General features: G+C 37.4%; 102 protein-coding genes and 1 tRNA gene (1 of these 103 running past the window's edge). 51 read left to right on the top strand and 52 right to left on the bottom strand.

From position 1 onward, the window contains the following. Positions 1-1631, bottom strand: partial view of an FUSC family protein gene (locus RM539_RS10020; RefSeq protein ID WP_311503259.1) — the 5' portion only. 628 nt of this gene lie to the left of the window's left edge; only the first 1631 of its 2259 coding nucleotides appear in the window; its start codon is at positions 1629-1631; the stop codon falls past the left edge of the window. Positions 1632-1785: 154 nt separating this feature from the next. Here RM539_RS10020 and RM539_RS10015 point away from each other — a divergent pair, with 154 nt between their 5' ends. Continuing rightward, a complete protein-coding gene (locus RM539_RS10015) occupies positions 1786-2784 on the top strand; it encodes an NADP-dependent oxidoreductase (RefSeq protein ID WP_311503258.1) in 999 nt (332 codons plus the stop codon). A 77-nt stretch (positions 2785-2861) separates the two neighbouring features. Here the strand turns inward: RM539_RS10015 and RM539_RS10010 are convergent, their stop codons facing one another. Beyond that, complete coding sequence (locus RM539_RS10010) at positions 2862-3575, bottom strand: SDR family oxidoreductase (RefSeq protein ID WP_311503257.1); 714 nt, start codon at positions 3573-3575, stop codon at positions 2862-2864. A gap of 216 nt (positions 3576-3791) precedes the next feature. Between RM539_RS10010 and RM539_RS10005 the strand changes: the two genes are divergently transcribed. The 4 genes from RM539_RS10005 (at position 3792) to RM539_RS09990 (ending at position 5993) form a co-directional block, all read left to right on the top strand. Next, positions 3792-4178 carry a hypothetical protein gene (locus RM539_RS10005; protein ID WP_311503256.1) on the top strand — a complete coding sequence of 129 codons (387 nt, stop codon included), beginning with the start codon at positions 3792-3794 and terminating at the stop codon, positions 4176-4178. Positions 4179-4277: 99 nt separating this feature from the next. After that, positions 4278-4895 (top strand): YqaA family protein, encoded by a 618-nt coding sequence (locus RM539_RS10000; protein WP_311503255.1) that lies wholly within the window; start codon positions 4278-4280, stop codon positions 4893-4895. A 129-nt stretch (positions 4896-5024) separates the two neighbouring features. Continuing rightward, positions 5025-5786: a DUF1206 domain-containing protein gene (locus RM539_RS09995; RefSeq protein WP_311503254.1), complete on the top strand. Its 762-nt coding sequence runs from the start codon at positions 5025-5027 to the stop codon at positions 5784-5786. A gap of 48 nt (positions 5787-5834) precedes the next feature. Further along, positions 5835-5993, top strand: a complete 159-nt coding sequence (locus tag RM539_RS09990) for a YqaE/Pmp3 family membrane protein (RefSeq protein ID WP_311503253.1) — start codon at positions 5835-5837, stop codon at positions 5991-5993. 123 nt (positions 5994-6116) lie between these two features. Here RM539_RS09990 and galE read toward each other — a convergent pair whose 3' ends face one another. Further along, entirely contained in the window at positions 6117-7145 is a 1029-nt protein-coding gene (galE, locus tag RM539_RS09985; RefSeq protein ID WP_311503252.1) for a UDP-glucose 4-epimerase GalE, read from the bottom strand. 161 nt (positions 7146-7306) lie between these two features. On the opposite strand from galE, the gene RM539_RS09980 reads away from it, so the two are divergent. The 3 genes from RM539_RS09980 (at position 7307) to RM539_RS09970 (ending at position 10048) form a co-directional block, all read left to right on the top strand. Beyond that, the gene (locus RM539_RS09980) at positions 7307-7591 is read left to right on the top strand and encodes a DUF3817 domain-containing protein (RefSeq protein ID WP_311503251.1); all 285 of its coding nucleotides are present in this window, start codon (positions 7307-7309) and stop codon (positions 7589-7591) included. Positions 7592-7594: 3 nt separating this feature from the next. Next, positions 7595-8905 carry a mechanosensitive ion channel family protein gene (locus RM539_RS09975; RefSeq protein WP_311503250.1) on the top strand — a complete coding sequence of 437 codons (1311 nt, stop codon included), beginning with the start codon at positions 7595-7597 and terminating at the stop codon, positions 8903-8905. 222 nt (positions 8906-9127) lie between these two features. Continuing rightward, on the top strand, positions 9128-10048 hold the full coding sequence (locus RM539_RS09970) for a mechanosensitive ion channel family protein (RefSeq protein WP_311503249.1): 921 nt from the start codon (positions 9128-9130) through the stop codon (positions 10046-10048). Here the strand turns inward: RM539_RS09970 and RM539_RS09965 are convergent. The 4 genes from RM539_RS09965 to RM539_RS09950 all read right to left on the bottom strand — a co-directional run bounded on the left by RM539_RS09965 (position 10045) and on the right by RM539_RS09950 (position 13180). Then, a complete protein-coding gene (locus RM539_RS09965; protein WP_311503248.1) occupies positions 10045-10434 on the bottom strand; it encodes an acyl-CoA thioesterase in 390 nt (129 codons plus the stop codon). The genes RM539_RS09970 and RM539_RS09965 overlap by 4 nt on opposite strands. Positions 10435-10526: 92 nt before the next feature. Beyond that, complete coding sequence (locus tag RM539_RS09960) at positions 10527-10940, bottom strand: NUDIX domain-containing protein (RefSeq protein ID WP_311503247.1); 414 nt, start codon at positions 10938-10940, stop codon at positions 10527-10529. Between the two features lies 1 nt (position 10941). Continuing rightward, a complete protein-coding gene (locus RM539_RS09955; RefSeq protein WP_311503246.1) occupies positions 10942-11811 on the bottom strand; it encodes a DUF72 domain-containing protein in 870 nt (289 codons plus the stop codon). A 10-nt stretch (positions 11812-11821) separates the two neighbouring features. Continuing rightward, positions 11822-13180, bottom strand: a complete 1359-nt coding sequence (locus RM539_RS09950) for an NAD-dependent succinate-semialdehyde dehydrogenase (protein WP_311503245.1) — start codon at positions 13178-13180, stop codon at positions 11822-11824. Positions 13181-13354: 174 nt separating this feature from the next. Here RM539_RS09950 and RM539_RS09945 point away from each other — a divergent pair, with 174 nt between their 5' ends. After that, positions 13355-13762: a glyoxalase gene (locus RM539_RS09945; protein WP_311503244.1), complete on the top strand. Its 408-nt coding sequence runs from the start codon at positions 13355-13357 to the stop codon at positions 13760-13762. Here RM539_RS09945 and RM539_RS09940 read toward each other — a convergent pair. Both RM539_RS09940 and RM539_RS09935 read right to left on the bottom strand, forming a co-directional pair. Beyond that, positions 13739-14467, bottom strand: coding sequence for a DUF3307 domain-containing protein (locus tag RM539_RS09940; RefSeq protein ID WP_311503243.1), 729 nt, complete (start codon positions 14465-14467; stop codon positions 13739-13741). The two genes, RM539_RS09945 and RM539_RS09940, sit on opposite strands and share 24 nt — an antisense overlap. Continuing rightward, complete coding sequence (locus tag RM539_RS09935; RefSeq protein ID WP_311503242.1) at positions 14464-15132, bottom strand: hypothetical protein; 669 nt, start codon at positions 15130-15132, stop codon at positions 14464-14466. The genes RM539_RS09940 and RM539_RS09935 overlap by 4 nt, the downstream gene beginning before the upstream one ends. 195 nt (positions 15133-15327) lie before the next feature. On the opposite strand from RM539_RS09935, the gene RM539_RS09930 reads away from it, so the two are divergent. Beyond that, on the top strand, positions 15328-15777 hold the full coding sequence (locus RM539_RS09930; RefSeq protein WP_311503241.1) for a transcription elongation factor: 450 nt from the start codon (positions 15328-15330) through the stop codon (positions 15775-15777). Between the two features lie 2 nt (positions 15778-15779). On the opposite strand, the gene RM539_RS09925 is transcribed toward RM539_RS09930, so the two are convergent. Then, positions 15780-17828: an HD family phosphohydrolase gene (locus RM539_RS09925; protein ID WP_311503240.1), complete on the bottom strand. Its 2049-nt coding sequence runs from the start codon at positions 17826-17828 to the stop codon at positions 15780-15782. A gap of 112 nt (positions 17829-17940) precedes the next feature. Here RM539_RS09925 and RM539_RS09920 point away from each other — a divergent pair, with 112 nt between their 5' ends. Further along, on the top strand, positions 17941-19122 hold the full coding sequence (locus RM539_RS09920; RefSeq protein ID WP_311503239.1) for an acetyl-CoA C-acyltransferase: 1182 nt from the start codon (positions 17941-17943) through the stop codon (positions 19120-19122). Between the two features lie 22 nt (positions 19123-19144). Continuing rightward, complete coding sequence (locus RM539_RS09915; RefSeq protein WP_311503238.1) at positions 19145-19894, top strand: C40 family peptidase; 750 nt, start codon at positions 19145-19147, stop codon at positions 19892-19894. Here the strand turns inward: RM539_RS09915 and RM539_RS09910 are convergent. The 3 genes from RM539_RS09910 to gyrA form a co-directional block, all read right to left on the bottom strand. Next, positions 19891-20625, bottom strand: coding sequence for a hypothetical protein (locus RM539_RS09910; RefSeq protein ID WP_311503237.1), 735 nt, complete (start codon positions 20623-20625; stop codon positions 19891-19893). The genes RM539_RS09915 and RM539_RS09910 overlap by 4 nt on opposite strands. Before the next feature lie 230 nt (positions 20626-20855). Further along, on the bottom strand, positions 20856-22109 hold the full coding sequence (locus RM539_RS09905) for a tetratricopeptide repeat protein (protein ID WP_311503236.1): 1254 nt from the start codon (positions 22107-22109) through the stop codon (positions 20856-20858). 23 nt (positions 22110-22132) lie between these two features. Beyond that, positions 22133-24664, bottom strand: a complete 2532-nt coding sequence (gene gyrA, locus RM539_RS09900; RefSeq protein ID WP_311503235.1) for a DNA gyrase subunit A — start codon at positions 24662-24664, stop codon at positions 22133-22135. A gap of 251 nt (positions 24665-24915) precedes the next feature. Between gyrA and RM539_RS09895 the strand changes: the two genes are divergently transcribed. Next, positions 24916-27477 (top strand): ATP-dependent Clp protease ATP-binding subunit, encoded by a 2562-nt coding sequence (locus RM539_RS09895; protein ID WP_311503234.1) that lies wholly within the window; start codon positions 24916-24918, stop codon positions 27475-27477. Between the two features lie 281 nt (positions 27478-27758). Here the strand turns inward: RM539_RS09895 and hutH are convergent, their stop codons facing one another. Beyond that, complete coding sequence (gene hutH, locus RM539_RS09890; RefSeq protein WP_311503233.1) at positions 27759-29270, bottom strand: histidine ammonia-lyase; 1512 nt, start codon at positions 29268-29270, stop codon at positions 27759-27761. 114 nt (positions 29271-29384) lie between these two features. Continuing rightward, complete coding sequence (locus RM539_RS09885) at positions 29385-30917, bottom strand: NAD(P)H-hydrate dehydratase (protein ID WP_311503232.1); 1533 nt, start codon at positions 30915-30917, stop codon at positions 29385-29387. Between the two features lie 166 nt (positions 30918-31083). On the opposite strand from RM539_RS09885, the gene gcvT reads away from it, so the two are divergent. The 4 genes from gcvT to RM539_RS09865 all read left to right on the top strand — a co-directional run bounded on the left by gcvT (position 31084) and on the right by RM539_RS09865 (position 34192). Next, the gene (gene gcvT, locus RM539_RS09880; RefSeq protein ID WP_311503231.1) at positions 31084-32166 is read left to right on the top strand and encodes a glycine cleavage system aminomethyltransferase GcvT; all 1083 of its coding nucleotides are present in this window, start codon (positions 31084-31086) and stop codon (positions 32164-32166) included. Between the two features lie 5 nt (positions 32167-32171). Continuing rightward, on the top strand, positions 32172-32987 hold the full coding sequence (locus tag RM539_RS09875) for a sugar nucleotide-binding protein (protein WP_311503230.1): 816 nt from the start codon (positions 32172-32174) through the stop codon (positions 32985-32987). Between the two features lie 83 nt (positions 32988-33070). Next, complete coding sequence (locus RM539_RS09870) at positions 33071-33358, top strand: 4a-hydroxytetrahydrobiopterin dehydratase (protein ID WP_311503229.1); 288 nt, start codon at positions 33071-33073, stop codon at positions 33356-33358. A 108-nt stretch (positions 33359-33466) separates the two neighbouring features. Next, positions 33467-34192 (top strand): YebC/PmpR family DNA-binding transcriptional regulator, encoded by a 726-nt coding sequence (locus RM539_RS09865; RefSeq protein WP_311503228.1) that lies wholly within the window; start codon positions 33467-33469, stop codon positions 34190-34192. 72 nt (positions 34193-34264) lie between these two features. Here RM539_RS09865 and RM539_RS09860 read toward each other — a convergent pair whose 3' ends face one another. Further along, a complete protein-coding gene (locus RM539_RS09860; protein ID WP_311503227.1) occupies positions 34265-35461 on the bottom strand; it encodes a proline dehydrogenase family protein in 1197 nt (398 codons plus the stop codon). A gap of 96 nt (positions 35462-35557) precedes the next feature. Here RM539_RS09860 and aroB point away from each other — a divergent pair, with 96 nt between their 5' ends. Further along, positions 35558-36634: a 3-dehydroquinate synthase gene (gene aroB / locus RM539_RS09855; RefSeq protein ID WP_311503226.1), complete on the top strand. Its 1077-nt coding sequence runs from the start codon at positions 35558-35560 to the stop codon at positions 36632-36634. Between the two features lie 62 nt (positions 36635-36696). Then, a complete protein-coding gene (locus RM539_RS09850; protein ID WP_311503225.1) occupies positions 36697-37023 on the top strand; it encodes a hypothetical protein in 327 nt (108 codons plus the stop codon). A 74-nt stretch (positions 37024-37097) separates the two neighbouring features. Here RM539_RS09850 and RM539_RS09845 read toward each other — a convergent pair whose 3' ends face one another. The 6 genes from RM539_RS09845 to RM539_RS09820 form a co-directional block, all read right to left on the bottom strand. Then, complete coding sequence (locus RM539_RS09845) at positions 37098-37646, bottom strand: type 1 glutamine amidotransferase domain-containing protein (RefSeq protein WP_311503224.1); 549 nt, start codon at positions 37644-37646, stop codon at positions 37098-37100. A gap of 108 nt (positions 37647-37754) precedes the next feature. Further along, the gene (locus RM539_RS09840) at positions 37755-38774 is read right to left on the bottom strand and encodes a YihY/virulence factor BrkB family protein (RefSeq protein ID WP_311503223.1); all 1020 of its coding nucleotides are present in this window, start codon (positions 38772-38774) and stop codon (positions 37755-37757) included. Position 38775: 1 nt separating this feature from the next. Further along, on the bottom strand, positions 38776-39294 hold the full coding sequence (locus RM539_RS09835; RefSeq protein WP_311503222.1) for a DinB family protein: 519 nt from the start codon (positions 39292-39294) through the stop codon (positions 38776-38778). Beyond that, complete coding sequence (locus RM539_RS09830; protein WP_311503221.1) at positions 39294-41876, bottom strand: phosphoenolpyruvate carboxylase; 2583 nt, start codon at positions 41874-41876, stop codon at positions 39294-39296. Before RM539_RS09830 ends, RM539_RS09835 begins: the two co-directional genes overlap by 1 nt. Positions 41877-41964: 88 nt before the next feature. After that, positions 41965-42444: an Lrp/AsnC family transcriptional regulator gene (locus tag RM539_RS09825; RefSeq protein WP_311503220.1), complete on the bottom strand. Its 480-nt coding sequence runs from the start codon at positions 42442-42444 to the stop codon at positions 41965-41967. A 76-nt stretch (positions 42445-42520) separates the two neighbouring features. Then, entirely contained in the window at positions 42521-43729 is a 1209-nt protein-coding gene (locus tag RM539_RS09820) for a M14 family zinc carboxypeptidase (RefSeq protein WP_311503219.1), read from the bottom strand. A gap of 238 nt (positions 43730-43967) precedes the next feature. On the opposite strand from RM539_RS09820, the gene RM539_RS09815 reads away from it, so the two are divergent. Continuing rightward, positions 43968-44390: a helix-turn-helix transcriptional regulator gene (locus RM539_RS09815; RefSeq protein WP_311503218.1), complete on the top strand. Its 423-nt coding sequence runs from the start codon at positions 43968-43970 to the stop codon at positions 44388-44390. A gap of 31 nt (positions 44391-44421) precedes the next feature. Further along, entirely contained in the window at positions 44422-44796 is a 375-nt protein-coding gene (locus RM539_RS09810) for a DNA topoisomerase IV (RefSeq protein WP_311503217.1), read from the top strand. Here RM539_RS09810 and mscL read toward each other — a convergent pair whose 3' ends face one another. From mscL to RM539_RS09780, 6 genes are all read right to left on the bottom strand, one after another. Next, a complete protein-coding gene (gene mscL / locus RM539_RS09805) occupies positions 44797-45246 on the bottom strand; it encodes a large conductance mechanosensitive channel protein MscL (protein ID WP_311503216.1) in 450 nt (149 codons plus the stop codon). Continuing rightward, positions 45246-47894, bottom strand: a complete 2649-nt coding sequence (locus tag RM539_RS09800) for a DNA gyrase/topoisomerase IV subunit A (RefSeq protein ID WP_311503215.1) — start codon at positions 47892-47894, stop codon at positions 45246-45248. Before RM539_RS09800 ends, mscL begins: the two co-directional genes overlap by 1 nt. Further along, the gene (locus RM539_RS09795; RefSeq protein WP_311503214.1) at positions 47894-48382 is read right to left on the bottom strand and encodes a hypothetical protein; all 489 of its coding nucleotides are present in this window, start codon (positions 48380-48382) and stop codon (positions 47894-47896) included. Before RM539_RS09795 ends, RM539_RS09800 begins: the two co-directional genes overlap by 1 nt. Continuing rightward, positions 48379-50241 carry a DNA topoisomerase IV subunit B gene (locus RM539_RS09790; protein ID WP_311503213.1) on the bottom strand — a complete coding sequence of 621 codons (1863 nt, stop codon included), beginning with the start codon at positions 50239-50241 and terminating at the stop codon, positions 48379-48381. The genes RM539_RS09795 and RM539_RS09790 overlap by 4 nt, the downstream gene beginning before the upstream one ends. A gap of 265 nt (positions 50242-50506) precedes the next feature. Then, positions 50507-51601, bottom strand: a complete 1095-nt coding sequence (ychF, locus tag RM539_RS09785; protein ID WP_311503212.1) for a redox-regulated ATPase YchF — start codon at positions 51599-51601, stop codon at positions 50507-50509. A 182-nt stretch (positions 51602-51783) separates the two neighbouring features. Next, positions 51784-52518 (bottom strand): class I SAM-dependent methyltransferase, encoded by a 735-nt coding sequence (locus RM539_RS09780; RefSeq protein WP_311503211.1) that lies wholly within the window; start codon positions 52516-52518, stop codon positions 51784-51786. Between the two features lie 316 nt (positions 52519-52834). Here RM539_RS09780 and RM539_RS09775 point away from each other — a divergent pair, with 316 nt between their 5' ends. Together RM539_RS09775 and RM539_RS09770 are read left to right on the top strand one after the other, a co-directional pair. Next, entirely contained in the window at positions 52835-55081 is a 2247-nt protein-coding gene (locus RM539_RS09775; RefSeq protein WP_311503210.1) for a PQQ-dependent sugar dehydrogenase, read from the top strand. 379 nt (positions 55082-55460) lie between these two features. Beyond that, positions 55461-56738, top strand: coding sequence for a carboxypeptidase-like regulatory domain-containing protein (locus RM539_RS09770; protein ID WP_311503209.1), 1278 nt, complete (start codon positions 55461-55463; stop codon positions 56736-56738). A gap of 66 nt (positions 56739-56804) precedes the next feature. Here RM539_RS09770 and RM539_RS09765 read toward each other — a convergent pair whose 3' ends face one another. The 5 genes from RM539_RS09765 to treZ form a co-directional block, all read right to left on the bottom strand. After that, positions 56805-58112 (bottom strand): serine hydrolase domain-containing protein, encoded by a 1308-nt coding sequence (locus RM539_RS09765; RefSeq protein WP_311503208.1) that lies wholly within the window; start codon positions 58110-58112, stop codon positions 56805-56807. A 56-nt stretch (positions 58113-58168) separates the two neighbouring features. After that, entirely contained in the window at positions 58169-59704 is a 1536-nt protein-coding gene (gene malQ, locus RM539_RS09760; protein WP_311503207.1) for a 4-alpha-glucanotransferase, read from the bottom strand. Position 59705: 1 nt separating this feature from the next. Then, the gene (treY, locus tag RM539_RS09755) at positions 59706-62363 is read right to left on the bottom strand and encodes a malto-oligosyltrehalose synthase (protein WP_311503206.1); all 2658 of its coding nucleotides are present in this window, start codon (positions 62361-62363) and stop codon (positions 59706-59708) included. Then, positions 62360-64786, bottom strand: coding sequence for a DUF3536 domain-containing protein (locus tag RM539_RS09750; protein ID WP_311503205.1), 2427 nt, complete (start codon positions 64784-64786; stop codon positions 62360-62362). The genes treY and RM539_RS09750 overlap by 4 nt, the downstream gene beginning before the upstream one ends. 108 nt (positions 64787-64894) lie before the next feature. Continuing rightward, positions 64895-66697, bottom strand: a complete 1803-nt coding sequence (treZ, locus tag RM539_RS09745) for a malto-oligosyltrehalose trehalohydrolase (RefSeq protein WP_311503204.1) — start codon at positions 66695-66697, stop codon at positions 64895-64897. 188 nt (positions 66698-66885) lie between these two features. On the opposite strand from treZ, the gene RM539_RS09740 reads away from it, so the two are divergent. The 3 genes from RM539_RS09740 to glgB are packed head-to-tail and all read left to right on the top strand — an operon-like array spanning position 66886 to position 74718. Then, complete coding sequence (locus RM539_RS09740) at positions 66886-68850, top strand: alpha-1,4-glucan--maltose-1-phosphate maltosyltransferase (RefSeq protein WP_311503203.1); 1965 nt, start codon at positions 66886-66888, stop codon at positions 68848-68850. 20 nt (positions 68851-68870) lie between these two features. Next, the gene (gene treS / locus RM539_RS09735) at positions 68871-72197 is read left to right on the top strand and encodes a maltose alpha-D-glucosyltransferase (protein WP_311503202.1); all 3327 of its coding nucleotides are present in this window, start codon (positions 68871-68873) and stop codon (positions 72195-72197) included. Continuing rightward, positions 72178-74718, top strand: coding sequence for a 1,4-alpha-glucan branching protein GlgB (gene glgB / locus RM539_RS09730; RefSeq protein ID WP_311503201.1), 2541 nt, complete (start codon positions 72178-72180; stop codon positions 74716-74718). Before treS ends, glgB begins: the two co-directional genes overlap by 20 nt. Before the next feature lie 236 nt (positions 74719-74954). Here the strand turns inward: glgB and RM539_RS09725 are convergent, their stop codons facing one another. Genes RM539_RS09725 through RM539_RS09705 form a run of 5 tightly spaced genes read right to left on the bottom strand, consistent with a single transcriptional unit; the run spans position 74955 to position 81693 of the window. Next, positions 74955-76574 (bottom strand): sodium:solute symporter, encoded by a 1620-nt coding sequence (locus RM539_RS09725; protein ID WP_311503200.1) that lies wholly within the window; start codon positions 76572-76574, stop codon positions 74955-74957. Positions 76575-76576: 2 nt separating this feature from the next. Next, the gene (locus RM539_RS09720; protein ID WP_311503199.1) at positions 76577-77755 is read right to left on the bottom strand and encodes an aldose epimerase family protein; all 1179 of its coding nucleotides are present in this window, start codon (positions 77753-77755) and stop codon (positions 76577-76579) included. A 22-nt stretch (positions 77756-77777) separates the two neighbouring features. Further along, positions 77778-79283, bottom strand: coding sequence for an L-arabinose isomerase (gene araA / locus RM539_RS09715; RefSeq protein WP_311503198.1), 1506 nt, complete (start codon positions 79281-79283; stop codon positions 77778-77780). 21 nt (positions 79284-79304) lie between these two features. Beyond that, complete coding sequence (locus RM539_RS09710; protein ID WP_311503197.1) at positions 79305-80009, bottom strand: L-ribulose-5-phosphate 4-epimerase; 705 nt, start codon at positions 80007-80009, stop codon at positions 79305-79307. Then, positions 79993-81693, bottom strand: coding sequence for a ribulokinase (locus tag RM539_RS09705; RefSeq protein ID WP_311503196.1), 1701 nt, complete (start codon positions 81691-81693; stop codon positions 79993-79995). Before RM539_RS09705 ends, RM539_RS09710 begins: the two co-directional genes overlap by 17 nt. 118 nt (positions 81694-81811) lie before the next feature. Between RM539_RS09705 and RM539_RS09700 the strand changes: the two genes are divergently transcribed. Continuing rightward, entirely contained in the window at positions 81812-82501 is a 690-nt protein-coding gene (locus tag RM539_RS09700; RefSeq protein ID WP_311503195.1) for an NUDIX hydrolase, read from the top strand. 65 nt (positions 82502-82566) lie between these two features. Here the strand turns inward: RM539_RS09700 and RM539_RS09695 are convergent, their stop codons facing one another. Next, a complete protein-coding gene (locus tag RM539_RS09695) occupies positions 82567-83145 on the bottom strand; it encodes a T9SS type A sorting domain-containing protein (protein WP_311503194.1) in 579 nt (192 codons plus the stop codon). A gap of 227 nt (positions 83146-83372) precedes the next feature. On the opposite strand from RM539_RS09695, the gene RM539_RS09690 reads away from it, so the two are divergent. Beyond that, positions 83373-84254, top strand: coding sequence for an AraC family transcriptional regulator (locus RM539_RS09690; protein WP_311503193.1), 882 nt, complete (start codon positions 83373-83375; stop codon positions 84252-84254). Positions 84255-84306: 52 nt separating this feature from the next. Here RM539_RS09690 and RM539_RS09685 read toward each other — a convergent pair whose 3' ends face one another. Further along, entirely contained in the window at positions 84307-84657 is a 351-nt protein-coding gene (locus RM539_RS09685) for a 4Fe-4S dicluster domain-containing protein (RefSeq protein ID WP_311503192.1), read from the bottom strand. Between the two features lie 137 nt (positions 84658-84794). Here RM539_RS09685 and RM539_RS09680 point away from each other — a divergent pair, with 137 nt between their 5' ends. From RM539_RS09680 to RM539_RS09650, 7 genes are all read left to right on the top strand, one after another. After that, positions 84795-85859 carry an acyl-CoA reductase gene (locus RM539_RS09680; RefSeq protein WP_311503191.1) on the top strand — a complete coding sequence of 355 codons (1065 nt, stop codon included), beginning with the start codon at positions 84795-84797 and terminating at the stop codon, positions 85857-85859. A 73-nt stretch (positions 85860-85932) separates the two neighbouring features. Beyond that, positions 85933-86997, top strand: coding sequence for a 3-phosphoserine/phosphohydroxythreonine transaminase (serC, locus tag RM539_RS09675; protein ID WP_311503190.1), 1065 nt, complete (start codon positions 85933-85935; stop codon positions 86995-86997). A 27-nt stretch (positions 86998-87024) separates the two neighbouring features. Further along, a complete protein-coding gene (locus RM539_RS09670; protein WP_311503189.1) occupies positions 87025-87990 on the top strand; it encodes an NAD(P)-dependent oxidoreductase in 966 nt (321 codons plus the stop codon). A 118-nt stretch (positions 87991-88108) separates the two neighbouring features. Continuing rightward, positions 88109-88732: a DUF937 domain-containing protein gene (locus tag RM539_RS09665; protein ID WP_311503188.1), complete on the top strand. Its 624-nt coding sequence runs from the start codon at positions 88109-88111 to the stop codon at positions 88730-88732. Positions 88733-88771: 39 nt separating this feature from the next. After that, positions 88772-89194, top strand: a complete 423-nt coding sequence (locus tag RM539_RS09660) for a DUF6146 family protein (protein WP_311503187.1) — start codon at positions 88772-88774, stop codon at positions 89192-89194. Between the two features lie 740 nt (positions 89195-89934). Beyond that, the gene (locus RM539_RS09655) at positions 89935-90240 is read left to right on the top strand and encodes a DUF6787 family protein (protein ID WP_311503186.1); all 306 of its coding nucleotides are present in this window, start codon (positions 89935-89937) and stop codon (positions 90238-90240) included. Between the two features lie 372 nt (positions 90241-90612). Beyond that, positions 90613-92880, top strand: a complete 2268-nt coding sequence (locus RM539_RS09650) for a TonB-dependent receptor (RefSeq protein WP_311503185.1) — start codon at positions 90613-90615, stop codon at positions 92878-92880. A gap of 80 nt (positions 92881-92960) precedes the next feature. On the opposite strand, the gene RM539_RS09645 is transcribed toward RM539_RS09650, so the two are convergent. The 3 genes from RM539_RS09645 to msrA are packed head-to-tail and all read right to left on the bottom strand — an operon-like array spanning position 92961 to position 94457. Next, complete coding sequence (locus RM539_RS09645) at positions 92961-93266, bottom strand: hypothetical protein (protein WP_311503184.1); 306 nt, start codon at positions 93264-93266, stop codon at positions 92961-92963. 42 nt (positions 93267-93308) lie between these two features. After that, positions 93309-93905 carry a GTP cyclohydrolase I FolE gene (gene folE, locus RM539_RS09640; RefSeq protein WP_311503183.1) on the bottom strand — a complete coding sequence of 199 codons (597 nt, stop codon included), beginning with the start codon at positions 93903-93905 and terminating at the stop codon, positions 93309-93311. A gap of 6 nt (positions 93906-93911) precedes the next feature. Next, positions 93912-94457: a peptide-methionine (S)-S-oxide reductase MsrA gene (msrA, locus tag RM539_RS09635; RefSeq protein WP_311503182.1), complete on the bottom strand. Its 546-nt coding sequence runs from the start codon at positions 94455-94457 to the stop codon at positions 93912-93914. A 220-nt stretch (positions 94458-94677) separates the two neighbouring features. Here msrA and RM539_RS09630 point away from each other — a divergent pair, with 220 nt between their 5' ends. Together RM539_RS09630 and RM539_RS09625 are read left to right on the top strand one after the other, a co-directional pair. After that, complete coding sequence (locus tag RM539_RS09630) at positions 94678-95337, top strand: ABC transporter ATP-binding protein (protein ID WP_311503181.1); 660 nt, start codon at positions 94678-94680, stop codon at positions 95335-95337. Positions 95338-95564: 227 nt separating this feature from the next. Then, complete coding sequence (locus RM539_RS09625) at positions 95565-96191, top strand: hypothetical protein (RefSeq protein ID WP_311503180.1); 627 nt, start codon at positions 95565-95567, stop codon at positions 96189-96191. A gap of 97 nt (positions 96192-96288) precedes the next feature. Here the strand turns inward: RM539_RS09625 and RM539_RS09620 are convergent, their stop codons facing one another. Next, positions 96289-97059: a TIGR02757 family protein gene (locus RM539_RS09620; RefSeq protein ID WP_311503179.1), complete on the bottom strand. Its 771-nt coding sequence runs from the start codon at positions 97057-97059 to the stop codon at positions 96289-96291. Between the two features lie 335 nt (positions 97060-97394). On the opposite strand from RM539_RS09620, the gene RM539_RS09615 reads away from it, so the two are divergent. Genes RM539_RS09615 through RM539_RS09595 form a run of 5 tightly spaced genes read left to right on the top strand, consistent with a single transcriptional unit; the run spans position 97395 to position 102812 of the window. After that, a complete protein-coding gene (locus RM539_RS09615; protein WP_311503367.1) occupies positions 97395-98597 on the top strand; it encodes a sensor histidine kinase in 1203 nt (400 codons plus the stop codon). Positions 98598-98643: 46 nt separating this feature from the next. Further along, on the top strand, positions 98644-100572 hold the full coding sequence (locus RM539_RS09610; protein WP_311503178.1) for a BatA domain-containing protein: 1929 nt from the start codon (positions 98644-98646) through the stop codon (positions 100570-100572). Further along, complete coding sequence (locus tag RM539_RS09605) at positions 100569-101819, top strand: dihydroorotase (protein WP_311503177.1); 1251 nt, start codon at positions 100569-100571, stop codon at positions 101817-101819. The genes RM539_RS09610 and RM539_RS09605 overlap by 4 nt, the downstream gene beginning before the upstream one ends. 18 nt (positions 101820-101837) lie before the next feature. Further along, on the top strand, positions 101838-102152 hold the full coding sequence (locus RM539_RS09600; protein WP_311503176.1) for a magnetosome magnetite crystal formation protein family: 315 nt from the start codon (positions 101838-101840) through the stop codon (positions 102150-102152). Then, complete coding sequence (locus RM539_RS09595; RefSeq protein ID WP_311503175.1) at positions 102153-102812, top strand: alpha/beta hydrolase; 660 nt, start codon at positions 102153-102155, stop codon at positions 102810-102812. Here the strand turns inward: RM539_RS09595 and RM539_RS09590 are convergent. Both RM539_RS09590 and RM539_RS09585 read right to left on the bottom strand, forming a co-directional pair. Continuing rightward, the gene (locus RM539_RS09590; protein ID WP_311503174.1) at positions 102809-103306 is read right to left on the bottom strand and encodes a hypothetical protein; all 498 of its coding nucleotides are present in this window, start codon (positions 103304-103306) and stop codon (positions 102809-102811) included. The two genes, RM539_RS09595 and RM539_RS09590, sit on opposite strands and share 4 nt — an antisense overlap. A gap of 1 nt (position 103307) precedes the next feature. After that, positions 103308-104069 (bottom strand): MBL fold metallo-hydrolase, encoded by a 762-nt coding sequence (locus RM539_RS09585; protein WP_311503173.1) that lies wholly within the window; start codon positions 104067-104069, stop codon positions 103308-103310. A gap of 102 nt (positions 104070-104171) precedes the next feature. Here RM539_RS09585 and RM539_RS09580 point away from each other — a divergent pair, with 102 nt between their 5' ends. Continuing rightward, positions 104172-105647, top strand: a complete 1476-nt coding sequence (locus RM539_RS09580) for a TonB-dependent receptor (RefSeq protein ID WP_311503172.1) — start codon at positions 104172-104174, stop codon at positions 105645-105647. 81 nt (positions 105648-105728) lie between these two features. Here RM539_RS09580 and murA read toward each other — a convergent pair whose 3' ends face one another. The 3 genes from murA to RM539_RS09565 all read right to left on the bottom strand — a co-directional run bounded on the left by murA (position 105729) and on the right by RM539_RS09565 (position 108100). After that, a complete protein-coding gene (gene murA, locus RM539_RS09575; RefSeq protein ID WP_311503171.1) occupies positions 105729-107045 on the bottom strand; it encodes a UDP-N-acetylglucosamine 1-carboxyvinyltransferase in 1317 nt (438 codons plus the stop codon). Positions 107046-107062: 17 nt separating this feature from the next. Continuing rightward, positions 107063-107695 (bottom strand): DUF4290 domain-containing protein, encoded by a 633-nt coding sequence (locus tag RM539_RS09570; RefSeq protein ID WP_311503170.1) that lies wholly within the window; start codon positions 107693-107695, stop codon positions 107063-107065. A 111-nt stretch (positions 107696-107806) separates the two neighbouring features. Beyond that, the gene (locus tag RM539_RS09565) at positions 107807-108100 is read right to left on the bottom strand and encodes a DUF493 family protein (protein WP_311503169.1); all 294 of its coding nucleotides are present in this window, start codon (positions 108098-108100) and stop codon (positions 107807-107809) included. 79 nt (positions 108101-108179) lie between these two features. Here RM539_RS09565 and RM539_RS09560 point away from each other — a divergent pair, with 79 nt between their 5' ends. The 5 genes from RM539_RS09560 (at position 108180) to RM539_RS09540 (ending at position 112711) form a co-directional block, all read left to right on the top strand. Next, the gene (locus RM539_RS09560; RefSeq protein WP_311503168.1) at positions 108180-108719 is read left to right on the top strand and encodes an AAA family ATPase; all 540 of its coding nucleotides are present in this window, start codon (positions 108180-108182) and stop codon (positions 108717-108719) included. A gap of 2 nt (positions 108720-108721) precedes the next feature. After that, a complete protein-coding gene (locus tag RM539_RS09555; RefSeq protein ID WP_311503167.1) occupies positions 108722-110635 on the top strand; it encodes a RecQ family ATP-dependent DNA helicase in 1914 nt (637 codons plus the stop codon). Beyond that, positions 110622-111569 (top strand): methionyl-tRNA formyltransferase, encoded by a 948-nt coding sequence (gene fmt, locus RM539_RS09550; protein WP_311503166.1) that lies wholly within the window; start codon positions 110622-110624, stop codon positions 111567-111569. The genes RM539_RS09555 and fmt overlap by 14 nt, the downstream gene beginning before the upstream one ends. Before the next feature lie 186 nt (positions 111570-111755). After that, positions 111756-112028, top strand: a complete 273-nt coding sequence (locus tag RM539_RS09545; RefSeq protein WP_311503165.1) for an HU family DNA-binding protein — start codon at positions 111756-111758, stop codon at positions 112026-112028. Positions 112029-112150: 122 nt separating this feature from the next. Then, positions 112151-112711 (top strand): YqgE/AlgH family protein, encoded by a 561-nt coding sequence (locus tag RM539_RS09540; RefSeq protein ID WP_311503164.1) that lies wholly within the window; start codon positions 112151-112153, stop codon positions 112709-112711. Here the strand turns inward: RM539_RS09540 and RM539_RS09535 are convergent. Both RM539_RS09535 and RM539_RS09530 read right to left on the bottom strand, forming a co-directional pair. Further along, positions 112708-113553, bottom strand: coding sequence for an aminotransferase class IV (locus RM539_RS09535; protein ID WP_311503163.1), 846 nt, complete (start codon positions 113551-113553; stop codon positions 112708-112710). The two genes, RM539_RS09540 and RM539_RS09535, sit on opposite strands and share 4 nt — an antisense overlap. 51 nt (positions 113554-113604) lie before the next feature. Next, positions 113605-113991, bottom strand: coding sequence for an START-like domain-containing protein (locus RM539_RS09530; protein ID WP_311503162.1), 387 nt, complete (start codon positions 113989-113991; stop codon positions 113605-113607). 185 nt (positions 113992-114176) lie between these two features. Between RM539_RS09530 and RM539_RS09525 the strand changes: the two genes are divergently transcribed. After that, positions 114177-114253: transfer RNA gene (locus RM539_RS09525), tRNA-Met, on the top strand. Positions 114254-114344: 91 nt separating this feature from the next. Here the strand turns inward: RM539_RS09525 and RM539_RS09520 are convergent. Further along, positions 114345-114884 (bottom strand): ISAon1 family transposase, encoded by a 540-nt coding sequence (locus tag RM539_RS09520; protein ID WP_311503161.1) that lies wholly within the window; start codon positions 114882-114884, stop codon positions 114345-114347. Between RM539_RS09520 and RM539_RS20100 the strand changes: the two genes are divergently transcribed. Together RM539_RS20100 and RM539_RS20095 are read left to right on the top strand one after the other, a co-directional pair. Further along, positions 114883-115179, top strand: a complete 297-nt coding sequence (locus RM539_RS20100; protein WP_432264622.1) for an integrase core domain-containing protein — start codon at positions 114883-114885, stop codon at positions 115177-115179. The two genes, RM539_RS09520 and RM539_RS20100, sit on opposite strands and share 2 nt — an antisense overlap. After that, positions 115158-115319, top strand: a complete 162-nt coding sequence (locus RM539_RS20095) for an integrase core domain-containing protein (RefSeq protein WP_432264621.1) — start codon at positions 115158-115160, stop codon at positions 115317-115319. Before RM539_RS20100 ends, RM539_RS20095 begins: the two co-directional genes overlap by 22 nt. The last annotated feature ends 24 nt before the right edge of the window (positions 115320-115343 follow it).

The following is a 115343-nucleotide window of genomic DNA, read 5'->3' as shown; positions in this document are numbered from 1 at the left end:
CATGCCGGCCAGAGAAAATAATTGCCCAAAGCTGCCAAACCGGCGCCTAAAAGTGTATCTATAACCCGAAATTCAATTACCCCCAGCACATTGGGCTGCATTAAAGCATAAATAAAAATAATACTCAAAGTAATGTAGATAGCTGCGGTCCTGTAATTTCGCTGCAAAAGGGAAAACGCCATAGTTAACGATCCAATACCCAGAATAATATAGACGATCTGGTTTTGAGTAAAAAATACTATGCCTACTGCAATGGCGCCGCCTATTAGGGTACCAATAATTCGCTGCCGCGAACGGTCTTTCGTAAGGCCGTAATTAGGCCGCATAATAACCACAATGGTAAGCAGTATCCAGTAAGCATTTTCAATTGAAAAATAAATACCAAGGGAAAATCCAGCAATTACAATCACCGCCAGCCGCAAAGCATGCCTGAATATAGTAGAGTTGAAATTAAAATTTGAAATCAGTATTCCCGGATTATAATTTTGGGTACTAAGAAATTTTACAACTTCTTTATTCTTCAGGAGCGAATTATCCATATCCTCATTATTAGAAAGAATGCTGAATATGCTATTTATTTTATGAATCTGTTCCTGCTGATAGGCATATAAATTTCGTAGTAACAGCATCGTCTCCCTCCTTTCATTTACATTAAGACTTTTCCTGAAATTTTCAATGCTATTTTCTAACTCAGTAAGATGAAGATTTATGTTATTTTCCGGCAAATTTTGCCCGTATTTTAATGAAGAAGAAATTTTCTCCAAATAATCTGCCATGGCTTCGATCAACATTTTCAAATTAGCTAACTGATGTTGCTTTCCTTTTAGCAGAACATCCATTTTAGAATAATCAACAGGGTTTGCCATTGCTAATTCCAGGATATCTACCAGTTCGACAAATACCAGGAGCCTTTTCCTTTCAAAACTGGATTTTTCAGACTTTTTTCCGGAGCTAATTAATACTTCACGCAGTCGTTCATGTTTTTCATTAAGATCGGTTTGAAGTGAAAAAAGTTTCTCCTGAAGTTTGTCTCTTTTCGCAATCTCTGTTGTTAACCGTGCTCTTATCCGCAAATAATCGGAAGTTAAAAGCATGGTTTCTGCCAAAAGATGATCTGTATCTCTTCGTGGATTAATAAAATACCAACCAAGGCTAAGTAGCAAATACCATAAGCCGCCCCCCAGTATTAGCAGCCCCTGCTGCCAGATTTCAAGAGTAGTTGAAATTTTTGTAAAACTAAGCACAACAGCCAGTAGCCCGGAAAAAGTTATAAGGGATGCCCGGTAACCATAAACAGCCAGATAACTGATGCTAAACATAAGTAGTCCTAAAACCGGAATAAGAACAAAAATATTCACCTGGGCGTATCCTGCTATTATGGAAGCAGCTGAAGCAAGTGCAGATGCGCATACTAACCCGATTAGCTTATGCCTTAAACTTCCTGTTACATCACTTGGAGAACACAGTAAACATCCTTTTGCTATGGCCACTCCTATTATAAGGTTTGAAAATGAAGAAAATAAAACTACAGGAATTACGATAGCAATTGTAAGAATAATTGCTTTGGAAAAGTCGGTGCTCCTTATAAAATTAAGGAAATCATTCAGGTACCGGGATAGTTTTGACTTCAAATAGAGAGCAGCTTTTTAATTGATCCAATTTCTAATTTTTAAAGTTAAGCTTAAATTACAAAACCTTTAGAAAGAATTTATTTCTTGACATTAAATTAGGATATGATTCTTGCAGATTTCCTGCTCTGCTCTTAACTTAGGGGAAAAACAGGTTATGAATAATAGCATCATTTTAAAGAACCGTCCTGAAGGAAAACCTTCCATGGATAATTTTCATTTTAAAGAAACAGAAAAACCGGCGGCAGAAGAAGGAGAAATTCTTTTGAAAGCAATTTATGTGAGTGTTGATCCCTATTTAAGAGGGAGAATGCGTGATGAAAAGTCTTACATTCCGCCATTTAAATTAGATGAGCCTATAAGCTCTATGATTGTGGCAGAAGTTGTTGAATCAAATAATGATAATTTTAAACAAGGCGATTTTGTAAGCGGAATGCTTGAATGGAAAATATTTCAAACTTCAAATGGAGAAGGCCTGAATATAATCGATAAAGAATTGGCTCCATTATCTGCCTATATTGGAATTTTAGGGCTTACAGGTATAACTGCGTATTTAGGACTTGAGAAAATTGGCAAACTTAAGAAGGGAGAAACACTACTGGTCTCAGGGGCTGCCGGAGCTGTGGGTAGTGTAGTGGGGCAGATTGGAAAACTTAAATCCTGCAAAGTTGTAGGAATAGCCGGAAGTGATGAAAAAATTAGAACCCTTCAACAAAAATTCAATTTCGACGCAGGAATAAATTATAAGGATACAGAAGATATGGAAACTTCCATTGCAAAGGCATGTCCTGATGGAGTGAATGTTTATTTTGACAATGTTGGCGGAGAAATACTTGACGCTGCAATTGCTAATATGAATAAATATGGCCGGGTAATAAATTGTGGGGCTATTTCATTATATAATGCCAAAGAGCAACCAGCCGGGCCAAGACTGGAAACGACACTTATCAAAAAAAGTCTCTCCATGCAGGGGTTTACGGTGAGGGACTATTTTGAAGATTTTCCTGCGGCCATTAAACAACTTGGAGAGTGGCTTAAAAATGATAAAATTGAATATGAAGAAACCATTGTTGAAGGATTTAATCAAATTCCTCAAGCTTTTATAGATTTGTTTGAAGGCAAAAATAAAGGTAAAATGATAGTAAAGGTCGCTTAAAAAGGCAATTATCAATAAATAAAATTATAACATCAAAAAGCCGGGAAACCCGGCTTTTTTGTATCAATTTCTTCAAATTATTTTTTAGGAGGTTGCGACGGTCTCACTTCGATTTTGCTTGGCAGCGTACGCGGATTCATTTTTAGTAAATCTGTTACTAATTCTCCTATATCCTCCGGTTGTATTTTCCAGGCATCATCCTCTCCCGGAGTATGATCATTAAAATATGAAGCTACGGATCCCGGCATTATTGTACTTACGTTAATACCTTTTTGTCTTAAATCAAGCATAACTGCCTGAGTAAATCCAGTCACCCCAAATTTACTGGCGTTATAAGCAGCTCCTCCGGGAAAAAAGTTTGTTCCCGCAAGACTGGATATGGTAATAACATAACCTTTAGATTTGCTCAATGCATCAACAGCAGCTTTCACGCTGTAAAAAACTCCGGTAAGATTAGTATCTATTGTATCCTGCCATTGTTGTGGTGTGAGCTCTTCTATAGAACCAAATTTACCAACTCCTGCGTTAGCAATCATAGCATCTAGTTTTCCCCACTTTTCAGTCACTTCTGCAATGGCTTTTTGTTGACTTTCATAGTTTCGCACATCGGCTTCCACTCCAATTATATCTCCTTTACCTTTCAATTTTTGAGCAGCTTCGGTTGCGTGTTCTTTGGAACGGCTGCTTATAGCTACTTTCATGCCTTTCTCAAGAAGTGTTTGGGCAATTCCAAACCCAATTCCTTTACTTCCCCCTGTTATAAAAGCTACTTTTCCTTCTAGTGAGTTCATATTTATCTTTTTTCGTTTAATTTTAAAGCTAATGAAGTTAACGATTGCATTAAAGGATAATCAACTAATATATTGTTAATTTTACTTTCCATTAGCTACGTAAAATCTACGTTAAAATCTTTCTAAAAACAACAAAAAAAGTAACTTTGCACAACCATGCAGCTTCTCAATAAGAAGCAACATGGCATAACGTTTAATCTGATAATTTTTACTTCTTTGGAAAATATTAAAGCTCAAAATTTACTGAACAAGATTCACCGCGATTTGAACCGCAATGGTATAATTAGTAATACCATTGTAAAAGAACTTGAAGAATTAAGGTCTCTGGTGGTTGAAGAAGGAAATCCCTTGCTGGCAAAGGTCATCAGATTAACCTATGAACATATTAAAGCTAATGAAGGATTTGATATTCCTATTCCGGAAGACGAACCAATTGAAGATGAAGGTGAAGGTGAAGGTGAAGGTGAAATAGTTGAAGAAACCAGTAAAGCAACTGGTGAAGAAAGTCTGGATTATTTATTATCCTTAATGGCCGATCCTTCAAATAAAATAAATGAAATCGAGCTTAGGGAATATGTAAAATTTTTACAGGAATACGAGTAAGGCCACAAGACTAACTACTCCCATTAAGGAAATTCAGAACAGAATTTTCCAAAAATCTTATTCATTAACCGAATAAGTGAAATTGCTAAAAGATAATTGATGAAAAAGAAAGCGAAATCTAAAAAGAAATCGCGTCTGCGCCTATTACACCAGTATTATGGCTATACGGGGTTTTATAGATTTGTGTGGAAGAGTGTAAAAAAAGCAGTTTTACCTATAATTATTTTTATCGGTGCATTGCTCGCACTGGATTACTTTGTGCTGGACATTGAGAAAATGCTGATCACTGTAACTGAAACATATTCTCCCTTAGGAATTATTAGCGTTTTTTTTATTTCTGAATCTTTACTGGGACTCGTCCCTCCAGAATTATTTATAGCCTGGTCCGGTAAATCTTTAAGTCCTATTCTCAATCTATCTCTTCTTGCTGCTGCCTCATATTGTGGCGGAATCGTCTCTTATTATATAGGTAGGGGAATTACTAAAATTTCATATGTACATGAGCAGCTTGAAGTAAAAATGGCACAACATATAGCTAATACCCGTAAATGGGGTGGTTTTTTAATTATTGTTGGTGCACTTCTGCCTATTCCATTCTCTATCACCAGTATTGCAGCCGGAATTATCAATTTTCCTTTCCCCAGTTATCTTATGTTTGGATTATTGAGATTTGTACGGTTCTATCTTTATGCATTGGTAATATTTGAAATGGTATAAGTGTAGCCGGAGCTGCTAAAGTCTTCAAAATTATCATTAAACTTTTCCTAAATGAAATGTACATGTGTTTCATTTAAAGTAAATTGATTTTACAACCGGGAATCGATGATGGATGACAAATACAAAAAAATGGCACGTATGGGATACGTTGCCAAAGGTACTGTCTACGCAATTACAGGAGTATTAACCTTTTTGGCGGCTTTTAATCTCGGGGGGCAGAAAACAGGAAAATTTCAGGTTATTGAATTTCTGGAAAAACAACCATTTGGAAAGGCTCTTTTAATCCTGATAGGATTAGGCTTTTTATGCTACTCCACCTGGCGTTTCATTCAGGCAATACAGGATCCGGAAGGGGATGGTAAAAATGCTCAGGCCAAAATAGAACGAACTGGTTTTTTTGCCAGCGGAGTAATTTATTTGATTCTGGCAGCTTATACGGTGTTGCAGCTTTTTAATCTTGGCTCCCCTTCTGGAGGAAATGGTCAGAATTCTGCACTAATCTCAGGTAAAATTGGCGTCTGTATTTTTGGAATTATAGGACTTGGAGTAGCAATTGCAAGTTATTATCAATTTAAAAAAGTTTACAGTGGAGAATTTTTAAATAAATTTGAAAACAGATCAATTTCAGAAAAAACAAGAAGAACCACCATAAAAAATACCGGTAATTTAGGGCTCATTGCCAGAGGTACAATTTTAGCAATTATTTCGTATTTCTTTGTACATGCAGCAATAGCTTCCAATACTTCAGAAATAAAAAAGACATCTGATGCATTTTCATTTATCCAGGATTCTTCTTACGGCTCATGGCTTTTAGGAATGGTTGCTGCAGGTTTGGTTTGCTATGCTATTTACGTATTTATGATGGTGAGATACCGTCAATTTCAGGATTAAAAAGGATTAATAACTATAAAAATTAATTAACCACTAAAATTAAAAAACATGTCTGTATTAACAATTATTCTAAATATTCTATTACCACCTTTAGCTGTGTACATGAAACATGGTGTAGGTTCAACTTTATTAATAAGTATAATCTTAACAATAATTGGATGGATACCGGGAGTAATACATGCTTTCCTGGTTAACGGAACTAAATAATGTAATAATAGAGGCTGCCATGTTAATAGCAGCCTCTTTTTAATCCTTCATTTATAGATTAAATCTTCCCCCAGAATTTGTTGCCTCTAATTTTGAAATCGCAACTTTAGTTTAATTAATTGCTTATCCACGGTTCTGAACGGACTTTTCCCATTTCCATGCACTTTGCAGGGCATCAAATAATGATAATTCAGCTTTCCAGCCTAAAACCTTATTCGCTTTTTCTGTATCGGCATATGCAGCAATCACATCCCCTTCCCTCCTGCCTACAATTTTATAGGGCAGCTTTTTGCCTGTAGCTTCTTCAAAAGTTTTTATTACTTCCAAAACAGAATTTCCTGTGCCTGTTCCTAAATTAAATACTTCATAATTTGATTTTTCCTTAGCGCTTATTAAACGGTCCAATGCTACAACATGGGCTTTTGCTAAATCCATAACATGAATATAATCCCTGACGCATGTTCCATCCTGGGTAGGATAATCATCTCCAAAAACTGATAATTCTTTTCTCTTCCCTATAGCAGTTTGTGTGATAAACGGAACCAGGTTTTGCGGAGTTCCAATAGGTAATTCCCCAATTTGCGCAGAAGGGTGAGCACCTATAGGATTAAAATAACGTAAGGAAATTGCTTTGAAACCGGAATTGACTTTACAGGTATCAGAAATAATTTCCTCTCCTATTTGCTTTGTATTTCCGTATGGTGACTCTGCTTTTTTAACCGGAGCATTTTCAGTAATAGGCAATTCATCTGCCTGCCCATAAACTGTACAGGAGGAACTAAAAATAAAGTTAGCCCCGGGGTTTTCTGATAATTCCTGCAAAAGATAAATAAGCGTGGAGAGGTTATTTTCATAATAAAGCAAAGGCTTCTCAACACTTTCTCCCACTGCCTTTGAAGCAGCAAAATGTATTACTCCATCTATATCAGAATGTTTCTCAAAAAACTTACTTACTGCAGTTTTGTCCCTTAGATCCATTCTTTCAAATTCGGGCTTTTTATTGGTAATCTTTGTTATACCTTCCAGTACGTCTATAGAAGAATTGGAAAGATTGTCTATAATAACTACTTCAAAACCCTGCTCATGCAAGGCTACCACGGTATGAGATCCAATAAATCCCAATCCGCCGGTAACTAAAACTTTTTTGCTCATTGATTAGATTGTTGTTGCTGCAAATTAAGAAAAATTTTCAAAAAATATTTGATAAAGACAAATAAATGTAAAATATACGCTAATAAATGCTTCTGAAAATTAACTAAACTAACGGTGAGAATACTCCATATCCTTATCTTTGCATTTATAATTATTCAACTATGCAGATAGAGCAGAAAAAAGGATTGTTTAAGTGGATAAGCATTCTGGAAGGAATTTCTTTTCTTGTTTTATTATTCCTGGCTATGCCGCTAAAATATTTTTTTGATAATCCCGAGCCTGTCAGGTACGTAGGCATGGCTCACGGAATATTGTTTATTGCCTATGTAGTTGGAGCACTTTTGCTTTATAATGCGATGCAATGGAGAATAAAAGATCTGGCTTTTATCCTGCTCTTTTCACTTGTGCCTTTCGGGCCGTTTTACGTTGAAAAAAAATATCTTTAATTTATGGATCTGAGCCAGGAAGTTAGCTACCTCACAAATTTAGTGGAAAATGTATTGATTTCCCAGGGAGTATATACCACAGTAGCTATATATATAAATTTACTTATTAATATAAGTATTCTTCTAGTTCTGGTATTCCTCATAAAATATCTGATAAGGCGTTTTGTGGTAGAATCGTTTAAAGTTTTTACCGATAAAACAGTAACTACTTTTGACGATTTCCTTATCCAGAGTAATTTTCCAAAATATGTAGGGGAAATAATTCCACTGCTTCTGGTTTATTATATGTTGCCTTACGTATTTGCAGATTTTCCCGCACTTCTGGAAGGTTCGTTTTTTTCATTCAATTTCTATATTCTTCTTAATATTTATGCTGTTATTCTTTGCGTATGGATTGCAAGAAGCCTTATCAGGACGTCCCGAAATTACCTTAAAACCCAAGAGGAATATAGTGATAAGCCTATAGAAAGTTATAGCCAGGTTGTGCTCATTATACTTTGGGTAATTGGCTTTATGTTTATTTTTGCAGAGATAACAGGAGAATCTGTTATAAGTTTTGCGCTTTCCCTGGGTGCTGCTTCTGCTATTCTATTGCTGGTGTTCAAAGACACGATTCTGGGATTTGTAGCCTCCATACAGGTTTCTGTTAATGACATTGTAAGAATAGGTGACTGGATTACTTTTAGCCGTTATGGTGCCGATGGTAATGTGACTGAAATAAACCTTGCCACGGTAAGGGTACAAAACTGGGATAATACATTTACAACAATCCCCACTTACAGCCTTATTTCTGATTCTTTTCAAAACTGGAGGGGGATGCAGGAAAGCCCCGGCAGAAGAATTAGAAGAGCTATTTACATAAAGCAGAATTCTGTGAGGTTTTTAACTGCGGAAGAGATTAAAGAATATAAAAAAATAAAATTAATATCGGAGTATGTGGAAAATCGTCAGATTGAAATAGATAAGTATAACGAGAAGAACGGTTTTGATAAAAGTCTTTTATTAAACGGAAGAAATCAAACCAATCTGGGAATTTTCCGGAAATATGCAGATACATATTTACATGAGCACTCTGCTATTAATAAGGATCTTTACATTATTGTGAGGCAACTTGCCCCGACTCCTCAGGGGCTTCCTATTGAAATTTTATGCTTCAGCAAAGATAAAAGATGGGAAAATTTTGAATATATCACTTCCGATATTTTTGATCATTTAATTGCTGCAATCCCCTTTTTCAACCTCAAACTGTTTGAATCCCCCTCTGGCGACGACCTTCAGAATTTAAAAATTGTAATTCCGCCTAAAGTACTTTAGTAAATTGCAAGTGATTAAAACCAGAAGCCCCTTCAGCTGAACAACTAGATTAGGCTATGTATTAAATTATAATGGTCATAAACAACCGCAGAAGGCAGAAGGAAGAAAAGAAAGAAGAGGCAGGGGCTTCTCCAAGGAACCATAATTTAAACTAGCTATTTATGCTGATTTATTTTTCGCTTTTAATGAGCTTAATTGGTATTTTAGTAGAAATTCTTCCCAATGCAATCAACAGCTTATAGATCTACCTCGCTACAAGAAGCGTTCTTCAGGTTCTACAATAACTTTATTGAACAGTTGCCCGGCATAGGCCTGGGAATTTTAATTATTATTCTGGGCGTACTTTTAGGAGGATGGATTGGCAAATTTGCAACAAGACGAATTTCTGCCCGCACCCACGATCCGCTTATGAGCCGTTTTTTGGGAAAAGCCGTAAGATTTATTTTTGTAGTTATGGCTATTATGCTTGCTTTAAGAGCAGCGGGATTAGGAGGTATAGCCACTGGAATATTAACTGCTGCCGGAGCCGGCGCACTGGTTTTTGGTTTCGCTTTTAAAGATATAGGAGAAAACTTTATTTCAGGAATTATCCTCGCATTTAATCGTCCTTTTGATATTGAAGACACTGTGGAGATTGGGGAAAATTTCGGTAAGGTAAAAACGCTGGAATTCAGGTATACCAAATTAAAAACCTTTGATGGCAAAGATGTTTATATCCCAAATAGTGATGTGCTTACAAAACCTGTTACCAATTACACTGAAGATGGTTTTTTCCGATGGAGTTTTATGATTGGCATTGCTTATGAAGATAATATTGATAGCGCAAAACGAACTATTATGGAAGCCCTTAATAAAGAACCAATGGTAATTAAGAATGAGTTACACCAAAATTTCATAATAGAAGATGAACTGGCGACCAGTACTGTAAATCTAAAAGTTTTCTTTTGGGTAGATACAAAAGACTTTAGGATGACAGCACTTATCACAAAAGGTAATGTAGTGCGCGCTGTTAAGGAAGCCCTGGAGAAAAATGGATTTTATATGCCTGCAGATATACAGGAAATTAAACTTTATGGAGGTGAGAAAGAATTTCCTGTTAGACTGGCAGAACGAAAAGACGATCCTAAAACCAGAACATCCTAATCTGCCAGCCTGTCTTTTACAAACTCTACCTTTGTTTTACCATGTGGTTTAGGTCTTCCCTCTTCATCAAGAGCAACCATTACTATTTTATCTATAGTTATGATTGTTTCACGGGTCATCTTATTACGAACCTCACATTTTAAGGTCAATGATGCAGTTCCGAATTTCACCACTTCAATTCCTATTTCCACAATATCACCTTCCCGGGCAGAACTGCGAAAATCAATCTCACTCATAAATTTAGTAACAGTTTTTTGATTTTCCAGCTGAATGATACTATATAATGCACATTCCTCATCAATCCATTCCAGTAGCTGCCCCCCAAAAAGGGTACGATTGGGGTTTAAATCTCCGGGCTTAACCCATTTTCTGGTGTGAAATCTCATTTTTAGTCTTTAAATTAATCGGAAAAATTAGATAATAATCATTTAAGGAGCTGATTGAAAGCTCAATACAACCCCATTATATGCAAATAATACTATAGAAGTTTTCTGGCCGTAGAAATAATTTCATTATGATCAAAAGCAAGTTCAGGCAGTTTATCCAGCTCGAACCATTTAGCTTCACTGGCATCATCGCCCGGTTTAAGATCTTCTTCACAATAGATTCGGCAAAGAAAAGCTATGGAGATCATTCTGCCGCGTGGATCTCTTCCCGGTTTGCCGAAGGCATTTATTTGTTCCAAAGAATTTACTTCTACCCCCGTTTCTTCCTTTAACTCTCTTTTTGCAGCCTCTTCAAGCTCTTCGCCTTCTTCTATAAAGCCTCCCGGTAGAGCCCATTCTCCTTTAAAAGGATCTTTTTTTCTTTGAATCAGTAAAACTTTAAATAAATCATTTACGTTGCATAAAACAACACTATCTACTGTTATAGCAATATCATGCTTTCCCATTTTATAATGTTTTTGGTATTTTTAATTGAGTTTTAAATTTTTTATTGAATTTTTCAATAAAATAAGCTGATAGTAAAGGAGAAGCCTGTTCAAGATTCTGGTGAACAAAAAAATATACTTTTTTTAGACCCATTTCATGCCATTCCCCCAGCCTATCCAACCAATCATCAAGACGGGTATAGTCACTTTTATGATTGGCACCATTGTACCTGATAAATGCGGTATCATTGGTAAGCCTCATGTGGAGCAAATCTCTTCTACCGGCACTATCAGTAATTATGCTTGAAATATTGTGCTTTATCAGCATCTCGTTAAGTTCATTAGCCACCGTGGATTCGTTGTACCAGTCAGTATGTCTAAGTTCAAGTCCAAGGGGAATTTCATCAGGCCAGTGTTTAAAAAATGGCTCAAGTCGATTCATAAATTTTGGCTGAAAATTATCCGGCATTTGAAGAAATACCATTCCCAGCTTCTCCTTAAGTGGCAAAATATTGGTTATAAAGTCATCTACAAGTGTTTCACATTCATTTAAGCGTTTCAAATGGCTGATGATCCTCGGAACTTTTGGGAAAAATTTAAAATCAGCTTCTGCTTTATCCGCCCATTTTTCGAATTGTTCTTCAGGAAACATCCTGTAAAAGGAAGCGTTCAATTCTATGGAATTAAATTGTGCGCTGTAATACTGAAGTTCATCTTTGGTTCCTCTGGGGTAAAAATTCTTCAGATCTTTCTTGTTCCATTTAGCACAGCCAATCCTAATATCCCCAAATTTTTCTGAATTATAATTTGAAAGAACATCTTTGGTTTGTTTATGAGTTTCAGGAAGAATAAAATCTATATTTTCCGGCTCATCAACTTTTCCGAATTTCATCTAATACTTTTTAATATTTGTTGAAATATACGGTTTTTGTGTTCACGAATTCCTTGATGCCGTGCCCCGAAAGTTCCCTGCCGTAGCCGGATTCCTTCGTGCCACCAAAAGGTAATCGTGGATCACTTTTAACAAGCTCATTTATAAAAACTGAGCCGTCCTCGAATTGTGGAACCAGTTTTTTGGCAAATTCAAAGTCTTCAGTAAAAATAGAAACCCCTAAACCAAAGGAAGAACTATTAACCAGATCTACCGCTTGTTTCTCATCTTCAAAAATAGTGACCGAAACAACAGGTCCAAAAGTTTCCTCTTTAAAAACTGCCATATCTTTATCTACGTTACCCACTATAGTTGGTTCATAGTAAGCCTTATCCCTTTTCCCTCCAAGCAGTATTTTAGCTCCTTTCTCTACAGAACGGTTTACCTGATCTTCCAAATCTTCAGCAAGATCCTTCCGCGCCAGAACTCCTATAAAGGTATCCTCGTTTACAGGATCTCCACTTTTAAGAGCTTTTACCTGCTCAATGAACATTTTCATAAAGTCCTGCTCAATATTTTTTTGTAGCAATAATCTCTTTCCTGCTATACAACTCTGACCGGTATTTTGAAAACGGGCTGTTACACACGTTTTAACTGCTTCCTCAAGATTGGCATTTTCAAAAACCACTAGTGCATTGCTGCCACCAAGTTCCAGCACCGATTTTTTTATTTTTTCTCCTGCCACGGAAGCCACTGCGCTTCCTGCAGGTTTACTGCCGGTTAGTGTTACAGCCTTTATACGCTCATCTCTAATAACATCTTCCACTTTTTTGCTGCCGATAATTAGATTTTGAAAACAGCCTTTAGGAAAGCCTGCGTTTTCAAAAACCTTCTGTATATTATTGGCCGATTTCATTACATTGCTGGCGTGTTTAAGCACTCCGATATTTCCTGCCATTAACGCCGGAGCAGCAAACCTAAAAACCTGCCAGAATGGAAAATTCCATGGCATAACGGCTAGTACTACCCCAAGAGGCTCATAGCTTACATAACTACTTGCTGCATCGGTTTCAATAACTTCATCTGCGAGTTGTGATTCTGCATTTTCAGCATAATATTCACAAACCCATGCACATTTTTCAATTTCTGAAATGGATTGTTTAATAGGTTTGCCCATTTCCAGGGTAATATCCATTGCATATTCCTGTTTATTGCTTTTAAGCTCTTCCGCAGCAGCTTTCATAAGTTTAGTACGTTCTGCAAAAGAAGTATTTTTCCAGGAATAAAATACGGAATTCGCTTTAGCAAGCGCGTCATCTACCTGATCTTTTGTGAATTCCTGAAATTTTTCAATTTCTTTATCGTTATAGGGATTTTTAGAAATAATCATTTTTCTTCTTCTTATGTGGGTTTCTTTTAAATATAATAAGAAGTACAGGACAGCGTAGGACGATTAAGAGGATTTTAACTTGTTTTAAGGATGTTTATAAGTAGTTTAAAAGTTGACTCTTCCAAACGAGTTTCATATTGCAATTTTCTTACATTTAATAAAACCTTACTCGTCATGAATCCACGCGATCTTCAACTAACCGGGTTAAGACCCGAAATTCCTTCAGCAAAAGTTTCAGACAATATGAGCATGGAGGAGCAATTTCAAAACCAAACCTTAAGGCCGGTGGTTAAACTTCAGGATGAATTGCTGGTAGAAGTTTTTCGGAATTATATCTCAAAGCATAAGAATACCTTTTATGAACTGAATCTGGATAAACGGATGGAGTATATTGAAAACGCGGTGCAAAAGGATATTAAATTCAGGAATTCGCTTAAAGGGATTATTATAGGTCAGTTTACCCTGAAAGAATATGCTCAGTACATCAAGAATTCTTCTGCTCTTAATAAACGAATGATGAATATTGTAAAGGAACGCCTACAGGCAAATATTCAGCTTCTAGAAAAAAATATGGCGTATTAACAAACCTGTTATTATAGTTATAGCAAAGCTCATAAGTGTTCCTATAAGAACATATTCGGTTTGCTTTCTTGCGCCGGCTTCAGACTTATCACTAAAGCGTAGAATTGATTTTGCTGCAATTAGAAAACCTATTGCTGAAAAATTGTTGGTTAAAATAAATGTAAGCACCAGAATTCTTTCAAAAATTCCTATGTAGCGCCCCGCGGCTTCCAAGCTTACACTTTTTCCTTCTTCCAGTAGCTCATTATGCCAGCCTTCAGTGGATTTTCCTACAATAAAACCTACTGGAAATATTACCAGCAGATAGCCAATTATTATTGCCAGGGCAGAAGGGGATGATACAAAAGATACTACCATAGGTAGAACCTGGTCATATTCATTAGATAAATATACCCATACCAGTAATATAATGATAATATGAAATAATTGATCCAGCAAAAATACCTGCAGATTATCTTTGTTGTGCATTAACTTCCAGTAATCAATAAAAAAGTGGGTTAAAGCAATAAATAATGCTACATACCATAAGTGCCATTGTTGAAGCAGGATATAGGTTAATAATCCTGCAATAAATGAATGGATGTACAGGTATTTAGATGTAGCTTTATATTTTCTTTTATGGAGTACCCATTTTGTGGGCTGAAAAACAAAATCGGTGAGGATATGCGCAAGTAATAACTGAAGTAAAACGAGTACAGCAATCATGAGTTAAAATTTTGAGAAATAACTTTTTGATATCTTTCCAGTAAAGTAGAAATAGCTTCCCAACCTGCTGCCTTTTTTCTTTGATTTACGGCCGATTGACTTATTTTTAAGGTATTGGCTATTTCCTGTTCCTTATAATCATGAAGAAGGTAATAAACTACCTCTGCTGAAGCTGTACTCCATTTTTCAATGAAGGTATCCAGAAGCAGTAAACTACTGTTAAACTCTCCATTTATATTATCATCGGGTGTTTTTAACATTAATGTTCTTCCATTTTTTTTCATCTCATCCAGGGTCCGTCCTGAAAATTGAAAAGCCTGTCCGTTAGATTCCCCAATAGAATCACGGCGAAAATTATAGTCTCCTATTCCAATAGCAGTTTTGGAGTCGGCTTCTCTGGATAAGGTTCTTCTGCCGGAATTGGAGTTGTTCTGGATCTTATTAATGGCAGCCTTTAACTGAAGGGCTATATGCAATGCATTTTCAGGATTTTGTATAACCCCCTGAAAGCTATCTCCCCTATAAATTTTAAAGCTGTTTTCCTTTTTACCTTCTTGCTCCCAGATTAATTCAAACTCCTTATTCAGTATAGAAATAACTTTTGTTAACAACAATTTGCTGTAGTTAGAAGAATTAATTAAGTCGGCTGTAATCACGGCTATCATATTTCAAATATAAGATTTATTAGTCTAAAACCTAATAATCATTATTTATAAGCATATAGACTTATAAAATATTATTATAAGTCTTTAAACTTATAATAATAAGCTGGAAATCTTAACCGGCATATTAAACTTTTCCTAAAAGTTCTTTTAAGAATTATCGGATACTTATTTTTAAAAAAATCAACAAATTTTACTATGAAAATTAATAAGAAAGAGATCTACTATAAAGCTTTAGAAGTGGTAAATGAACAAATTGAAAAATACCAGGGCGAAATGGATATGATTAAAGAATCTATGGATGCCAATGATGTGAAAACCGATTATGATGAGGACAACCGCGGAAAACTCTTAGGAGATTTTGAAAAAAATGCTGATCATCTGAGCCACGCCCGTGAAATGAAAGAAACCCTTAGCCGGTTAGATTTAGATCATTTTAGTGAAACAGTAGATTTTGGAAGTGTAGTGGAAACAGAAAAAAACTATTATTTTATTTCAGTGCCCCTGGGAGAGTTACAGTTGGAAAACGGGAGTAGCTTTTTTGCCATTTCAACAGAGGCGCCTGTATACGAAGGCTTAAAAGGAAAGAAAGCGGGAGAAAGCTACAAGTTTAATGGAAAAGAATTTAAAGTAATAGCCCTTCACTAATATTATTCAGGATATTCGACTCGTAAATGATAAATATTCTTAAGCTTGCGCTTAAGAATTTTTTTTACGAGTTGGATTTCTTTAAAAGTAATATTGGAATTCAGGAATTGCCCATCTTCCATCTGTTTATTGATAATCTTTTCTACAAATTCGTCAATTAGAGTTGAAGTAGGCTCCTTAAGACTTTTACTGGCTGCTTCTACACTATCACACATCATAAGAATTGCCGTTTCTTTACTAAAAGGAATAGGGCCGGGATAACGAAAATCATCAGGATCTACTTGTTCACTGCTATTCTCTTTTTCCTTCATTAAAAAATAATAAACTGTACTGGTACCGTGGTGGGTTCTTATAAAATCGATCACCCTGTCTGGCAAATTGTTCTTTTTGGCAATTTCAATTCCTCTTATTACATGCTCAATAATAATTTCTGCACTTTCTCTTGGAGATAATTCATCATGCGAATTTACAGATGTGGTTTGATTTTCGGTAAAATAAGTAGTATTCTGCATTTTGCCAATATCATGATAAAGTGCCCCTACCCTAACCAGCATAGCATTGGCGCTAATCTCATTGGCTGCCGCCTCTGCCAGATTGGCAACGTTAAGGGAGTGATGAAAAGTCCCCGGTGCTTTTTCAGCTAACTCCTTCAGCAGTTTGGAGTTAGTATCGGAAAGTTCTAGCAGAGACATGTCAGACACCATTCCGAAGATCTTTTCATAAATGTAAATAAGTGGTTGAACAAAAAGGGTTGCCAGGCCACCAAGCAAAAAAGTGAGAAAAACCTCCCCTTTCACATCAGTAATACTCCCTTCCTGAATAATGGTAAAAGCAAAATAAGAAATAATATAAACCAGGGTAATCTGCCCAACCGAAATAAAAAGGTTCGCACGTTTATAAAGTTCAGAAACCGTGAGAATAGTAACAATTCCTGCAATGATCTGCAGGAACATATATTCGTAGCTGTTTGGCACTATAAAACCCAGTAATAAAACCGTAATAACGTGGGTAAATAAACCAAGGCGGGCATCAAAAAAGGCTTTTAAGGTAAGTGGCAAAATACATAGTGGCACAACATATACATAATCTATATTGAATTTTACCACCAGATTAGTGAGCATCACCATAAAGATGACGTTGAAAAAAATAAAAGTGACTTTCACATTATTTTCAAAAATCTCCCACCTGTATTTCCTGATAAAAAGCAGTAACATGAGCAAAGCCAGGGCTACAAGTGTACTGTACCCCACCAAAATCCAGTTATAATTGTCCTGGCTCCATACCTGTGATTCGTATTCCTGCTTCAGGGATCGCAGAATATTATATTTATCGTTATCCACCACTTCCCCTTTGGCAATCACCCGGCTACCCTGCTCAATAATACCACGGGTATAGGAAATACTATTCAGCTTACTCTCCAGTTCCTTTTGAGTAAGGTCGTTATTAAAGACCACATTAGGCTCAACAGAATTAAAAAATACTTCAAGTAATTCATTCTTGAAAAAACCTATGTTTGCCTGATCAATTTCATTGCTGAGAAAACTGCGGATATCTCCCTGCTTCAAAATCTTCTTATAGGTTACCTCATAAGCTTCATTTCCCTTGCGCAAATAAACCAACTGCTCCGGTCCCATCCTGCTGCTTTCCTGCAGGAGTCCATTTTTGTAAATCTTATCTATTGTTTTCTCTACAAAGTTATTAAGAGGGCGTTCGGCAAGATCCAGAATACTATCGCTAAAAGTTCTTTGCACTTCATGCAGGGCATCGGCCTTTACCCGCTTTACCATTTCGGTATTAAACTCGTAATAAGGAATAAGGCTGTTCTTTATCTCCTGTCTTTCCTGCTGAATTTCCTCTTCAGTCTTTAAAATGGCAAAATCAAAAGGAGCATATAAATTCTCGTACTGCCATGGCTTATTTTTGGGAATATCGTACTTAAATTTTCCGCCCTTCGGAAGAAGATAAACAATTAAAACCGCAGATAGTATGAATAAAAATATCTTGTAAAAAAGCGCCTGATTTTTATAAAGGCCATTTATGAAATTGCTCATGTACATTCAGCTATTGATCAAATGTAATAAAAATCACCCTGAAATATACTCTATTGATAAGTTCCTTATAAAATCCTTAACTTCGCGGAAGCAAGAAATTAAATAAAAAAATATGAATAAAGAAGTAGTAATAGTGAGTGCTGCCCGTACTCCAATCGGGAGCTTTCTGGGAAGTCTTTCAAGTGTTCCTGCCACTAAATTAGGGACTATAGCTATAAAGGGTGCTCTGGATAAGATAAATTTGAAACCTGAACTTATAGAAGAAGTATTAATGGGAAATGTTGTTCAGGCAGGTGTTGGGCAGGCTCCCGCGAGACAGGCGGCTTTGGGTGCCGGTATTCCCGCAACTGTCCCCTGTACTACCATAAATAAAGTATGCGCCAGTGGGATGAAAGCACTAATGCAGGCCGCACAGTCTATTATGCTTGGTGATACGTCTATAGTTGTTGCCGGCGGGATGGAAAACATGAGTTCTATACCGCATTATCTTCACCTTAGAAAAGGTCATAAATTTGGTCCTGCTGCTATGGAAGACGGATTGCAGAAGGATGGCCTGGTAGATGCTTATGACCAGAATGCGATGGGTGTTAGTGCAGATTTGTGTGCCAAGGAGTATAACTTTTCCAGGGAAGATCAGGATGCTTTTGCAATCCAGTCCTATGAAAGATCTGCCAAAGCATGGAAAGAAGGAAAATTTGATAATGAAGTTGTGCCGGTAGAAGTGCCTCAACGCAAAGGGGATCCTGTAATTGTAAAGGAAGATGAAGAATACAGGAATGTAAAAATTGATAAAATTGCTTCTTTAAGGCCTGCTTTTAGCAAAGACGGAACAGTAACCGCAGCAAATGCGTCTACTATAAATGATGGAGCAGCTGCTATGGTTCTAATGAGTAGGGAAAAGGCTGAAGAATTAGGCTTAAAAATTCTGGCTACAATTAAAGGTTTTGCAGATGCCGCACAGGAGCCAAAATGGTTTACAACTTCACCTGCCAAAGCTCTTCCTAAAGCACTTTCAAAGGCCGGAATTGACCAGGAGGAAATAGACTATTTCGAATTTAATGAAGCTTTCTCTGTTGTTGGTCTTGCCAATATGAAGATTCTGGGCTTAAGCAACGAAAAAACAAATGTAAACGGCGGCTCTGTTTCCCTTGGCCACCCTCTTGGCTGCAGCGGTGCCAGAATTGTGGTAACATTGTTAAATGTACTTGAGCAGAACAATGCCACGCTGGGAGCAGCTGCAGTATGTAACGGCGGCGGTGGAGCCTCAGCAATGATTATTAAGCGACATTCTTAAACGACCTGATAACCATTATTGAATGCAATACGGTATTTGCCATTTAAGCATCGTCCCCATTCGTTTCTCGGCTTCAGATCAGAGTGAAATGGTATCTCAACTATTATACGGTGAACATTTTAAGATTCTCGAAGAACGCGGAAAATGGAGCAGAATTCGTGTTGCTTTTGATCAACTGGAAGCATGGATTGATAATAGACAATACCTCAAGCTCACGGAAGATCAATACGTGCAACTTGAAGAGCAGGGATCTAATTTATCTGCAGATCTTTTCAGCTATATTATAGATGCAACAGGACAACTACTACCGGTGCCGTTAGGTGCCGTTCTCAATTTCTTAAAACCGCTAGGGCATTCCTTTGAAGGTGAAATGACTACAGACAGAAAAGAAAAGTCTACTCTTATCAATACTGCTCTTCTTTACCTGAATAGTCCATATTGCTGGCGTGGAAGATCTCCCTTGGGAATTGATTCCAGCGGTTTTACACAAATGGTTTATAAGCTGAACGGCTATAGATTAAAAAGAACTTCCGCAGAACAAGCCACTCAGGGAGCTCCATTAAGTTTTATTGAAGAAAGCGAACCGGGAGATTTGGCTTTTTTTGACAATAATGAAGGGATTATTGAGCATGTGGGAATTATGATGCAGGATAACCATATTATTCATGTAGACGGGATGGTACGGATTGACCGTATAGATCATTCCGGGATTTTTAATGTAGACCAAAAGCGGCATACTCACCAACTTAGAGTAATTAAGAAGATAATTTAATCCTGATGTTTTGTGCTGTAAAAATTGGCTTCGTGCTCAATAAAATTATCGTAATAAGTATCAGCATTATTTGCTTCTATTTGATATAGTAAAATTCTAAAAGGTTGCTGTACATCGTAATAGAAAATTTTATCCAGAAAGTTGAAAAATTTATAATTTTCATTGAAGTATGAGAAAACCGGCTGCATATAGGAATTGATAAAATTATAGTCATGATATTGATAGACATGGATGATTTCATGACTTATAGTTCGATAATTTTCAAGTTCACTGGTCTTTATCATAATAGCTGTACCCACAGCATACCCAAGCGATTGTGACCCTGTGGAAGTTGTTCCGGTTTCTCTTTCAGAAAACATGAATACTCCAGATTTCAAGGTTCTCTCTAGTTCAAATTTACCTCTCTGTGTAGCATAAGCAGTTCCTATAAGTGCTGCAGGATAAATTTGATACTTGAATTTAAAACCATCTTCAAAATGAAATTCCAAACGATTAAAGCCTATATTTAAATTGTACTGGCTCCAGATGGGCTTATTTAGAGCTGCATTTTCAATAATTGAGATACCTGCGGAGTTTAATACTTTAGCCGGCCAGCTGTAAATAAGATTTTCTTCTGCAGCAATCCTGCCTACCAGGTTTTTACTTTCATAAACAAGATACCCACCCACAACTCCTTTAGACATACCTTGTAATAAGGTTGGGAAAAATCGATCTGTCTTGTCTTTATTCATTATAGCTCCTACTCCGCTAAAAATTGCTCCAACAGAAATATTATAAAGCGCCGCTTCGGCGTTATTAGCCTGCGCCCGGGATGTATAGTTTCCGGGGAAAAACAGGATAAAAACGATATAGATAAATTTCTTTAAGATGAGAAAACAATTACATTCTGAAGTTAAGCATTAATATAAAAAAAGCCGCTGAATTTCAGCGGCTTTGATTTTACTTAAAGTAAGTTAATGATTTACTGTTGTTGGTTCTGAAGCATAGCATCCATTTCAGCTACTTTATCCTCATTACCTAATTGCGTGTAAATATTTTTGGCAGTTCTTACAGCCTCGCTATTAGATGGTTTATTCTGAATAACTTCTTCAAGATAAGGAATTGCCTCTTCATAAATTTGGTTTCTTTCTTTCTGCAATTCATCATACTTCTTGGTATCTTCCTTACTCATTCCAAGGTTATTCATTTCATCAATGATTTCTCTCTCTTTGCCAAGAATTAAAGCCACCATATTTAATTTGGCGTCAGTCATCTCTGGATCTAATTCCACAGCTTTTTGGTAATACTGCATTGCTTTTTCTGTATTTCCAAGATCAGCACTGTTTACACCAAGATTATAATAAAGAGAAGGATTGTCTGGTGCCTGTTCCACCACTTTTTCCATTATCTCATTATATTTCTCTTTATCCCCCATATTGTAGTACATATTAGCCTGAACCTGCATCAACTCAATATCATTAGGATTTTCCTGCATTGCAGACTCCATTGCAGCTTCTGCCTTATCATATTTCTCCTGACTTACATAAATTCTTGCGATAAGGCTGGTAATATCACCTCTTTTAGAAGGAACTTTTTGTTCTCTGGGGTCAGAGTATTGGCCAGTTTTCGTCATAAGATCCATCTGCTCTTTACTACCCATCATTTCTTCCTCACCAGTTTCAGAATTCACTGCGTAGTATTCAGTGCCGCTACCATCATATCCTATTTCATTAAGAGTATTTAAATATTCAAGGCCCTTTTCATAATCTTCTGCCTGTACGGCATTATTTGCTGCATAATAAAGATGGATAGTGTCGGTTTGTCCACTTAACTGATAGCTGGTGTATAATTTTTCAGCAGCATCTGAAAACTTTTGTGCATTCTGATCGGCAATTGCACCCTGTACCAATCCATTTCTTACAGCTACAAGACCCTCTTCAGCCTCGTCAGACCCCATATCTTTAGCTTTTTGATAGGCATCTGCGGCAGTTTTTAAGTCTTCAATAGAAACATTTTCACCTGAACCAAGATAAGCCTGGCCTTTATACAGGTAGAATCTTTCTGTCCATCTGTCATTTGCTTCAGAGATCACCTGTTCTGCTGTACTCAGCAAGGTCTTAGCCTCTCCATAGTTGCCATCTTCAATGGCATCCTCAGCATCTCTAATTTCGCTTTTTTGGGCGATTGCTGTCATGGCTAAAAAAGACAACGCCAGCGTCAAAATATTCGTTTTCATTTGATTTTGGTTTAATTATTTAATTATTCTTCACTATCGTCAGCAATAGTTGTGCCATTGGTATTTATATTGCCAGTATCAGGAGTTTCAGCATCGTCCATGGCTTCTACATCATCCTCATCATGAAGCACTTTTGCCACAGCAGCAATGGAATCTTTTCCTTTTAAATTGATTAACCTGACACCCTGGGTTGCACGCCCCATTACACGAAGATTTGACACTCCCATCCTGATAGCAATTCCCGATTTATTAATGATCATAAGATCGTCTTTATCGGATACATTCTTAATGGCGACAAGGCCACCTGTTTTCCCTGTAACAGATATGGTTTTTACGCCCTTACCTCCTCTGTTGGTGATACGATAATCTTCAAGATTGGAACGCTTTCCGTAGCCGTTTTCTGAAACAACAAGAATATTGGATTCCATGTCATTAACTGAAATCATTCCAACTACTTCGTCATTATCGTCAGCTAATCTAATACCCCTTACCCCGGAAGCATTTCTTCCCATAGGTCTGGTTTTTCCTTCCTCAAACCTGATGGCTTTACCACTCTTTACTGCCAGCATCACCTGGCTTTCACCATTGGTTAATTTTGCCTCCAGCAATTCATCATCGTCCTTAATAGTGATAGCATTTATCCCGTTTACCCTGGGTCGTGAATATTGTTCCAGAGATGTTTTTTTCACCTGGCCTTTTTTAGTAGCCATAATAACATAATGGTTGTTGACATATTCCTCATCTTTAAGATCCTGGGTACATATAAATGCTTTTACCTTATCATCCGGCTCTATATTTATAAGGTTTTGGATTGCCCTTCCTTTGGAAGCCTTGCTACCTTCAGGTATTTCATAAACCCTCATCCAGAAACATTTTCCTTTTTGGGTAAAGAACAACATGTATTGATGATTAGTTCCTGCGAAAAGATATTCCAGAAAATCTTCATTTCGGGTAGTAGAGCCTTTTTGCCCTACGCCTCCCCTATTTTGGGTTTTATATTCAGTTAAAGATGTCCTTTTAATATAACCGGCGTGAGAAATGGTAATTATTACCTGCTCATCCGGGATCATATCTTCTATACTCAGATCTCCTCCCGAATATTCTATTGTGGAGCGGCGCTCATCACCATATTTTTCCTTTACTTCCAGAAGTTCATCTTTAATAACCTGCATTCTGCGTTCTTTCCTTGCAAGTATATCTTTAAGGTCTTCTATGGTTTTAAGGATTTCGTCATATTCAGCACGTAATTTATCCTGCTCCAGACCGGTAAGTTGCCTTAAACGCATTTCAACAATTGCCCTTGCCTGAATTTCGGTTAATTCAAAACGCTCAATCAGTTTTTCCCGTGCTTCTTCAGCGTTTCCTGAAGCCCTTATCAGCGCAATTACTTCATCTATATTATCTGAAGCAATAATTAATCCTTCCAGGATATGTGCTCTTTCTTCAGCTTTTCTCAGTTCATATTTGGTTCTGCGAACCACCACTTCATGACGGTGCTCAACAAAATGATAAATAATGTCCTTAAGATTTAGCATTTCCGGCCTGCCATTTACCAGCGCAATATTATTTACACTGAAGGAGGTCTGCAAAGCGGTATGTTTAAATAAGGTATTCAGAACAATATTAGGAATGGCATCTCGTTTTAACTGATACACAATGCGCATTCCGTTACGGTCTGACTCATCCCTAATCAGGCTGATGCCCTCAATTTTTCTCTCATTAATAAGATCAGCCGTTTTCTTGATCATATCGGCTTTATTCACCTGATAAGGAATCTCAGTCACAATAATGCTTTCACGGCCATTCACCTCTTCCAGCGTGGTTTTGGCACGCATAACTATACGGCCTCTTCCGGTTTTAAAGGCCTCCCTTACACCATCATACCCATAAATTATTCCTCCGGTTGCAAAATCAGGAGCTTTAATATGCTCCATAAGTTCATCTATTTCAATATCATGATTGTCAATATAAGCAACCGTACCGTCTATAACCTCAGAAAGATTATGTGGAGCCATATTTGTAGCCATACCTACTGCAATACCACTTGCACCATTAACCAGAAGGTTTGGAATACGGGTTGGCAAAACAACAGGCTCATTAAGAGAATCATCAAAATTTAGCTGGGTGTCTACAGTTTCCTTGTCTATATCAGCAAGCATGTCTTCGCTTATTTTGCGCATACGAGCTTCGGTATAACGCATCGCCGCAGGACTGTCACCATCTACAGAACCAAAGTTTCCCTGGCCATCCACCAACATGTACCGCATACTCCATTCCTGGGCCATTCGCACCATTGTGTCGTAAACAGAAGAATCTCCGTGCGGGTGATACTTACCAAGAACTTCTCCTACTATCCTTGCTGATTTTTTATACGCTCTATTGGAAAGCACTCCCAGCTCGTACATACCGTAAAGTACTCTTCGGTGCACCGGCTTTAAACCATCACGTACATCGGGAAGCGCACGTGACACAATGACCGACATTGAATAATCAATGTAGGCCGATTTCATTTCATCTTCAATGTTGATAGGAATTAATTCTTCTCCTTCAGCCATATTAAAAAGTTTAATTAAGTTCAAAAATCTAACGTGCCAATTTACGTAAATTCTCCTTGTTTTATGCCGCACTGCATGAGGTTTGGATATTTTTTATTAACAAATTTTTAGTGCATGATCGTTAATAAGTTCACTATTTTGGATTTTGATTAATGAAAGTAATTTTGTCAATTAGCTTACGACTGATCTTAGGTACAGTTTTTGAAAACTAACTTATTGATTAGTTAAATAAATGAGAGAAAGGAAACAAAATGGATGATAATTTTTCACCTAGAGTAAAAGATGTAATTTCCTATAGCAAAGAAGAAGCCTTAAGGCTGGGCCATGATTTTATTGGTACAGAACATTTAATGCTTGGATTGTTGCGTGATGGGGACGGTAAGGCAATAGATATACTTAATGCGCTGGATATAGACCTTGGTCACCTACGGAGAAAAGTAGAAATATTAAGTCCGGCTACCCCTGGTTCGGCATCAGTTTCAAACGAAAAGAAGAATCTGCACCTTACCAGGCAGGCAGAACGTGCATTGAAAACAACGTTTCTGGAAGCTAAACTTTTTCAGAGCAGTTCTATCAATACTGCCCATTTGCTACTATGTATTTTAAGGAATGAGAATGATCCCACTACAAAACTTCTGAATAAATTAAAAATTGATTATGACGGAGTAAAAGATCAGTTTAAATATATGATCGCCAACGATGAAAATGATTTTTCTGACAGTCCTGCTGCAGAATCGTTTTCTGATGAGGGTGATACAGATGATGCCACCAAGGATAATCCATTTAGTGGTGGGGCAGGCAGTGGCCCCGGTAAAACTTCTAAGAAATCAAAAACTCCGGTTCTTGATAACTTTGGAAGGGATCTTACCGCTATGGCAGAAGCTGATAAATTGGATCCTGTTGTAGGGAGAGAGAAAGAAATTGAACGCGTGTCTCAAATTTTGAGCAGGCGTAAGAAGAACAATCCACTCCTTATTGGAGAACCTGGGGTTGGTAAATCGGCAATAGCTGAAGGCTTGGCTTTAAGGATTGTACAGAGAAAGGTTTCACGTATACTTTTTGATAAACGTGTGGTAACCCTTGATCTTGCCAGTCTTGTGGCAGGTACAAAATATCGGGGACAGTTTGAGGAGCGAATGAAAGCCGTGATGAATGAGCTGGAAAAAAACGATGATATAATTCTTTTCATTGATGAGATTCATACCATTGTTGGTGCCGGTGGAGCCACAGGTAGCCTGGATGCCAGCAATATGTTTAAACCTGCTCTTGCACGGGGAGAAATCCAATGTATTGGAGCCACAACTTTGGATGAGTACAGGCAATATATCGAAAAGGATGGTGCTCTGGAAAGAAGGTTTCAAAAGGTTATCGTTGAACCTACAAGTGTAGAGGAAACTATTGAAATCCTGAATAATATTAAGGACAAATATGAAGATCATCATAATGTGGTTTACACCGATGACGCTATAGAAGCCTGTGTAAAACTTACCAATCGGTATATGACGGATCGGTTTCTACCTGATAAGGCTATTGATGCCCTGGATGAAGCAGGATCCCGAGTTCATATAACAAATATTGATGTTCCAAAACAAATTCTTGATTTGGAACGCCAGCTTGAAGAAGTAAGGGAAAACAAAAATTCTGTTGTTAAAAAACAGAAATATGAAGAAGCTGCTAAACTAAGGGATGATGAAAAAAACCTGGAAAAGGAATTAAGCCTTGCCCAGGAACGGTGGGAAGAGGAATCTAAAAAACACAAAGAAACTGTAAGCGAAGATAGTGTTGCCGATGTGGTTTCTATGATGACAGGTGTTCCTGTAAACCGAATTGCCCAAACGGAAAGCAATAAGCTTGTAGAACTGCCTAAGAAAATAAAAGGTAAAGTAATTGGCCAGGATGATGCTGTAGCTAAAGTGGTAAAAGCAATTCAAAGAAACCGGGCAGGATTAAAAGATCCTAATAAACCAATTGGTTCATTTATTTTCCTTGGGCAGACAGGTGTGGGGAAAACTCAGCTAGCCAAGGTTCTTGCGCGTGAATTATTCGATAATGAAGACACACTCATTAGAATAGATATGAGTGAATATATGGAAAAATTCGCAGTATCAAGATTGATAGGTGCGCCTCCCGGTTATGTGGGATACGAAGAGGGTGGACAGCTAACTGAAAAAGTTAGACGTAAACCTTACGCCGTAATTCTGTTGGACGAGGTTGAAAAAGCCCATCCTGATGTTTTTAATATGTTGCTACAGGTTCTTGATGATGGATATTTAACTGATAGTTTAGGTCGTAAAATTGATTTTAGAAACACTATAATTATAATGACCTCCAATATTGGAGCAAGAAAACTGAAAGATTTTGGACAGGGTGTTGGTTTTGGAACATCTGCTATGAAATCTCAGGTAGATGAGAATGCCCGCAGTGTTATTGAAGGGGCTTTAAAGAAAGCATTTGCACCAGAATTTCTTAACCGTATTGATGATGTAGTGATTTTCAATTCGCTTGAGAGAGAAGATATCCATAAAATTATAGATATAGAGCTTTCGAAATTATATGGCAGAATTGGCAGTTTAGGATATAACCTGACTTTAAGTGACAAAGCCAAAGACTTTATAGCAGATAAAGGTTTTGATAAACAGTATGGAGCACGACCCCTTAATCGTGCGATTCAGAAATATATCGAAGATGCTCTGGCCGAAGAGATAATTACTTCACATATTAATGAAGGCGATACTATTTTTATGGATCTGGATGAAGATAAAAATGAGCTGACGATAAACGTTGATAAAACCGTAAAGGAAACCGAATCCTGATTATTAAGAATTGATTTCAATTATAAGCCGCTCGTTAATTCGAGTGGCTTTTTTATTCTCCTGTATTTGCAATAATCAAATCTATTGGAGCCGGAATTCCGCTACATTCTTTGTACATGAAGCTCTACAATTTTAAGAAATTGAAGCCATAACCGCTGTGAATAAGCGGATTGGTATAGATAAATGCACCGCAGGTGGAAATTCAGATAACGATCCCCTATCAATCCCCTGTATTTTGAAGCAATTGAACTTAGTATAATCTTTCAGTGGGCAACCACAATTTAATTCCCCAGGTAAGCATTCGTAATTTCCCGGTTTTCTAAAAATAGCTTAGCTTTTTTTATATATGGAGCCATTGTCACATCTTCAGAAAAAACAGGTACTTCTCTTCTAAAATCAAAAAGAAAATCATTAAGAATCGGAGAAGTTTTGGCAGGCTCACGAAAATGTATAGCCTGAGAAGCATTAAATAATTCAATTGCAAGCACAGTATTTACATTCTCAATAATCTGAAGGTTTTTAGTTGCGCTGTTCGCTCCCATACTTACATGATCTTCCTGGCCATTAGAGGAAACAATAGAGTCTACTGACGCCGGAGCGGCTAATTGTTTATTCTGGCTAACAATACTGGCAGCTGTATACTGCGGAATCATAAAGCCACTGTTCAACCCGGGATTTTCCACAAGAAAAGTAGGTAAACCGCGAAGACCTGAAACAAGCTGATAGATTCTCCTTTCTGAAATATTTGCCATTTCTGCCATTGCTATGCTTAAATAATCCAGGGCAAGAGCCAGCGGTTGTCCATGAAAATTGCCACCTGAAATAATCTTATCTGCTTTAATAAAAATATTTGGATTATCGGTCACCGAATTAATTTCTGTTTTGACCGTTTTCCTCACAAAATCCAGAGTATCTTTTGTAGCTCCGTGCACCTGAGGTATGCAGCGAAAGGAATAAGGATCCTGAACATTTTCCTTTTCCTGTAAGGCAATTTCACTACCTTCCAGGAAAGCTCTTATGCGCTCTGCTGTTTTTACCTGGCCCCTATGCGGTCTAAGCATATGCACCAGCTCATCAAACGGTGAAAGATTACAATCAAAGGCATCAATAGAAATTGAACTTATTAGATCGGAAAAATAAGCAAGTTTATAAGATTTTATCAAGGCATAAACAGCATGGGCACTCATAAATTGTGTTCCGTTCAACAGGGCCAGCCCTTCTTTGGATTGTAGCTTTACCGGCTCCCAATCCATTTTTTCCAGTATTTCCTGACCACTGATAATTTTTTCTTTATAATAAACTTCACCGTCTCCAATTAACGGAAGCGCAAGATGTGCAAGCGGTGCCAGGTCTCCTGAGGCTCCCAATGAACCCTGTTCATAAATAACAGGCAGGATATTTTCATTATAAAGCGCTATTAACCTGTTTACGGTTTCTAAAGAAACACCCGAATTGCCGTAGCTAAGAGATTGTATTTTCAGCAAAAGCATTAACCTCACTATAGGTTTGCGCACTCTATCGCCCGTTCCGCATGCATGGGATCTTACCAGATTTTCCTGAAGTTCAGTAAGTTTTTCCGAAGATATTTTTACGTTGCAGAGTGCCCCAAAACCGGTATTTATACCGTATACCGGTGCAGTACTTCTGGTTATTTTCTGATCTAAATATTCCCTGGATTTTGTAATATTCAGCCTTGCTTCATCACTAAGTTCCAGTATTTTTTTCTGATCAGTAATTTCCTCTATCTGTTCAAGATCTAAAACTGCGGAAGTAATGTAATGAGTGCTTTGCATGAAATTTGACAAAAAGTATCTGTTCCTGCAAAAATCTTACTTCCATTCAAGGAATCCAAATAAGACTGCTGTTATTTAAGAATTTTGAATATCTTCTTTTCCTATTATATCCTGTTACTTATCGTTCTCACTATTATTGCTTCGAAGAAGATCATTATAAGCCCGTCCCATGTTATCAGCAATATCACCGGATATTAAACCTTCGTACGATTGTTCCTCGGCATAAATATCACCTGACCTTCCGTGTAAGTATACTCCCAAAACAGCAGCAATTAAGGGATCATATTTTTGAGAAAGCAGGCTGGTAATAACTCCTGAAAGTACGTCTCCGCTTCCGGCAGTTGCCATTCCGGGATTACCTGTGGTATTTATATACATGTTATTTTCATCAAAGGTAAAAGTATAAGCTCCTTTAAGTACTATAATTAGCTTATACTGCCTGCAAAATTTTCTAACCATATCAATTTTCTGAAAATCATCATTCCACTCCCCTATTAATCGCTGTAATTCCTTTGGATGTGGAGTCAAAACAGAATTTTCCGGAAGTAGTTCCAGCAAATCATTATTTTTAGAAAGAATGTTTAGGCCATCTGCATCTATAAGCATAGGTTTTGTAGTATTCTCAAGAAGTTCTTTAAAAGCACCGACTGTTTCCTCACTTGTGCCAATCCCCACTCCAAAACAAATCACATCTGCATCCAAACCTGTTTTGATATTGGTTAACATTTCAAAATTTTCATCAGTAATCACCATAGCTTCAGGCAAGCCTGTCTGGATAACATTGTATCCGCATTTTGGTACAAAAACAGTACAAAGTCCGGCTCCTGTACGCAAAACGGCTGTAGAGGTAAGCAAAATACTTCCTATTTTACCATAGCTCCCGCCAATAGTGAGGGCATGCCCATAACTACCTTTATGAGAATTCTTTTTCCTGGGATTATACAGTTGATGTGCTTCAGCCTTCCTTATTAGCTGAATATCTGTAGTGGTTTCTGCTAAATAATTTTGATCAAGCCCAATATCCAGTACCTGCATATCGCCTACAAAATCCATTGTTTGAGGTAAGAAAAAAACCAGTTTTGGCGATTGAAAAGTAAGGGTAAAATCGGCATTTATAACTGCATCATTCTTACCGGGAATTCTATCTGGAAATAATCCCGATGGCATATCTACGGCAAGAACAAAGGCATCAGAATTATTAATATGATTTATTAATCTGGCCATCCAGCCTTCAATGGGACGATTCAGGCCTATACCAAAAATAGCATCTATAACAAATTCTCCTTTATTCAAATCAGGAAAATCCTCTTCTTTTTTTATTAGTTCCGGCCATTGCCTGGTTACATTCTTTATCCTGTCATAATTCGCAAGAAAATCTTCAGACCTTTTCTCGGAATAATTGACTATAAAAACCTTTACCTGATAGCCATGTTCAATAAGCATTCGGCTAATTGCCAGACCATCACCTCCGTTGTTCCCAATTCCGCAGAAAATTTTAACAGAAATGGCGGCACCCTGCAGCCTTCGGTGTATTTCATGAAAGACTGTAGTGGCAGCCCTTTCCATGAGTTCTTCAGAAGTAATATTTTGATTTTTTATGGTAATCTCATCAGCCTCTTTTAGCTGCGATGCAGAAAATATTTTCATAATATGAAGTTTCAGTTTTACAAAATTAATTAATGCACACCATAGTTTTCTTAATTTCATTCTAACATCTATGTAGCTAATGCATTTAGGGCCTTTCACAGAAAAACCGGGAATTAAATATTGTATTCTAAGTGAAATCAATAAATTTGCGCAAATTTTATATGAAATGAAAGATATTGCCCTTATTGAGAAACATAAATCTCTGAATGCCAAGATTGTTCCTTTTGCAGGTTATAATATGCCGGTGTCTTACGATGGTGTAAATATTGAACATCAGAATGTACGGGAAAAACTTGGTGTTTTTGATGTGTCTCATATGGGTGAATTTTTGATTTCGGGAGAAAACGCCCTGGAACTCATTCAAAAAATATCTTCCAATGACGCATCAAAACTGGTGGACGGAAAGGCACAATATACTTGTATGCCCAATGAAACCGGCGGGATTGTAGATGACCTTATAATTTACAGGATTAATGCTGAAAAGTTTTTGTTGGTGGTAAATGCTTCTAATATTGAAAAGGACTGGAATTGGATTTCCCAGCACAATACCATGGACGCCACCATGAAGGATATTTCAGATGAAATGTCCCTTCTTGCTATACAAGGGCCAAAAGCTGCTGAAGCCATGCAGGCTTTAACTGAAGTTGATCTTAAAAAAATGAAATTTTACACCTTTGAAGTTGCAGAATTCGCAGGTGTGGAAAAAGTGATTATTTCGGCAACAGGATACACCGGCAGCGGTGGCTTTGAAATATATTTCAGAAATGAAGATGCAGAGCAAATTTGGGACAGGGTTATGGAAGCCGGTGCTGAATTCGGCATTAAACCAATTGGGCTGGCCGCAAGGGATACGCTTAGGCTGGAGATGGGTTTTAGCCTGTACGGGAATGACATTGATGAAAAAACTTCTCCCATTGAAGCCAACCTTGGCTGGATTACTAAATTCAATAAGGATTTTATCAATTCTGAAGCTCTCAAAAAAGAAAAAGAAGAAGGCCCTTCAAGAAAGCTGGTTGCATTTATGCTTGATGAACGTGGGATTCCTAGACAGGGTTATGATATAGTTGATAAAAATGGCACTGTTATTGGCATTGTAACGTCGGGTACCATGTCACCTTCCCTGGAAAAAGGTATTGGTCTTGGGTATGTACCAGCAGAATTTGCCGGACTTGGTAAGAAGATTCATATCCAGATAAGGAAGAAAAATATTCCTGCCACACAGGTGAAACTGCCCTTTTATAAAGGATAATTCATTTGGAAAAAATATTAATTTTAGGAGGTAGCGGATTTATAGGCAATTCTTTATACAGGGAATTACGGTCTTTTTTTGACACCTATGGAACGTACTATTCCGAAAATGAAACCTTCAGCAAAAATCGGCAGTTTTTTCAGTACGATATGGAAACTGAAAATATAACGGTTCTGCTGGAGAATCTGCAGCCAACTATAATTATTTCTGCGGTTCGGGGAAATTTTGATGCGCAGGTAGCAGCCCATTTCTATGCGATGGAATATATTATGCGGAGCGACTGCAAAATGCTATTTATTTCTTCCGCTAATGTGTTTGATGCGTTTACAAATTATCCGTCTTACGAGTATGATAAAACGCTGTCTCAAAGTATTTACGGAAGGTTTAAGATCAAAATTGAAAATGCCCTGTTGCGATTGCCTAACCATAAATATAATATTTTAAGACTGCCAATGGTATTCGGGTATAATTCCCCTCGGGTAAAAGAGCTTAAAACATTAATTGATTTAGAAGAAGCAGTGGAGGTATTTCCAAATGTGGTGATTAATGTTACTGAAATTCAAAAAGTAACGCAACAAATCCACTATATCATAAACAGAAAAAGAGAAGGTGTGTTTCATCTTGGCAGCACAGATTTGGTTCACCAACGGGATTTCACTAAAGATCTTTGCGAAGAATTAGGTATGCAGAATCCGCTTTTTAAGAACGTTTATGATTCCAATTTTGATCGTTTTCTTGCCGTTTTACCCAAGGATAATCTGCTGCCGGGCAATCTTCATATTACGGTGCAGGATGTAATTAAGGGCTGCAAAGAGCTTTAGCTGTTAATTTTTTATTAAACTGATTTTCAAGAATTTTCTTTCAACACCTTGTTCCTTAACTTAAACATTCAAAATCAACAATTATGGAAAAATTAAGTGAAGAAGCTATCAATAAAAAACTAGAGACTCTTGAAGGCTGGAAGTATGCCAAAAATGCCATACACACCTCATTTCAGTTTAATAATTTTAAAGACGCTTTTACGGTAATGACGCGTATTGCTTTTGAGGCCGAAGCCCAGCAGCACCATCCCAATTGGGGAAATGTGTATAACGAACTGGAAATTTCACTTTCCACTCATGACGCAGGAGGGGTAACCGAAAAGGATTTTAAGCTGGCAAATGCCATCGAAGAAATTGTTGAAGCCGGCTAAAACTGCAGGTATTTCTTTAATTACACGGTAAGAGAAAAGGAAGCTTCTGATTATAAAAATGATTAGAAGCTTTTTTATATTTTTGTCCCCGATTTTATATTTTATATAATGGGAAGAGCATTCGAATTTAGAAAAGCAAGAAAGATGAAGCGTTGGTCTGCAATGGCCAAAGCTTTTACCCGTATTGGGAAAGATATTGTAATGGCAGTAAAGGAAGGAGGGCCAGATCCGGACAGTAATTCTAAGCTGCGGGCGGTGATCCAAAACGCCAAGAGCGTAAATATGCCCAAAGACAATATTGAACGCGCCATTAAACGGGCTTCAGATAAAAGCCAGGGAGATTACAAAATTGTACTATTTGAAGGTTACGCCCCTCACGGTATAGCCATTCTCGTAGAAACTGCTACCGATAATAATAACCGGACAGTGGCAAATGTACGCTCCCATTTTAATAAATGCGACGGAAATTTGGGCACATCAGGATCGGTGGAATTTATGTTTGACCATACCTGTAACTTTAGGATTAATGCTGAAGGTCTGGATGCGGAAGAACTGGAACTTGAATTAATAGATTTTGGGGCTGAAGAGGTTTTTGAAGACGAAGACGGTATTCATATCTACGCACCATTTGAAAATTTTGGAAGTATTCAAAAAGAACTGGAAAATAGAAATATTGAAATAGTTTCTTCAGGCTTTGAAAGAATTCCACAGGTAACTAAAAAACTCTCTCCCGTTCAGGCTGAAGACGTTGAAAAATTACTGGAAAAGCTGGAAGAAGATGATGATGTACAAAATGTTTATCATACCATGGAGGAATCTTCTTCTGAAGAATAAATGTATAATATCAAACAAGGAGGATTAGCAAAATGCTAATCCTCCTTTTCTTCGTTCTATAATTATTGCAAACTATTGCTTGTGCGCTTCATTCAATTTCCCGCTTCTTCTTTTCCGCTCTTCCATTAAAAGAGAAAGCTCCCTGCCAGTTTGACCTTTAACTGAAGTATTTTCCCGGGCACGTCTCAACAAATATGGAACAACATCTCGTACCGGGCCAAAGGGAACCAGTTTAGCGGTATTATAGCCTTTTCTTGCCAGGTTATAACTAATATGATCACTCATTCCAAAAAGTTGACTAAACCAAACTCGCGGATCGTCTAAAGCTATCCCCTTATCCTCCATTATCTGCAAAGCCAGATAATTACTAACTTCATTATGAGTACCAATAAAAACCGAAATATCATCTAAATTGTTAAGGGAATAAGACATTACACTATTAAAATTAATATCCGTCGCTTCTTTACTTTCACAAATTGGAGTATGATATCCAAGCTTTTTTGCTCTGGCATATTCTTTTTCCATATAAGCTCCCCTAACGATTTTAGCACCAATTTTAAAACCTTCCTTTTTGGCTTTTTCGTGCAGGTCTTTCAGATAATCTATGCGGTCCCATCGGTAACACTGCAGGGTGTTAAAAATAATTGCCTTTTCCTTATTGTATTTGCGCATCATTTCTTCCATGAGCTCATCAGCCGCACCCTGCATCCAGCTTTCTTCTCCATCGGCATATAATCTTACGTCATGATCATGGGCTGCCTTGCAGAGTTTCTCAACCCGCTCTTTAATTCGCTTCCATTCTTCCTTTTCTTCCCGGGTAAGCGTTAGCCCTTCAGTAACCTTTTCCCAAATTTCAAATCGGCCTATTCCGGTAGGTTTAAAAACAGAAAAAGGCAGTTCACTTTTTTTATCAGCAAATTTTATAAGTGATAATTTTTTCTCCAGGGCAGCATTAAACTGAGCTTCGTTTTCCTTTCCTTCCACCGAATAATCAAGGATGCTGTGCAATCCTTCTTTATACATTTCCTCTATCACCGGTTTGCAATCATCTGTGGTAACTCCTCCGCAAAACTGTTCAAAAATGGTTTTCTTAATAAGTCCTTCTACCGGGAGATGTAATTTCAAAGAGAATTTAGTCAGGAAAGTTCCTGCCTTTACCAGCTTTTGCATTTTCATCATGCTGAACAAAAAAATTGCCCTGTCCAGTTCCAAAGCAGACTTCAGTTTAAAAGCCGTTTCAGTATTATTAAAAATTTTTTTACTTATCATGAGGTATTAATAATTGCGCAAATATAAATATTGAACTTTGATTTTATTAAATAATAATTCTCCTTATTTTCGGGACCGTTAAAAACGGTAAGAACAATGGCAAATCCGGTAAACAAAGGTGAAGTTTATTATAATAAAGAGGCATACAATTCTGCTAATACTTACTTAGCTAAAAATCAATATTCCAAAGTTTTTGTTTTGGTTGATTCTAATACACATGAACATTGCGTCGCCCGGTTTTTAAGTAAAATTGAGGAGCCTTCAGCATTTGAGATCATTGAAATTCCGGCAGGAGAAGAAAGTAAAAATCTTGAAACCTGTAATGGAGTGTGGAATGCACTTTCAGAATTAGGTGCCGACAGAAAAAGCCTGCTCATTAATGTGGGTGGCGGTGTGGTTACCGATCTTGGAGGTTTTGTGGCCTGCACTTTTAAAAGAGGTATTCATTATATAAATGTTCCCACTAGCCTACTTTCCATGGTTGATGCTTCAGTTGGCGGAAAGACTGGAGTTGATTTAGGCAATCTTAAAAATCAAATTGGAGTAATTAGTGATCCTGAAATGGTTATTATTGACAGCGCTTATCTGGAAACCCTTCCTAAAAATGAAATGCGCAGTGGACTGGCTGAAATTTTAAAACATGGCTTGATTAAGGATGAAGCCTACTGGAATAAAGTTTCAAATTTGACTAATCTTGATCTCAGCGACCTGGATGAAATCATAAAAAAATCTGTTGAGATTAAATCTGAAGTAGTAACCAAAGATCCATTTGAAAAAAATATCCGCAAAACACTTAACTATGGCCATACTTTGGGCCATGCCATTGAATCTTATTTTCTAACCCATAGCTCAAAACCTTCTTTATTGCATGGAGAAGCTGTTGCTGCAGGTATGGTTCTTGCCACTTTTATATCGAAAAAATTAAAAAATTTTCCTGAAGAAAAATTAAGTAGGATATCTTCAAAAATTTTTGATATTTACAGCAAAATTGAATTTGAGGAAAATGATCTGGAAGAGATTATTGATTTAATGAAATTTGATAAAAAAAATGAGCATGGAAAAGTGAATTTTGTGCTACTTAAAGATATTGGTCAACCTGAAATTGATTGTGTAGTACCAAATGAGGTGATTTATGAAGCTTTTGATTATTATCAAAACTTTGATTTCTCCTAAAATATTAAATTTAAATTACTAACTGAATAACTACTTAAAATCTTGTTTAAATCGTTCTACCTATGAAGAGGATAATTGTAGACTACAAAAAATTAACTCCTGAAATCCTTAGCCTTTTAGTAGATAAATATCCGGATGGCTATGATGATGATCAAATAATATCATTTAAGAATGCGAAAAATGAAACCGTAGATGCTGTTGAAGTAAGAACAGTAGACACCATTTATCTTGTTAAAGTGAGTACCCGTCTGGAAAGTACTATGGCAAGCTTTGATGAAGATGATTATGATGATTCAGACTTTAATGAGCCTATTGTGGAAATCCCCGAGAAGGATGATGAAGATTCAATATCTGAAGATGAGGATCCTGATGAAGATAAAAAACAGTAAAATTAGTTTCAGTTTTGAGTAAAAAAAAGGAGCGATTTGACGCTCCTTTTTTGATACCTATGTGTTATTATAATCTACGCATGCTGTAAATCATGCTTTCCTTCTTTAATTTCTTCGATAATTTTAGCATTAAAGGCTGGTAAATCATCTGGATTTCTACTGGTAACAAAAGCTTCGTCAACCACTACCTCCTTATCAACCCAAAGTGCTCCTGCGTTTTCAAGATCTTTTCTTAAGGTTTTATAAGAAGTTAATGTTCTTCCTTCTACTACTTCAGCGTTAATAAGAGTCCATGCAGCATGACAAATGGCCCCAACTGGTTTACTTTGTTTAAAAAAGTCTCTTACAAAAACCAATGCATCTTCATTTACTCTAAGATTATCAGGATTCATAACTCCCCCGGGAAGGACAAGTGCATTATATTCCTTTGCACTAACCTGATCCAAAGTTTTATCCACATCGTATTCTTTACCCCATTTATCAATATCCCAGCTTTTAATTTTTCCGGATTCAGGGCTTACAACATCCACCTTGAAACCTTCTTTTTCCATAGCTTCTTTAGGTGATTTCAATTCGCTTTCTTCAAATCCGTTTGTAGCTAAAATTGCTATTTTCTTATCCATAATTCAAGTTTTTTGTTCATTCAAAGATATGAAGCAACACCGGAAAATTATATTAAGACCCTTATAAAACCCAGGGTTTAGGCGTTAAACATTTCCTAACCGAAGCATTTACTTTTCAGACTTTTTCTGATTTTCATCAGAATTGTTTGGGTCATCATCGTTATCAAGGTTGGATTTGAGTTTATCAACAATCTCCTTTTCCTCTTTTAGCTGAATACGCTTGCTTTCCAGTTTCTCCATTTCCTGATAAATTGCAGGTTCAGCATAACTGTTAGGCTCTACCCGCTCGTTTTTATGCAAAGCATATTGAACCGTGAATTCTGCACCATAAAAGAGTATCAGGCAGGTATAATAAACCCATAGCAGGATAAGTACCACAGAAGATGCTCCGCCATAAATGGAAGCCGGATCACTTTGTCCAAAATAGAATCCTATTAAATATTCCCCTATTAGAAAAAGAATTGTTGTTAATGCCGCACCATAGTAGGTAGTTCTCCACTTAATATGTATATCTGGCAACAATCTGAAAATGGCAGCGAAAAGCGAGGTGATAAATAAAAAAGAAATTAAGAAATTTGCAGCACTCACCATAAATGTGGTAATATTTGGAATAAACTGTTGAACTTCATCTCGTACCATACTTAATACTGCCGAAATAATAAGAGAAACTAACATCAGGAGACCAATTACTAGAACCATCCCCAAAGAAATTACCCGGTCTAATACTATCCTGCCAAAATTTACTTTCTTAGCCGCAACATTCCAGATATTATTCATGGCCATTTTAAGCTGAAAAAAAACTCCTGTTGCACCAAAAAGAAGAAATAGAATGCCAAATATGATAGCAAAAGTAGATCGCTCAGTCAGGGCTGCATTGGAAACCATACCTTCAATGGCATTGGCAGATTCTTCTCCAATAAATGAAGAAATTTCCTGGGTGATTTTCCCCTGAACAAAAGCTCTTCCAAAGAAATACCCAACTACAGTCACCACTATTATCAACAAAGACGGAAGTGAAAACAAAGCATAATAGGCTATTGTTGCCGCACGGGCATACGGCTCATTCCTGTTCCAGCTGAAATAAGCCTGCTTTAATAGCTTCCATAATGTTTTAAAAGATCCCAGCATATTATAAATATTTCTCCAGTAATATCTTCTGGTGATGCATCATGTGTCCCACAATAATAAATCCAATTGCGCGAACGCTGGCAGGAGCTCCATTCATTAAACCCCGGTATTCAAGTACAGGTTCAGCAAAACTGTTATACAATTGTATAGTAGAGTTTCTTACAATTTTAAATTCCGTTATAAGATCGTCCAGATTTCTTTCACCTCCAAATGAATTTTGAACATAGTTATCATGGTCAAAACCCGGCAGAGGATTTTTTTCTCCCCTTGCAATACACAATGCGCGGTACTGGAAAATTCGTTCAACATCAATTAAATGCTGTAATACTTCTGCTACATTCCATTTTCCTTCAGCATATCTATATTTTAATTGTTCCGCAGAAATTTTATTCAGGATCTCCAGAATATCATTTTTATTCTGCTGAAATAACATCCCCAAAGACTGATCTTTGGGGATGTTATTAATATAGCCCTGATAAAAATCAAGGTATTCATCAGAATGTAACGAGCTTACCTTCATTAAGCTGAATTTCTACTTGCATTAATATTTCCATAAAGAGAACGGGTGACCATCTTCTCATAAACCTCCAATAGTTCTTTATTCTCTTCGGAATCTTGCAATTCCTGTACTTTTCTTAAAGCATGCTGCTGAATGGTAAGTAAAGGCAATACAATTTTTTCCCTTGCCTGAATAGAAGCCCTTCCCGCCGGCTGGTTTTCCATTAGTTCATTATAACCGGTTACTTTAAGGATCATACGTTTACTACGTTCAAATTCGGAATGAATAAGTTTCCAGAATTCTCCGAATTCCTTATCATCCTGCATGTAAGAAGTTAGCTCAAAGAATGACTTGGTAAGGCTCATCATACTATTTTCAAGCAAAGTTTTGAAAAATATTGAGTTATTATACAGCTGAATTACCTTGTCCAGTTTTCCCTCCTTTTCATAATACTCTATGGCCGTTCCTACTCCAAAGAAGCCGGGAACATTTTGTTTTAACTGGCTCCAGCTTCCCACAAATGGAATTGCGCGCAAATCGGTTAAATTAAGTTCAGCAGACTTGTTCCTTTTAGATGGACGGCTTCCAATATTGGTTTTAGCATAGTATTTAAGTGTACTCATCTTTTCGAGATAGGGAATAAATTTCTCGTGCTGCTTAAACCCTGTATATGTATTATAGCTTTTTTCTGCCAGATCATTCATTGTATGGCGATCTTCTTCAGAAAGTTCATTGCTTCCTTTACTAAAAATTTCGTTTGATACCCCGGAACTTAGCAGTTGCTCAAGATTATACCTGCAGGAATCTTCTGTTCCAAAATTGGAACTAATAGTTTGTCCCTGTACGGTTAACTGAATTTCCTCATTTTCAATTCCAGGCCCAAGGGAAGCATAGAATTGATGCGTTTTACCTCCACCTCTTGCCGGTGGTCCGCCACGTCCATCAAAGAATATTACTTTAATTCCATATTTTCGGGAAACTTCAGTAATTGCTTCTTTAGCTTTATATATACTCCAGTTTGCCATAAGATAACCACCATCTTTTGTTCCATCACTAAAACCAAGCATAATGGTCTGTTTCATATCTCTTCTTTTCAAATGTTCACTGTAAACCGGATCGTTATATAAGATCTCCATGGTTTTATGAGCAGATTGCAAATCAGGAACTGTTTCGAAAAGTGGTATAACATCTACAGTTGGTTTTTCCCAGCCGCAGGCCCTTAGAAAAGCGAATGGAGTAAGTACTCCCTGTACAGAGCCACAATTACTTATAATGTACCTGTTAGCCCCGTTTTCACCATTTCTTTCCTGGATGGTCTGCATGGCATACACAGATGAAATTGTGGATTTAGTAATACCTTCCTCAAAATCATCGGGATTTAATTTGCCCTGTGCATTTCGCAGCACTTTAATTTGCTCCTCTCCTGATAAATATTTGTAATTTTCCGGCAAAATCTTAGAACCATTCGCATTAGTTACTTTAATGATTTCATCTAATACTTCTTCATGTACAGAAGCATCCTGCCTAATATCCAGAGTGGCAAAATAATAACCGTAGAGATTAACTTTATTGATAATATCATCAACTTCGTCAAGGAAAAGAGAATTATGTTTTTCAATTATTATCTCCTTTATCTGCTGGAGTTTAGACTTAAAATCTTCAAGTGAAAGTTGAAGTTCTTCTTCCCTTGAAACCGCACCTTTGTATAAGGCAGATTCTATTTCAGAAACAATTTCATCTATACCTTCAAAGGTAATCCTGCGTTTTAATTTCCGGATGTCCCTGTAATAGTTCAGTAAAATGGTGCTCCTAAGCCTGCGTGCAACTTTAAGGGTAATATCTGTAGTTACATAAGGATTTCCGTCACGGTCTCCTCCGGGCCAGAATCCCAGATTTATTACCTGATTGCCCACATCTTCCCCTTCAAAAATATTCTGTTGAATATAATTATAGATTTTGCTCGCACTATGGTAAAATACGTTTTCAAAATACCAGATAAGACTTACCGCCTCATCAAACGGTGTAGGCTTTTCCTTATTAAAGAATGGTGTTTTACCTAACTGGGATAACAATTTTTTAATACCTATTACATTGTTTTCCTGTATGGCTTTGTCAAGGTCTGTGATTATTCCCAGTACTGCTCCCGGATAAAACTGTGTAGGGTGGGCAGTTAAAGTTGGACGCACCTTAAAGCGCTTCAAATAAGTACGCAGTTCCTGGGTTTTATTTTTTGCTTCCGCTTCTTCTTTAACATTCCTTAATGTTCCGCGGCCATCCATGTTATTTACAATAGGAAAGGAAGCATCTTCAATAGCATCAAACAAAACTACCTGGCGCTCTATAAATTGTATAAATCTAAAGAGAAGGTTATTTTTTTCTTCCTCTGTAGGATTTTGATGATATTTTTTAAAAAAACGCTCTACAATTTCTGAAGGATTTTTGTTTTCTTTAAAACCTTCTTCGCAAACATCCTGAAAAAGAGGTAACAAAGCCCCGGTTTTACTGATGTCGCTGAAAGGAAGAGTTAGGAAAATACTGTTGTAGATCTGGTATTTAGCCAGTACGCTTTCATTGAATCTTTCAAGTTTTGGTTCTCTATGCATAATAATAGTTGGTGTTTGACATAAATTTATTAAAAAACCCTTTATGCAAGTTAGCCTAAAGGGTTTTTATTACAAGTTTAGGATAACTTTACATGTCCTGAAAAATGGAGTGCATCAAACGCTTCTTATCGTTAATGCTTTCTTCAAGTGAAATCATTGTTTCAGTTCTGTAAACTCCTTCTATATCATCTAATTGAAAAATAATATCTTTTGCATGCTGGGTATTTCTAGCCCTTACTTTGCAAAACACATTGAACTTACCGGTGGTAACATGGGCCACAGTAACAAACGGAATTTCGTTAATGCGTTCAAGCACAAATTTGGTTTGGGAAGTATTCTTTAAAAACACCCCGACATAAGCGATAAACGCATAGCCTAATTTTTTATAATCCAGCGTAAGCGAAGAACCTATAATGATTCCCGCTTCTTCCATCTTCTTAACCCTCACATGAACTGTACCGGCAGAAATTAGTAGTTTCTTAGCGATATCAGTAAAAGGAGTCCTGGTATTCTCAATAAGCATATCAAGAATCTGGTGATCTGTTTCGTCTAATTTAAACTTGGCCATTTTTTCTAAACTTCTGTTTTATATGAAATTCAAAAATAATACAAATTCATTGAAGTATTGATAAAGTTTTCTGGAATTATTCAGGTTTCAGGTCTATTTCTTCTTCCTTTAAGATAATTTTATTAACTACAACGTTTTCGCGTACCTTGTCTTCTTCGTTAATAAACACTTCTTCTTTTCTGCAATCAAATTCCTGAAGTCCAAATTTCTTTATTTCTTTATCTATTAATTTAACAACAGGTGTAAATTTAATTTTTTTATTCCTTAATTCCTCCCTGTACTGTAGGGCCACATCATAAATTCCCCCATCAAGGCGTACCTTCCTCAATATAATGTCATGATAAAGCTTCTGATTTTCAGGAATTTTACCATATTCATGATAATCAGCATTTAAATAATCTTCAGAGGAGATATAATGTAAAGCCGAAACCAGAGCTGCAAAAACATATTTCCTGGTAATTTCCCGTTGATAATCCCCCTGATAGTGTCCAGCCTCAAAAAGTATTGTGGGCACCTCCATAGTTTGAAATGTATCCCCAGTACAATTGTGATTAAAAGCATCATCATAACGGCCAATCTGGCCCTGCATTTCCTCTTTTAAATCTGCAGACACCGCAGCAATAATTTTCATGCTTTTTTTCCGGCTAGGAAAGACCTGGCGACGATCATCCATAGAAGGGGTGAGAAAGGAAAGTGTTGCAGGCCTGGGCGCATTTCCCGCAGTATATATGGTCCTTTGATCATGTAGATTAAAGCAGAAGTCAGGGGAAAAAAGATCAAATTGCTCGCGTAATATTCGGCTTTCCACTTCTTTTAGTTCCTGTGCATCCCTATTAAGATCGGTAGAATTTGCATTAATCCTGGTATAAGACCTTGCACCATCAGGATTTAGCATTGGAATAATCCAGATTTGACATTTTTTCAGGATTTGCTGTAAAACAGGAAATTCCTCCTTCCTACGAAAAGCATTTAAAATATCAAAAACAGCTTTTGTAGTAGTAGACTCATTGCCGTGCATTTGAGACCAGGCCAGAATTTTAGTCTTACCGTCTCCTAACTTCACTATAGGGACATTTTCTCCAAGAACAGATTTTCCTATGTTTTCAATCTGATAATTTTCAGAAAATTTTTCCAGTGCAGGACGTATATGATCCAGGTTTATGTACCTCCCGGAGATTTCCGGATGTTTAATTTGAGGATACTCCTGCATTAACTGTTGTAAATGTTTTGGGTATTTTTCCATGTTTACAAAAGTAAAAAATATAGATTTTACAATTGTAAACATGGAGCAATATTGTTTTCTGGTACAATTGTAAACAACCTAGTGATGTAACAGTAAGTAAGTATATGGAAAAAATCCAATAACCTTTATTTATAAATTTAAAATATTGATTACTATCATATTAAACCTATTCACATATTAAAACACTTTAAGCATATAAGAATAGTTAAATATGTAATTTGGGTAGAATATTAAGTTTAATTACATTTGTAAACCTAAAATATTAGCTATTTAATTCACAATGGTAAACACCGAACAGTTTGCAAACCGGCTCAATAAAATCATTGATTTTTATGATTTGTCTGCCGCTTCTTTTGCTGATAAAATTGAAGTAGGCCGCTCTTCTATTTCTCATATTCTCTCCGGAAGGAATAAACCAAGTCTGGATTTTGTGATGAAAATTGTAACAAATTTTCCTGAAGTGGAATTATACTGGTTGTTAAATGGAAAAGGAAATTTTCCCAAAGAAGATCGGCAGGAAAACATTCCTCCTTCCGCAGAAAAAACAGTTCCTTCTTTAGACAATCAAAAGAAGTTTGAACAACCACCGCAAATTCAAAAGGCAGAAGCGCCAACTGGGGCTAATTTTAACAATAGGTCAAAGCCTATAAAAAAAATTGTCATTTTTTATGAAGACGGCACATTTGACGCATTTGAAAATTGACAATTCTTCTTAAAAGAAGTTACTTTGCAATATGAGTAAAATAGTAATAATTATAGTCTGCTGTTTATTAATAACGGCTTGCTTTCAACCGGAACGAAACTGCGAAGATTATAAAACAGGAACCTTTCAATTTCAGTCATATTTAAACGGGGAGATAGTGACTTCACGGTTTATAAGAAATGACTCTATAGAGATTGATGAATTTCAGGGCTCTGCAGATACCTCATCAGTACGGTGGATTAATGATTGCGAATATATCCTAAAGAACCTGCACCCTAAAAACATGCAGGAAAGAAAACCTATCCACATGAAAATTCTTACTACAAATAAGAATGGATATACCTTTGAATATGGAGTTGTGGGAGAAACGCGCAGGGAAAAAGGTTCAGTAACAAAAGTGGATTGATTATACTCCTCCTTTTTCCCGAAGCAGTTTGTTTTGCTCTTCCATCAAAGCATTAAGATTAGAAAGGAGCTCAATATCTTTGGGAGTGACCACAGTTTTATTACCGGGATCTTCGGCTTTCTTTTTAAAGCTATTCATAAATTTTACCACCACAAAAATGCTTAGGCCAATTATAAGAAAGTCGATAAGCGACTGAATAAGAATCCCATAACCCAAAGCTACTTCTTCAGTGGTTACAGTACCATCTGCAGCCATCACAGCTTCCTGCAGTATAAATCTCTTCGAGGAATAATTTATTTCTCCGGTTAGGACACTAAGCGGAGGCATAATAATTTGCTTTACAAGCGCATCAACAACCTTATTAAAAGCGGTACCAATAATAATACCTACCGCCATGTCTACCATATTGCCTTTTACGGCAAATTCCTTAAATTCCTTAAAAAATCCCATTACTCATCAAATAGTTTAGTTTGACTTTCTGAAGATGAAGAATCTTCGTCTTCATCCTTTAATTTTTCAGGGCTGCGCTTTTTATCCATTGCACTCTCATCCTCCTCTTCTTCCGCACCTTCGCCTGTGTTTTCTTCCTGTTCTTCAAAAGGCATTGGATCAAGAAGATTAATTTGTTTCACCTTTTCAGTGGTAAGTTGATTTCCCTGTGCTTTTACTCCTTTAATAGAGATAAATTCTTCAATATTTAATTCTTCATTAGGCCGCTGATCTTTTCCTCTTTGTTTGCCAAATACAATTTCAGCCATGGGATAATAATCTGTAGAAACAACTTCTAAAAAAGATTTTTCGTGATCGCTGATGAATTTTTCCTCTCTTTCAGGATGTTCAATATGGAAACGTTTTACATAATACCGCTCCTTCTCCGCTTCCCAGTAAATCGCGGAAACTGGCTTTTTCGGGTTCCATTTTTCCAGGATCACCATTTCTTCATCAAATCTGGTGGTAAGTTCTGGAATAATAGTTTTAGCCACACCGTCCTGAGTGATAATCAACAAACGGTCTTCACCTTTAAATTCTCCTAGAAGCTCTCCCCTGCCGTCAACATTCAGCCTGTTTACGGTTTCATCAAACCAGATTCTTCTTGGTTTTAATGTGGAAACCCCCTCCTGTTTTAGTTCTATTCTTTTTACTGAATATTTGCTTACAATATTTCCCTTAACATTTCGGCCTTTAATCAGGATGTCAGCAAAATCCATATCAAATTTAACTTTCCTGATGCTTCCCACCTGTCTGAGAAATACAGTTACCACTTCAGCTTCCCCATTGGGGTTAGAAGAAAAGTAGAACACTTTAGAATCTTTTTTTCCCTGGGTTAAATCGTATTCCCTGTCCCGGGTTACCGAAGTTACCGCAAAACGTTTTATATAAGTGCTGCCGCCTTTCCCATCCCGGTAGATCATATTGTAAATGGTACGCTTGTCTTTTTTCTTAAAGATGGCCACATGAATAATGTCTTTACCAATAAATGTTTTTGAATCTACCCTGGTGACCATCATTTTACCATCGGCGGTAAAGCAAATTACATCATCAATATCGGAACAATCAGTAACATATTCATCTTTTTTAAGCGCAGTTCCCACGAAGCCTTCTTTTCGGTTAACATAAAGCTTAGTGTTACGAATTGCCACTTTGGTAGCTTCTATATCTTCAAACAACCTCAGTTCGGTTTTTCGTTCTTTACCTGTTCCGTAGTCTTTTTTCAGTTTTTCAAAATAAGCAACGGCATAATCCACCAGGTTATCCAGGTGATGCTTCACCTTGGCAATCTGGTCTTCCAGCGATTCTATTTTTTGTTGTGCCTTATCAATGTCAAATTTTGAAATTCTCTTAATACGTATTTCCGTCAGCCGAACAATATCTTCCTTGGTTACCGCTCTTTTAAGGTGTTTAATATGAGGTTTTAAACCTTCATCTATGGCTTTAATAACTCCTTCCCAGGTTTCTTCCTCTTCAATATCCCGGTAGATCCTGTTTTCAATAAAAATTCTTTCCAGGGAAGAAAAATGCCATTGTTCTTCAAGCTCATCAAGAGAAATTTCCAGTTCCCGCTTCAGCAAATGCAATGTATGATCTGTAGATTGTCTCAAAATCTCTGAAACACCCAAAAATATAGGCTTATTATCTATAATCACACAGCCCAGCGGCGAAATGGAATTTTCGCACTGGGTAAATGCAAATAATGCATCTATGGTTTTATCTGGCGAAATATTCTGGGGCAGGTGAATTAGAATTTCCACCTCAGCCGCCGTATTATCTTCAATTCGCTTAATTTTTATTTTTCCTTTATCATTCGCTTTAAGTATTGAATCTATCAGGCTGGAGGTGGTAGTGCCATAAGGAATTTCAGTAATAGCAAGAGTATTTTTATCATATTGTGAAATTTTTGCCCTAACGCGTACCCTTCCGCCGCGCATGCCATCATTATAATCGGTAATATCGGCTTCTCCCCCCGTTGGAAAATCAGGAAAAAGTTTGAATCGTTTTCCCCTAAGATGTTTTATGGAAGCATCAATTAACTCATTAAAATTATGCGGAAGTACCCTCGTACTTAATCCTACGGCAATTCCTTCAGCTCCCTGTGCCAGAAGCAGGGGAAATTTTACCGGAAGATTTACCGGTTCATTTTTTCTTCCGTCATAGGAAAGCTGCCATTCAGTAAGCTTTGGATTAAATAAAACCTCCAGGGCAAATTTGGAAAGCCGGGCTTCAATATATCTTGGTGCCGCAGCCCTGTCCCCGGTTAAAATATTTCCCCAGTTTCCCTGAGTATCAATAAGGATATCTTTTTGTCCAATCTGCACCATGGCATCGCCAATACTGGCATCTCCGTGCGGGTGATACTGCATGGTATGCCCTACAATATTGGCAACTTTATTATAGCGGCCGTCATCCAGGTCTTTCATGGAGTGCATAATACGGCGCTGTACCGGCTTAAATCCGTCTTCTATGGCAGGTACGGCCCGTTCTAAAATCACATAGGAAGCGTAGTCCAGGAACCAGTCCTTATACATCCCGGTTACCCGAATAAGCTCCTCTTTAGGCTGTTCAAATTGTTCTTCCTGAGCTCCTTCTTGGTTTTCTTCCATTAGGCGGTTGCTTTATTAGCGTTGTGCTCCAATACTTTCTGAAGAGAGGCCATCAGGCCTTTCTTCTTCTTTCTGCTTAAAAAAGTTGTATTGAAAGAATATTTTTTAAATCCTGATCTTCTTCTGGATTTGATATATATAGTTAATGATGAGTAAATCCCGTAATCACTAAACCGGAAATTTCCCAGTTTTCTCTTCGGAAATTCAGCCTTTTTAACCCTGTACTCCATGAATTTAGAGAAAAATACCCCATTACTTTTGAAATTGAGGGTTTCTCCATCACTGTCAAAATCAAAACTCTGCCCAATCCTATGCACATATAATCCCAGAAATAAGGTGCCGATATTGGGCACAAAATGGCTGAAACTTATAGGTTCATCTGAAGCCATCAATTCTATATTTACAAAAATATTGGTCACAAATACTGCTACCAGAACAATATAAATAGAAGGGATAATTTTAATTTCATTTTTATTAGTAAACCTCATATGCCCAACTCCTCTACAAGATCAAGTTCCACCTTAAGGTTATCAATTATAAATTCCTGCCGGTTAGGAGTATTTTTGCCCATATAGAAACTCAGCATTTCTTCAATGGACTTATCTTTATCAAGCATTACCGGATCCAGGCGAATATCATCCCCAATAAAATGAACAAACTCATCTGGCGAAATTTCCCCAAGTCCCTTAAAGCGTGTTATTTCAACTTTTCCTGAAAGTTTTTCCACAGCCTGTTTGCGTTCCATTTCGCTGTAGCAGTAAATAGTTTCTTTCTTATTCCGTACACGGAATAAGGGAGTTTGTAAAATATACAAGTGATTTTCTTTAATCAATTCAGGAAAAAATTGAAGGAAAAAAGTGATCAGCAACAAACGGATGTGCATACCATCCACATCGGCATCGGTAGCAATTACAATATTGTTATACCGAAGATCTTCCATAGACTCCTCTATATTCAATGCCGCCTGCAGCAGGTTAAACTCTTCGTTTTCGTAAACTATCTTTTTACTAAGTCCGTAGCTGTTCAAAGGCTTTCCTTTTAAGCTAAAAACTGCCTGAGTATTTACATCCCGCGATTTTGTGATAGATCCACTTGCCGAATCTCCCTCTGTAATAAATAAAGTGGTTTCCAGATATCGCTCTTTATTGGTATCTCTAAGATGAATACGACAATCCCTTAATTTTTTATTGTGAAGACTGGCTTTTTTAGCCCGGTCTTTTGCCAGTTTCCTTATTCCGGAAAGATCTTTTCTTTCCCTTTCGGCCTGAAGAATTTTTCGTTGAAGCTGCTCTGCAGTTTCCGAATTTTTGTGAAGGTAATTATCGAGATTCCGTTTTACAAAATCATTAATATAGGTCCTGACAGTTGGCAACTCTCCTCCCATATCTGTGGAACCAAGTTTGGTTTTAGTCTGACTTTCAAAAACCGGCTCCATAACTTTTATGCTGATGGCAGCCACTACAGACTTCCGAATATCACTTGCATCATAGTTCTTTCCATAGAATTCCCTAACGGTTTTGACTATTGCTTCCCTGAAGGCTAAAAGGTGCGTTCCTCCCTGGGAAGTATTTTGCCCGTTTACAAAAGAATGGTATTCTTCGGAATATTGAGATTTACTGTGCGTAAGGGCTACTTCAATATCATTGCCCCGCATATGAATAATGGGATATAACTGGTCCTCTTCATTTATACTGTCACCAAGAAGATCTTTAAGTCCGTTTTCAGAATAAAATTTTTCACCATTATAAACTATAGTTAATCCCGGATTAAGATAAACATAGTTTTTGAGCATTTTTTCGATATACTCATTGCGGAATTTGTATTTTTTGAAAATCGCTTCATCAGGCATGAAGGTCACCTTGGTTCCCCTTCTGCGGGAAGTTTCATCCAGGTGTTCCTGATTGATAAGATTTCCCTGTTCAAATTCTGCTGAAGCAGATTGCCCGTCACGGGTAGATTCTACTCTAAAGTAAGAAGAAAGCGCATTTACCGCTTTAGTACCCACTCCGTTTAATCCTACAGATTTTTTAAATGCCCTGGTATCATATTTTCCACCGGTATTCATTTTGGATACCACATCCACCAACTTGCCCAAAGGTATTCCACGGCCATAGTCACGAACAATCACACGCTGGTTTTGTACAGAAATCTCTATAGTCTTTCCCGCACCCATCACAAATTCGTCTATACAATTGTCCAGAACTTCCTTAAGAAGAATATAAATTCCGTCATCGGCACTGGAGCCGTCACCAAGTTTCCCGATATACATCCCGGGACGCATCCTGATGTGTTCTTTCCAGTCTAACGACCGAATATTATCTTCGGTGTACTTTGTTTCCTCGCTCATATGTAGAAAATGGAGTTTGCAGCTAATATAAGGCTTAGCTTCAAAAATTGAAATAGTAGATGCACAAAGTAATTAACAAAGATTTAAGCGCAAATGTTAATTAGATATTGTGGAGTTAAAAGGAAAAATCTGTAAAATATTATCGAGCTATCGAAATCAAAAACCACCCCGTCCTAAGGGCCACCTTTCCTTTAAAAAAGAATGGAAATTTTGTGATTGGTAAAAAGTGCACTTCTTACTTCACACTTCTTACTTCTAATCTCTACTAGACATTGAACCTGAAATGCATTACATCCCCATCTTTTACAATATACTCCTTTCCTTCTACCCGCATTTTTCCTGCTTCTTTTACCCTGGCTTCACTGCCGTAGCTTTCATAATCTTCATAAGAAATTACTTCAGCACGAATAAAACCCTTTTCAAAATCGGTATGTATAACGCCGGCAGCCTGGGGTGCGGTAGAACCAACAGGAATTGTCCATGCCCGTACTTCTTTCTCTCCTGCGGTAAAATAGGTTTGAAGGTTCAATAGGCTGTATGCTCCACGTATAAGTTTGGCTGATCCAGGCTCGCTAAGGCCAATATCCTGAAGGAACATCTGGCGCTCTTCAAAATCATCAAGTTCAGTAATATCGGCTTCGGTACCAACGGCAAGCACTAAAACTTCAGCATTTTCATCTTTTACAGCTTCCCGGACTCTTTCCACATGTGCATTTCCATTAGCTGCAGAACCTTCTTCCACATTGCATACATACATTACCGGCTTATCGGTAATAAACTGGAGTGGTTTTACAAATTCCTTACGTTCATCTTCAGTTAAATCTATTGCCCTCACAGATTTTCCTGCTTCCAGGCCTTCTTTCAGCTTTAAAAGCGCTGCCTCTTCTTTTTGCGCATCTTTGTTCCCCGTTTTAGCAGCACGCTTTACTTTATCCAGCTTTTTATCTACTGTTTCCAGATCTTTCAACTGAAGCTCCATATCGATGGTTTCTTTGTCTCTTATAGGATCTATAGAACCATCCACGTGCACAATATTATCGTTTTCAAAGCATCTTAGAACATGAAGGATTGCATCAGTTTCCCTAATATTTCCAAGAAACTGGTTTCCCAAACCTTCCCCTTTACTTGCTCCTTTCACCAGCCCGGCAATATCTACAATTTCAACCGTTGCAGGCTGTACACGTTCAGGATGCACAAGTTCTTCAAGTTTCTGAAGCCTTTTATCGGGAACATTTACCACTCCAATATTTGGTTCTATTGTACAAAAAGGAAAATTTGCACTCTGCGCTTTTGCGTTCGACAGACAGTTAAAGAGTGTTGATTTTCCAACATTAGGTAATCCTACAATTCCGGCTTTCATATTTTAAATTTTGATGCAGTAATTTTTGCGGCTGCAAAGATAAGAATTAGAACCGAGAATAAATAAGTGACAATTCATAAGATAAAAGTTGCGATGAGACATTTCAAAAGTGGAGGTTGGACCTTTAAATTGGGAATTCAGGCATCACACGTTTAATCTAAACGTTACCCAGGAAATAAAAATCAGGCAGTTACCTTAGCGAGTCGGAACAGTATTGGAAAAATCACCCTCCCCTGGGTTCCAAAACTTTTTCTGAAATCATCTGCCACAAGATCTACAGGATTCTCTCCATTAGCATTTTCATAATGTTTAACGGCAGACCATGTTTTCAGATATCCCAGAAGCTGATCAAGACTCCAGTTTAATTCCAGCCGGAAATGAGGAGTTTCAATTTCAGCGAACGGAAAAGGAATGGTTTTATACTCTTCATCTAAATATTTCCGCTCCGGATCCCAGTAAGGATCTGTAATCTCCCGGTAAAAATGATGAATGACTTTATTGGTTTTAGAATCACTGGAAAACAAGCCATAACCTAAAACAGCAATTAATCCGTCCGGCTTAACCACTCTTTTTACTTCAGCGTAAAATTTATCAAAATCAAACCAGTGTATGGCCTGTGCCACTGTTACAAGGTCAAAATAATTATCCGGAAAAATAGTTTTTTCCGCAGGTTGCTTTGAATAGGTAATATTTGATTTTTTCACGGCGTTTTCCAGCTGTTGTTCACTTATATCCGTAGCATACACTTCCTGAAAAAACGCAGCCAATTCTGCCGCTACCTGTCCATTGCCCGTTCCGCAATCCCAAGCAGTTAATTTATTATTTAGATGTTTCCTAAGAAAATCATATAACTCTGCCGGATAAGTGGGCCGGAATTTTGCGTACTGTTCTGATTTTGTAGAAAAATTATCTTTCATAGCTGCCGTTTATCTAAAATTAAGAATAATTGCAGGAAATTTTAATTAAATGCCAAGTTTTGGAATGAGTATCCTGATCCTCATTAAAAATACAATTTGTCATGGAATCAATGACGGGAAGAAAAAATGATCTAAATATTTATAAATCAGAGGGAAATGGGGGAATTCACCTATCCCCTACTTTCCGGATATCATCTAACTTGAAAATTGATTGTTAGGATCTCCTCTCTCCCTCAGGAGAATTTCATTTTGCTGTTTATCTGGGTCCACGATACTTCAGCTAGTTATAAAATTTAAATAACCTTAATTGATACTTATGAAAAAATTAAATTATTGTGCAGCGTTTATTGCCGCCCTGGCATTATTATTTTCTTCCTGTAGTAAAGATGAAAATAATTTAACTGAAAGTGATCCAGAAAAAGCTACGTTATCTTTTAGTACTTTGTTAAATGATCTTGTTTCCAATAAGGCTGCCCTTAAACAGCAAATTGGTGGAATCCCTGAATGTTCAGACAATAATCCCGCCTATGTGGAAATTGCCCTCTCGCAAGATGGAGCCTGGGCAGTTGGTAATGACGATGATCCGGTTAGGGTGGATTTAAATCCAAATCCTGATGACTCTGACGGGGACGGGGTAGAGAATTATTTTACTGAATATTCATCACAACTGGAACTTGTTCCCGGCACCTACACGCTGGAATATTTTACCGTTTTTGATGCAAACGGGAATGAAATCTGGATTGCGCCACGGGAGATGGGTTCTTTAGATGAAATGGTAGATACCGCACTCCCCTTTGATATTTCCCTTGGTGCAGGGGTAAAGAAATATGTAAGCGTAGATGTTATGTGCTATGATAACCGGATGGTTAATGAATATGGATATCTGTTTTTCGATATTATTGCCAAAGAAGCTATAGAATTCTGCATTTTTGGAAATTACTGCGATGACAATGGCAGGCATTATCCTGCGCACTTTAGTGTGGATGTTTGGAACTATAGCGGGGATATTGAAAATCCAATGGGCACTCCTATCGGGAGCGATTTGATGAATATGGTTGGAGTAAATAATAATGGTGATGCCTATGCAGATCCACTTTGTATCGTCCTGCCCGATGGAAGCGGCATCGATGAATATTATATAGAAATCTCCTTAATGCCTTCTGATGAATATGACGCAGAGGAAGAAATAATTCGCAGCGGGCTTATTTCAGATGAAGATATAAGGGCGCTTTTTGATGGAGAATCCAATAATGATTATTTCCATTTTATGGAAGGAGACTGCGGCAATGGAGCCGCAGATTCCCCTGCTCTATTCGCCGATGTGGAATTAGCGATAATTGCAGATAACATGGTTTCCCCCTTGGGGGTGGTTGCAGCTCCCGATGACAGCGAAAGATTATTTGTTATTGACCAGATTGGCAAAATTTGGGTTATAGATGAATCAGGTAATAAACTTGAGGAACCATTTTTAGATATATCAGGGGAAATTGTAGATTTGAGGACTCAATATGACGAGAGAGGTCTTTTGGGACTGGCTTTTCATCCTGACTATGCTGTGAACGGACTTTTTTACGTGTATTACACTGCACCACCCCGTGCGGGTGGCCCGGAAACTGGAGCATCCTGGAACAACACAAGCCGGATCTCAGAATTCAGCGTTTCTCCTTCAACTCCTAACCAGGCTGATTCAGGATCAGAAAGAATTGTTTTAGAGGTAGATCAGCCTCAAACTAATCATGAGGGGGGGACCATAGCCTTTGGTCCAGATGGTTACCTCTATATTTCCATCGGCGATGGTGGCGGTTCCAATGATGTGGCTCCAGGACATGTTGAAGATTGGTATGAAGTAAATGCCGGTGGTAACGGGCAGGATATTGAAGCTAACCTCCTGGGAAATATCCTCAGAATAGATGTTAATGGTAGACCGTACAGCATTCCGGCAGATAATCCTTTTGTTGACGGGCCCGGCCTGGATGAAATTTATGCCTATGGCTTCCGGAATCCTTATCGATTTTCCTTCGATATGGGCGGGATGAATGAGCTTTATGTAGGAGATGCAGGACAACTACTTTGGGAAGAAGTAAGTATCGTGAATAAAGGCGGTAATTACGGCTGGAATGTGAAAGAAGGAACTCATTGCTTTAATGCTTCCAATAATGAAGAGGTTTTACCCAATTGTCCTGAAGTTGATATTTATGGAAATCCTCTTATAGATCCGGTGATTGAAATGAAAAATTATCAAAATCCCGCTGGTGGCAGAACGAGTGTTATCGTGGGAGGATATGTGTACCGCGGGAATGACTTACCAGAATTCCAGGGGCAATACATCTTTGGTTCTTTCTCCAATGGTGAAGACCCTCTTTCGGGAGAAATTTTTGTAGCGTTGCCATCCGGATCCGGATTATGGTCTTTCGTTGAAATTGATCTTGCAGGTAATCCGGATGATATTGGATATTATCTTAAAGGGTTTGGACAGGACCTTGAAGGTGAAATTTATATAGCAGTATCTGAAATGACCGGCCCTACAGGAAATACTGGTAAAATTCTAAAACTTTCAAACTAGACCCGCAAGTTGCGGATGAATATAATTTAAAAGAAAGGCCGGATCTTCTAAATGAGATTATCCGGCCTTTTTTCTATTTTTTTAAGATAAAAATACATCAGCTTCCCAGAACCCTGCCAAACCTGCTCCTATTTCCGCCAGGTCTTATTTTTTCTTTTTATCTCACAAATCCTCAATTACTTCAGTGAAAATTGATTTACTGCAAACTTATATACTTATGTAATAGGTGATTGATTACCATCTGTTTTTTTTAACACATAAATATCAGTATGCAATTAAGGAATTAATTTATAATAACTTAAAATATTAACTTAAATAAAATTAATAAAAGATTAAATTTTTGGTATCTTAAAGGGATTTATTTTTAAAATATTTTGCTATGAAAACATTTAATTTTTTTCAGCTTAAGAGCGTAAAGCTCCTGGCCTTCCTGATATTTTTACTCTTACCGGTCTATTTATTTGCTTTTCAACAGCAAAATCAAAAAAACTATACAGAATATAAAGGTATGGTGGTAAACAGCCAAAATGATGATCCTATTGCGTCTGCTCTAATTTCGGTAAACCGAAGCAATATTTCTACTATTACCAATGCCGCCGGGGAATTTGTACTGAAAGTTCATGATAGTCTAACGCCTGTTATTGTTAATGTTTCCTACCTGGGGTTCAGCAGTAAAAACCTTCCGCTTGATTATTTTAAGGATAATAATCGGGTGGAACTTGTGGAATCTGTAGAAAAGCTTTCTGAAGTAAATATTTTTAACGCTAAAGATGCCCGCACCCTTGTGGAGAAAATGCTGACTCAAAAAGATGAAAATTATATTACCGACCAAACCTTAATGACCGCCTTCTACAGGGAAATAATCAAAAGACGGCGTACAAATGTTTCTCTTTCTGAAGCGGTGGTGAAAATATATAAGAAACCACACAATACTAGGAGAAAAGACCTGGTTTCAATCTATAAAGCAAGAAAAAGTACAGATTACGACAAATTGGACACCCTGGCTTTGAAACTGAGAGGAGGACCTTTTAACAGCCTTTATCTGGACCTGATCAAGTACACAGAGTATGTACTTAAACCGGAAATGATGGAGAACTATGAATTTAATTTTGATGATCCTACCAAAATAGATGACCGCTATATCTATGTGGTAAATTTTGAGGAGATGGATAAATCCACCCCCTGGTATTTTGGTCAACTATATATTGATGCAGAAAGCCTAACTCTTGTTCGTGCAAAGTACAAAATGGATGTTGATGACCGAGATATGGCTACACGCATGTTCGTAAAAAAGAAACCCACCGGTTCAAAAGTATATCCTGTAGAGCTGTATTATGAAGTAGATTATGCCGAGAAGGATGGAAAATGGCATTTTTCTTATGGAAATGCAATTATGGAATATGTGGTAAACTGGAAGAGAAAAATATTTAATTCCCGTTATACCGTTAACAGCGAAATGGTGGTGACTGATTGGGAAAAGTATAGCGACAGCGAATGGAAGGAAAATGCCGACCTTATTGATCCCTATGTGGTAATGGCCGATGATATAAGCGGATTTTATGACAAGGAATTTTGGGGAAATAACAATATAATTGAGCCTGAAAAATCTATTCAAAATGCAATAGAAAAAATTAAGCGCAATATGAAAAAAGAATAAGCATTTCTCTTAAATTTGATTAGGAAACCGCCTCCTATCTCTTTAAGATAACAGGCGAATTCTTATTTAATCATCTATGCTGGCCATAACCATTTGACGGAATTTCCATCCGGTTTCATCCCCCGTTTCTCCCGATGTTTGTTTCATCAGGATTCCTATTACATTCTCTTCAGGATCGGCAAAATACTGGGTGTTAAAATAACCGCCCCAGTCAAAGGTACCTTCACTGCCAAAGCCGCCCATACTTTCACCTTCGGGAGTAACAACGGCAAAAGCGATAGAATAGTATTTATCTTTTCCACCAAAAAGATCTTCCGTTTGATTGCCCATCATACTTTCTATCGTAGTACGGCTAAGCAACCGCTTCCCGTTTAATTCGCCTTTATTAAGGTACATCTGTAGAAAAGTGGCATAATCTTCAGCAGTGCTGGAAAGTCCCGCTCCCCCGGAATAAAAACTTCTCGCTCCCTTTACAGGATAATCGGGATCAAAAAAAGTAGTCCTTAGATTTTGCCATTTTCCATCCTGTTTTTCCTGGATAGCCACCAGGCGTTCAGTATTTCTTTGCGGCTGATAAAAATGAGTATCATCCATCTCCAGCGGATCAAAAATATGTTCAGTAAGATAGTCACTGAAAGACTGGCCTGAAATTACTTCCACAAAATATCCCAGCACATCCAATCCCATACTATATGTAAATTTTTCGCCTGGATTATGATGCAATGGAAGTTTTCCCAACTTCTTAATCACCTCTCCAATTTTCACATTTTTGGTGGTAAAAAGCTCGGTAACCCCGGCTTTCTGATATATTTTCCTGATCCTGGGATCGGAATCAATCATTCCATAACCAAGTCCTGAGGTATGTGTAAGCAGCTGCCTTATAGTAATTTCCTTATCAGCAGGCCTTGTAGTATAAGAAGAATCTGCTTCATTGAAAGTTTGGAGAACCTGCGGATCTTTAAATTCCGGAATATATTTAGAAATAGGATCGTCTAATTGAAATTTCCCTTCTTCCCAAAGCATTATTACGGCAGTGGCAGTAATAGCTTTTGTTTGGGAGGCAATACGAAACACATCATCCCTTTCCAGTTTTTCACCACCGGCATTTGCTTTTCCAAAAGCTTTATGATAGACAATTTTTCCGTCTTTTGCTATTAAAGCTACAGCACCTGGAATCTGGTTATTATCAATAGCTTCCTGTAACATAATACCGATTTTATCCAGTCTTTCCGGAGAGACCCCTACAGATTGTGGAGCAGATTCGGCAAGGTGATCAGAGGATTTTACTGAATTGGTCTGGGCACAGATGCTCAGGTTAAAAGCTATAAAGTATACTCCCAGCAATATTTTGCGGGATTGAGATAGATTATGCATAAGAGAATTTTTATTCCCGTAAATTTAAAAAATAATCTTCAGGTGCTGCAGCTATTCTACTTCTTCTTATCAGACTTCTTTTTAATCTCTGGTTCCTTAAACCTGCCGAAAAGGATATTCTGCTTCCGGAAATCTTTGGCGCTGCTAAAAGGAATTTCTTTTCGCTTAACTCTCCAGGTCCAGTTGTTCTTAATCGTGCCGGGAGTGTTCATTATAGCCTCTTCCCCCATTCCTATCAGGTCCTGTAAAGGAAATACCGCAATTTTAGATACAGATTTTAATGCCATAGTACGCATTATCTCGTGCACGTTTTCTTCGCTTATTTTTCTTCCTGAATATTTCTTCAGATGCTTTTTAGCCTCCTTATCCAGATTCCCGAACCAGCCCCGCGTGGTGTTATTATCATGCGTACCGGTATATACAAGGCTGTGAGGTTTGTGGTTGAAAGGCAGGTAAGGATTATCTGCTTTTTCTTCACCAAAAGCAAAGTGCAGCACATTCATTCCCGGAAAGTCAAATTTTTGCAGTAGTTTATAAACAGGCTCATCCAAAGAGCCTAAGTCTTCAGCGATAAAAGGCATTTTTGGAAACTTCTTTTTGATTACACTGAAAAACTGTGTTCCTGGAGTTTTTATCCACTTTCCGTTAATGGCCGTTTCTTCTTTTGCCGGCACTTCCCAGTAAGCAGAAAAGGCACGGAAGTGATCCAGTCTTACCACATCAAACAGCAAGAGATTTTGGGTTAGACGCTCCACCCACCAATCGAAGTCATTACTTTTTAAAACTTTCCAGTTAAAGACCGGTGTTCCCCAAAGCTGACCGGTTTCACTGAAATAATCTGGTGGCACGCCGGAAACATGGGTAGGTTCTTTCTCTTCATTCAGCTTAAAGTATTCGGTATGAGCCCAGCAATCGGCACTTTCATGGTTTACATAGAAGGGAATATCCCCAATAAATGCTACATTGTTCTTATGGGCATACCTTACCAGGGCTTCCCATTGTTGAAAGAAGATATACTGGAAAAATTTTTCCTTTTCTATCTCTTCAGCAAAATCTTTATATGCCTTTTTTATGGCTTCGTCTTCCCGATTCTTTATCTCTTTTGGCCAGCCTGTCCAGCCGCGGCCGTATTTTTTTGTAAATACCTGAAAAATGGCAAAATCTTCAAGCCACTTGCGGTGCTTATTGCAGAATTTTTTAAACTCTTCTGAAGCTGCTTTTTTAGATCTATAGTTTTCAAACGCCGTGTTTAGGAGGTTAACCTTATAAGTTTCAACAGCTTCAAATTTCACCTTCTTATTTGATACACCTTTTGGTTTTGAAATTTCTCCGGAATCTAAATATCCCTCCTTTTCCAATAATTCCGGACTTATAAGCAGCGGATTACCGGCAAAAGCGGAATAGCTACTATAAGGCGAATGATAATACGCAGAATGGGTTGGATTAAGCGGCAGCAACTGCCAGTAATGATACCCTGAATCTTCTAGGAAATCCACAAACTCATAAGCAGATTTTCCCAAATCTCCTATTCCATAATCGGAGGGCAGGGATGTTATATGAAGTAAAATGCCACTACTCCTGTGTAAATCCATATTATTTTTTATTGATTAAAAGCGCTACAGGAAAATTCCCAATCAATTTTTCCAGCGGAATTTTATTGTCATTTATAATATTTTCCGCAGTAAAAACATTATTCCAGTTTTGTGGGGCGATATCAGGTAAATGAAGATAAGATTCCTTTAGCAAGTGATCATCTGCTTTCAAACCTACAGCATATAGGTTCTTTATCTTAACAGGAGCCACAGTAATACTCCATTCTTCCTGATATCTACGCGCAAAGGCAATTACTTTTCCCTCCAGGCCACCTGAAATTTTTAGTCCCAGGTATTCCCCGTTTTCAAACAATTCTGAAGAATTTTTCCTGTTTTGAATGGTTTTATGAAGCACATAAAATTTTATTTTTCCATCGCTAAAATTCTGTTTTAAGCCCTGAAGATAATTTCCAGTTTCTTCCGGATCAGTACTTTTTATTTCCCTGAGATAATTATTTCTTTTTTCATAATCAACCGGACGCCGGTTATCGGGATCTACATAACTTAAATCCCAAAGCTCAGTACCCTGGTAAATATCCGGCACGCCGGGAACAGTATTTTTTATCAAAACCTGGGCACAGGATTTTACAACCGCCAAAACTGCTATTTTCTCCTGAAACGAATCAAAAGAAGCACAAAATTGGGCATTTTTCAGAATACTTTTTATAAAATCAAAAACAGCATTTTCATGTTCTTCATCCGGGATGGACCAATTTGAATTCACTTTTGCCTCCCTCATCACCTTCTGCAGGTAATTCGTGGTACGCTGTAAAAATTCTTCTTTGTCATAATCTCCGAAAGGAATTGCCCCAATTAAAGCCTGATAAATAAAATATTCTTCATTATCATCGGGAGCATTTTTCGTTTTTAGACCCTTATTTATTTCTTTCCATTCTTTTACTTTTTCAAACCATTCCGCGGGAAATTCACTTAATACGGCCAGCCTCATCCGGCTGTCTTCCCCTCTCTTTGTGTCATGCGTTGCAGTACCGTTAAGTGCGTGAGGAAAATCTTTTTGTTTTTCCAGCATCTTTCGATGAAAATCTTCAATAGAAATTCCAAAATTATCCGGAGAATCTCCTACTTCATTGTGCAAAATGAGACGGTTGTAAATATAGAAACTGGTGTCTTCCACTCCTTTGGCCGCCAATGGCCCGCTGAATTGCTGACAACGTTGAAGAAAATATAAACTTTTTTCAGTGTTTTTTCCTGCTTCATTAATCAGCAACGATTTTATAAAAGAAAGTTCTTTCTGTAATCCCGATTGCTTTTCCAGAGCTTTATTATAAGCTATATCAATGATTTTCAACTCTGATTTCTCTAAAGGAAATTTCTTCGGATATATACGATAAATAGGAAAAGCTGCCAGGAAAGCGCATAATGCTTCTTTAGTATTTTTTTCTTCTAAATCCTCAGCCAGTAAATTTTCATCTTTTAGATAAAGCATAAGATTATGAAGCTCCCCTCCCATTCTTTCCTTCAGGATAAAAAGCTTTTTCTCATAAACCATATCTTCATATTCAGAAACTTCTGAAGCTATGTTACGGTATTCTTTAGTAAAATGATCTTTGTTTTCTGAAGCAGTAAAAAGATGATTTATCTGTGCCAGAAATTCATACCCGCTGGTTCCCTGAACAGGCCATTTTACAGGTAATTTTTCTTCGGCTTCCAAAATCTTTTCCACTACAATATAAGCATCTTCCCCTGCAAGCTCCCGGAGTTTTCGGGTATAGTCTTCCGGATCAAAAAGTCCGTCAATATGGTCAACCCGAAGGCCTTGAATCAAGCCAGCCTCCAGCAATTCCTTAATGAAGTAATGATAATTTTCAAAAACCTTATCATTTTCCATGCTAAGGCATATCAGGTCATTAATGGTGAAAAACCTGCGATAGTTAATTTCACTTTCCGTAGTTTGCCAGTGTACAGGTTTAAAATACTGCAATTCCAGAAATTCCAAAAATTGATCCTGATCATTATTTACTTTATCAAGTCGCTTTGTAATAATGTTTTCGAGTTCCCTGTCTTCTTTGAACTCTTTAAAAAATGCAGCTTTTAATTCCTGCCAGGCTTCTGCATTACCGGAAAAATTCCTGAACTTTTCATTCCAGTCCTCTAAAGAAGTTTCCTTCAGAATAGATTCGTAGGAACGTGCGGCAACAGGATAAATATGATCAAAATATTTTAGAACCAGTCCACCTTTATCCATGACAATCTTTAATTCCTTATTCTGAAGGATTTTCTCCAGGGAATCACCCAGGAAAGCGGCCATTACCTTGTTCCAGCCTTTATATTCCCAGTTGATGTCGAAAAAATTGTAATACCGGGAATCTGGCCCCAATTCAAAAATATCGCACAACCAGGGATTGCTGCTGTCAAAAGCCATATGATTGGGAACAATGTCCTGAAGCCAGTTCATGTCCCGCTTATGCAAGTCAGTAGAAATTGCTTTAAAATCTTGTAGTTTTCCAATGGCAGAATTTATGGTAAATGGATCAACCACATCGTACCCATGGGTACTTCCTTCTCTTGCTTTGAAAAAAGGCGCCGAATAGATAGTGGAAACCCCAAGTTGATCCAGATAATCTACAATGCCATGGAGATCTTCAAAGGTGAAGTCTGGAGACAGTTGTAATCTGTATGTAGATACTGGTATTTTCATACCTCAACAAGATTAAGATTTTTAGTAAGGCGTAAAAATGATTCCTTCCACTTTTCCCTCTCAGAGTCTTTTTTAACACCTACCCTATTTGCAGAATCCAGTTCTTCTTCCCTCATGCTGAAAACAATATTTTGTGCTTCCCATGTTTCGGGTTCAAGTGTACTTTCATGCAGTAGCTCAATAAACTCATTTATACAATCCATTAGTTCAGTATCACTTGGATTTTCTTTTAATTGCCGCATTAATGCATTAAGCCTTTTATCACTTAAGAAACTAAGCGTTACCACATCAAGATTAATATTGATTTGTCTTGCAGAATGTATTAAAGATTTAAAGCTACCAAGATCGAAATCTTCTTCCCTTAATATATTCCCAAGCTTGGTATTTAATGCCAGTTCTGCAGGAAGTTTTAGCCTGTTTGGAACCTTCATGTGAATTTCCTTAAAGGTTTGTAACAATGGATAGCTATTTTCATAAACCTGCTGTATAGCACCTTCGGCTCCTTTTAAAGTATTTTCCATTACCAGATCCATAATGCTCTGTTGTTCATCACGGAATAAATGCCAGAATGAATAATTATGATTTCCAAAGTAACTATCCATCATATTAAATATCTCATAGACATTTCCTTTTTGAAAAAATTCGGCTACGTTATGATGTAATTCTTCAAGTGCTTCAGCTCCCATATAAGGACGCACTCCACCAAATAAATGGTGATCTCCCATATGTAGCACCGCATAAGAGATATCTACTTTTTCCCAGGTAATATCGGACCTAAATTCCGTTCTCCCAACAACAAGCTTTTGTTTTCCCGCTTCATAAAAATGCTGCTCTTTTGTAACCGCACTAAAGTTGTAAAGGCTAACCTCATCGGGAAAGTCTTCAAAGAGAGAAGATACAGCATAATGCGCCCCAATACGTATCATGTCAAGAGCCATTGGCTTTACAAATTTATCATAAGCAACTCTGGCAGAATCAAAATCCGGCATATTACTGGGTACTTTTTCGAGGTATTTCACGAAAGTATCCTCATAATTTTCGCCACTAATTTCCTCGGCAAGCTGTACAGCTCTCTTTGCATAAAAAATATCCTGCATAGATTCTATTCCGGACACCTCATCAAAGAACCAGCCGCAACTGGTATACATAAGCATGGCATGATACTGCATTTCCAGCAATTTCAGGAGTTTTACTTTTTCTTCCTCCTGTAATTCTCCACCAAAACGCTGTTTTAAAAATGCCTGTACATTTTCTTCACTGCGGTCCAACACAACCTGAATATACTTGTCCCGTACTTCCCAGGGAGTAGAGGTATATTGCTTCATTTCCTTTTCATACAGCTCAATTAACTGCTCCCTTACCCAATCAAAAGTTTCCCGAAGGGGAGCTCTCCATTTCTGGTTCCAGTTATCATGGCCTCCTGTATTACAGCCACAATCACTTCTCCATCGCTCTACACCGTGGTAACAGCTCCAGGAAGTATTTTCGATGATTTCCACCTCATGTTGGGGAGGATGTTTTTCCAGAAACTCACCATAAATAGTAAGCTTAGCTTCTTCATGCTCCTCTATATAATCAAGGCAGTAAGACAGAGCCATCTCACCAAGTTTGTGGTGGTGCCCATAGCTCTCACCATCGGTAGCAATATGTACCAGCTGAACATCTTCTTCTTCGGTAAACTGACCCTGCAGGCGATTGGCAAAACGCTCACCATCGTTCAGCAGGCCTTCAAATGCAACACCCTGTGACGCTGGCCCATCATAAAAAAAGAGGGTGATTGTATTACCTGAAGGCAGGTTACACACGTAAGGTTTACGTGGATCAACTTTGGCATCGGTGGCATCCTCCCACTTTTCATCGCCTATTTTACGCATCCTCCTGGCCTGGTATGGTGAAAGAATGGTAAATTTAATACCATGTTTGGCAAGTATTTCAAGTGTCTCGGTATTGGCCGCAGTCTCTCCTAACCACATACCTTCAGGAGAACGTTGAAATCTGGATTTGAAATCCTCAATTCCCCAGATAACCTGTGTTTCTTTATCTCTTTCATTGGCCAACGGCATAATAAGGTGATTATAAGCCTGTGCCAGAGCTGCACCATGACCAGAAAAACGTTCTCTGCTGTCTTTATCTGCCTGTAAGATTCCCTCATAGGTTTCAGGAGCTTCATGCTGCATCCACGCCAAAAGGGTTGGGCCTATATTAAAGCTCATCCAGGCATAATTATTCATAATATCCTCAATTTTTCCTTCGGAATTAAGAATACGGGAAGAGGAATTTCGAATGTAACATTCGGCATTAATTCTATGGTTCCAGTCGTGGTAAGGATATGCCGAATCCTGAATTTCTACCTTGTTTAGCCATGGATTTTCCCTTGGTGGCTGATAAAAATGCCCGTGAATACAAATATATTTTTCTTTCATAGTTATTTTATTGATAAGTGATTATGCTCCAGATGATTAATTTAGGATTCCGGAATTCCAATGTATGCTAAAAGGTATTTATAATTTAAGCAAGATGTAAATATTTTTCTAACTTTTACAAATTATTAATGATTCCGGCGGAATATTTATTATTCTGTAGATATCTGATTTTGAAGAGAAATCTGCCGGACCATCCCATTTCTTCTCTGCAGAAGCCAAAATGATATTGATATTTTCTTCAGAGATATTAAGAGTTTGATTTTCTTCGCTAAAGTTGAAAAGTGCGGTAAGTTTGCCAGCCGAAGCAATAATTAGCTTCTTCTGTTCATCTACTTCAGTATGAATCTCTTTCTCCACAAAATCTTTAAAAGCTCCTTCTTTACGTAGACGAATCAGTTCTTTATAGAAGTTAAATATCACCTTCTTTTTTTCAGATTCTTCAAAATTCCAGTTGATTTTTGAATTATTAAAAGTTTCTTCAGACTGTGGATCGGGAAACTCTCCTTTTTTTTGATTGAAGTATTCAAACTCCTTTTTCCTGCCTTCCTGAACAGCTTTTACCAGGTCTGGATCCCCATGACTAACGAAATACTGAAAAGGATTATCCTCTGCAAATTCCTCTCCCATAAATAGCATTGGAACCATTGGAGAAGTAAGCAAAACTCCGGCAGAAAGTTTCAATTTTTCAAAAGAAATAAGCTGAGTAAGGCGATCTCCCAACATCCTGTTCCCTACCTGATCATGATTTTGAATACATACTACAAAACTGGAAGAAGACAGTTCTGCAGGACTGTTTCCAATTGTTCTCTTTCTGAAGCTTGAATATACACCATCATAAACAAATGCCTGTCGAAAAGATTTTGCCAGTTGGTTTAGCTTTCCGTAATCGGCATAATAACCTTCATCTTCACCGGTTAGAAGAGTATGCAGAGAATGGTGAAAATCATCCACCCATTGTGCTTCCAGGCCAAAACCTCCCTTGGAATACGAATTAATAATCTTTACATCATTTAGGTCACTTTCTGCTATGAGCACATATTTACGATCGCTCTTTTTCTCCAAATTATCCACCTGTTCACTTAGATCACGCAGCAAATGTTTGGCTCCTCTGTCAATTATTTCATGAATAGCATCCAGGCGGAGTCCATCAAAATGATATTCTTCCAGCCACATTATTGCGCTCTGCAAGAAAAAATTTCGAACATGGTCCGAAAAAGGGTCATCAAAATTTATCGCTTTTCCCCAGGGGGTTTTATATTTCTCAGTAAAGTAAGGCCCGAATTCGGAAAGGTAATTTCCTTCCGGCCCCATATGGTTATAAACCGCATCCAGTATTACCGCTATACCTTTTGCATGACAACTATCAATTAATTCTTTTAAAGCTTCAGTACTACCGTAACTTTCCTGAGCTGCGTATGGGTATACTCCGTCATATCCCCAATTTCTATTTCCCGGAAATGCAGAAAGAGGCATAACCTCTATGGCATTTATTCCCAACTCCAAAAGATGATCCAATTTTTCCTGAATTCCACGGAAGGTACCTTCCGCCGTAAAAGTACCAACATGCAGCTCGTAGATAATCATTTTATCCATTGAAAGACCTTTCCAGTCTTCATCATTCCATTTATATGAATTATTATTAATTACCTGTGACCATTCATGTACACCTTCAGGCTGATAGCGTGAAGCGGGATCGGGAAATTTCTTTACACCATTCAGCTGGAATTTATATAAAGTGCCTGGTTCTATTTCTTCAAGAGTTTTACTCCAGTAGCCTTTCTCTTCTTTATTTAATAAAACGGGAAGTTCATTATTTTTAAAGATTACTTCAACTTTTTCAGCTGAAGGTGCCCATACTGTAAATTCACAATTATCATTCTCTTTAAAAATAGCTCCTACTTTTCTTTCCATAATCCTCTTTCTAAATAAGTTCAACCACATCCAAATCTAACAAGGATAAATTGTAATTATAGATGTTTAGTAATTATTTAACTAGAGTATTTACTCTGCTTATTTACCTTTAGTAGAGATTTGTTTGAGAATTCCTTATTCTATGGAGTCTCTATAGAGTAAAAATATTAAAAAATTAAAAAATTTTCATGAAGGCAGAAGGGCAAAAAAGAGCAAGTATTAGAAATGTTTCTCCTCAAATTGAGTGTGGCAAATATCAAATCAAGAGGATCGTTGATGAAAGAATAGAAGTAGAAGCTGATATTTTTGGAGACGGACATGATAAAGTGGACGCCGTACTCCTATACCGGGAAGCGGGAGACGAAAATAAGTGGGAGGAAATTCCTATGATTCATGAAGGAAATGACCACTGGTCTTCAGCCTTTGAAGGAAGCCAGCCCGGAATTTATGAATATACTATTGAAGCATGGATTGACCACTTCAACACATGGAGAAGCGGCCTAAATAAAAAGATAGAGGCCCGGCAGAATGTGAAAACTGAAATTCTTATTGGAGCAGAACTTATGGAAGATGCCCTTGCTCAGGCAAATTCCGGCCAAAAGAAGCAATTGCGAAACTGGATAAACCTTCTGCGGGACGAAGAGAAAGAATCTGAAGCAATATCCAAAATTTTTGAAGATGCAGTTACAAATGTAATGTATCAAACCCGGCAACGGGAAAGAGCAACCCGTTATAAAAAGATACTTAAGGTAAAGGTGGAAAGAAAACGGGCTCTCTTCAGTGCATGGTATGAATTTTTCCCAAGGTCTACTTCAGAAACACCCGGAAAACATGGAACATTTAAGTCTTCAGAAAAAATATTGCCTGAAATTGCCAATATGGGCTTTGATGTTATTTATCTACCCCCTATTCATCCTATTGGAAAGAGCCACCGGAAAGGTATAAATAATGCTACGGAAGCACAGCCGGGTGATCCGGGCTCCCCATGGGCGATCGGTTCTGAAGAAGGAGGACATAAAGCCATTCATCCGGAATTAGGAACTATAGATGATTTTACTTCTTTTGTAAAAAAAGCTGAAAAAAACGGGATAGAAGTAGCTATTGACTTTGCTATACAATGCAGTCCGGACCATCCTTATGTAAAGGAGCATCCGCAATGGTTTAAATGGCGGCCAGACGGAACGGTGCAGTATGCTGAAAATCCCCCCAAAAAATATCAGGATGTTCTCCCTGTAAATTTTGAGACTGAAGATTGGGAAAATCTATGGGAGGAATTAAAAAGTGTTGTGGAATATTGGATTGATAAAGGAGTGAAAATTTTTAGAGTAGATAATCCACATACCAAATCTTTTATTTTCTGGGATTGGCTTATTCAAGAAATTAACAAAAACCATAAGGACATTATCTTTCTTGCAGAAGCTTTTACGCGTCCACGGGTAATGGAAGAATTGGGAAAAGTAGGATTTACGCAATCTTACACCTATTTCACCTGGAGGAATTCCAAAGAGGAATTCCAGGAATATTTAACAGAACTTACCCAAACGGAACTCAGAGAATATTTTAGGCCCAACTTCTGGCCCAATACGCCCGATATTCTTCCTGTTTCCCTTGAAAATCAAAGTGAAGCTTCATTCCTTATCAGGATAATCCTGGCCTCCACCCTTTCCTCAAATTATGGAATATATGGTCCTTTATTTGAATTCGGTTTGAATGAAGCATATCCGGGTAAAGAGGAATATACCCGCTCTGAAAAATATGAAGTGAAGCATTGGGACTGGTACCGGCCTACAAGAACCAAAGAAATTATTAGTCAGCTTAACAGCATAAGGAATGAAAATACTGCTCTTCAAACTACCTATAATATTTCCTTTGCCGATACCGACAACGATCAGCTAATTTGCTATTCAAAGATAGATAAACGAACCGGAAATAAACTTCTAATTGTGGTGAATCTGGATCCTCATCATACCCAATCCGGTTGGATAAAAGTGCCTTTGAAGGAACTGGAAATAAAAGGCCATCAACCTTTTGCCGTTGTTGATCTGCTTACCGCCTCCAGATATATATGGCAAAATGAATGGAATTATGTAGAGCTCCATCCACAGGCACTACCTGCACATATTTTACGTATTGAAACAACTAATGAGAGATAAAAAATTATACCACTAATTATATGAGTAACCCTATAAATATTGACGAAAATCTGCATTGGTATAAAGATGCAGTAATATACGAACTACATATTAAAGCTTTTTTTGACAGTGACGGAGATGGAATTGGTGATTTTCAGGGCTTACTGCAAAAACTTGATTACCTTGAAGATCTTGGAGTAACTGCAATCTGGCTTTTACCATTTTATCCTTCTCCGCTTAAAGATGACGGGTATGATATTGCAGATTATTATAACATTAATCCATCTTACGGAGATGTAAAAGTCTTTAAAAAACTAATAAAGGAAGCCCACAAGAGAGGCTTAAAAATAATTACTGAACTTGTAATTAACCATACATCAGATCAGCACCCCTGGTTCCAAAGGGCCAGAAGAGCACCTGCAGATTCTGATTATAGGAATTATTATGTATGGAGTGACGACCCCCAAAAGTATAAGGACGCCAGAATTATATTTACAGACACCGAACCTTCTAACTGGACGTGGGATCCCGTGGCAAAGGCATATTACTGGCACCGTTTCTTTTCTCATCAGCCAGACCTGAACTTTGACAATCCCCAGGTGCAAAAAGAAGTCTTTAGAATTATGGACTACTGGTGTAAAATGGGTGTTGACGGTTTCCGCCTGGATGCGGTTCCCTACCTTTTTGAAAGGGAAAATACAAACTGCGAAAATTTACCCGAAACCCATGAATTCCTGAAAAAATTACGTGCACACATTGATAAGAATTACGATAATAAACTTCTGTTAGCCGAAGCAAATATGTGGCCGGAAGATTCCGCAGCCTATTTTGGGGAAGGAGATGAATGTCATATGAATTATCATTTCCCAATTATGCCCAGGATGTTTATGGCGGTAAAAATGGAAGACCGTTATCCAATAATTGACATTATTGATCAGACTCCTGAAATTCCCGACTCCTGTCAATGGGCAATTTTTCTTAGAAATCATGATGAGTTGACACTGGAGATGGTTACCGATGAAGAAAGGGATTACATGTATAAGGTTTATACCAAAGATCCGCAAGCAAAAATAAATGTTGGGATTCGGCACAGGCTTGCTCCCTTACTGGAGAACAACCGAAACAAAATTGAATTGATGAATGTGTTGCTGTTTTCGCTGCCCGGCACTCCTGTAATTTATTATGGGGATGAAATAGGAATGGGAGACAATTTCTATCTGGGGGACAGGGATGGAGTACGTACTCCTATGCAATGGACGGCAGACAGGAATGCCGGCTTTTCTACCACTAATCCTCATAAGCTTTACCTCCCGGTAATTATTGATCCGGAATATAAGTACGAGGCGGTAAATGTGGAAGCACAACAAATGAATTCTTCTTCCCTGCTATGGTGGATGAAGCGAATAATTGGAATGAGAAAAAGATTTAAGGCTTTTGGGCGGGGAGATATAAACTTCCTTTCTCCTTCTAATTCTAAAATAATTGCTTATACACGTAATTATGAAGATGAACATATTCTTATCCTTGGGAATCTTTCAAGATTTCCGCAGGCTGCTGAATTGGAACTGGAAGATTATGAAGGATATACTCCTATAGAAGTCTTTAGTCATAATAAATTTCCAAGGGTTTCAGAGAATCCATACCTCTTTACCATGGGACCCCACGGATACTACTGGTTTGTTCTTGAAAAAGACAAGGAGCAAAGTGAAAAAGCAGATATTCCCGCATTAAAAGTTGGATCATGGCCTGAACTTTTAGAAGCGAAGGTACAGGCGAAACTTGAAAATAAGGTGCTTCCAATTTATCTTAATTCCTGCAGGTGGTTCGGAGGAAAATCTAGAGTAATACAGAATATTTCGGTAAATCATAAGATAGATATTCCTGTAAAGGATTTATCAGCTACCTTAATTACGATTGAAGTAAACTATAACGATGGTTTACCAGAAGTTTACCAGCTTCCACTGGCATTTGTACCATATCACAGGGAAGAAGAAATAAGGGAGATTCCTGAAAAAGGAGCTATTACAAGGTTAACCGTAGGAAAAGAAGAGGGAATTTTATTTGATGCAGTTTACAATGAAGATTTTAGAAACACCATCTTCAAGAATATTAAAAAGAACAAAACCATAGGCAGCGGAAAAAAAAGCCTGAACTTCTATCATGGAGATGAAGAAATAAATATAGAATCTGAGACGCTGAATTCAAAAATTCTTAACGCCGAGCAGAGCAATACTTCTTTGATCTTCGACAATAGATATTTCCTTAAGCTTTACAGGAAACTGGACAATACAATTAATCCCGATCTGGAGATTACCAGGTATCTTTCTGAAAAAACCGATTATGAAAATGCTCCCTGTTTTAGAGGAGCCATAGAATTAAAAGCCGGGGTGCGCAATATCATCGTATTGGGTATGATGCAGGATTTAATTCCTAACCAGGGAGATGCCTGGGATTATACTAAAGATGCTATAAACAGGTATTATGAAAATGTAATGACCAGGCCTAAAGAAATTAAGCTGCTTCCGGCAAAACAAGATCTTACTATACCTTTAAGCTATAAAGAAATTCCAACAGATATGCAGGATCTGATGGGAGGTATTTTTCCCGAACGAATTTCATTATTAGGACAGCGTACGGCAGAAATGCATCGGGCACTTGCAGCACATCCTGAAGAAGAAGATTTTGAGCATGAAGCTTTTTCACTTCATTATCAGCGCTCACTTTTCTCCTCTTTGCAGTCTCTCACCAGGAACAGCTTTACTAATCTTCAGAAGAATTTGAAGCATCTTCCTGAAGAAGTGAAAAAAGAGGCAAAAGAAGTGCTGGATATGAAAAGCGATGTTTTGAAATGTTTTAAAAGAGTTTTCGCCCATAAAATTCCTGTAATGAAAATCAGGACGCATGGGGATTACCACCTGGGGCAGGTACTTTGGACGGGTAAAGATTTCATCATTATAGATTTTGAAGGAGAGCCTGCGAGGGCCTTTAGTGAAAGAAGGTTGAAACGTTCTGCGCTAAGGGATGTGGCCGGAATGGTAAGATCATTTCATTATGCAGCATACAGTACCATAATGGAACCGGAATTTGATCAACAAAGAAAAGATGGTGATCTTGAGGACTGGGCAGAATCCTGGTACTATTATGTTACCAGATTATACCTCAAGGGATATTCGGATACTGTGGGAGAAAACAGTTTTATCCCTGAAGATCAGGAAGATTATGATATCCTGATGGACACTTTTCTGCTTGAGAAAGCAGTATATGAACTGAATTACGAACTAAACAATCGTCCCGATTGGGTATTAATTCCACTTAGGGGCATAAAATCAATTATTGGGAGGTACAGAGATGGCAAAGAAAGAAAATAAAATTACAGATAAAGACAGGAAAATAACATCAAAAGCTAAAAGCGGAACGGCAAAATCTTCAAAAACTCCGGATACTTCAGGCGAGGTGAAGGGGCCGAAAGGCGTGGGGGAAAAAAGCCCCCGCTCTTCTGCCCCTGCTAAAAAGACCAATGCCGGGAAAGCAAAAACTAAAGGTTCAACTAAATCAGAACCTGCAGCAAAACAACAGGCTACCGGTGAGAAGGTATCACCAAAAAAGTCTGTAGCGGGCAAATCAACAGCTTCGGAAAAGAAGAAATCGGCTAAATCTACATCGGCAACAAAAACGTCAAAAGCTAAGAAAGCAACGGAAAAAAATTCTAAGGAAAAAAAAGCTACTAAACCTAAAGCAGGAAAAACAGCTGCTTCAAAAAAAGAAACAAAAAGTACTTCTGAAAATCTCGCTTCAACAGTAAAGGGTATTGCAGATAAAGTAATACCCGACGAGGAAACTCAGAAAAAAATAACTAAAGCAGCCAAAGATCTATTGCCAGATCAAAAAACTGCAAAGAAAACGGCAAAAAAAACACTGGATACTGTACTGCCGGATGACGAATCCAAGAAAAATGAAAATGATATAACCCGGGAAAAATCAACCGAAGAACAGGATTGGTTCTCCTTATTTACAGATTTTGATGTTCACCTGTTCAAGGAAGGAAAACATTATCATTTGTATAAAAAATTCGGAGCACATCCGGTAAAGCATAAGGGGCAGGAAGGAATTTATTTTTCTGTCTGGGCACCCAACGCAGAAACAGTTTTCGTGATTGGTGACTTTAATGGATGGAACAGGGAAAAGAATCCTATGAATGTTCGGCATGACCATTCCGGAATCTGGGAGATTTTTATACCTGAAGCTAAAAACGGAAGTTTGTATAAATATTTCATCAAGTCCACCAATGGCTATGAAGCTGAAAAAGGAGATCCCTACGCTTCCCGATGGGAAACTCCTCCAAATACTGCATCGGTAGTCTGGGATATAGAAAATTCCTGGAATGATAAGGAATGGATGGAAAAGCGTCGCGATAATGCCCAAAAAAATAAGCCTGTTTCTGTTTATGAATTACACGTAGGTTCTTGGAAAAGAAAGCCGGAAGAAGATAACCGCTCATTGTCTTACCGGGAATTGGCTGAAGATTTACCGGCTTATCTTAATGAAATGGGCTTTACGCATGTTGAGTTTATGCCTGTAATGGAACATCCGTTCTTTGGCTCCTGGGGTTATCAGGTTACCGGATATTTTGCTCCATCTAGCAGGTTCGGGAGTCCGCAGGACTTTATGCATCTTGTAGAGTCCTTACACCAGGCAGGAATTGGAGTTATACTGGACTGGGTTCCCTCCCATTTCCCTTCAGATTTGCACGGATTGCACTATTTTGATGGAACTTTTTTGTATGAACATGCCGACCCGAGAAAAGGATTTCATCCGGACTGGCAAAGCTATATTTTTAACTACGGAAGAAATGAAGTTCGTTCCTTCCTCATAAGTAATGCTCTCTTTTGGTTGGAGAAATTTCACGCTGATGGATTAAGGGTAGATGCTGTAGCTTCTATGCTTTACCTGGATTACTCCCGTAAGGAGGGTGAGTGGGAAACTAATGAATTTGGCGGAAATGAAAATCTTGAAGCTATAAGTTTTCTAAAAGAATTTAACGAAGTTGTTTATGGTGAACATCCAGATATTATGACCATTGCTGAAGAATCTACAGCCTGGCCAATGGTTTCCAAACCAACTTATATTGGTGGCCTTGGATTTGGAATGAAATGGATGATGGGCTGGATGCATGATACCTTGAGTTATTTTCAGGAAGATCCAATTAATAGAAAATACCATCAAGATACGATTACCTTCAGTACAAATTATGCTTTTACTGAAAATTTCATGCTTCCCTTATCACACGACGAGGTTGTATATGGAAAACAGGCAATATGGAACAAAATGCCTGGGGATGACTGGAATAAATATGCCAATCTGAGAAGCCTTTATGCTTATATGTATGCCCACCCCGGAACAAAATTACTATTTATGGGTGCAGAATTTGCGCAAAAAACTGAATGGAACCACGATTCAAGTTTGGATTGGCATGAAACAGACCATGCTCCCAGCCGGCAAATCCAGGAGACTTTAAAATCACTAAATAAATTATACAAAGAAGAACCTGCTCTTTATGAAAAAGCTTTTGATAGTGATGGTTTTGAGTGGATAGATATAAAGGATGCGGAAAACAGTATTATCAGTTTTTTAAGAAAAGGTGAAAATGAGAAAGATAATGTAATGGTAGTTTGTAACTTAACTCCCGTACCAAGAGAAAATTACCGAATAGGAATACCGACTGAAGGAACATGGTATGAAATTTTAAATACCGATGATGAACAATTTGGTGGAAGCAATGTTGGAAATAAGGATGATATAGAAACAAAAGCGCTTCCTGCACACGGGAAAGATCATTCTATTGCCCTTACCTTACCTCCTATGGGGGTGATTTATCTGAAAAAGAAATAGAATACATTTTTATTTTGAATAAGAAACCTTCAGGAATTTATTTTCAGGAGGTTTTTTATTTGAAGGAAGAAGAAATTAGTAGCTGTCTTTTCAAAGAATAGTAGCGGACAGTTTAATTTTAGTGAACGCTATATTGCCCTTTGCCATATTAATGTTCACATGGAAAACCCATGACTAAAAAAGAGGGCAAATTTGCCCTCTTCTTTATTAAAATTAGAATTTAATAGATGCCATAATTAATTCCCATTAAAGAAAATCATCACACCAGCAACTATAATAAGAACTATAATGGATACCGCAATATCAACCCAACTATAACTATTCTTGTTATTTTTCTTTTCCTCTTCAGAAATAGTTTGATAAGTAAGATTATCTGTTTTTTCCTTTGCAGGAACGTTAGTCAGTAAACTTACTACAGTGATTAGAATAATACAGAAAAGGAAGAACCAGGCTGCAAAGGTGAGAAAATTTATATCTCCCAATAGAAACAGAAAGCCATCCGGATCCAGGGAATCTTTAAAAAGTTCTAGGACAATTCTTGCTGCTCCTACTATAAATCCTACTATTAATGTAATATAGGCTCCGGTAGCATTTATTCTTTTATAGAATATTCCCAGTAAGAAAACTGCTGTAATAGGAGGTGCAATATAAGACTGTACTTTTTGCAGGTACTCATAAAGCACTCCGGAAATATTTGCCATAATCGGAATCCAGATAATACCAATAATAACAATAAATACCGTCGCTATTTGTCCTGTTCTTACCAGCTTTTTCTCTGGAGTTTCGGGTCTTAATTTCTTGTAAATATCTACCGTAAATAAAGTAGAACAGGAATTAAATACTGAAGCCAGGGAACTCATTAAAGCAGCCAGTAATCCCGCAGCTACCAATCCGCGTAAACCGGAGGGCAATAAATTACTCATCAATACAGGGAAAGCTTCATCTGGGCTTTCCCAGTGCAATTCCCCGCGCATTTTTAACGTAAGCGCTATAATACCGGGAATTAAGAATAAGAAAACAGGAAGCAACTTCAGCAAAGCGCCAAAAATAGTTCCCCTTCTCCCCTCTTTGATATTTCTTGCGGTTAAAGCCCGCTGAACAATATATTGGTCAGTACACCAATACCAGATACCAACTATTGTACTGGTGATTAAAAGCGATGGCCATGGAAAATCCGGATCTGAGGCGGAACGCCACATATCCAGATATTGTGGGGTAACGGTTTCGGTCATGCTTTCCCATCCTCCCACTTCATTTAAACCAATAAAAGTTAAAGCTGCCGCTCCAAAAACCAGAATTATGGCCTGTAAGGTTTCCGTATAAACAACAGCACGCATTCCTCCCAGTACAGTATAAAGTCCGGTAAGGATAACTGTGGAAAGTGCGCCGGTCCAGAAGTCTATTCCCAACAACGCAGAAACCACAACCCCTCCGGCATAAATAGTTACCGAAATCTTTGTTAGCACATAAGCGATAATTGAAAAAACCGAAAGGATCCAGCGCGCACGGGCGTCAAACCTTTTTTCAAGGAATTCAGGCATGGTAAACACGCCACTCCTGGCATAAAAGGGCAAAAACACCCATCCCAGGATAAGTACCACCCAGGCCTGGATTTCATAAATTAGCATTGGCAGCTTATCTCCGGCTCCGGCTCCCGCCAAACCAACGACGTGCTCTGAACCTATGTTAGACGCGAAAATAGATGCTCCCACAACAAACCAGCCTACATTTCTTCCGGCTAAAAAATAATCCTCAGTGTTGGATTGTTTTTTATTTATAACCCATACTGCAATTCCTATAAGGATGAGAAAATAGATAGAAATAGCAATCCAGTCTAAAGTATCTAATGTTTGCATAATTATTTTGCTGAAAATTTAAAGCTGGTGTTGGAAGTATATTTTTCTCCTGGTTCCAAAACTACAGAAGGAAATCCTTCTTGGTTTGGAGAATCCGGGTAATGCTGTGTTTCAAGACAGAATCCTGTTCTTTTTCCATAAGTTCCACCTCCTTTTGCAGGTAAAGTACCATCAAGGAAATTTCCTGTGTAGAACTGTATTCCCGGCTCATCAGTATGAACTTCAAGATATCTTCCGCTCTCAGGATCATAAGCTGAAGCAGCAAAGCGCATCCCGCTTTCCTGCTCATTTAATACCCAGCAATGGTCATAACCAAGGCCTCTTTTTAATTGCTGATTTTCAGCTTCTATATTTTGTCCAACTATTTTTGGCTCCCGGAAATCAAATGGACTTCCCTCAACACTTTTTATCTCTCCTGTTGGAATTAGATTTTCAGTAACAGGAATAAATTTATCGGCATTTATTTCAACTTTATGATTCAGAATATCTTCGCTAAAGTTTCCGGAAAGGTTAAAATAAGAATGTTGTGTTAGATTTACAATCGTCTTTTTATCAGTCGTAGCCTCATATTTTACATCAAGAGAATTGTTCTCATTCAGCGTATAGGTGACTATGGTTTCCAGTTTGCCCGGATAACCCTGCTCCATGTCTTCACTGGTGTAACTCATTTTTAGCGAATTTTCCCCTTCTACAGGAGTCGCTGTCCATACCACTTTATCAAAACCTTTTTCCCCACCATGTAATGAATTTTCTCCGTCGTTCTGCGGAAGGGAATATTGCTCCCCATCAAGAGAAAATTTTCCCTGGGCAATCCGATTTCCGTAGCGGCCAATAAGGGCCCCGAAGTAAGGATTATCTTTGGTATATTGTTCAAGGGAGTCAAAACCTAAAACCACATCCTGATATTCCCCATTTTTATCGGGTGCTGTAAGGCTGGTAATTCTTCCGCCATAGGTGATAATTTTTACCTCCATACCATTATTATTGGTAAGGGTGTACATTTCCACATTTTCACCATTGGGAGTGGTTCCGTAATCAGATTTATCAATCACAGTTTCGTTATTTTGAGCAGTTTCTTCTGCAGGTTTATTTTCATCTTTTTTGTTATTTTTGCATTGTACAAGACACAACGCAAGTCCAACAAGGGCAAGCCCATAAAGACTTAATTTAATTTTCTTCATAAGTTTGGTTTTAGTGATTTAATTACAAGCCGTGCTGAAACAAGTGATAATAAGCCTCATTGGCATTAAGCTGATCTTTAAAGTCTCTAACCCTCGTTCTTTCGTCTATCACCAGCAGTTCTATCCCTGCAATATCTGCAAAATCTTCCAGATATTCTGTAGTCAAAGCCTGGGTATATACTGTATGGTGGGCACCACCGGCCAGAATCCAAGAAGTAGCCGCGATATCAAGATCTGGCTTGGCATCCCAAAGCACCCTGGCAACAGGTAGATTAGGCAAAGCTTCAGGTTTTACGGCTTCCACTTCATTTACAATCAGGCGGAAACGGTTGCCCATATCCACTAAAGAAGCATTAAGCGCAGGACCTTCGGGAGAATTAAAAACTAATCTCACAGGGTCTTCCTTTCCTCCAATGCCCAGTGGATGAATTTCACAATCTGGCTTTCCATCGGCAATACTCGGGCAAATTTCCAGCATATGTGAGCCGATAACATAAGATTTTTCAGGTGTAAAATGGTAGGTGTAATCTTCCATAAACGATGTTCCGCCTTCCAGCCCCTGCGTCATTACTTTCATAGCTCTAAGCATGGCAGCGGTTTTCCAGTCTCCTTCAGCTCCAAATCCGTAGCCATCGGCCATAAGCCGTTGTACGGCGATTCCAGGCAACTGCTTCAGCTTTCCGAGATTTTCAAAAGTATCTGTAAAGGCTTTAAAACCTCCTTTTTCTAAAAATGAGCGTAAACCCAGTTCAATTTTAGCGGCATCCACTAAAGAACTTCTTTTCTCTCCTCCTTCTTTTAATTTATCTGAAAGATTATAAGAAGATTCATATTCCTCCAGCAGTTTATTTACTTCTGCTTCAGAAACTTTTTCTATGTGTTCCACTACTTCCGAAGAATCATAACCGTTAACAGAAACTCCAAACCTGATCTGGGCTTCCACCTTGTCTCCATCAGTCACCGCAACTTCCCTCATGTTATCACCAATACGGGCAACTTTAAGGTTTTGAAGTTCATCCCAGCCCAATACAACCCTGGACCAGATTCCCAGTTTTTTCTGAACACGATCAGATTTCCAATGGCCAACCACAACTTTACGTTTTTTACGCATCCTGCTCATCATAAACCCAAACTCCCGGTCTCCATGCGCCGACTGGTTTAAATTCATGAAATCCATATCTATGTCATTCCATGGAATTTCCGCATTGAACTGCGTATGCAGGTGACAGATAGGTTTCTTAAGAATACTCAGGCCGCGAATCCACATTTTGGCAGGAGAAAAAGTATGCATCCAGGTAATGATACCGATACAATTTTTATCGGTATTTGCTTCCAGACATAAATCGGTTATTTCTGAAGGACTCTTTACAGTTTCCTTATGAATAATTTTAAGAGGACTATGTTTGGAAGAATTTAAACTATCTACGATTTCCTTTGAATTTTTGGTAACCTGGTTCAGGGTTTCTTCACCGTATAAACTCTGGCTTCCAGTAACAAACCAGATTTGTTTTTTTGCAACGTCTGTCATTTTTGTAATTATGGGTTAATATCAATTCTGTCCGTAATAGGCATCCTTGCCATGCTTACGTTCATAATGTTTTTTTATTAATGAATCTTTTAATCTTGGAGCTTCAGGATTTATCTGAAGGGTGAGAAATGCCATTCTGGCTACCTCTTCCAAAACTTTGCTGTTATAAACTGCTTTAGCAGCATTTTTCCCCCAGGAAAAGGGACCGTGATTTCCCAGCAGTACCATTTGCACTTCTTCATAAGAAATATTTTTGTCTTTAAAACAGTCAAGAATCTGGATTCCTGTGTTATGCTCGTAATTTCCCGAAATCAGGTCATCACGCATAGGAGGCGCACACGGGATATCTGCGGTTAAATGATCGGCATGGGTGGTACCGAAAATAGGAATATCCTTTTGCGCCTGTGCCCAAGCTACAGAATACGTGGCATGGGTGTGCGCGATACCTCCAATATTTTGCCAGTTCTTATACATAAAAGCATGGGTTTTGGTATCTGAAGATGGTCTCATCTCCCCTTCAATTACATTATTATCAAAATCCATAATAACGATATCTTCAGGTTTCAGCTCCTCGTAAGGCACTCCACTGGGCTTTATAGCAAACACTCCTTTTTCCCGGTCTACCGCACTCACATTTCCGAAGGTGTAGATTACCAGGTCAAGAGCATCAAGCTGCATATTGGCCTCATAACATTCCTGTTTTAAATTTTTATAGCTGGAACTCATTCTCTTTAGATCTTTGTTTTACTTTATTTTCTTCAAAGGCACTTAATTCCTTATAAGCTTCCATTTGTTTTTGATATTCTGAAACCTTAGCTTCTTCAGGGAAATATTCGGCTTCAAAATCACTTCCCAAGTGTTTACTGGCTTCAATCACATCAGGATAAATTCCTGCGGCTACTGAAGCATAGATCGCCGCCCCAAGAGCCGGAGCCTCATCAGATTTTGCTACTTTAATCGGCATATTCATAACGTTGGCTAACGTTTGCATAATAAATGGTGATTTTCGTGCAACTCCTCCAATCCCAATTACACTATTAATTTTAACCCCTTCCTGCTGAAAACGATCTGCGATCTCTTTGGAACCAAAACAGATGGCATTTACCAGTGCATTAAAAATATGAGGTGCTTTGGAACCAAGCGAAAGATTAGAAATGGCACTTTTGAGTTCCTGATTGGCATCGGGCGTTCTTCTCCCGTTAATCCAGTCCAGCGCAACCGGAAGACTTTCCGAAATTTCTATTTTTTCAGCTGCTGCAGAAAGTTCTTTAATAAAGTTGCTTTCAACCTCAGCTTTTAGCTTCTCTTTTTGTTCCGAAGAAAGTATATCTGAATTTAAAACCAGATTTTCTACAGGCCAGGAAAGTACATCTTTAAACCAGGCCAGCAAATCTCCAAATGCCGATTGTCCCGCTTCAAGACCAATAAAGCCAGGAATCACAGAGCCGTCCACCTGTCCGCATATTCCACGTACTGTTTTTTCAGCAACAACATCTTTTGAGGAAACAATGATATCACAAGTAGAAGTTCCCATTACCCGCACCAGAGTATGCTCATCTATCTTTGCGCCAACTGCACCGGAATGCGCATCAAAAGTTCCCACGGCAACCACACAATCTGTGGTTAAACCAAGTTTTTCTGCCCATTCTTTACTGATATTCCCTGCCACTTCATCTGAGGTATAGGTTTTGTTATAAAGCCTGCTGCGCAAATCTCCCAAATAAGGATCCAAACGATTCAGGAAATCTTCTGAAGGCAAACCACCCCAGCTCTCATGCCACATTGCTTTATGTCCCGCAGCACAACGGCTGCGTTTAAAATCTGCAAGATTTGTTGTATCTTCAATAAGAAGATAAGTCATCAGATCACAATGCTCCATCCAGGTGTATGCCGAATTTTTCACATTTTCGTCCTCCCGAATGATGTGTGCAATCTTCGCCCAAAACCATTCCGAAGAATAAATTCCTCCTTCGTATTTGGTGAAATTTTCACCTCCCCAGTTTTCAGCCAGGTTATTAATCTCATTGGCCTCATTAATTGCCGTATGATCTTTCCATAAAACCATCATGGCATTAGGATTATCTTCAAAACCTTTTTCCAGCGCCAAAGGGGTTCCATCTTTGGTCACAGGAACAGGAGAAGAACCTGTGGTATCTATACAAATACCTTTTACTGACTCTCCCGCTACTCTGCTTTTTTTGATAACTCCTTTTATGGTTTTTTCAAGACCTTCAATATGATCCAGTGGATGCTGCCGAAATCGGTTTCGGGAAGCATCACAGTAAAGCTGTTTTTTCCACCGCGGATACCAGTAAACTTCAGAAGCCAGTTCTTCTCCATTTTTAGTATCAAGTAGAACAGCCCGCACCGAATCTGTTCCGTAATCTAGTCCTATCACATATGTATTCATCCTTTTATCTTTATCTTGTAAACAAATATATAAGTTTTAAATTAACAAGTGTAATTAAAACACTTATATATAAAAAATAATCTTAATCTTTGCCATACGAAAAGTTAAAAGATTATTTATGATCCATAATTACGATTCTGAAGATAAAGCACTACTCGCTGTAGATTGCATCATTTTTGGATTCGATCAGGAAGAGTTAAAAATTCTTCTTGTGAAAAGAGATTTTGAACCCGAAAAAGGAATGTGGTCGCTCATGGGTGGTTTTTTAAAAAGAAGCGAAAACCTGGATGAAGCTGCCGAAAGAATTCTTCTTCATTTAACAGGAATAAATAATGTATACCTGGAACAACTGCACAGTTACAGTAAAATAGATCGTGACCCCGTTGAACGAACTGTTTCCGTAGCTTATTTTGCTTTAATAAATATAGAAGAACATAATAAAGAACTTATCAAACAGTATAGTGCCCAGTGGTTTAATATTTCAAATGCCCCAGGATTAATTTTTGACCATGAAATGATGGTTAAAAAAGCCATCAGCAGGCTTCGTTACAGGACTTCTACAGTACCTATTGGCTTTGAACTTTTGCCTCAAAAATTTACTATGCGACAACTACAAAAGATGTATGAGGCTATTTTAGGAGAGAAACTGGATAAAAGAAATTTTATCAACAAAATCAATAGCCTTGATATTCTCAGGAAGCTTGACGAGAAAGATATGGAATCTTCCAAAAAAGGATCTTTTCTCTATACTTTTGATGAACAAAAATATAAGCGTAAAGCCGCTGATGGTTTTTCCTTCAAGCTTTAATATAAATTTCAACAAAAAAAACAGCCCGGCATATGCCGGGCTGTTCCTTAATTAAAATATAAGAATTAGCCTAAATTTATAATTTTCAAAAAATTGTTTTCCTTGGTGCTGATTTCAATAGTATATTCTCCAACAGGAACATTTTTAAAATCAATAGTTTTTGTTACTACTATACCTTTACCTTCTGCGGTTGCGATCAATTCTCCTAAAGAATTATAGACTTTAACCTTAGCTGCTCCTTCTGTAGGATTGGTTAGAGACAATAATACCTGCTTATTATTTATTCTAAAGCTTGGTTTAAAAGTAATTGCTGAAGACTTATCCTCTACATGAATACCAGCTTCATCCTTTTTTATCACTTTAGTATGAATGTGATATTCGTTTTCAAACTGAAGATAATAAGTACCTTGTGGTGCATCAGAAAGATCCAATGCTTTTGTGTAGGCATTTTTAGCAATAAGACCATCTCTAAACAGCATTTTTCCCTGCTCATCCAGTAATGATAGTGTTGCCCCCTCAACAGGATTTCTCAATTCTATAAGAATGGTTTTTTCTTTTACTTTAACAGCCAGGTCGGCTGCTTTAACGTTAAAACTAATTCCGATTAATAGAATAAAAGATAATAGTCTAAATACATTTTTCATAATTTTAGTTTTAATTGTTAATAATGTTAATTCATTAATAATTACTAAAACAAATATAGATCTCATTTTACATTCTAATAAATGCTTAATATGCATAAATATGTTCTGAATTGACTTTATTAAAATATTTATATATTACAAATAGTTTAAATAACACATATTAAATAAAATTAAACCTAAATATTGTATAATATCATAATTACATTATATTCATAAAAAATACATTTATGCCTAAATTATCTAAACCGGCCTTTGAAAAAGTAGAACCCGCTTTCGGCAGTTCTATTACCTATAAAACCTACAATCAAAATCATCAGAATAATAGCAACAGTTTCTGGCATTATCACCCGGAAATTGAACTGGTATACGTAAACGGAGGTTCAGGAAAAAGGCAAATTGGAAGTCATCTTTCTTACTACCGTAACGGAGATCTTATCCTTATTGGTCCTCACCTGCCCCATTGTGGCTTTACCGATGGCCTTACAGCGTATGAAGCCGAAACCGTTATTCAGCTTAAACAGGATTTTCTTGGAAAAGGCTTTTTTGAAACTCCTGAAATGAAAGGAATCAAATCACTTATTGACCGTGCTCGTAAGGGTATTGTTTTCCATGGGGCAACAAAACGGACTATAGGCAAGAAAATTGAAGGTTTAAAAGGATTAAATGCCTATTACAGGCTTCTAGGCCTTCTGGATATTCTAAAAATGCTTGAAGAAGCTGAAAATTATACAGTTTTAAATGCTCATGGTTTTTTATTGGAGGCTGAACTTCAGGACAATGACCGCATAAACGTGGTATTTAATTTTGTTAAACAGGAGTACAGGCGTTCTATTGGCCTTGAAGAAATTTCAGCTAAGGTTAGCATGACTGTTCCTGCTTTTTGCCGCTACTTTAAAAGGATTACAGGTAAGACCTTTACACAGTTTGTAAATGAGTACCGGTTGGTGCATGCCGCAAAACTCCTGCATGAAAAACAAATGAGTATAACTGATGTTTGCTTTGAAAGTGGCTTTAATAACTTCAGCCATTTTAATAAACAATTCAAGAAATTTACGGGTAAATCCCCGTCCTCCTATCGTACCGAATTGAAATATACAGTAACTTCTTAAATAAAAAAGCCCGCTTATACAGCGGGCTTTAAATAATTAATTAAGAGGATTTCTAGCTTTCGTGCATAAATCGTTGTTTCTCCAACAATTCTTCTTCACTTTCAACGTGCTCATCATCGGGTACGCAACAGTCAACAGGACAAACTGCCGCACATTGTGGTTCTTCGTGAAAACCTTTACATTCTGTACATTTATCTGGTACAATATAATAAATTTCATCACTTACAGGTTCCTGCGCCTCTTCAGCATTGGCTGATTTTCCATTTGGCAGAACCACATCTCCTTCAAGATCGGTTCCATCAGCATACCTCCAGTCATCAGCTCCTTCGTAAATTGCGGTGTTTGGGCATTCCGGCTCACAGGCACCACAATTTATACACTCATCTGTTATTACAATTGCCATAGCTCTTTTTATTTGAAAATTATCACCTCAAATCAAAACTCAACAGCTTTTAAGGAAATCAATAGTTTTTCCCAACTGTAAATTTTAATTTCGCGCTACAAATTTAACGTCAATCGTATTCATAACCAAATAAGGCAATGAGAATCCACGAACGAAAATCATATTTTGCAAAACTTGGAAAATTCATGGGGCAATTCAGTAATTCTTCTGAAGAAAACTTAGAAAAGCCATTAGAAAATAAAGAATTATTCAAAAGAATGAATGAAAAGATTGATTCCGCCGTACATTATAACGGCTGGTTTAACCGCGAAAGTGTGATATTTGCTTTTCAGCAGTGGAGTAAGGCACTAAGTGAGGAGAAGATTGAAAAATGGATTTCGCAATATGATTTTAATAAATTTTCTACCCCCAAAACAGTAGCTGTGATAATGGCGGGAAATATCCCCCTGGTAGGATTTCACGATTTTATATCTGTTCTTATGGCTGGTCATAAAGTACTGGTAAAACCTTCAGGAAACGATAAACAGTTACTGCCGGTATTAGCTGAATATCTATTTTTTCTAAATCCGGAATTCAAAAATTTCATTCAGTTTACTGAAGATAAATTGCAAAATTTTGATGCTGTTATAGCTACCGGAAGTAATAACACTTCCCGTTATTTTGAATACTATTTCAGAAATAAGAAAAGCATTATCCGTAAAAACCGGAATTCCGTAGCCGTATTAACAGGAAAAGAAAGTAAGGAACAACTGGAAGCGCTAAGTAATGATATCTTTAGGTACTATGGACTCGGCTGCCGGAATGTTTCAAAAATCTATGTTCCTGAAAATTATGATTTTGATAAATTTTTCCAGGCCATGTACCAATGGAGAGAGACTATCAATCATGCGAAGTATTCCAATAATTACGATTATAATAAAGCGGTTTACCTTATGAGTGAATTTAAGCTTCTGGAAAATGGATTTTTAATACTGAAAGAGGATAAAAGTTTTGGCTCCCCCATCGCATCTCTTTTTTACGAAAGATATTCCTCTGAAGAAGAGCTTCAGAAAAAACTTCAGCAGGATGAAGAAAAAATCCAGTGCGTGGTGGCAAGCGAATTTATGGAAAATGAAATATTGTTTGGTAAAACACAACAACCTGAATTATGGGATTATGCCGATAATGTAGATACCATATCTTTTCTGCTGAATCTTGACTGATAACGGGTATTATATAATAGTAATTCCCTTTAAAATTTAGCATCTTTGCCATACATGATTAACCGGTTCTTTTATGAAAAAACATAATTTTAGTGCAGGTCCCTGCATTCTCCCTGAGGAAGTTTTCCAACAGGCTTCTCAGGCTATTCTCGATTTTGATAATTCTGGATTATCTATACTGGAAATTTCCCATCGCAGCACTGCTTTTGTAAATGTGATGGAAGAAGCCAGAGAACTGGCTCTGGAACTGCTTAACCTTCAGAATAAAGGCTATAAAGCACTATTCCTTCACGGTGGCGCCAGTATGCAATTTCTTATGACAGCCTATAACCTTCTGAACAAAAAAGCAGTCTATTTGAATACAGGAACCTGGTCTTCCAAAGCAATAAAAGAAGCAAAACTCTTTGGAGAGGTAATCGAGGTAGCTTCTTCTAAAGATAAAAATTTCAGCTACATCCCAAAAGATTATTCCGTTAATGAAGATGTGGATTATTTTCATTGCACCAGTAACAACACCATCTTTGGTACCCAGATAAAAAGTTTCCCTAAGGTTTCAGTTCCCATGATCTGCGATATGAGTAGTGATATTTTTTCAAGAGAATTGGACTTTTCTCAATTTGATGTTATTTACGCAGGGGCTCAAAAAAATATGGGTCCTGCAGGGGCTACCCTGGTGGCGATAAAAGAAGAAGTTTTGGGCAGGATGGAACGCGATATTCCCTCTATGATGGATTATAAAGTACATATAGAAAAAGAGAGTATGTTCAATACTCCGCCGGTATATGCTGTGTATGTTTCACTGCTTACCCTGCGATGGATAAAAGCGAACGGAGGCATCAAAGCTATGGAGCGGAAAAATAGCGAAAAAGCCGGGCTCATATATAATGAAATAGACCGGAATCCTCTGTTTAAAGGATTTGCTGCCGTTGAAGATCGTTCTGCCATGAATGCCACTTTTAATCTTACAGATGAAAGTAAACAAGAAATCTTTGATAAAATGTGGAAAAAAGCTAATGTAAACGGCCTTAGCGGACATCGAAGTGTTGGCGGCTACAGAGCTTCAATGTATAATGCACTTTCTCTTGAAAGTGTACAAGTGGTTGTGGATGTAATGCAGGAACTGGAGAAAAAAGCCTGACAGAGAATATTCAGCAAAAAAGACAATATGAAGGTATTAGCAATTAATGGTATTTCGGAAAAAGGTGTGCAGATTTTTAAAAAGGCTGGTTTTGAAGTACTGAATAAAAAAGTAGCCAGTGAGCAACTTCCGGATTTTATTAATCAAAATCAGGTTGTTGCAATTATAACAGGTAGTAACACGGTAATTGGAAAAGACTTTATTGATGCCTGCCCGGGACTTAAAATAATTGGCCGTGGCGGTAGCGGTTTCAGCAATATTGATTTAAAATATGCGCAGAATAAAGATGTTACGGTTGTAAACACTCCTTTTGCTTCTGTCACTGCTGTGGCCGAACTTGTTTTTGCCCATCTCTTTAGCGGAATCCGATTTCTACATGACGCCAATAGGAATATGCCACTGGAAGGTGATATGAGATTTAAAGATTTGAGGAAATCCTATGCAGGCGGCAGGGAGTTAAGAGGAAAAACATTAGGAATTATTGGTTTTGGGAAAATTGGCCAGGAAGTGGCAAAAGTTGCTCTTGGACTGGGAATGAAAGTGATTGCAAGTGATGAGACTGTACGTGAAGAAAATATTCAACTTGAATTTTTTGGCCATCAAAATATTAGTATTCCCGTTAAAACAGAACCATTACATCAGGTTATAAGGCAATCTGATTTTATCACACTTCATATTTCTGCCCAAAAACAAAAAGAACCTCTCATAGGTGAAGTAGAAATTAATGCCATGAAAGACGGTGCAGGTATTATTAACACCTCCCGGGGAGGAATAATAGATGAGGATGCATTGCTGGAAGCCCTCGAAAAAGGAAAACTTGCCTTTGCAGGCCTGGATGCTTTTAAAAATGAACCTTCACCGGGAATCAAACTTCTAATGAATGAAAAGGTTTCTTTAAGCCCCCGTACTGGTGGCATAACAATAGAAACCCGGGAAAGGATAAATGTGGAGTTGGCTGAAAAGATAACTGCTATACTTCAGGATGAAATATAAATACAGTAAATATGGGGTACGATAGAAATTTTAGATCCACCTCGATTCTTGTAATATTTCTTTAACGGTATTTTTATACAGAAAGGTCTAAATTAAAGTCTCATTATAAAATCTTAATATGGCTTCAATACTTGATATTTTAAATACCACTACAGGAGAGCAGCTTATTGGTAAAATAACTGAAACTACAGGCGTGGAGAAAGAAAAAGCTGTAACAGCCCTTGGAATGACAATGCCTATAATACTGGGGATTTTAAAGAACAGTTCTGAAGATCCTAAAAAGGTAGAAAAACTCAATAAAGCTTTAGATACTGATAAACACGACGGTCAGCTTCTAAACAGCCTCAAGAATTCTGAAACAGAGAAATTAAGCGAAGAAGGAGAAAAAATTCTACATCATTTGATGGGAAACAAAAGAGGAAATATAGAGAGCTTTTTAGCTTCTACCCTCCATCTTCATAAAGAAGACGTTGGAAAAATTTTTAGTTTAGCTACTCCAGTAATCATGAACTTGCTTGGCAGCCAAAAACGGAAAGACAAAGTAAAAGCTTCAGGATTATCGGGATTAATAGGTTCTGTATTAGGATCAAGTGCTGCACACGAATCTTCTTTCGTAGAAAGTTTATCAAATAGGGATGAAGATGCTAACGTTATAGATGATGTAAGAGGAATGGTCATTGGTGGCGGCAAAGGCGGAAAAAAAGGTGATAGTGTTCTAAAAGGATTTACCGGGGGAAAATAAAAAGGAACAGTTTTTGAAAAGCAATTTTAAAATAAATCAATGAAAAATTTTATTTATATTTTTTTGCTGGCTGTATTTATATATAGTTGTGGCGGGAACAGGAGCCTCCGATCTGATCGGGTGGCGAATGCTGAAAATGACACGGTTCGTATTGCAAATGACAGCCTTGAATACGAAATTATAATTATTGAGCCAGGCTTTAATCTCTTTATAAATTCCATAGCAAAACCTGAAGGATATTATTCCCAACAATACCTGGAAACAAAAAACAGCCAGCTGGTAACTGAATATAATAGCCGCGTGCGCCAACCTCAACGATACAACCCGAGTTTATACGTAAATGAGATCAATTATGAGCGACAGATAGATTACGGATATGAGGTGAATTATCTTCTTTATAATTACTTTGTGTATTTCAGTCGGCAATATAATCAGCGATTTATAGTACCCACAAGGATTTAAAAGTTTTAAACTGCCAGCATAAGATTATTAATATAATTCCTACAATAAATTTTGAACTCTGAATTTCACTAATTTCTCCCCCTTCTTCTTTTTCTTTTTAAATGAAGAAATAAAAGAATGCATGTAATAATAGCTGCAACAGCGATAGCTATTAGAAAAAAATGAAAAAATGTTAACTGTAAATGCATTTTGTAAGGCCGGTTGATTAGCGGAAAATTAACACATAATATTTATAAGAAAAATCCTACAGATTTAAATTAATAAATATTTATAAAAATATTAAAGTGATTTAGCATAATTTAACCTATATCCGTTAAAAAATAATTCATTAACAATTTTTAAGGATATATTTTTTACAATCTGGCTTTTAAATACTTTTTGATATTTATCTAAATGAGAGGTAGCACTCCCCAAATATGCTACCCCTCCAAAATTCTGCCTTCATCAGGCAAAAATATATCAAGTGTTTTTGACATTATATAATTAACATTATCCAGCGAGTAAAAAATTATCTCTTCTGCAAATTATAGTTAAAGCATAATTAGTCTACAATATTGAGAACTGCAATATTCCAAAATTATATAAGAAGGCTTTGATACAAAAGCAATAAAAAATAACCCTTCAGTTCCCGTTCCCGGTATAAGAAAAATAGCTAATTTCTTCATCATGCATTAAAGTTTGCAGGCAACATAAATTTCCCTCTTTCTCAATTTCTATCTGGTTTTTAATATATTCGCAACATGAAAAAACTGAAAACGCGATGGGGAATAAATTCTAACTGGCAGATTCTAGTGATTCTTCTGGTTTTTGCAGTTACTGGTTCTACTTCTATGAAACTTGCCGGTCCTCTAGTGGAATTCATTGGACTTTATCCTGAATCCTCACATTGGTTTGTTTACTGGACCTTACGAATATTGCTAATATTCCCTATTTACCAGGTACTTTTAATATCATTTGGATGGTTGTTTGGACAATTCCGGTTCTTTTGGGCATTTGAAAAAAAGATGCTTAACCGGATGGGGATGGGAAAATTACTGAAATTATAATTTGAAGGATTTAAGGAACATATTTATTATATGTACAGCTTTTCTCATAATGCTGCCTTCAATAGCAGGTTTTACTCATACTTTTCTAGGCCATGAGCATGAGCTTTGCGATCATTATGCTACCAGCCATTATCATGCAAAACCATTAGATTGTAAATTATACAAGTTTCACAAAACACCGGCCTTACAAATCGGGTTCTTACGTTTTGAGCCGGTGGAAATTTCTGTTCAGGAAAAACAAATTTTCAGTTTCTACTATTTTTTAGATGATTATCAAAGCCTTGGCTTTGTATTGCGGGGGCCGCCCTATTCAGCCTAGGTCCGCTTAATCTTCTTCTTAAGAAGAATAAATAAATCATTTAATAAATTCAAATGAAAGTTAATATTATACTTGTACTGCTTTTGGCAGTCACTCCTCATATATATGCACAAAATGAGCTTTCCGGCTCTGTAATGGATGCCGAAACGGGGGAACCCGTATTTAGTGCTAACGTGTATTTTCCACAACTTGATAAAGGCACTGTAACAGACCTTGATGGAAATTTTACTTTTAAAAATCTTCCGGAAGGAAATTATAATCTTCTTATTTCTTCAATTGGATACAGCTCTTTTTCACGAGACATCCGGATTCCTTCTGAAGCACTGGAATTTCAGATATCACCTTCTGCCATAGAGATGGAAGAAGTTATTATTTCTACACCATTCCATCAGCTTCAGAGCGAGAACGTAATGAAAGTAGAGCGAGAAAGCGTTTCTGAATTAAATCGTAAAGGAGCAGTAACATTAGCTGATGGAATAACCCAAATTGCCGGAGTGGAGAGCCTTACCACGGGAGTTGGGATTGGAAAACCGGTTATTAGAGGTCTTAGCTCCAACCGGGTGCTTGTTTATACTCAGGGAGTGAGGCTTGAAAATCAGCAGTACGGAGACGAACATGGTTTGGGCATTAGTTCAAAAGGTATAGGCAGCGTGGAAGTTATAAAAGGTCCTGCCTCCCTGCTCTATGGAAGCGATGCCATTGGTGGCGTTCTTTACCTTAATCCTGAGTCTTATGCTTCAGCAAATAATACACAGGCTGAATTTAGTGGTGATTACTTTAGTAACACCCTGGGCTATCAGGGAAGTGCAATGGCTAAAACATCGGGTGAAAAACTTAAATTTCTGGCACGTGGAAGTTATGCCGCTCATAGCGATTATGAAACGGGTGATGGCCAAAGGGTAACCAATACCCGTTTTAATGAAAAAGACCTTAAAGCCGGAATAGGATATCAGGACTCAAAATATAAAGCCGATTTAAGGTATAACTACAACAGGTCTAATATTGGTATTCCTGAGGAAATTGGTGTTCAAAATACTGATAAAGAACTGCATCTTCTCCCTTACCAGGAAATCGACAATCATATAGTGAGCCTTGAAAACAGGCTGTTTTTGCCAAATTCCAGTCTGGATCTGAAAGTCGGCTACCAGTTTAATAACAGGAAAGAATTTGAAGACCATCATCATGACGAAGAAGGTCATGATGAGGAGGAAGAGCACCAGGAGCATGAAGAAGAACTGCCGGGAGAGCATCCCGCCCTGGAGATGCACCTGGAAACCCTAAGTTATAATTTGAAGTATAACCTTCCTGAAACAGGCAATTTTGAAACTATATTTGGTGTACAGGGAATGCACCAGACCAATTCAAATTTTGGTGAAGAAATATTAATTCCTGATGCTGAAACAGTAGATTTTGGAATTTTTGGTACCACTCATTACCATCTTGAAAATTGGGATTTTCAGGGAGGAATCCGGTATGACAAAAGAAGCCTTAAAAGTATTTCTTATGAATCTGCAGAAGGAACTGCCACAGGATTGGACAGGAACTTCAACAGCCTGAATGGTGCATTTGGAATTAAATATCAGCCTTTAAAAAAGTTTGCAGTCAGACTCAATCTGGCCAGTGGATTTCGTGCTCCAAATTTAGCTGAATTAACCTCTAATGGAACGCATAATGGTGCAAACCGCTACGAAGTAGGAAATGCAAGTTTAAGCAACGAACAGAACTTCCAGGTGGACCTTTCACTGGAATGGCGCAACAGGCATTTTGAAGCTTTTGCTAATGCTTTTCACAATTCTATTAACGATTATATATTTATTAGCCCCTCTGAAGATGTTATAGATGGAGAGCAGGTTTTCTATTACTTTCAGGATAATGCAAATCTTTACGGAGGAGAACTGGGATTTCACCTCCACCCCCATCCATTAGACTGGCTGCATTTTGAAAGCAGTTTTGAAACAGTAACCGGTAAACTTTCCAGTGACGAATACCTGCCTCTTATTCCGGCAAACTCCCTTACCAATACCTTTCGTGTAGAGTTTGAAGAGGAAGGATTTTTCCAGAATAAATATGCTTTCCTGAGATTGAGAAGCGTTTTTGACAAGAAAAATATTAATATTTTTGAATCTGAAACTGAAGGTTACAACCTGCTTGGAGCAGGTTTTGGAGGAAAAGTGAATCTGGGAGGTTCTATGGTAGAAATAAATATTAGCGGAAATAACCTGCTTAATAAAGATTATATTTCACACCTTTCCCGTCTTAAACAGGATAACATCTCCAATATTGGCAGAAATATAATGGTTTCGCTCCTCTGGAATATATAATCCGGTAATAAAACAAAAAAGCTGCCTAAAGACATACAGGCAGCTTTTTCAACTTAACTAATTAAATCAACCTTTAATATTTAATAACTTTCAACCTCAATAATTCGTGGTTGAGGAGTTTTATTTTTCTTCCAGACAAAATTGTACAGATACATTAATGTAAATGTTGGAATAATATCTGTGCCCGGTAAAATCTCTTCAAGAAATACAAGTACAGATGCTATTTTACCATTTTTTCCGGGATACATCCTGCGCATTTTATTTGCTGCGTATGGTGCCCAGATTAAATCCAGGAATGGACCTATAAGCGGAATAGCCATTGTTATCATACCTACTGCATCGTAAATAAGTCCTTTTATCAATAATCTTTTATATGGAAAGTTCATCTTTTAGGTTTCTGTTATTGAAACAAATAAGATGCCAGAATTTTATCGCAGATCAGAACTAATTAGTTTTAAAAATTCAGACCGGGTTTCAATTTTTTCAAACTGGCCACGAAATCCTGAAGTGGTAGTCACACTGTTCTGTTTTTGTACCCCCCTCATCATCATACACATATGCTGCGCTTCAATTACCACTGCCACTCCCTGGGGTTTTAAAACTTTATTTAAACATTCCAGAATATCATGTGTTAATCGTTCCTGTACCTGTAATCTACGTGCAAAAACATCTACCAACCTGGGAAGTTTGCTCAATCCTATAATTCTTCCATTGGGGATATACGCAACATGTGCTTTTCCGAAAAATGGCAGCATATGATGTTCACAAAGTGAATAAATTTCAATATCCTTTACTACAACCATTTCATCATAGCTTTCAGTGAATAAGGCATCGGTAAGGATTTTTTCAGCATCCATATTATACCCCTGCGTAAGGAATTGCATCGCTTTAGCAGCTCTTTCAGGGGTTTTTACAATTCCCTCGCGCTGCGGGTCTTCCTCCACCTCTTCTAGTACTTGTTTAAAGTTATTCCTGAGCTTTTCGGTGACATTTATGTCATATTCTTCAAAATACCGGTAAGACATTAGCGATTATTTTTTTAGTTTTTCTGAAAAAAGTTCCTTCAGTTTTTTGATTTTAGGATCTATAATGAACTGGCAATATGGTTGTTGCCTGTGTTCATTATAAAAATCCTGATGTTCCTCTTCCGCAGTATAAAATGGCGAGGCTTCAGTAACTTCAGTAACAATGGGATTACTAAAAAATTTCTCTTCTTCCATAGTTTTTATAAGCCTTTCTGCCACTTCTTTTTGTTCTTCTGAAGTGTAAAATATAGCACTTCTATACTGGGTTCCAACATCATTTTGCTGGCGGTTAAGTGTGGTGGGATCATGAGTTGCAAAAAAAACCAGAAGTAATTCTTCAAAAGAAATCCGTTTCGAATCGAATAATATCTTAATAGATTCGGCATGTCCCGTTCTTCCGGTAATAATTTCCCTGTAAGCCGGATTTTTAATATTTCCGCCTGTAAATCCGGAAATTACCTCTGCTACTCCATCTAAACGTTGAAAAACTGCTTCAGTACACCAGAAACATCCTCCTGCTAAAATTGCAGTATCTAAATTCTTCTTTTCCATTTCTAAACAATAATTTTATTCATCTAAAATAATTGATTCTTAATCAACCATACCGGGATTTTCTATTAATTATATCAATTCCGTAATAGTCACCAAACCCGGCTCTGTAATTTCAACTTTTCCATCTTAAATTCAGATCATATTTGCCGGGCATATTTAGGAACTTAATATTGCCGGTTACTTACAATTTGGGTATTTTTCCGGACTCAATGAAAAACAAATGATTTTAGCTGATAATATTCATAAATTTTATGGAGATCTTCATGTTCTAAAAGGAGTGAATCTTCATATTAAAAAAGGAGAAATTGTTTCCATAGTAGGTGCCTCCGGTGCGGGAAAAACAACATTGCTCCAGATACTGGGCACCCTGGACCGGCCGGAGAAAGGCAATGATTCAGGTTTAACTATAAACAATTTTGAAATTGAACACTTATCTTCCAGGGAACTATCCCGGTTTCGTAATAAGCATATCGGCTTTATTTTTCAATTCCATCAGCTTCTTCCTGAATTTACAGCCCTGGAGAATATTTGTATTCCTGCTTTCATTCAGAACCAACCCAAGGCAGCAGCTGAAAATCGTGCACACCAGCTCTTAGAATTTCTGGGGCTGGAGCATAGAGCCAGCCATAAACCCGCCGAATTAAGTGGTGGTGAGCAACAGCGTATTGCTGTGGCACGGGCATTAATTAATAATCCTGCGGTAATTTTTGCCGATGAGCCTTCAGGAAATCTGGATAGTGAATCTGCAGAAAACCTGCATCAGCTTTTTTTCAGGTTAAGAAATGAATTTGACCAAACATTTGTTATTGTTACCCATAATGAAGAGCTCGCAAATATGGCCGATCGCAAACTCACAATGGTGGACGGTGAAATTATATGATCCTTTTAATCCCAAAACCTTCAACTGCAGTTGAAATTTTAATAAATGCTTCAGCAGCTGTTTAATTTTTCGCTAACCAAAAATTAGACCTATAAACATTTTTAAAGCTGAAATTTTTCCTTTTAACAAGTATAATAAAACGTTCTTAAACTTCTTTAAAATTTTAAATTACCCACCCAGACTTTGCGTACCTTCGCTGAAAATTATTCAACCAAAATATTTTTATTATGAAGAAGATTTTATTTTTAACTCTTGTACTAACTTTTGGATTTACTGGCATCTCCAACGCTCAGTTGCAGGAAGGAAACTTTATGCTTGGAGCAGATTTGGGAAGTGGTCTTTCTACTCCTGAAAGTAAAGGTTTATTTGGACTTAATGTAGGGCTTGACGACGGTGCCGGCTGGAATGTTGGCATAAGCCCAAAGGCTGGTTATATGGTAAATGATAATTTCCTTTTAGGAGGTATTGTTAATCTCGGTTTTGCTAAGGATAGTGAAGATTCAGATGAAATTTTTGTTTATGGAGTGCAGGCTCTAACCAGATTTTATATTAGACCACAGGAAGCTGATCTAGGAGATGAGGTTCCTGCAGGACAATTTTTCTTGGAAACTAATGCAGGTATAGCGGGAAGAAATGTCTCTGGCGGTGATACTACCAATGGTTTCGCATTTGGATTTGGACCGGGCTATTCTTATTTCCTTACCGACAGTGTAGCTCTTGAAACCAGTCTAAAATATAGCGGACTTGTTGGAGCCGGAAACGAGAATTATCAGAACTCTTTAGGTTTAACTTTTGGAATTCAGATATTCTTACCACGCTCTACTGCAGAAGATGCAGTTGAGGATTTTGACTAATCTAATATTTAACTATAGTGCCTGAATTTACAGCACTGTATTTATTCCCTTTTTCAAGTATAAAATCTTGGAAAAGGGAATTTTTTTATATTCCTTTTCAGAAGTTTTCAAAAACTCCAAGTCCAAACAGGGCAAAATCATATTTAACAGGGTCTTCAGGATCCAATTGGCGCAGAGAATCATCCAGTTCTTTCACAGCTTTTGCATCATTTTGTTTCCGTATAAGAAGATTTAGTTTTCTTGCTACATTACCAGAATGAACATCCAGCGGACACGATAAATTTTCAGGTGATACCGATTTCCAGATACCAAAATCCACTCCTGCATTATCATTACGAACCATCCAGCGTAAAAACATATTTATTCTTTTGGCAGATGACCCCTTTAATGGATTGCTTACATGTTTTTCGGTTCTGGATAGATGTTCTGCTTCAAAAAATAATTTTTTAAACCTGGTAATTGCAGGCTGCAATGTGCCAGGTTCTTGATATTCAGCAAAAATTTCTTCAAAGCCGCCGTAACTGGTATAGATATGGTTTAAACCGTTAATAAAGCCAATAAAATCATTTCCGTTAAATGTGCGGTGCACAAATTTTTTTAAGGGCTCCAGCTGCTCTTTATTATGATTCACTACAAAATCGTATGGTGAATTGCCCATTAATTCCATCATTCTGTTAGCATTTTTAATAATGCTCTTCCGGTTTCCCCATGCAATGGTTGCTGCCAAAAAACCCGCAATCTCAATATCTTCTTTTAAGGAATAGCCATGGGGAATAGCTACAGGATCCGGCTCAATAAAACGGGATGTATTGTATTGTTCAACTTTTTTATCTAAAAATTCTTTTAACTCCTTCCGGGTATAATCCATGATATAATGTTAAAATGAGGTTGGCAAAAGTATAATTTTCTGGTTGATCAATTTTGATATTATATAAATATCAGGAGGTAAAAATTGCAAGAAGCTTTACAAACAAGAAGTAAAATTTTATCATTTTATATTATATACGTGAGTCCACTAAAAGAAAAGTAAGACTATGCCTTAAATCAATAAATTGAGCAACCCGAAATCCTTGAATTAAATCTTAAACTTGAGAGGATATAAAACAATATTGATGAAAATGAGACAATTCTTTTTAAAACGTTAATATTAATGGCAATAAGTCATTAAATTTAAATATATTTAATAAAAGGAGTTTTTTGAGCATGAATTGTGATAATTATCCAACGAATGAAAAATTACGGCTGGCTGCTCTGGCTGAGTATGATATAGCTCATAGTAATACTGATGAAGATTATGATGAGCTGACGTTTCTCGCTGCTAAAATTCTTGAAGTCCCCATTGCTCAGATAAGCATTATCGGTAAAGAAAAAATCTGGTTTAAATCAGCATATGGATCTGATCTTAAAGAATTATCCAGGAAGAATTCTATGTGTCAGTATGCCATACTACAAAAAAATGAACAGCTTATCCTAAATAAAGCCCAGGCTTCTGAACAGTTTCAGGTAACCAGTAAATTTTACAACAAAAACCTTCAGTTTTATGCAGGAAAGCCTTTAGTAAACGATAAAGGCCATGCCATTGCTGTCTTCAGCATTTGGGATACAAAACCGAGAGAACTAAATCATTATCAGCAAAGGGCGCTTAACGCATTGGCAAACCAGGCCATGAATTTATTAGAGTTTAGAAAACAGAATAATAAACTTTATGAAGTACAAAAAAAGCTAAAGTTAAAATACAGGGAACTAGAAAGATTTTCAAGTGTGGTATCTCATGACATAAAATCCCCATTAGCAAATATTATTTCTCTGGCTGAACTTATTAAAGATGAAAACCAGGGGAAGTTTAATAAGGATACGGAACAGTATTTAAAATTCCTGGTGGAATCTTCTTATTCTCTTCGCAACTACGTAGATGGCATCCTTAGTTATTACAGAAGTGATCATATTTTTCAGCGGGATCTTGAAGATGTAAACCTGGACGAACTATTAAAAAAGGTAGCCGATCTTTATCAGGTATCAGAAGATATAAAGATTGAGTACCCAACGAATGTAAGACTATACAGAGTTAATAAGGCGGCACTGACACAAATTTTTATGAACCTTATAAGTAATGCTCTGAAATATAATGAAAAGAAACTCCGTAAAATAGAAATAAATTTCACCAAATCTGAGGATTGCTATCAATTTGCCGTTAAGGACAATGGAAATGGCATTTCTCCTGAAAATCTTGATAAAATTTTTGATCTATTTATTACCCTTGATGTAAATGACCGGGAGGGGAATCCTGGTAGCGGTATTGGTCTTGCCACCGTAAAGAAATTAATTGCAAATATGAAAGGAGAAATTAGCGTTAAATCCAAGCCGGGAGAAGGAAGTACTTTCCAATTTAAAATAAGACGGCTGTAGAGGAATAGTTTTCATTTCCTATATTTGACAAACTTTCACGCCGAGAATGTATTTTAAGTATCCGGAACTTTTATATGCCCTTTTTTTACTGATTCTTCCCATTATTGTTCATCTTTTTCAGCTTCGGCGTTTCCGGAAAGAGGAATTTACCAATGTGAAATTTCTAAAAAAAATTAGCAGGCAAACCCGCAAAAGCTCACGCCTTAAAAAATGGCTGATCCTTCTCATTAGAATGTTCGCACTTGGTAGTATTATTTTTGCTTTTGCACAACCATACTTCCCGGCCTCCCAAAACTCATTGAAAAGTAAAAGCAGGCTTTTCTATCTGGACAATTCTTTTAGTATGCAGGCATTAGCTAAAAACGAAGAATTATTACCTGAGGCTGTACAGGATTTACTGGAAAACCTGCCGAAGGAAGGACAGGTAAATATCATAACCAATGATCAAAATTTTATTGGTAATGATGCCGCTAACATCACCAATATCTTACAGAACATAGAGTACACTTCTACTCCAATGAATTTTGCCAATCTAAAACTAAGAGCTCAGGATTTTTTTGAAAATAATCCGGCAGAATTATCGGAATTTATACTGATTTCAGATTTTCAGGAAAATTCTGAAATTTCAGGTGATATGGGAAAGGGGTTCAACTTACAATTTTTACCCATACAACCAGAAAATATTATAAATATTAGCATTGATTCTGCCTATGTTTCAGAAAGAAATCCTGAAAATATTGAACTTAAGGTGCAGTTATCTTCTACGGGTAATACAAATGGACAAACCTCTGTGTCCATATCAAACGGAACAAATCTCCTCGGGAAATCTGCTGTTAATTTTGCTGAAAAAGACTCAGTAGAAATAGGTTTTAGTATATCCAACGAAAATATAGGCGATGGCAGGGTGACAATTGAAGATAACGGGCTGCAATATGATAATTCACTTTATTTCAATATGAGTACCACTCCCCCAATTAAAACTGTTCTGCTGTCTGATCCACAGAATTCCTTTTTGAAAAGAATTTATACGGAACCGGAATTTGAGCTTAGCAATTTTCCGGTTTCGGAAATAGATTACAGCAGCCTTGCCCAGGCAAGGTTGATTGTTATTGAAGAACCTGAAGAAATTCCGCCACCTCTTTCTGATATACTGGAAAAAAAGGTTAAGGAAGGATCGGTAGTGGTTTTTATCCCTGCTCTGGACGGAAATACGGCTTCTTATAACTCCTTCCTTGGAAAAATAGGCGCACCGCGGTACGGTAGTTTTAATGAACAAAACAGGCTAATCACAGGTATTCAGTTTGCGCACCCTCTGTTTAATTCGGTTTTTGAAGAAGAAGTCCTCAATTTTCAATATCCTTCTGTAAATTCCTATTTTAATCTTTCCAATGGCAGTGGTAATACAGCACTCAGCTATCAGAATAATGCTCCCTTTCTTGCGCAGAACGGTAGGTTATTTCTTTTTACTGCCGCTTTGAACAACGATAATTCAAATTTCAGAAATTCTCCTTTAGTGGTTCCTGCTTTTTACAATATGGGACTAATGGCCTTAAAACCCTTAAAACTTTATTACCAAATAAACGAAAGCAATCAAATTGATATCCCGGTATCTTCAGCTAAAGATGAAGTTTTAACTATTGCTTCCGAAGAAGAAAATTTTATTCCGCAGCAACAGGCATTTTCAGACAGGGTACAACTGACTACTGATGAATTACCGGAAATAGCAGGAAATTACGAGATTCAATACAGGGATGAAGTGGTTGGACATCTTAGCTACAATTATGATAGAAATGAAAGTGAATTGGAATATGTAAACCTGCTAAGCCTTGAAAATGTTGAAATTAGTAATAACATTAGTGAATATTTTGAAACTGAAATTGCCCTTTCTAAAATTACTTCCCTTTGGAAATGGTTTATTATTTTTGCATTATTCTTTTTAATACTCGAAATGCTCCTCTTAAAATTTCTTAAATGAAGCTACTCATAAGATCGGCCAGGATAACCGACACGCAATCTGACTTTCACAATAAAGAAGTGGATATTTTTATAAAAGATGGAATAATCAGAAAAATTGGTCCTTCACTTAAAGAAAAGGCAGATAAAGAGATTGTGAAGGACAACCTTCATGTTTCCAGGGGATGGTTTGACAGCAGTGTGAGTTTTGGGGAACCCGGGTATGAAGAAAGGGAAACTCTGGAAAACGGTATAGACACAGCCGGAAAAAGCGGTTTTACTTCTATTTGTCTTAATCCCGGTACTATGCCTGTTATTGACAATAAAAGTGCTGTAAATTCCTTAGTATCGGCAGCCGGAAATCACCCTGTTAAGCTATACTCTACAGGAGCTTTAACCGTGAAAAGCGAGGGCATTGACCTGGCAGAATTATTTGATATGAAAAAAGCCGGAGCAATTTCCTTTGGGGATTATAAGCAGCCTTTAATGAATCCAAACATGTTAAAGATCGCTTTACAGTATGCCCAGAATTTCGGAGCCCTTGTACAGTCCTTTCCCCAGGAAAACCAGATTGCCGGCAACGGCCAGGTAAATGAACATTATCACAGCACCTCGCTGGGATTAAAAGGTATTCCCAATCTGGCAGAAGAGTTACAGGTTGCCAGGGATCTTTATATTCTGGAATATACCGGAGGAAAACTACATATTCCAACCATTTCCACCGCAAAATCGGTAAAACTTATCAGGGATGCCAGAAAGAAAGGCCTGGATGTTAGCTGCAGTGTGGCTGTTCATAACCTTATTTTTACTGATGACAGGCTACAGGAGTTTGACACCAATGCCAAGGTTCTCCCACCCTTACGAACCAAAGAAGACATAAAAGCACTTATAAAAGGAATTAAAGATGGCACTGTTGATATGGTTACAGGAGATCATCAGCCAATTGATATTGAACATAAAAAAGTGGAGTTCGAAAATGCCCTTTATGGAACAATTGGACTGGAGACAGCTTTTGGAGCTTTATGTAATATTTTTTCAACCGAAGAAACCGTCAGGTTACTCACAGCAGGAAAAACCAGGTTTGGAATAGATAATCCTGAAATTAAGGAAGGTGAAAAAGCAGATTTAAGCCTATTCTTACCGAAAGAAAATTATAGCTTTTCTAAAGAGGAAATTCTCTCTACATCAAAAAATAGTATATTCCTGGGCCACAGCTTAAAGGGAAAAGCTTTTGGTATTATCACTCAAAAAGGTTTCATTAGTCACTGAGATAGGAATATTTAAAAAATGAAAGAAGGAAAATCTGCTGCAATTATAGCTTACATTACTATTGCAGGTACTGTAATAGCCTACTTTATGAATCTTGAAAGGAAGCATAAAATTGCCAGTTTTCATATAAGACAGGCATTGGGCATCCATATTCTTTTTTATTTAATGGGAATTTTAGCTTCCATGTTTACCGGTTATATGATCCCTACTGCATTTTACATTTTTGTTTTGGTTTTGTTGTTTTACGGACTAATAACTGCAGTACAGGGACAGCAAACAGAAATACCACTACTGGGCCATTTCTTCCAAAAAATCTTTAAAAGCATTACGTAAATGAATACTTCTAATCTATCATTATATCATATTGTAAAAGAGCCACTTAATAAACATAAAAAATCTCCATTATTGATAATGTTGCACGGCTACGGAAGTAATGAAGAAGATCTTTTTGCTTTTGCGAATGAGCTGCCCGAAGATCTATTTATTATTTCTGTAAGAGCCCCCTTTCCCATGCAACCTTATGGTAATGCGTGGTATGCCATTCACTGGAATAATACAGATGGCAAATTTAGCGATGAAGATCAGGCCCGGGACTCACGGGAAAAAATTGCAGGATTTATAGATGAAGCTATAGCGGCTTATCCCGTAGATCCTAAAAACGTAACACTCCTGGGCTTCAGCCAGGGCAGTATTTTAAGCTATGCTGTAAGTTTATCTTATCCTGAAAAAGTGAAAAATATCATTGCTTTAAGCGGTTACATAAATCAGGATATCGTGAAGGAAAGTTTTGAAAACAACGATTTTTCGCATTTGTCTTTTTACTCTTCCCATGGTTCGCAGGATCAGGTAATCCCTGTAGAATGGGCCAGAAACACCAAACCATTTCTTAATAAATTAAATATAGAAAATACTTATTCTGAATTTCCCGTAGGACATGGAGTGGCTCCGCAGAATTTCTTTGAAGTAAAGGAGTGGATTAAAAATAAAATCTAATTTACAGGATATAAAAAAGACTTCTCGGGAGTCAGTTCAATTTGGCCATTTTCGTCCACTGTATAACTGAAGAATACCTCTCCCCAGTAAGTTCCATCTGTGAAATCGGCAATGGCCCATTTATGATTAAGGACTTTAATTTTATTTATCCTCATCTCGCCCTGCATGCCCTCATATGGAACAAAGGGATTATCTTCTTCTGCACTGTTGGAATTAATAAGTTTATCCTGAATAGCCACGGAAACTTCTTCTTCAGAAATTCCTCGTTCTTCAAAGTAAGAAATAGCGTCTTCATTGCCCGTTAAAGTAAAATACTCCCCCTCACCGTTGATGTTTTCAAGAGAATCTAATTCATTCTGAACCTCAGACAACTGATTATCAAGACGGGTAATCTCCATAGTTTGAGCGTCAAGAATTTTTTTATCATTTACATAAATAAAAATAGTAAACATAAGAGTGAAAATAAATAAATACATCAGAATCCTTCCGCGCATACTAAATCTCTATTTTTAAATTATCATAAGAAAGAAAAACATTTTCAGGTAATTCCCGCTCAACTTCATCATGAAAGCCAAGCAAATGGCTTATATGGGTTAAATAAGCACGATCCGGACCTATTTTCCTGATAAATTCCAATGCTTCATCTAAATTAAAATGGGAATGATGAGCTTCCCTGCGTAAGGCATTTACAACTAATACCTTTACTCCTTTCAGCTTTTCTGCCTCTTTGTCTTCAATCTTTTTTAAATCGGTTAGATAAGCAAAGTCCTCCATCCGAAAACCAAAAACCTGTAGTCTACCATGCCAGAAATTAACAGGAACTACATCCAGGCCTTCAAATTCAAAAGGCTCATTAATTATTTCATACTCCTTTACTCCAGGTGCGCCTGGATACTTATTTTCTGTAGTAAAAATATAATCAAAACGTTCGCGAAGTGCTTTTAAAACTCTTTTATGAGCAAAGATGGGAATATTTCCCTGCCGGAAGAAAAAAGGACGAATATCATCCAGTCCTGCAGTGTGATCGTTATGCTCGTGAGTATAAAAAATAGCATCCAGCCTTTCGACATTATTAGCAAGCATCTGCGCTCTGAAATCGGGGCCGCAATCAATAAGAATATTGTGACCATTCCATTCAATTAAAACCGAAACACGTAGCCGTTTATCCTTTGAATTTTCGCTTAAACACACAGGGTGCTGGCTACCTATAATAGGGATGCCCTGGGAAGTTCCGGTGCCTAAAAATGTAACTTTCAATAAGTGTAATTTTATCACAAAAGTAATTATATTTTTTTGTTTAGCTGGGTGTTTTAGTACCTTTGATTACACAAAAAATGAAATTCATTTAAAAGAAAAATTATGCCAATTACCATAATGGGCGACAAGGAATTTGAGAATGTTCCTTCTATTAAAAGCAAAGCGCTTCGCATTAATTTAAATGCGAATATTTACGGAACTTTTTCTGAAATTGGCGCCGGTCAGGAAACGGTAAGGAATTTTTTTCGCGCCGGTGGTGGCTCCGGTACCATAGCAAAAGCCATGAGTGCCTATGATAAAGATTTTAGTGATGCAATTTATGGTGTTGAAGATGACCGGAGGTATGTTACAGAAGCCCGGCTTAAACGAATGCTCAGCCACGAAATTAATCTTATAGAACAGAGAATTTCCCGCGAAAAGCATCCCGATAAGCTTTTCTTTACCTATGCAAATACGGTTGCCACCATAGATTTTGCTAAAAAATATAAAGGCCATGGTTGGGTAGGAATAAAATATCAGGTTAAACCAGATGAAGATTACAACGAAATTAGCCTGCACGTTCGATTCCACGAAAATGATGCAAGGCACCAACAAAACACCCTGGGAATCCTTGGGGTAAATCTAATTTACGGGGCCTATTATAAATATGATAATCCCAAGAAATTACTACGATATCTTTACGATCACATTGATAAAGATCAAATTGAAATCGATACCATCAATTTTTCCGGGCCACGCTTTGAGAATGTAGACAACAGGCTTATGAGTCTGCAACTGGTGAAAAATGGAATGACCGATGCTGTAATGTTTGCACCTGACGGCCACAATGTATTACCGGCAAAAATTCTCTACAAAAAGAATATCCTTGCCCTTAGGGGAAGTTTCCGACCCGTTACTAAAGTGAACATGGATATGTATGAGCGTTCACTCGATTTATTTCTTAAAGAGAATAAAGTAGATAAGGAGACTACGGAAGTAATTTTTGAAATTACTCTTTCCAATCTTAGGGCTGAAGGTGAAATAGATGAAAGGGATTTCATGGATCGCGCAGAACTTTTATGTTCTCTTGGGCAGACGGTTATGATATCTAACTTCCAGGAATACTATAAGGTTGTTGAGTACTTTTCCAGATATTCAAAGCAACGTATGGGCTTAGCAATGGGCGTTAATAACCTGATTGATGTTTTTGATGAAAAGTACTACAGGCATTTAAGCGGTGGTATTCTTGAAGCCTTCGGTAAATTATTCTTTAAAGATCTGAAAGTATATCTTTATCCTCTTAAAGATGCTGAAACCGGTGAGATTACCAACAGCGACACCTTGAAAGTTCATCCAAGGATGAAAGAATTATACAAATTCTTTAAATACAACGGTAGGGTTGAAGATATTGAAAATTATAATCCGGAAATTCTTGATATTTATTCGCGTGAAGTCTTACAGATGATTAGCGAAGGTAAAGATGGATGGGAAGACATGCTTCCTGAAAAAACCACGGCAATGATAAAGGATCTCAATCTTTTTCATTATCAGGAAAACAAGAAAAAGGCGGAAACCGAAAAAGCGGAAATCAAGCATTAAATTTTAGATCAAATCGATATAAAAAGCAAAAGGCCCTGACAAAAATCAGGACCTTTTTTTTCCTTCAATTTCTGTAGAATCTTAATCTATTCTTTCAATTTTCGCTCCTATAGCTTTTAAACGTTTATCAATATCTTCATAACCTCTGTCTATTTGCTCAATATTATGAATAACTGAAGTCCCTTTTGCTGATAAAGCTGCTATTAACAATGAAATCCCTGCTCTAATATCTGGAGAACTCATTGTGGTTGCCTTTAAAGTCGATTTAAAATCGTGGCCAATTACTGTTGCCCGGTGCGGATCACAAAGTATAATTTTTGCGCCCATATCTATGAGCTTATCTACAAAAAATAAACGGCTCTCAAACATTTTTTGATGCACAAGGATACTTCCCCTTGCCTGCGTAGCCACAACAAGGATAATGCTCAGCAAATCTGGTGTAAAGCCCGGCCATGGTGCATCACTAATGTTCATAATGGAGCCATCTATAAAATTCTGCACCTCATAACCTTCAGTATGGGCAGGAATATGAATATCATCTCCACTATTTTCTACAGTAATTCCTAATTTTCTAAAAGTATTGGGAATAAGGCCAAGCATTTCCCAATTTACATTTTTAATAGTGATTTCACTCCTGGTCATTGCGGCAAGACCAATCCAGGAACCAATTTCAATCATATCTGGTAAAATGCGGTGATCACAACCTCCTAATTGCTTCACCCCTTCTATGCTAATAAGATTAGACCCAACGCCGCTTATTTTTGCGCCCATTGAATTCAGCATCTTACAAAGTTGCTGTAAGTAAGGTTCACAAGCGGCATTATAAATTGTGGTAATGCCTTTTGCCAAAACTGCAGCCATAATAATATTCGCTGTTCCGGTTACCGAGGCTTCTTCAAGCAACATATAGCTCCCTTTAAGACCTTCTTTGGGAGCCTCTACCCCATAAAACCGTTCTTCTTTATTATATCTGAATTTTGCTCCGAGTTTAATAAAACCTTCAAAATGGGTGTCCAGACGGCGGCGCCCAATTTTATCTCCCCCGGGACGGGGAATATATCCCTTCCCAAACCTGGCCAGCAAAGGACCAACAATCATTATTGAACCACGAAGTCCGCTGCCATCAATTTTAAATTGATCGCTGGTTAAATATTCCAGGTCAAGGGCATCACTCTGAAAAGTATAGTCTCCTCTCCCCTCATGATTCACCTTTACCCCAAGGTTTTTAAGAAGCCTTATAAGTTTATTTACATCAAGAATATCAGGAATGTTAGTTATCCTGACTTTTTCTGAAGTTAAAAGTACGGCACAAAGTATTTGAAGAGCTTCATTTTTAGCACCTTGTGGCTGTATTTCACCACTCAGGCGCTGCCCTCCCTCTATCTGGAAAGTTCCCATAAATAAAAGTGCTTTATTTAATGACGCTTACGGCCTTTTCTACCGGATTTTTTAGGACTGCTTTTTGAATGTTTTTTTCTTCCCCTTAAAAGATTGGAAGAGTCACTTAAATCCTCATCAGAATTTTTCAAATTCAATTCTCCGTTGCTTAGCTCCTTCAAATGATCAAAAATCACATTATCATCCACCGTATCCCGGTTCCAGTTCAGGAAAGATTTTTTCATATGATTGGCTATAGTGTAAACAAGGGCTTCTTTTAATGGCCCTTCATCATATTGTTTAGCTTCATCAATCATTCGTTTAATATTGTTTCCGTAGAAACGATATTTGGGAAAATTCTGCGGATAGGCCAATGGTTCCGGATGCTCTTCCAGTTGTTCTTTAGACGGCTCCGGAAAAGGTGATTCCACATTCAGTTTAAAATCACTGATTATGAATAACTGGTCCCACAATTTATGCTGAAAATCGGGCACATCCCTAAGATGCGGATTCATATTGCCCATTACAGCAATTATAGAACGGGCAACTTTATTTCGCTCTTCATCATCTTCAATACCTATGGCATGATCAACCATTTTTTGCAGATGCCTTCCATATTCAGGAATAATCAGATGGTTTCTTTCAGAATTATATTCTAATGCGTTCGTCAAATTTGAAATTTATAAGGTGATACTTAAGTGTAGAAGTTTTATAAGGTTGCAAAATAACAAATATAATTTAAAGAAAATAAGAATAATGAGGCTTTTATTGGTATTACCAGCTTACAGGGAAATAACCCCTTTTACTTCCCTTCCTATTTCCTTGTATTTTTCAATAACAGCATCTGGATTCTTCATCCTTACATTTATGGAAACACTTGTGTATTTTCCATTTTTAGACTGTTTGGTATTAATTACTGCGCCCATATTATCAAATATGGTTTCTATTTGTTCAATCTCCTTCTTATTGGTAGGAACAATAAATTTATAAAGATATTCAGAAGGCCATTTTGTAGTATCCTGTAATTGTTTTTTCAGCTTTTTATAGAATTCTTCCCTGTTTCCCGCTTCACTCATAACTTTTCTTCATTTTAAGTGCAAAGATACAAGAATGCTTTCATTTTTATAATCAATTTCAATTAACGAAATTTGCCGCGTGAAAAAGAAAAAGATAGTTATTACCGGCGGTCCCGGTACCGGAAAATCTTCCATAGTTCATCAACTCGAAAACAACGGCCAAACCTGCCTTCATGAAATTTCAAGGGAGGTAATACGTGAAGCTCAACTGCATGGGATTGAACAGCTTTTTTTGGAGGATCCACTGTTATTTAGCAGAAAATTGCTCGAAGGAAGGATCTCCCAGTTCCATGAAGCTGAAGATTTTCCTGTGAACCATATCTTTATAGACAGAGGAATTCCTGATGTTTTGGCTTACATGGATTATTTTGATACAAGATATGCGGAAGAGTTCATTGCCCCTTGCGAAAACTACCGGTACGATTTCATTTTTATTCTTCCGCCCTGGAAGTCTATTTATAAAAGCGATAACGAACGTTATGAATCTTTTGATGAGGCCAGCAGGATTTCGGAATATCTTGAAACCACTTATAAAATCTACGGATACCAACCAGTAATTGTTCCCGAGGCCAGTGTGGAAGAAAGAACTAACTTTATACTTAATAAGCTTGAGAATTAGATTTGCAAAAAGCACTCAAAATATTAAAAAGGCACTGGGGATATTTGGAATTCCGACCCCAGCAATTACCTGTAATTGAAGCCCTTGTTGCTAAAAAAGATGTAATTGCCCTTTTACCTACAGGAGGAGGAAAATCTGTCTGTTTTCAGATTCCTGCTCTTCTTCAGGAGGGAATTTGTATTGTGGTTTCACCATTAATCGCTTTAATGAAAGATCAGGTAAATGCTCTTCAGCAAAAAAACATTAAAGCAATGGCACTTACCGGTGGGATGCGTTATGATGATGTAGACAAACAACTGGATAACTGTATCTATGGAAATTATAAATTCCTTTACCTTTCCCCTGAACGCCTGCAACAGGATCTTGTACAGCAACGTATAAAGCAAATGAATGTAAATCTTGTTGCTATAGATGAGGCGCATTGCATATCCCAATGGGGACACGATTTTAGGCCTGCTTACAGGAACATCTCATTGCTCCGGGAATTAAAACCAGAAGCGCCATTTGCTGCACTTACCGCCACAGCTACCACGGAAGTGATTCAAGATATGAAAGCGGAACTGCAAATCCCCAATGCCATTGTGATAAAAAGATCCTTTGAAAGGTCTAATATTGCTTATAATGTTCTTAATGCGGAAGATAAATATTACCGGTTATTACAATTGCTGAAAAAAAAGAATGAGAGTGTTATAATATATGTTCGCAGCAGGAATGCAACTATGGAAACTACCACTTTTCTGCGAAAAAATAGCCACAGTGCTGAAGCATTTCACGGCGGATTGAAAAATGAAGAAAAAGCCCTTAGACTTGAAAAATGGCTAAACAACGATTTTAATATTATGGTGGCCACCACAGCATTTGGAATGGGCATAGACAAACCCGATGTCCGGCAGGTTATCCATCTGAATTTACCGGAAAGCCTGGAGAGTTACTTCCAGGAGGCCGGAAGAGCAGGACGTGATGAAAAACCGGCAGTTGCTACCATTGTTACCAATCCCGGGGATATTCCTGTTCTAAAAAATCAGTTTTTGATAAACCTGCCAAAAGTGGAAGACGTAAAACTGGTTTATAAAAAACTTAATTCTTATTTCAGAATAGCCTATGGAGAAGGAGAAAACGAAAATCACGATTTCAATTTTTCAGAATTTTGCACCCAATATGAGCTGAATTCCATTAAAACCTTTAATGCAATGCAAATGCTTGACCGGTGCAGCATTATCAGGTTGTCCCAGCAATTTCAAAGAAAAACCGAACTGCAATTTATAGTTTCAGATAAACAACTTTCCTATTATCTAAGGGATAATTCTACCAGCGATAAGCTTGTTAAGGCTATTTTACGAACTTACGGCGGGATATTTGAAAATAAAATTAGTATCAACCTGGGCGCGGTTTGTAAAAAAGCTGGGCTGGCAGAAGAAGAAACCATAGATATCCTGAAAAAGTTGGGAAGAGATCAGATTATAGATTTTGCATATTTCCAGAACGATGCTTCCGTTAATTTTCTTGTTCCGAGAGAAGATGATATCACTATTAATCCGGTTGCTGCTTTTATAAAGCTACATCATCAAAATAAAAAGCAAAAAATTGAAGCGGTGATAGAATACGTAAACAAGAATGATGTTTGCCGAAACCTTCAATTGCTGAATTATTTCGGAGAAAAACCGAAAATACCCTGCGGAATTTGCTCTGTATGTTCTGTAAAAAATAGTAGGCTAAACAAAGAGCAAATGAACGAAATTTATAAAGAGATTGCAGCGCTTTTGAAAAAAAGGGAATTGACCTCACGGGAACTTGTTGAGAATATTACTTTTCCCGAACAACATATATTAAAGGTGCTGCAATTACTAACCGAAAAAAGGATTATTGACCGCATCGAATCCAACAGATTTAAATTAATAAAAAATGAAAGATATTAGAATTGTTTTTATGGGCACTCCCGGTTTTGCAGTAAGTAGCCTTAAGGCTATTATCGAAGCCAAATATAAGGTAGTGGGAGTAATCACCGCTCCAGATAAGCCTGCGGGAAGAGGAAGAAAACTTCAGCAAAGTGATGTAAAAAAATATGCCAAGGAAGAAAATTTAAAGATTCTTCAGCCTACAAATCTAAAATCTGAAGAATTTCTGAAGGAGCTAAAAGCTTTAGAACCGGATGTACAGGTAGTGGTTGCTTTCAGAATGTTACCCCAAACCGTTTGGGCTTTACCCAGATTTGGGACCTTTAATCTGCATGCTTCCCTCCTGCCCCAGTATCGTGGCGCTGCCCCCATTAACTGGAGTATAATAAACGGAGACCGTGAGACAGGCGTTTCTACTTTCTTTATAGACGACAAGATTGACACAGGTGCCATGATCCTTCAGGAAAAGCTTAGCATTGGAGAAAATGAAAACGTGGGGCAGCTTCACGACAGGTTAATGGAGAACGGGGCCAGGCTGGTTGTAAAAACACTTGAGCTTATTCAAAATAAAAAAATAAAAACCACACTTCAGGAAGAAAGTGAAACACTAAAAGCCGCTCCAAAACTTACCAGGAAAAATACTAAAATTGACTGGCAAAAACCTGTTGACGAAATTCATAATCTTATAAGGGGCTTAAATCCCTATCCTGCCGCATGGTGTATTTTGGAAAATTTTTCCGAAGAATTTAAGGTGAAAGTTTTTGATATCGAAAAGATAAAACATGAACATAAAAATGAACCTGGTAGTGTTCTAATAGAAGAAAAAAAGATGGTTGTTGCAGCAAAAGATGGTTCTGTTAATATAAAAGAAATTCAATTACCGGGAAAAAGAAAAATGGAGGTAAAAGAACTATTAAATGGCTACACCTTTAATTCTGAAGCAAAAATGCGCTGAGGCCTTATGGCTACTGAAATCATAAAAAGTCAATCTTTTTAACGCTTCTTTATTAACAAAAGGTTAAAGTTATTAACAATAATCTGCTTTTCCCTTGATATTACTTGCATGGCCGGGAAATCCATATAAATTTGTAATGCAATGTAACAGAATGTTTAACCAACAACTCAATTTAAATTTCGAATTATGAACAAAACTGATTTAATCGATGCAATGGCTGAAAATGCTGGAATTTCAAAAGCTGCAGCAAAAAAAGCCTTAGAATCTTTCCTGGAGAATATCGAAACTTCTCTTAAAAAGGGAGACAGAGTTTCCCTAGTAGGATTTGGATCCTGGTCTGTATCTAAAAGAGCTGCACGTGAAGGTAGAAATCCTCAAACAGGTAAAACCATTAAAATCGCTGCTAAAAATGTAGTAAAATTTAAAGCTGGAGCAGATTTGCAAAAAGCTGTAAACTAATAATCTACATTAGTAAAAAATCTTTAGGCCTCCCCTTTGGGAGGCTTTTTTTATTAAAAATTTTATGAGAATGATTTGATTTTTTTAAATAAATAAGTAGATTAGTTAAAAAGAACCCATTTATGATAGCTTTAAAACCAGCCAAAGGACATCTGCTAGTGGCAGAGCCTACAATTTTCGGGGACGTGGCATTCAACCGTTCGGTGGTGCTGTTAGCTAATCATTCCGATACCGGATCTGTAGGTTTTATCCTTAATAAAATTCACGAATTTACACTCAGGGATCTTATTCCTGAACTTCAGGTGCCATATAAAATTTATAATGGCGGTCCTGTGGAGCAGGACAATCTTTATTTTATACATAAAGTACCTGAACTTATCCCCGACAGCGTTGAAATTGCCAGCGGCATTTACTGGGGAGGTAACTTTGAAGCGGTTAAAGAATTGATTATAAAAGGACTTCTACCTGAAAACCAGATTAAATTCTTCCTGGGATATTCAGGTTGGGATGCTGATCAATTAAATGCTGAACTGGATTCACATTCCTGGATTGTGACAACTAATGAAGAGAGTACTAACTTAATTGAGAGGCCTTACCGTTCCTTCTGGAAGGATAAAATGCTCCAACTTGGCGGAGAATATCTATTATGGTGCAATGCCCCTGAAAACCCAAGTTATAACTAGCCCAGGCGTGCTTTAACATTAAGTTTTGAGAGTAATGTTTTTGATGTTTTGCTGTCAAAAATCTTCTTCCGGTATTTACTAACTGGTTGAATTCCCACGGCAATATTTGTAATAAAAAGCTCATCCGCTTTCTGCAGCTCAAAAGGTGAAATTGAAATTTCTTCCAGGGCAAATTCTGGTAGTTTTTTGATGATACTTAATAGTTGTTTTCTTATTATGCCATTTAAAGCGCCGTCATTTAAGGGCGGTGTTTTAATAATATTATCTTTCACTAAAAAAATATTCCCATTAAGAGCTTCCACCACATTTTTCTTTTCATTCAAAAGTAAACAGTTATTGTAAGCATTTTCACTGGCAAAAATACTTCCCAGGGTATTTATAGCTCTGTTATTTGATTTTATAGTAGAAAGAATTCCACTATTTATATAATGATTTTTAAACAGCTCAATTTCATAAGGTTCCTCATTGAAGAGATAAAAGGCATTTTCAAGTAATGAGCAGGTTGTCACATAACCCACTTCTCTTGTAGTAGGTGTATAATACCCACCTTCTTTCCTATAAACTGAAAATCGGACACGGGCGGGAGATGATGAAAGATTATTAGCACTAACTAAAGCTTTAATTTCCTCTTCCAGAAATTCAGGAGAAAAAGAAGGTGGAATTTCCATCCTCATTATCCGCATAGAAGACATTAATCTAAAATAATGATCTTCCCAAAACATGATTTTTCCATTTATAACCCTTATGGTTTCAAAAACCGAATCTCCATAGGTAAAGCCGCGGTTATAAACCGAAAGATTTGCATTTTTTTCTTCGAGTAGTTCTCCGTTTAGATTTATCATAAAAAAAGCCCCGTATTTAGCGGGGCAAAGGTAATATTTATATCAGGAATATTAAACTGATCCTAATACCTGTTTTAAATCTGAAATCATATTCTCCCAAAGCATTTTATTTTCCTCAACTTCATCCTCTTCAGCATAATCGGTAACCATTATAGAAACATCTTTGGTTATATCATCAACCTGGATTCTGATTTCAAAATAATATGGAGTATCCTCTTCCTCTATCCACCTGAATTTGATACGCTCATCGCTTTTTTTACTAACCAATTTAGCTTTTTCCTCACTTCCTTCCCATATAAAAGTAAAGATTTCTCCACGGGAATTTACATTATCTGCATACCACTCACTTAGTCCCGAAGGCGTAGAAATATATTGGTATAATAAAGAAGGAGAAGCGTGAATAGGAAACTCCATTTCGTACTTGATCTTTTCTTCCATTTCTTGATTTTTGATTTGCGCCAATATAGATATTAATTAGAAAGATTAAAAAGAAAAGATTTAAATATTTTAGATTTTATTATTTGCGGCAATTGAAATTGTTTCTATATTTGCACCCGCATTTACAAAGACTGTTAAATGCTGAAAAAGTCAACACCCATCAAGTATTGACTATTCATAAATAAGGCGAGGTAGCTCAGTTGGTTAGAGCGTCGGATTCATAACCCGGAGGTCCCGAGTTCAAATCTCGGTCTCGCTACCAGTAAAATAAAGGCTTTTCGAGAAATCGGAAAGCCTTTTGCATTTAGTGGGTACAAAATAAAAGAAAATCGGATCAAGCCCAATTGTTGTGTTTAAGCAAAAATTGTAGTCAATCTATATAGGAAGAATTCTATATTTTTCACTCCTCTAAACTGAGCCCTAAACGCTTTTATCTTTGCATTAAAGGATTCTGCTGAAGCATTCGTACTTCTATTGATAAAGTAATTGAGAATAGACCTGTAATTAAGGGTAATGGTTTTGGCTATGGTATTAAAAGCCTTAAACCCCTTATCCTCTACATCCTTGTACCAGTGGGCTAGTTTTGTATAGGCCCTTTCTTTTGATTTAGCATTGTTAAACATATTTCTAAGCCTTTGTACAAGATTAAACGCAAGCTTTATGTCTGGGTATTGTTCAAAGAGTATTTTACTGCGTAGGGATTGGTTCTCTGTCCAATTCGAAGGAGCTTTATAGAGCAGGTAACGGGAACGTGCTAATAATTGTTTTCTGGTATCACCATTTTTAAATATTTCCGGATTAAAACCTTTTTGCTTTAACCTAGCTTGTTTGATCTGTTCATTTTCCATATCTATAGCTTCCCAGCGGTAAAAAGCAGCGAACTCGACGGTCATTCGGGTTCCCTGTGCTACTAAGTTCCAGTCACGACCGGGTAAGCCAATGCAAAATGGATATATAGAACGATTAAATCGATTTTATAGAGAAGATATATTAGATGCTTACTGGTTTAATGATTTACATCAACTAAGATCTTTAAGCAATAAATGGATGGAAGATTATAATAATAACCATCCACATCAATCAATAGGGAATAAATCTCCTAGAGAATATAAACCTAGATTCGCGGAAGAATTCTTCCCTGAAGTTAATGATATCAATAAAAATTTATTGAATTTAGCTGTGTCTTAAGTTGGGTAAGCCTACATGACCATTGGAGGGAAGACTATAATGGTTTTAGGCCACATAGTTCATTGAAAGATATGCCTCCAAATGAGTACATCGAAAAGAAAGAAAATAGCTCAGATTTTCTACTTTTAACCAGTTCGTAAATCGGGAGGAGGTCAATAATTACT

This window comes from Autumnicola musiva, assembly GCF_031846585.1.
Classification (GTDB): Bacteria; Bacteroidota; Bacteroidia; order Flavobacteriales; family Flavobacteriaceae; genus Autumnicola; species Autumnicola musiva.
The sequence above is the reverse complement of the archived record's forward strand: the minus strand, read 5'-3'. Positions and strand labels throughout refer to the sequence as shown.

Coding starts and splice junctions, on each gene's coding strand:
- RM539_RS09615 (WP_311503367.1), top strand. CDS start 97,395: ATGAATTGTGATAATTATCCAACGAATGAAAAATTACGGCTGGCTGCT.
- ychF (WP_311503212.1), bottom strand. CDS start 51,601: ATGAAAGCCGGAATTGTAGGATTACCTAATGTTGGAAAATCAACACTC.
- RM539_RS09860 (WP_311503227.1), bottom strand. CDS start 35,461: ATGATAAGTAAAAAAATTTTTAATAATACTGAAACGGCTTTTAAACTG.
- RM539_RS10010 (WP_311503257.1), bottom strand. CDS start 3,575: ATGAACTCACTAGAAGGAAAAGTAGCTTTTATAACAGGGGGAAGTAAA.
- RM539_RS09990 (WP_311503253.1), top strand. CDS start 5,835: ATGTCTGTATTAACAATTATTCTAAATATTCTATTACCACCTTTAGCT.
- glgB (WP_311503201.1), top strand. CDS start 72,178: ATGGCAAAGAAAGAAAATAAAATTACAGATAAAGACAGGAAAATAACA.
- RM539_RS09565 (WP_311503169.1), bottom strand. CDS start 108,100: ATGAGTGAAGCGGGAAACAGGGAAGAATTCTATAAAAAGCTGAAAAAA.
- RM539_RS09725 (WP_311503200.1), bottom strand. CDS start 76,574: ATGCAAACATTAGATACTTTAGACTGGATTGCTATTTCTATCTATTTT.
- RM539_RS09910 (WP_311503237.1), bottom strand. CDS start 20,625: ATGAATAAAGACAAGACAGATCGATTTTTCCCAACCTTATTACAAGGT.
- RM539_RS09660 (WP_311503187.1), top strand. CDS start 88,772: ATGAAAAATTTTATTTATATTTTTTTGCTGGCTGTATTTATATATAGT.
- gyrA (WP_311503235.1), bottom strand. CDS start 24,664: ATGGCTGAAGGAGAAGAATTAATTCCTATCAACATTGAAGATGAAATG.
- treS (WP_311503202.1), top strand. CDS start 68,871: ATGAGTAACCCTATAAATATTGACGAAAATCTGCATTGGTATAAAGAT.
- RM539_RS09770 (WP_311503209.1), top strand. CDS start 55,461: ATGAAAACATTTAATTTTTTTCAGCTTAAGAGCGTAAAGCTCCTGGCC.
- fmt (WP_311503166.1), top strand. CDS start 110,622: ATGAAAGATATTAGAATTGTTTTTATGGGCACTCCCGGTTTTGCAGTA.
- RM539_RS09600 (WP_311503176.1), top strand. CDS start 101,838: ATGAAAGAAGGAAAATCTGCTGCAATTATAGCTTACATTACTATTGCA.
- RM539_RS09865 (WP_311503228.1), top strand. CDS start 33,467: ATGGGAAGAGCATTCGAATTTAGAAAAGCAAGAAAGATGAAGCGTTGG.
- RM539_RS09695 (WP_311503194.1), bottom strand. CDS start 83,145: ATGAAAAATGTATTTAGACTATTATCTTTTATTCTATTAATCGGAATT.
- RM539_RS09590 (WP_311503174.1), bottom strand. CDS start 103,306: ATGCGCGGAAGGATTCTGATGTATTTATTTATTTTCACTCTTATGTTT.
- hutH (WP_311503233.1), bottom strand. CDS start 29,270: ATGCAAAGCACTCATTACATTACTTCCGCAGTTTTAGATCTTGAACAG.
- RM539_RS09925 (WP_311503240.1), bottom strand. CDS start 17,828: ATGAGCAATTTCATAAATGGCCTTTATAAAAATCAGGCGCTTTTTTAC.
- RM539_RS09605 (WP_311503177.1), top strand. CDS start 100,569: ATGAAGCTACTCATAAGATCGGCCAGGATAACCGACACGCAATCTGAC.
- RM539_RS09795 (WP_311503214.1), bottom strand. CDS start 48,382: ATGAGGTTTACTAATAAAAATGAAATTAAAATTATCCCTTCTATTTAT.
- murA (WP_311503171.1), bottom strand. CDS start 107,045: ATGGGAACTTTCCAGATAGAGGGAGGGCAGCGCCTGAGTGGTGAAATA.
- RM539_RS09825 (WP_311503220.1), bottom strand. CDS start 42,444: ATGGCCAAGTTTAAATTAGACGAAACAGATCACCAGATTCTTGATATG.
- gcvT (WP_311503231.1), top strand. CDS start 31,084: ATGAAAGATATTGCCCTTATTGAGAAACATAAATCTCTGAATGCCAAG.
- RM539_RS09915 (WP_311503238.1), top strand. CDS start 19,145: ATGCAATACGGTATTTGCCATTTAAGCATCGTCCCCATTCGTTTCTCG.
- malQ (WP_311503207.1), bottom strand. CDS start 59,704: ATGGATTTACACAGGAGTAGTGGCATTTTACTTCATATAACATCCCTG.
- RM539_RS09845 (WP_311503224.1), bottom strand. CDS start 37,646: ATGGATAAGAAAATAGCAATTTTAGCTACAAACGGATTTGAAGAAAGC.
- RM539_RS09945 (WP_311503244.1), top strand. CDS start 13,355: ATGAATCCACGCGATCTTCAACTAACCGGGTTAAGACCCGAAATTCCT.
- RM539_RS09765 (WP_311503208.1), bottom strand. CDS start 58,112: ATGCATAATCTATCTCAATCCCGCAAAATATTGCTGGGAGTATACTTT.
- folE (WP_311503183.1), bottom strand. CDS start 93,905: ATGTCTTACCGGTATTTTGAAGAATATGACATAAATGTCACCGAAAAG.
- RM539_RS09595 (WP_311503175.1), top strand. CDS start 102,153: ATGAATACTTCTAATCTATCATTATATCATATTGTAAAAGAGCCACTT.
- RM539_RS09740 (WP_311503203.1), top strand. CDS start 66,886: ATGAAGGCAGAAGGGCAAAAAAGAGCAAGTATTAGAAATGTTTCTCCT.
- RM539_RS09680 (WP_311503191.1), top strand. CDS start 84,795: ATGAGAATCCACGAACGAAAATCATATTTTGCAAAACTTGGAAAATTC.
- RM539_RS09850 (WP_311503225.1), top strand. CDS start 36,697: ATGAAGAGGATAATTGTAGACTACAAAAAATTAACTCCTGAAATCCTT.
- RM539_RS09610 (WP_311503178.1), top strand. CDS start 98,644: ATGTATTTTAAGTATCCGGAACTTTTATATGCCCTTTTTTTACTGATT.
- RM539_RS09530 (WP_311503162.1), bottom strand. CDS start 113,991: ATGGAAGAAAAGATCAAGTACGAAATGGAGTTTCCTATTCACGCTTCT.
- RM539_RS09955 (WP_311503246.1), bottom strand. CDS start 11,811: ATGAAATTCGGAAAAGTTGATGAGCCGGAAAATATAGATTTTATTCTT.
- mscL (WP_311503216.1), bottom strand. CDS start 45,246: ATGGGATTTTTTAAGGAATTTAAGGAATTTGCCGTAAAAGGCAATATG.
- RM539_RS09835 (WP_311503222.1), bottom strand. CDS start 39,294: ATGAAGGTAAGCTCGTTACATTCTGATGAATACCTTGATTTTTATCAG.
- RM539_RS09775 (WP_311503210.1), top strand. CDS start 52,835: ATGAAAAAATTAAATTATTGTGCAGCGTTTATTGCCGCCCTGGCATTA.
- RM539_RS09930 (WP_311503241.1), top strand. CDS start 15,328: ATGAAAATTAATAAGAAAGAGATCTACTATAAAGCTTTAGAAGTGGTA.
- RM539_RS09750 (WP_311503205.1), bottom strand. CDS start 64,786: ATGAAAGAAAAATATATTTGTATTCACGGGCATTTTTATCAGCCACCA.
- treZ (WP_311503204.1), bottom strand. CDS start 66,697: ATGGAAAGAAAAGTAGGAGCTATTTTTAAAGAGAATGATAATTGTGAA.
- RM539_RS09645 (WP_311503184.1), bottom strand. CDS start 93,266: ATGAACTTTCCATATAAAAGATTATTGATAAAAGGACTTATTTACGAT.
- RM539_RS09620 (WP_311503179.1), bottom strand. CDS start 97,059: ATGGATTATACCCGGAAGGAGTTAAAAGAATTTTTAGATAAAAAAGTT.
- RM539_RS09935 (WP_311503242.1), bottom strand. CDS start 15,132: ATGATAGCCGTGATTACAGCCGACTTAATTAATTCTTCTAACTACAGC.
- RM539_RS09580 (WP_311503172.1), top strand. CDS start 104,172: ATGCCAATTACCATAATGGGCGACAAGGAATTTGAGAATGTTCCTTCT.
- RM539_RS09870 (WP_311503229.1), top strand. CDS start 33,071: ATGGAAAAATTAAGTGAAGAAGCTATCAATAAAAAACTAGAGACTCTT.
- RM539_RS09685 (WP_311503192.1), bottom strand. CDS start 84,657: ATGGCAATTGTAATAACAGATGAGTGTATAAATTGTGGTGCCTGTGAG.
- RM539_RS09665 (WP_311503188.1), top strand. CDS start 88,109: ATGGCTTCAATACTTGATATTTTAAATACCACTACAGGAGAGCAGCTT.
- RM539_RS09720 (WP_311503199.1), bottom strand. CDS start 77,755: ATGAAGAAAATTAAATTAAGTCTTTATGGGCTTGCCCTTGTTGGACTT.
- RM539_RS09840 (WP_311503223.1), bottom strand. CDS start 38,774: ATGCTGGGATCTTTTAAAACATTATGGAAGCTATTAAAGCAGGCTTAT.
- RM539_RS09905 (WP_311503236.1), bottom strand. CDS start 22,109: ATGAAAACGAATATTTTGACGCTGGCGTTGTCTTTTTTAGCCATGACA.
- RM539_RS09705 (WP_311503196.1), bottom strand. CDS start 81,693: ATGAATACATATGTGATAGGACTAGATTACGGAACAGATTCGGTGCGG.
- RM539_RS10015 (WP_311503258.1), top strand. CDS start 1,786: ATGAATAATAGCATCATTTTAAAGAACCGTCCTGAAGGAAAACCTTCC.
- RM539_RS09970 (WP_311503249.1), top strand. CDS start 9,128: ATGCAATCAACAGCTTATAGATCTACCTCGCTACAAGAAGCGTTCTTC.
- RM539_RS09820 (WP_311503219.1), bottom strand. CDS start 43,729: ATGTTTACAATTGTAAAATCTATATTTTTTACTTTTGTAAACATGGAA.
- RM539_RS09965 (WP_311503248.1), bottom strand. CDS start 10,434: ATGAGATTTCACACCAGAAAATGGGTTAAGCCCGGAGATTTAAACCCC.
- treY (WP_311503206.1), bottom strand. CDS start 62,363: ATGAAAATACCAGTATCTACATACAGATTACAACTGTCTCCAGACTTC.
- RM539_RS09535 (WP_311503163.1), bottom strand. CDS start 113,553: ATGATAAATCTAAACGGAGAACTACTCGAAGAAAAAAATGCAAATCTT.
- RM539_RS09650 (WP_311503185.1), top strand. CDS start 90,613: ATGAAAGTTAATATTATACTTGTACTGCTTTTGGCAGTCACTCCTCAT.
- RM539_RS09790 (WP_311503213.1), bottom strand. CDS start 50,241: ATGAGCGAGGAAACAAAGTACACCGAAGATAATATTCGGTCGTTAGAC.
- araA (WP_311503198.1), bottom strand. CDS start 79,283: ATGACAGACGTTGCAAAAAAACAAATCTGGTTTGTTACTGGAAGCCAG.
- RM539_RS09670 (WP_311503189.1), top strand. CDS start 87,025: ATGAAGGTATTAGCAATTAATGGTATTTCGGAAAAAGGTGTGCAGATT.
- RM539_RS09545 (WP_311503165.1), top strand. CDS start 111,756: ATGAACAAAACTGATTTAATCGATGCAATGGCTGAAAATGCTGGAATT.
- RM539_RS09800 (WP_311503215.1), bottom strand. CDS start 47,894: ATGGAAGAAAACCAAGAAGGAGCTCAGGAAGAACAATTTGAACAGCCT.
- msrA (WP_311503182.1), bottom strand. CDS start 94,457: ATGGAAAAGAAGAATTTAGATACTGCAATTTTAGCAGGAGGATGTTTC.
- RM539_RS09700 (WP_311503195.1), top strand. CDS start 81,812: ATGATCCATAATTACGATTCTGAAGATAAAGCACTACTCGCTGTAGAT.
- RM539_RS09780 (WP_311503211.1), bottom strand. CDS start 52,518: ATGAAAGATAATTTTTCTACAAAATCAGAACAGTACGCAAAATTCCGG.
- RM539_RS09975 (WP_311503250.1), top strand. CDS start 7,595: ATGGATCTGAGCCAGGAAGTTAGCTACCTCACAAATTTAGTGGAAAAT.
- RM539_RS09540 (WP_311503164.1), top strand. CDS start 112,151: ATGATAGCTTTAAAACCAGCCAAAGGACATCTGCTAGTGGCAGAGCCT.
- RM539_RS09995 (WP_311503254.1), top strand. CDS start 5,025: ATGGCACGTATGGGATACGTTGCCAAAGGTACTGTCTACGCAATTACA.
- RM539_RS09895 (WP_311503234.1), top strand. CDS start 24,916: ATGGATGATAATTTTTCACCTAGAGTAAAAGATGTAATTTCCTATAGC.
- RM539_RS09950 (WP_311503245.1), bottom strand. CDS start 13,180: ATGATTATTTCTAAAAATCCCTATAACGATAAAGAAATTGAAAAATTT.
- RM539_RS09655 (WP_311503186.1), top strand. CDS start 89,935: ATGAAAAAACTGAAAACGCGATGGGGAATAAATTCTAACTGGCAGATT.
- RM539_RS09940 (WP_311503243.1), bottom strand. CDS start 14,467: ATGATTGCTGTACTCGTTTTACTTCAGTTATTACTTGCGCATATCCTC.
- RM539_RS09920 (WP_311503239.1), top strand. CDS start 17,941: ATGAATAAAGAAGTAGTAATAGTGAGTGCTGCCCGTACTCCAATCGGG.
- RM539_RS09630 (WP_311503181.1), top strand. CDS start 94,678: ATGATTTTAGCTGATAATATTCATAAATTTTATGGAGATCTTCATGTT.
- RM539_RS09690 (WP_311503193.1), top strand. CDS start 83,373: ATGCCTAAATTATCTAAACCGGCCTTTGAAAAAGTAGAACCCGCTTTC.
- RM539_RS09885 (WP_311503232.1), bottom strand. CDS start 30,917: ATGAAAATATTTTCTGCATCGCAGCTAAAAGAGGCTGATGAGATTACC.
- RM539_RS09520 (WP_311503161.1), bottom strand. CDS start 114,884: ATGACCGTCGAGTTCGCTGCTTTTTACCGCTGGGAAGCTATAGATATG.
- RM539_RS09980 (WP_311503251.1), top strand. CDS start 7,307: ATGCAGATAGAGCAGAAAAAAGGATTGTTTAAGTGGATAAGCATTCTG.
- RM539_RS09960 (WP_311503247.1), bottom strand. CDS start 10,940: ATGGGAAAGCATGATATTGCTATAACAGTAGATAGTGTTGTTTTATGC.
- galE (WP_311503252.1), bottom strand. CDS start 7,145: ATGAGCAAAAAAGTTTTAGTTACCGGCGGATTGGGATTTATTGGATCT.
- RM539_RS10000 (WP_311503255.1), top strand. CDS start 4,278: ATGAAAAAGAAAGCGAAATCTAAAAAGAAATCGCGTCTGCGCCTATTA.
- RM539_RS09710 (WP_311503197.1), bottom strand. CDS start 80,009: ATGAGTTCCAGCTATAAAAATTTAAAACAGGAATGTTATGAGGCCAAT.
- RM539_RS09810 (WP_311503217.1), top strand. CDS start 44,422: ATGAGTAAAATAGTAATAATTATAGTCTGCTGTTTATTAATAACGGCT.
- RM539_RS09815 (WP_311503218.1), top strand. CDS start 43,968: ATGGTAAACACCGAACAGTTTGCAAACCGGCTCAATAAAATCATTGAT.
- RM539_RS09625 (WP_311503180.1), top strand. CDS start 95,565: ATGAAGAAGATTTTATTTTTAACTCTTGTACTAACTTTTGGATTTACT.
- RM539_RS09830 (WP_311503221.1), bottom strand. CDS start 41,876: ATGCATAGAGAACCAAAACTTGAAAGATTCAATGAAAGCGTACTGGCT.
- serC (WP_311503190.1), top strand. CDS start 85,933: ATGAAAAAACATAATTTTAGTGCAGGTCCCTGCATTCTCCCTGAGGAA.
- aroB (WP_311503226.1), top strand. CDS start 35,558: ATGGCAAATCCGGTAAACAAAGGTGAAGTTTATTATAATAAAGAGGCA.